The organism is Enterococcus sp. DIV1090 (assembly GCF_050537975.1).
Taxonomy (GTDB): domain Bacteria; phylum Bacillota; class Bacilli; order Lactobacillales; family Enterococcaceae; genus Enterococcus; species Enterococcus faecalis.
On sequence record NZ_CP172917.1, the window covers coordinates 857,501 to 972,843 of the forward strand.

Here is a 115,343-nt window from a genome sequence, read left to right on the forward strand (position 1 = left end):
AATAATGGAAAAGTTTTTAATACGCATACAGCCCCTACCTATGCTAATTATAAAGGGAAGAAGCAACCTGTTTTCTGCATTGAGCCAGAAGTGAATATTATTAATCCAATCAATCCAGGTTATGAAAAAAATCCTTTACCCGATATGCCAGACCGCGCAAAATTAGTTTCCATTTTATGGAAGAAGGTTGGTCAAGATCCTGATACCCAAGCCGTTGCGCAAAAAATTATTTGGCAAGCAACTAATGGTTATACCATCCATACCATGACTCGTCCAGATGGCAGTACAGTAGATATTCCAAGCATTGAAGCAAAAATCAATAAAGTTGTTCAGGACTATCAAAAGAAACCTAGCTTTGATGGAACGACAGTTAAACTGAACTTAGGAAAGTCGACAGTTTTAACAGATATGAATCAATTAAACTTGTCAGAATTCGATAAAGTGGTTAAAAATACTGCGAACATTGACTATCATGTGAACGGTAACCAATTAACTTTGGGTACGAATGAACAGTCAAAATCGGGTATACTCACACTAGAAAAGTCAGAAGGAACAGGCACGCCAGTTGCTTATAAAAAAGCTGGTGTACAAACTGTGATGGCGGGTGCCATTGATAAACCAACGACTTATACAGTCAAACTGGATATAGAAACAAAAAGCAAATTAAAAATTACAAAAATAGATAAAGAGTCAGGTCAAAAATTACCAGGAACAGTCTTTCATTTAGATTTTGGCGGAAAGTTTCCGACACAAGAAGTGACAACAGGAAATGATGGAACTAGCCTAATTGAAGGGATTCCTCATAATACCAAAGTGACTATCACTGAAAAATCTGTTCTAGCGCCCTATACGATTGACCCAACGCCGCTTTCTGCCACCATCAAAGCAGGTGAAACGATTGAAAAAGTATCTAAGAACCTTCGAGAAAAAGGACAGATAGTTTTAGATAAAAAAGGTGTTGAAACAGGAACCACCCTTTGGAACGAACATTACTCATTAGCGGGTAATCAGTTTGAGATACGTAAAGAGACCTCAGATGGACCGATTGTTCAAACGATAATTACGGATGCAAAAGGACATGCAGAAACGTCAAAAGATGTTTTGAAAGCATTAGAATTAGGAACTTATTATGTAACTGAGAGCAAAGCTAGTGCTGGGTTTGTAAATACGTTTAAACCAGTCAAAGTGGTCTTAGCTTATCAAAATCAAACCGTGCCTATTTCAGTAGAATATGTAAAAGGGACCAACCAAGAAATTACAGGACAAACCACTTTAACCAAAGAAGACAAAGATACAGGAGCGGACACGCAAGGAAATGCTACGTTTAAAGGGGCACAATATACTTTATTCTATGGAGAAACCAATCAAAATCATGCTAAAGATACACCTGTAAAATGGCAAGATGAAAGTCATCCAGAAGTTATAAAAGGTAAGAAAGCTTCTGAACAAGAAGTAACGTTAACCATTGATAAAGAAAATCAAGTGGCGGTGAAACACTTAGACATTTCCAACTACTATTGGAAAGAAACCAAGGCACCTTCTTTGTAATTATAAAATAATTTTATTGTTAGACTAGAATTCGTAAGCGTAAAGCCTAAAATTAAAAGAAACCTGCTAATAAAAGTCAATGAAAAAAGTATTAGCTTATTGGGAGCTACATCATTAGCTTCAACAACATTACTAGGAGGAAGTGTATTTGTAGTAAGTGATACAGTAAATCCTGCTCCAGCAACAGCAGCTACATCTATTAAAGAAGATAGATCTGACGATTAATCAAATTCCATCAAATCCTAAGAGATGAAAAGCTAAAATATTGTTGTAACGTAGAAAACTATGTATAACTCAGTTTTCTGTTTTAAAATAAAATAAGAATAAAAGAAAACACAATTCTAAGAGAATTGTGTTCTTTTAGGGTGGAATAAATGTTAAATAGGGAATTCTGGCAATAAATTAGCTTGGATATTGCTAAAATTATAATTACTAACATACAAATAACATTACGAAATATCAAGGTGAACAGAGTTTAAGCATAAAAAGATAGTCATACTTTTTATTTTGATTATTCTGTAAATGGCAAATGATCTTTATTGACACAACAGGTATTTTTTATTTCTTGACGATAGATACGAATCAGCTTCTTCATAAATTTTAGTAAATTGATTTACCAGTTTGGAGCTGATTGTTTCTATAAAATAAAGTTACAAAAGGAAAAGTTACGTGTCTGAAACGTCTATTAACATTGAATTTTATACGTTTTCATGTGACGAATAATGACATTCTAAGGAGGTGAACTATATGCGTGATGAAGAAAACAACGAAACTTTGATCAATAATGAACAAGTTGCTTGGTTCGAAGAAGTAGCCGATCAATCATTCGACGATGACGTTTTCGGTGCCTGCACTACTAATACATTTTCATTAAGTGATTATTGGGGAAACAAAGGAAATTGGTGTACAGCTACACACGAATGTATGGGTTGGTGTAAATAATTTTATAAAAAGGAGCTTTTATAATGAATAATGACAAACAAAATGAACCAAATGTGGATTTAGAGTTGGGTAAATACCTAGAGGCAGATTTAATTTCTTTAACAGACGATGAAGTTACAGGAGGAGGAACACCCACAATTACTATTCCTATTTCTATCGCTGTTTCAGGTTGGATTTCAGATAAAACATGTCCAACAAGCGTTTGTACGAGGGCTTGTTAATAAAATGAATGTGAGGTGTGAATGAATGGTTGTCTACAGCAAAAAAGTTTATCCCGAATTAGAGTTAAAAGATTATAATGAGCATATTTTACCCATAGTTCATTATATTGAACAATTAAATTTAAAAAAATTAATTGAACTGCCAACTATAGTAAATTATAAAACAGAGGAAAAATATCCATACTATAATGTATGTATGTCCATTACTAGCGAAATTTGGGATAAAGTTTGGAATAACAAATTAGACGCCTATGTTCACAATCCATTATCTTTCAAAGAAGCTATTTGCGATGATTTATCGCAAGTAGCTTTCTCTTATATGATACGAGGATTTTCTGAACATATAAAATTATTACAAAATGTCGAATTAGAAAATTCGTATTTACTTTATAATGAAACACTAAAAAGAAATAAGATGAAAGAATTTTCTGAGACGTATTTTGTTACTTGGAATAGATGTATTAACTTAATAATAAGTAGAATAAACTCTATTGTAGATACTGTCAAAAGAATACAGCAATACAGAATAGATATTGAGAAAAAATTTAATATTAATAGAGACTTAAAAATAGTGTATGTGAAGTCTGATGGTGATACGCATAATGACGGATCATCAGTGTCAATTATTTATTTTGAAGACAAACAAAAAATTATCTATAAACCACGTTCTGTTTCTGGAGAAGCCGGATACACCAAATTAATTATGGCTATCAATTATAAATTTAATTTGAATCTACCTGTGTTATCTGTGATTAATTGTGGAAATTACGGTTTTACCTCATTTGAAACTAGTGACGAAACTCAGGTTGATATGTATAAAGCTGGCCAACTCGCATGCTTAATGTACTTATTGAATGCGTCCGATATGCATTATAGTAATATATTATGGACACATAAAGGACCGTTGCCAATAGATCTCGAAACGTTATTCCACCCGTCTCGCAATAGATCCGGTATACCAGAATCTAGCAATAGTGCCTATGACTCTTTAGAAAAGTCTGTTTATGGTACTGGAGTACTACCAATTTCTATTAGCGATAAAAACAAAAGTGGTTCAGTTGACGTTGGTTTCACGGGAATTAGAGATAAAAACAGTGTTAGTCCTTTTAAAACCTTTGAATTAATCAACGGATTTAATTCTAACATTAAAGTTGTATGGCATAACTCAGCCACTGTTTCTGAAGATCTTATAAATGACTCGGAATATGAAAAACAGATTTATGAAAACTGTGCTAAAGTTGTCGATGGTTTTACTGATGTCTACTTATTAATACTAAAAAACAAAGAATTTTTTAGTAAAGAAGTAATAACATCTTTTAAAGGTGCTAAACTTCGTTATATCCACAATATGACTTATAGATATGAGCAAATATTACGAGTTTTAACAGCAACAGAACCTTCGAAAGATTTAGATATGGCACATTCACTATTATCTAGAATTGGTATTTTAAGTATGACTAGTGATAAAAATATTACTAAATCCGAATGTAGTCAATTGTGGAAGGGAGATATTCCTTACTTTACAATAAATTTTGATGGTACAGAAATTCATAGTAATAATGATATTGTATCCACAGTTAAAAATAGCCCCCAATCCGAATTTATTTGTAAGATGAAAAAACTATCACAAAAAGATTTAATTAATCAGCAACAAATTATACAACTAGCATTTGTTGCTAAATTAGCAGACCCACACGCGGAAGGAAAATTAAAACTAGAAGAGTTAGAGAATGGGAATCAAAAAGCTATAGAGAAAAAAAGTGATGGACTAAAAAAGACTACAGAGATAATTAAAACTATTAAATGGTTTTCTCAAAATTTATTAAATTCAGTACTTGATGATCGATATGAACATTTGCCAAAAACTTGGGTAGGTGCAGTAGCTAAAAACGGGAATAATGGATGGACACCTGGAGTTTTAGGATACGATTTATATAGTGGCAGAATAGGTCCTGCACTAGTGCTATCTATTGTAGGTAATCAGTTTTCTGATATTGAGGCTACAAATATTTCCAACGATATATTTGAAAAATCTGCTCAAATCCTCGAAAATCAAAGTTTTGAATTAAGGAATGTGTTGTTGTCAGGTACTGGAGCTTTTTCAGGTATCTCTGGGTTACTTTGGGCAATGTATCATGCAGGTACCATTACAAATAACCAACGATGGAAAAACGTCGCTATTAATTCTTGGGAACTTTTAAGAATGGACTTAGAAACTGTTGACAATAATTTTTTTGATATGATTAATGGAAAAAGTGGTGCGATTATAATGCGCTTACAGATGCAAGACACTTTCCATCCAAAACAAGAATTTTTAGATAAGTGTGTTAATTTAGCTTATGAAAAAATTAACGAAATTGATAGTTATATGACTTCTGGAGTTGCACACGGATTAGGACATTTACTTTGGTTTTTTTCTATAATTAATCAAAGAATAAAAGATAATAAAATAAAAAAATTAATTATAGATATAGATACTGCTATCAAGAAGAATTACACAAATAAAGAAGGTGTCATCGAAACTTACTTAACTGAACAGAATGAGCATGTGTCCTCTTCATGGTGTAATGGGTTGTCAGGATTACTAATTGCTTACTATGAGGCCTATAAAGCAGATGCATTACCAAAAGTATCAGTAATATCTGTTATAAATCAATTGAAAACCATACCGATCTCATGCGTTCCTGTCCTTTGCCATGGGAGTTTGGGTGTTCTCACTGCTTTAGAATATGTCCACGAATCTTTTCCAGAAGAAACAAAAATACTGATTCATAATATAAAAAATACATTTTGTTCCCCAACATATATCTATGAATATTTTAAAGAAGGGAAAGGTCGATATACACTAAGTCCAGGCTTAATGTCAGGAAAAGCAGGGGCATTGTTACACTTATGTAAACTAGCAAATAGTGATTTGAAAATATCACCTTTATTGTTAGGTGTATAAAATGAAAAATTTTATTTTTAAAAATAAAAGAAAATTAAAACCTACTATTCAGGTAGCCCAAACGGAATGTGGCTTATGTTGTGTTCGAACTATTTTAGAAGCTTATGGATGTCATAAAAAACTTACGGACCTTAGACAAATAAAAGAACCTGGAAGAGATGGACTCGGCTTAACTCAATTAAAAGAATTGTTAATGCACATGGGGATGGATGTTCAAACTTATAAAATCAAAGACTTGAGAGCTTTTGAAGTTGTAGATTTTCCGATAATTGCTTTTTGGAAAGGATATCACTTTGTGTGCATAGAATTATTCAGCGAAAAATATGTTATCATTATGGATCCGTCAATAGGAAGAATAAAAATATCAATTAATGAATTTCAAAAAGATTTTTCTCAGTATATCTTAGTAGCTAAACCCAATAAAAACTTTGTAAAAGTTAAAAAAAATAAATTAGATACTTGGAAAAAAGACTACATTTGGCCGAATAATATGATGAGTCTCTATCTAGGTTTGCTAATGACTAGTATTATTTTAGTAATTATGACTTTATCTATTCCTATATTTACACAATCGTTGATAGATAAGAGTAGTTACTTAAATTCTATATCGTTTGTAAAAACAATAGAATTACTACTATTAGCAATAATTACGATGATTGGTCTAAACACCTTCAGAAGTTACCTTTCAATTAAAATTAGTTACAAATTCAATTGGCATTTATTAGTTGGAGCTTTCGCACATACCTTATCATTACCCGCTAAATTTTTTACAGTACGATCTCCAGGAGAAGTTATTTTTAGATTAAATTCATTGACTAGAATTCAAGATGTTTTAGGAATTACTTTGGTACAAACTTTTCTGGACATAGTTAGTAGTATTGTAATACTTGGATATATTTTTTGGAGTTCTTGGACTTTGGGAATTATTATCGTCACATTAATAATGTTTATGTTTTTATTTTTGATTATAACTCAAAAATATGTAGACTCTGCAACAGATAAAGAATTGCGTGAAGGATCTAGTGTTCAGAGTATCCAATTAGATGCTCTAGCTTCTATAAATAGTGTAAAACTAGGGGGCTATGTACAGTCGTATTTTTCTGATTGGAAAGATAAGCTTACAAAACTTTTATCTGCTTCTTCACATAGGATGTATCTTCAACAAGGTATTGTTGGATCCGTTTTATATGGAATGCAAACTATTTTTCCTTTAATTATTCTTGTTATTAGTCTATATCAGGAAAAATTAGGGACATTATCATTAGGTCAAGTAATAGCTATTCAATCGACTGTTAGTATGTTATTTAATTATTCAAATACAATATTTAGTACCCTTTCAAACATTATGGTGGTAGAACGATATATTGAGTTATCTGAGGATATATTTGACTATCCTATTGAATCAAGTGTTAGAAGTGATCATATTATGGAGTCTGGAAATCTTTCGATAAATAATTTGTATTTTCAATATACTTCTGATACAAAACCAGCGTTGAAAAATATTAATTTAAAAATATTGGATGGAGAAACAGTTGCTTTTGTAGGTGTATCCGGATCCGGAAAAACAACACTAGCCAAAATATGTAGTAGTTTATTTGAACCTACTAAAGGAGATATATTTTTTTCAGATATTAATTTTCAACGATATAACCTTGATCAATTAAGAAAATCAATTAGTTATATTCCTCAAGAGGCTCATTTGCATAATCGCACAATAATAGAAAATTTGAAATTAGGAAGTCAATTAAGTGAAGAAAAAATAATTGAATTATGTAGTTCTTTAGAATTTTTATCTTTTATTTCTGATCTACCAATGGGATACAATACTGTAATTTCTGAAATGGGAGCAAATTTATCTGGTGGACAAAGACAAAGAATTCATATCGCACGAGCAATTCTTCAAAATCCTAAAATACTAATCATGGATGAGGCTACATCATCATTAGATAATATTTCTCAAAGTTCTGTATATACAGAACTATCTAAACTAGAGTGTACAAAAATAGTAATTGCCCATCGTCTAGAAACGATTCTAAATGCTGATAAAATATTTGTTCTTAGAGACGGAGAAATTGTGCAAACAGGTCACCATAATGATCTAGTCCAACAACCTGGAGACTATAAGGATTTATTTAATACGGTAATTGAAAAGGAGAAATAACTGTGCACAATGATAATAAATTAGTTAATATTATAGAAGATATCTTTAAAGATATAGTTGAACACACACACACTACCTTAAAAAGATCTTTTACAACATTTCAAGAAAAAGAAACAGAAGTTTTTATAAAGTGTTTTCATGCTTTAATAGAATATCATATAAATAGAGTCGTTCAGAAAACATTTATTTACGAATTCCATGAATTTCGAAAGAGTTTAAATATGCCTGCTAATCCAAATTCTTCCGTTGCATTTGATCTGTTTTTACAGAAACTGGATAAACAAATGGTTGAAAAATGGCTAAACAAATACAGCTATTTAAGAACAATTATTCATACAATTATAAATAATACAAGCTTATACATTATAGCAGTATGCAAAAATTTCAAGGAAGATATAGATCAATTAAATAATAATGAGATGATTAGTAAAAATTCTTATTTAACTGCTATAAATGCATTAGATTCTGATCCGCACAATGGTTCAAAAATCGTTTTATGTTTTGAATTTTCAAATGAAGAAAAAATTTTATATAAACCCCGTTCTCTAGAAATAGACCAATTAATAGACACGATATTTTCTGATATTCTAAAGTTTAAAGGGCTCAAATATAATACACCAATTGCTCAAACAATATGTCGAAATAGCTATGGTTGGCAAAAATTTATTTCTCATACTTTTATTGATGAGGCAGACTTATCAGAAGCTTATTATAATTTGGGGCTGTGTGCAGCAGTATTCAGAAGTATTGGTGCCACCGATTTACATGATGAAAATGTGATTTTTAACGGAACTACTCCTTATTTCATTGATTTAGAAACTAGTTTAAAACCATCACACGAAGAAATAAATGAGGATTCTATATGGGACGTATTAAATAAAGAACTCTCTAATTCTATTGCTAATACTTGTATAATTCCAGCTAAGTTAATGGTAGCACCACATAATATCTTAATTGGGGCTATTAATACACCTTATCCACAAAAAACAGAAGAATTATGTTTCACTCTGACCAATCCAGGAACTGATGCAGTAGATATATCTAAACAAAATATTATAGTTTCTAGAGATTCAGCTCCTATAATGTTAGAAAAAAATAAATTTCCTAGCCCTCTTCCATACCAGCAAGACTTTGTTAACGGCTATGAAGAAGGTATTAAATCTGTAATAGTAAATCGTGAAAAGATTAGTGATTTATTAAGTAGTTTTCCTTGCACCAGTAGAATAATTGTGAGACCAACTGTTCAATATTTTTTCTTACTGGATGCATGTTTGTATCCCGAAAATTTAATTGATGAGTCTGCTATAGATAAAATATTATCTTATATGAAGCCTTCTAAAATGTTTACAGAATCGGAAAATGCAAGTAAAGTACTTGAGGCAGAAAAAAAAGCTTTAAAAAAAGGAGATATTCCGTATTTTTCAATTGGGTCGAATAAGCATACAATTAATTTAATGAACATAAATACCAATACATTTGAAATGTCTCCAATAGAAAATGCTTTATATTCTTTAAATAATCTTTCTGATCGGGCACTTTTAATTGATAAACGTTTAATTGCAGAGGGGTTTTCTGAAATTAGGATTCATGAAGCAACATTTGAAAATAATAAAACTAAAAAATCACAAGCTAAAATGTTCACTGATGTTTTAAAAGAAGTGACAATAGACAACCCAGATGCATTATTTAAGTTAATAATAAATCAATCTATTACTACAAAATCTAAAAATGCTGAAACAGGTTGGTTAAACGGTGTTTATGGAGACATGAATATTGCTTACAATTCTATATCATGTATTTCGTTGCATGATGCTGGTGGTATTTTATTTCTACTTAAACATTTAACAGAATATAAAAAATGCGTTGATGATATAGAAACAAATGAATTATATATTCGTGCTTCTAAAGGTGTCAACTCTCTTAAAAATACTATTTATGGTTCTACAGAAGTTTCAAATACCCCAATGTCAATTATTTCAGGATCAAATTCTCTTGAATTTCTGTTTAGCCATGAACAAAAAAAACTGAAATATCTTGATAAGACTATATCAAAAATTCAATTAGAGAATATTGAAAGTGGAGATGTTTTTTTAGGTCCAATAGGTATTGCATTAGTAAATGCTACTTTTCCTAATACGTCTATCGATAATATCATTTATTTTACAGAAAAATTCCATAATACCAAATTACCTAGTGAAGGAATAGCTCACGGAAATCTAGGTGTTTTATGGACAAATTTCAGATTAAATTATGCCTTGGACAGATTAGATATATGTAAAAATATATTTCATGAAACGACTCGGATTAAGTTTGAGGAATCTGTTGAAAATGTTGGATGGTGCAACGGAAATTCGGGTCTATTAATGGTACTGACAGAAATGGCTACTTTATTAAAAGTTGACATAAATTTATTTGATTTGGCCAAAAAATCTACTATTCTTCCATTAGAAACTCCTTTAGATTTATCAATCTGTCATGGAGTATCAGGTGTTCTTCAATCACTGCTTTTTTCCTTTAAAGTTTCAAAAAAATCTGAGTATATAATGCTAGCTAACGAGTATTGGTTATCCGTCCTTAAACTAATAGACATAAATGGTTACTATACAGGTGAAAAAAACAGGGATTATTTACTTGGATATTTTTTAGGCTGGAGTGGTATGGCTGATTCAGCACTATTATTAAAAATGTACAATGAAGGGTCCTCTCCTTTGATTCCTCTAAATTTGAGTTCCTTAGATTATCAGAAAAAGCTGATGGAGGTGTAAACTATGAAAGCCCTAGTTGCAATAAATCCCAGATACAAAAATTCATTAGAGTTTAAAAAAATGGAAACAGTTAAATTCGGATCTACTAATGTTCTATTTGGATTAGTAGAGTTAAATCAACCCGATTTTGATATAAATAATCTTCAAAATGATGATTATATATTAATAAAAGTTAAATATTTTTCTTGTAACTATAGAGATAAATCTATCTTATTAGAAGCCTATACTTCTGAAAAAAACGAAAATAGATTATTCTTTCCATTTGGTTCAGAATTTAGTGCTGAAATTATTAAGATTGGAAAAAATGTTAATAATTTCAATGTTGGAGATTTTGTCATGCCAAACTGCGAATATCCTCATGGAGTAAAACCAGGAATACCGAGTAATTTTGCATCTTTAGGATGGTTAAAAATTCACAAAAGTAAAGTTATTAAAATTCCAGCACGTCTAAGTCTTGAAGAAGCTGCATGTTTTTCTTTAGGCTCACAAACTGCTTCCAGTATGATTAGACGATCTAATATTTTGAAAGAAAGTGGTAATCCAGTAGTTTTCAGCGCACGCTCTGCAACTTCTATGTTTATTATTCGTCAACTACTTATACAAGGAATTACACCTATATGTATATCTACTACTTCATGGACAGATTTTGAAAAAGAATATATATATCCTTGTGAGGTGGAACGTTTAGAAGACGTATCTTTGCAAGCTATGAAGCGAAATATTACGCACGTTTTTGATCCTTTTTTTGATCTTAATGTAGAAAATGCAGTAAATTTATTACAAATTGGAGGCACTTATATAACTTGTGGGCTTTTAAATCAACACCCTCTTTTATCTGAGAAAATACCTATAGAAAATGAGCCAATTTTAAGAAGAGCACTAAGTTTGGGAGTAATGAAAAATATTACATTTATAGGAAACTGCTTAGGAACATATGAAGATTTGCAAAATGCTATCAGTTTAGAGGAAAGATTCTCTGTGAAACCTGTAATTGATAAATCTTATAACGTTAACCAATACCTAGATTTTATAGATCGTTCATTTTTTAACGCTAATAAAATAGGTAAGGTGTCTTTAACCTACCATTAATTACAGTGTACTAAAAATTTAAAATTATTCAGATTTTTAGTACATTTAACTTTACTTTTGTTAAACTTTACTTTAATATTTGAGTAGAGATGTGAAAAAATTGTTAAATTTGGTTCAAAAGCTAGGGGTTTTCTCTTTTTCAACACGAAAAAAGATTTTTGAATCATAACTAAATAAAAGTAAGGAAAGCTATGAAAATACTCGGTAGTTACTTGAATAACTTCAAATAATTCGTTTAAGTGCTTTTAATTTTAGTTAGGACTGTTTTTTGGATAAATAATTAATCTTTACGATATTCTCTACATCGTTTTATCAGTTAAAAGAACTGGTCCCTAGTGATTATCTTTGTCTGAATACTAGTATATTACTTTTGTAAATTTAGATAACAAAGGAAAAATTTTCTCCTGAACTGCTTATGAATACTAAGTTTAAACGTTTTTCACACGGTTAATTAACTATAAGTAGGGTGACTATATGAAGAAAAAAATACACGAAGAATCTATACGTAATAAAGTTTACGAATATAGAGTTTTAGCCAGACTATCACAACAAGAATTAGCTGATAGAGTTGGTGTATCTAAACAAACAATTTTTGTTATGGAAAAGGGAAACTATGTACCGTCGTTACTATTAGCATTTCGAATATCAAATTTTTTTAATGTACCGCTTACAGAGATTTTTGAATACGATTTAGGAGGACAAAATAATGATGAATAAATCTATTGGATTTTCATTTAACGCCTTAAATGAATGGTCAGAAAAAAGTATTGGGAATTATAATTTACTTATTGGTGTTGGTTTTTTACTTGTAATGATTAGTTCTATTACTTTAGTATATCTGTTATTAAAGTTGGGACAAAGAGATGAGCGCACAACAAAAATTCATTTAAATGTATGTTGCTATATGTTGGTAACCATTGTTTTGTGTGACTTATTCTTTCCTAAAGAATACATGCAAAATATACTATTCTTATTCAAATATGCACTAGCATTTTCTATATCTTTAATTTACTTACTTAAAAAATATAAACAAGATTTATGTTAATTACTTATAAAAATCATAGGATGAATATGCTGACTAGCAGTTAGGAGAAAGAATATGAATATTAATAAAGTATCTAAATCTTATAACAATACAAGTGTATTAGATAATATATCTTTCAATTTTAAAAAAGGTGAAATAATAGGATTAGTTGGTAGAAATGGTGCAGGGAAAAGCACGTTAATGAAGATTATTACTGAAAATATCCTTAACTTTAATGGATCTATTATGAGAAATAGCTCGATAGGATATTTAATTGAAGAGCCAAAACTAATAGCAAGTATGTCTGGGTTAGAACATTTAATATATTTTTCTAGAATTTATGGGAATAAATTTGATATAAACGAATTCAAAGATTTATTAGTAAGTCTAAATTTATATCAAATATTGAATAAAAAGGTTAGAGAATATTCTTTGGGAATGAAGCAAAAATTAGCAGTGGTTATTTCTATCTTAAATTATCCAGATTATGTTGTACTAGATGAGCCCACTAATGGAATGGATGTTGAATCATCATATGAAATGTTGAACGCTCTGAAAAAACTTGCTATTAAAACGGATTTAGGTATATTAATTTCCAGCCACAAATTAGAAGATATAGAAATAATCTGTGATAGGATTCTATTTTTAGAAAATGGTGTTCTTATTGGAGAAGAAACAATTAATCAGAGTTCGCAAAACATAATAAAAATTATCTTTTCCAACAATGATGATTTAACTATGTTTATCAATAAGCAAGAATTAGGGAATATTTATAATGTAACTCAAGATACGTTGACATTACAGACAAGCTTAAATAGTAGTGACGTTTTTACTTTATTAGAAGAGTTAAATATATTTATAATTGATTGTCATACTGAAAAAAATACTCTTCGTAATATTTATTTAGATAAATTTGGTGGTGAAAAAAATGAAGTTTAATATAACAGGGTACGTCTCGTATAATCTAAAAAGACTAATAACGCGTGGCTATTTACCACTAGGATTGATGATAAGTATACTCCCAGCATCTATTATGTGTTACATTATTTTAGTTAATTCTGCACCATTTACAATTAAACATATTTCGAATTTCTATTGTATGTTAGGGATAACAGCAATGGTTCTCCAGTCTACGTATTTAATAAATAATGACTTTTATTACAAAACTATTAGTTTGATATATAATTCAAAAGAAAATAGACTAGGTTATATTATTGGTAACATACTTATTTCTATATTTGTAGGCGCAATATTTTCTGCTATTGGAATAATTTTATTTATCATAACTAAATACTTAGGTGTACCAGGAGAATTAGAGATAATATTTTTATTAGGATTCATACTTGACGTAATTCTAGTCATAGTGATCTATTTTTTATGTGGATACTGTTTATTTTTATCGGGATTTCGTAGTGGTGCAGTGTATGGTATATTAATACTTTTCTTGCTTTTTATCCCTAATTTGCTTTCTAATATAGTTTATGGATATTCAAATCCTTTTTTATCAGCGGTAGTAGAAAATTTTCCTGGCTACTATTTGCCGATTACCGTAGGATCGAATGTATTTACACTATTACAATATATAATTAGTTTAATAACAATATTTGTATTATTTACAGTTGTATTAAAAAAAAGTTTACGGGTAGAAGTTTGATTAAGTTTACTAACGAAAGTTGTGTCTCATATGGAGTATAAAGATATCATTAAATGGTTAATACTTATGTATATATCCTCTAAATCAGCATCATATTTTTATAAAATATTGGACTCAACAATAATTAATATATGGATTTCTAGATTAATATGTTGTGTTGTTGCCGGAATCATAGGTATCATTTTACACAAATATTGGTTTACGATTGTTTAAATAGGATTGATTTTTTAAATTTAAGGTGACAAAAACCTTGAAATATAAACGTGTAGGAATCCAAAATCATATCGTAAATTTCTTTGATTGCGTCCCAATATTCAATTATATTTTAAAGTTACTAGTCTTTCTATAGTGGAATTGGTAGTTTTTCAAAATTTTTTACTAATTGGATTGAATAACAAGGTGATTAGAGTTAGAGGTTATTATGATTTATGAATCAACAAGGTATATCTCAATGTCATTAAGTTAAGAAAAATCGTATATACAATAGTGTGTAATTGAATAAAATTAAGTTGTAATTTAAGTGATCTTTAACAATACCCCCCTCTAGAAGACATGTCTTCTAGAGGGGGGTACAACTTGCTCTACAAGAATTACTTTTTTATTTTTAACTTGTTATATTTTAGAACTTAGTATTGTTATTTTGTTTTACTTCTTTATCAAAATACAAAACTGGATTAAATTCTTCTTTGTTAAGTTCTATTACTTTTACATAGGAAAAGCAGGAAAGCTTAAATGTTTTCCTGCTTTCTTAACTGAATGACACTGAGGCATACCTTGTCGGTTCTTTTTCATATTCTGATTGTTTACAGGTAAACAGTAGGATATTCAAGTTGGGCATACGTCATTTGTGTCAATTTTGAGTATACTTTTTTTAATCTATTTAGTGTCTTGAAAAAGAGAATGTTTTGGTTGTTATAGATATGAAACAGGAAATAACCATTAAATTTCCTGCCTGTGTTCTTTGACAACTAAATAAAAATCTACCAGTACCTTCCATCTACGAGGAGCATGTTTTAGCTACGCCAAGACAAAGAAAAAAATCTTTGAGCGAATAATTTCTAAAGCAACTTAACTGTCAATTAAGGCCAAGATTCGTAAATGAACTAATGATACTTCCGTGAGGCTCGCCATAATGAGGGGAGAGGTGAAATTCCTATGATGCTTCTGACAAAAGCAGCTGATAGATTTAAAGAGATATTTATTAATAGAAAGAAAAATAAATAATTTAAACTAAATGGATGAAAGAAGTGAAAAAATTGGAACAAGTGATAGAATATAGTGCTCAAATAATCTTACCAAAAAATTTCATTCTAATTCAAAGAGAGGAGTACGATCATTTAAAAAGAGCAGGTTTTAAAGGAAACTGTATTTCTGTAGAAGCGTTTAGGAAAAAACATACTTGTTTAAGTCGACCAATGTTTAATGAACGAATTCTTTTAAATCCGAGATTAAAAAAAATCTTAGATATAAGAGAAAATCCCAATGGTTGTGTCTCGTATCCAAAAGGTGGTAGTGCTGGCAAATATTATATATTAGAAAGTAAGATGTTAACGTTTATTGAAGAGTATTTTTCCGAGATTTTTACCAGTTTTCAGATAGATGCGGTATAATTATCTTGACCATAGCTATTTAAAAGCTCTTTTTAAAAGAGGCGATTTAAATGGGAATTAGTAAACGAGGAACAAAGTGGCGTGCTTTTGTAAGCGTAAAAAAGGAAGGTGGAAAATACAGAAATAAGACCTTAGGTAGTTTTGATACCAAATTTGAAGCAGTAAAAGCAGTGGAACATGCGCAATCCGTCGCTTCAAAAGATCGACGTATGGCGTTTACGCTTCCTTTTTATGAGTATTTTGAATGGTTTTTTCAAAAATATAAAAAAGAAGCTTGTTCCAAAAAAACGCAAGGACACTATCAGCATACTAAAAGATATATTAAAAGGTATTTAGGTGATACACCATTATCTGACTTAACAAATGATAAGTACGTAGAATTATTAAATCGGTTTTCTAAAGACTATTCGCCAGCTACTTTAGAAAAGTTTCATACTCATATGCGTGCTTGTGTCAAACAGGCTTTTGCTCTGGGGCATATTCCTATTGAGTTTACTTCTGGTAGTTCTTTGAGAGGACTTGGAGATAAGTCTAAAGAAAAACCGATTTATCAAAAGTATATTGATGATACTCAGTATAAAAAAGTTTTACAGTATGTTGTTCAACATAGAGATAAAGAATCTTCTATTTATTATGTAATCATCTTTTCTCTACTTACAGGTTGCCGTTTTTCTGAAATAGTTGGGATTACAATTGATGATTTAAACTTTGAACAAGGGTTTGTAGATATAAACAAAACTTATGATCATATGAATCCGCCGTCTAATTCAAGCGATTGGCTTCCTTGTAAAAATAAAAATAGCTATCGTAAGGTAGAAATGCCACAGAACTTGGCAGAACTCTTGCAAGAGTTTTGGCAATATCAACAGAAAAAATGCCAGTTTCATCAAATTAAAAATCCACGTAAACAAATTTTCTTTGATTGGCAAGAAGGTGCCTGTGACAACCGAAAGGCCAATATTGAGATTAAAAAAATTCTTGTGACATGTGGCATAACTGATAAACCAAAATTTTCTATGCATTGTTGCAGACATACTTTTGTTTCTTTTTTAATCTATCAAGGCTATTCAGTAGAAAAAGTTGCTTTAATTGTTGGAGATAAACCAGAAGAAATAAGAAAAACATACTATCATGTCTTTCAGGAATATGAAGTTAGAACACGATCTAAAACGCGCAAATTGATGAATTCACTCTTTTAATTTGTTATTTAATACTAAATTAGCTGGTGCAAAGATGGTGCGAGAAAATGAAAAATAGTTAAAAGTATTTAAAGTGAAACGTTGAAATGACAGTGTTTATAAAGTATTTGACGGTATTTTAGGTAAACAATCTCTGGCCGCCGGTATACTAAAGACTGTTAAATCATTGATTTAACAGTCTTTTTTGTTTATTATTTTCTCGAATACATAAAAAAAACCATCTCAAAAAAATGAGATGGAAAGTTAAGTGAGAGAGTGATAAGTATAGTGCGAATAAATACAAGGGTTACAGAAGAATGTGGGGGTTCTGCATCATCGTCATTAAATGTTCCTGCAGTGGGAATATGAATTTCTGTCATATTATATTCAATAACTTGAACTGTGATGATTGCAACAGTTCCAATGATTGCTAACATAGTAGTCATACTTTCACTCCTCTCTTAATTTTAAATAAAAGTACTTAACTGATTGACTAGAGACTAAAAGTATACATCAACATGAACGTTGAGCTTTAGCACTATACAACGTAAAGATCACTCTTAGCTATTTTGAGAAAAGCCTTCTCCTCGACCAGTCTTGTTCTACTCATTGGTGTCTCTCGACATTTCTGAGCAATAGCCTATGTTTGTATAGGAGCCTCACCTAACTTATTACAAAGAAATAATAGTCTTTTAAGTAACTCTTTGTCAAGACATAAGCAGAAGTCAAAACAGTTCTATTTACAAATGAATGCGACGAACCATTTCTTCTGTTATTTGTTCTACAATATCAATTGTTGTTTTTGGCGAACGTTGATTTCTGGGGATATCGATTGAGTAAATTTTGGCAATACGACCAGGATTTGCATCCATTAATACAACCCGATCAGAAAGTTGGACTGCTTGTTGAACGTCATGCGTGATCATTACAATTGATTTAGTCGCAATTTGATTGTTTAGCCAAATTTCTAATAAATCGTTAGATAATTGGCTGGCTGTAATGATATCTAAAGCTGAAAAAGGTTCGTCTAAGAGCAATAAGCTAGGTTCGATGGCTAAAGCACGAGCAAAGCCTACACGCTGTTTCATTCCACCAGATAACTCTCTGGGATAAGCTTTTTCAAAACCAGTTAAACCAATCATTTCAATGAGATTACTGACTCTTTTATTTATTTGTTCGCGAGAAATTTCTTTACGGTTTTCTAAGCCAAAGCTGATATTTTTTTCAACTGTCAACCAAGGAAAAAGGGCAAAATGTTGAAAAACCATGCCGATATTGGCATCAGGCTCATTAATGATTTTATCTTCAAAAGTAATTTCACCTCTAGTTGTACGAAGAAGTCCAGCGATACTTCTGAGCAACGTTGATTTTCCTGTTCCTGATTGTCCGATAATACTTAAAAATTCATTCGTTTTAACTGTTAAATCAATATTTTCAAGGACTTTTAAATGTTCTGAATGTCCTTCAATTTCAAATTCTTTATATACTGATTTTATGCTTAATAATTCTTTATTTTCCATCGTCTTATTAGATAGGTCAAGGGAAATAACCTATCGTTCTCCTCTCTAGTTTATCTTAAAAATTTAGTCGAGTTGAGTCGTCCAGCTATTAATAGTGAAATTTTTGTTTTGCTGCTCGATATAAAGGTTGCCAAACAAAGGCGATACATAAACCAACAACGAAACACATCGCTAAGGTTCCTAAGGCAGATTTATCTTTTACGCCATCGTTTGCCGCAATATATTGTCCTAGGCCAGTAACATCTATTGATTTTTTGCCCCATTGAATGCTTTCTGCTGCGATATCAGCGTTCCAAGCAGCACCAGCAGCGTTAATAATTGCTGTAATGAGGTAAGGTAAGATAGAAGGGATCAAAAATTTTGTCCACCATTGCCATTTAGATAATTTAAAAAGTTTGGTCACGTCACGAATATCATCAGGGATGGCTAAGTAGCCAGCAATTACATTAAAGAAAAAATACCATTGGCAACCAACCATGATGAGTGGTAGAATCCACCATTCTAATTTGTTGAAGCCCATACTAATAATCAACACAATGAATGGAGTATAAACATTTGACGGAATGGAGCCTAAAATTTGTCCAATCGGTTGAACGATACTTAAGCGCCGATTATCATTCGCAACCCAGATTGCTAAGGGAGTAAAGATAATGCCAGCAACGACCATAGCCAAGGTAACCCGTAGCGTAGTATAAAGTGTTAATCTAGGAATCATGCTGAAATCTTGATGGGGCAAAAAATGATAGAGCTTAATAGAACAATAAACCCCAATAATGGTTAAGCTGACATACCATAATGTTTTGAAGAAATGGCGTAATTTTGCTAGTAATCGATAGAGATAGTCTAGCTTGAAAAAGTACCAAACTTTTGGTAAATCGTAAATCCAAAAATGACTGAATTTCACAAAAGCTTTTGAAAAGTATTTTGTTAAAGTTGCTTTTTTTAATAAATGATAAATGATGGATTTAGGTGGCGTTGTACTTTCGACATCTGTTTCATATTTAAAATAATAAGTGGCTCTAACTAAAGGTTGAAAGACTAAAAAGTTTAAAATCACCACATTGATTAATAAGGCAAAAACAGCCCATAAACAGGATTTAAAGTCGGCTCGATTTAATGCTACTTGGATATAAGAACCAATTCCTGGTAAATAAAGGTTGGTTTCTTTAGGAAAGGCAACAGAAGCTTGCTCGCTGGCCACCAAGGCAAACCAAGCCGCAGTTTGAGAAATAATAACGTTCCAAAGTAAGCCAGGAATTGAGTAAACAAATTCAAGACGCCAAAATTTTTCCCAAGCATTGTACTTGAACTGATCGGTCACATTGACTAGATCTGAAGGAATAACTTCCATTATTTGATAAAGGGTCAACATGATGTTCCAAGCTTGACCTGTGAAGATGGCAAAAATAGCAACCGCTTCTGCGCCCATCACATTTCCTGGAAATAAACCAAGTAACCAAGCAGTTGTAAAGGTCAAAAAGCCTAGTAATGGAACAGATTCAAGGAAATTAACTAATGGTAAAATGACTCTTCGTGCCGTTTTATATTTTACGGCTAAAATGCCAAAAATAAAGGAAAACAGGAAGGACCAAGCCATACCCACAATCATTCGAAACATGGTTCGAATTGAAAAGTAAAAAAGATTTGATGGAGATAAGAAATCATCTGTTTTACTTGGTGTTGCGAGGAATTCTTCTGAGGGCAGGGTGTGGAGAGGGCGATTCATTTTTAGCCAAGAGAAGACGATGATAAAAATGAAAATGCCTAAAATGATGAGCAAGGTGAGATTCCCGATACTTTTAGCAAGTAGGGTATTTTTCTTAGATGATGCAGTGACAGCTTTCAATTTAAAAACCTCCAATTAATCATATTAAAGAGGTCGCCGAATAAAAGAAGATTATAGGGTAATCACAATAATTGAGCTTTGGCTTTCTGAGACGTAAGAAAAAAATTCTAGTTATCTTAGGAAAGCCTTAATTCGACAATCCCTGCTTTACTCGTTACTGTCTCTCGACATTTCCGAGCGATAACCTGTGTTCTTCAGAGTAACCTCACCTAATATGATTCTATTTGATTTACATGCTTATCATACTCGTGACTAAAAATAAAACAATTTCTAGCTGGTTATACCTGAATGACTGTTTGTTGTTATTCTATTCAATCATTCTTAAAAAGATTGCCCACATTCTGTTTTTTTTAGGAAGAAATTATCAGATGAGTATGTTATGTAATGCAAGGTGAATAGTATAGGATGTTGTATTTTTAGTTTGTCTCGTTTACTGTTAAAGATATAAGTAGTAACTATACGTGCATGGATAAAATTTTGGGAGGTAGTGTATTGAAAACAAAAGTGATAGTAATTAGCGGTGTGACAGCAAGTGGAAAAACGACACTCATTAATGCTTTATCTGATACTGTTGAAAATGCTTATGTACTTTCATTCGATGATTATAGTATTGATGCTTTGCCATCGGCACCATCCCATGCTTTTTTATTAAAAAAATTTCAACGTTGCAGTCAATTTATTCGATATTACCCAGTTAATGAAAGACTTTTTTTCTGTGAATGCTCAAGGCAAATTTAACTATATTTTTATAGACTTTCCATTTGGCTATTTACACGATGATTTGAAGCCTTTTATTGATATTGTGATCTACCTGAAAACGCCATTAGATGTTTGTTTTGCTCGCCAAGTGATTAGAGATTATTCTTATTCTCAAGGAGAAAGTATTATTAAGTGGGCCCATAACTATTTAAATAATGTTAGACCACTATTTATAGAACATGAAAAAAATGTATCAGCAAGTTCAGACTATCTTTTAGATGGCACATATAGCGTAGATGAACAAATAAAAAAGATAAAAAAATTAAAAGTAATCTAGCACCTAAATTAAGCAACAAAGAAATTTGTTCAGAAGAAAGGAAATTATGATGATTATTTGGTTAAACGGTGCGTTTGGAGCCGGAAAAACGACCATTGCACATGAGTTACAACAAAAACTTCCTAATGCAATCATTTATGATCCAGAAATTATTGGTAGTGCATTGATGGAGTTAATTCCCGAAGAAATGAAAGAAAATGATTTTCAAGAGTATCAGGAATGGCGTTGCTGGAATACTCATTTATTAAAACGAATGTCCAAAGAGTCTGGACGGCCGATTATTGTTCCAATGACCCTTTATAAAAAGGAATATGAAGAAGAGCTGATTGGATATCTGAGACGAGCAGGCATTGACGTTTATCATTTTTTGTTAGCGGTCGAGAAAGAAGAAATTTTACAAAGATTATTGAAAAGAAATGATGGAACTTTTGAATGGGGGAAAAATAAGTTGCCCGAAGTACTTGAAGGTTTTCGTCAGATTCAGTTTACCGAGATTTTTAGAAATCATTCAGCTGACACGACAGAAATTGTAGCAACCATTCTTAATAGAGTAACCGAATAAAAACAAAATAAGGGACCTAAGCTGAAATGACTTAGGTCCTTTATTTTCTACTTCTTAAGATAATCAACTACCAGCTACCCTAATTTCTTCAAACTTTAAGACTACACATTTACGACAATCTATTTTTACACTGTCAAAATTTTCTTTCAAGTCTTGCATTTTGTTATTTTTAGCAGTATATTTTAGGTGTACCTAAAATATATTAGAGGTTAACCTTCTAACGGGAAGGGCCTTTTAAAATTATTGCAAAACGAAAGAAGGAATTGAATTGAAAAATTCAGAAGAACATGAACCAAAGCAAAGACATCATTTGATTGAATATGCAAATGGTCCTTCGCTTGAAGAAATTAATGGCACCATCGACGTGCCTAAAAATATGAGTTTTTGGAAAACGTTATTTGCTTACTCAGGTCCAGGAGCATTGGTAGCAGTGGGGTATATGGATCCAGGAAACTGGTCTACTTCAATTACTGGGGGACAAAATTTTCAATATTTATTGATGTCGATTATTTTAATTTCCAGTTTGATTGCAATGTTGCTCCAATATATGGCTGCTAAATTAGGCATTGTTTCACAGATGGATTTAGCACAAGCGATTCGTGCTAGAACTAGTAAGACGTTAGGTATTGTATTATGGATTTTAACAGAGTTAGCAATTATGGCTACAGATATCGCTGAAGTTATCGGGGGCGCAATTGCCTTATATTTATTATTTCATATTCCTTTAGGTCTGGCTGTCTTTATTACGGTATTTGATGTTTTACTTTTGTTGTTATTGACAAAAATTGGTTTTAGAAAAATTGAAGCTATTGTTGTTGCTTTAATTGTTGTTATTTTTGTGATTTTTGCTTATCAAGTGGCATTGTCAAATCCAGTATGGGGAGATGTAATTAAAGGGCTGGTTCCTAGCGCAGAAGCTTTTTCTACATCACATGCGGTGAATGGGCAAACGCCACTGACAGGTGCATTGGGGATTATTGGTGCAACAGTGATGCCTCATAATTTGTATTTACATTCTTCTGTTGTCCAAAGTCGTAAAATTGATCGTAAAGATAAAACCGATATTCAACGCGCTTTACGCTTTTCAACTTGGGATTCTAATATTCAATTAACGATGGCATTTTTTGTTAACTCTTTATTATTGATTATGGGTGTGGCCGTTTTTAAATCCGGCAGTGTCAAAGATCCTTCATTCTTTGGTTTGTTTGATGCTTTATCAAATCCAGCGGTTATGAGTAATTCTATTTTAGCGCATATTGCAGGTTCTGGAATTTTATCAATTTTATTTGCGGTAGCCTTATTGGCATCAGGACAAAATTCAACAATTACAGGAACCTTAACTGGTCAAATTATTATGGAAGGGTTTATTCATATGCGCGTACCAATTTGGTTACGTCGGATGGTCACACGTTTGTTATCTGTTATTCCTGTCTTAATCTGTGTTTTAATGACCAGCGGGAAAAGTACAGTGGAAGAGCATATCGCGATTAATAATTTAATGAACAATTCACAAGTTTTTCTAGCATTTGCTTTGCCATTTTCGATGTTGCCTTTACTGATGTTTACAGATAGCCGTGTTGAAATGGGTGAACATTTTAAAAACTCGTGGTTAATTAAATTATTAGGCTGGGTTTCTGTCATTGGCTTAATTTACCTCAATATGAAAGGCTTACCTGATCAAATTGAAGGATTCTTCGGTGATAATCCGACAGCGAGTCAAATTACGTTAGCCGATAATATTGCTTATGTCATCATAGCACTCGTCATCCTCTTGTTAGTTTGGACGGTTGTAGAATTATATAAAGGTGATAAACGATACGCACAGCAGCTTGCAGCTATGGAGCAACAAGTAGAGGAGGTTAAATAATGAAATTTTCAAAAATTATGGTTGGTGTTGAAGAGTCGCCAGATGCGTTAAAAGCATTTCATTATGCTATCCAAAAAGCAAAAGAAGAACAAGCTGAATTGGTTATTGTTTCGATTTTAGAAGAGAAAGAGATTAATGTTTACCAATCGTTAGATAAAAATTATTGGCAAGAACAGTTGGCGAAATTAGAGAAACAAACGGAAAAATATCAACAAGAAGCGTTAGCGAATGGCATCGATAAAGTAAGTGTAATTGTCAATGAAGGAAATCCAGGGGAATTAATTATTAATAAGCTTATTCCTTTGAATAAACCAGATTTGTTAATTATTGGCTCCAAGTCAACTAGCAAATTAAAAAGCTTTTTTGGTAGCCAAGCAGCTTATATGGCTCGATATGCACCAATTTCTGTAATGATTATTCGCTAACAAAATTGAAACAGTTAAAAAAGCCGCCACGATTTACTATTCGTGGTGGCCTTTTTATAGTAATTTTTGTTTATATAAATAAACAGCCAAACTTAGTTGTAGCGAACTATCAGGAAATTCTAGAGTTAAGTGAAGAATCTCTTCTATTTTTTTTAAGCGGTAAATAATTGTATTACGATGTACATACATATTTGTGGCAGTCAACGAAATATTTTTATTCGACTGAAAGTAGGTGTTGATGGTTTCTAGTAGGGAACTTTCATGTTTTTGATCTTCTTTTTCCAATGGTTCAATCAATCGTTGATATATTTTTTGTTTGGCTTGTTTGGTCAGGGTTTCGATCATTAAACGATAAAAAAAGAGGTCGTCATAATTCAAAATAGTTCGTTGTTGTAATTCTTGACTTGCTTGTGCTAAGTGGAATGTTTCTTGTGCTAATTTATAAGAATCACACAGATTGGTGATTTTTTTGACAGTTGGCCCAATCGCTAATTTAAATGATAATTTTGGATTCAGTTTCATTAGTTGCTCTAGTAAATTCTTGGCAAGATGAGTGGTTTGTGCAAGATAGGTGGCTTCCTCTTGTGCTGGATTTTCTAGTAATAAAATAAAGCCAGTTTGTGTAGGAAAGGCAGTAATTTTTTGTCGATATCCTTCTAAAATATGATTCAATTGATGGCCAATGCTATTCATTTGAATAGTCGGATTAAACAGTTGTTCCAATTGTTCAATGGCTACAAGCAAGAGACTAAATGTATCTTTTTCATTTAATTGCAGATAATTACTAAATTCTTGCCAAGCTTGAGGATTGGTATTTTTCTCTTGGATAAGGTCTTGAAACAGCGCCCCGATCTTTTGCCTCGTTGTTAAATTTTCCGAAGATTCTAATTGAAGTTGTGGTAAAAGGTAGTGAGCACAGACCTCCACAGATAATAAATCAATCGTCTGTAATTTTTTGGTAGTTTGCCAAATCACTAAGTAAGATAAGCTGAGATTTTTCTTTTTGATGGGTAAAATTCGCAAAGATAACTTATGGCTCGCTAAGGAAAATTCAACAGTCAATGGTTCTTTATAAAATAATAGGAGCTCATTGTTCTGGGCTTTTAAAGCTGTCTCAAACTGTTTTTTGAGAGTCGCGTTGTTTAAAATACTGGTGATTCTTGTTGGCGCATCAGGTAAATCAAAATGATTCATAATCTGAAAACGCTCGTCTAAAAGCATTACAGGCGCTTGAATCGCGGCACTTAATACTTCCAGTAATTGGGTACTTTTTCCGCCAGCTTTGATAATTGTATAAAATTTATTATGCATATGAACAGAATGTTGGCTAATCGTTTCGTCAGGTTGATTGACTCGGCGATTGACCAATGAAATAATTTGAGAAAAGTTGTAATTATAAGGGATTGAGAGAATTGGTAATCCGACGTCATTCGCTAATTGGATCATCTCTTGTGGAACTTCATTGAAATAACGTTGGACTTTAAAGCCTAGAGCAGCGCAGTTCATATTTGCTAGTTCTTGAATAAGACGTTTTTGCAAGCAAGGCTGATCTTTGAAAATATAGCCGGTAGTTAATAAAATTTCTCCTGGCGTTAACCAGTCAAAAGCATCAGGATTTTCTAAAATATTAGCTTGTAGAATTGGCGCATCTAAATTGGTCTCGTGCGTCAATAAGGTTAAACCAGGTAGTTCTTCTGCATGGAGTAGATCATTGACTGTCATCATTAGCAAGGCCTCCTTTTGTATGAATTATCTAAAAATTAAGCGTATTTATTGTAAGATGTTACAAAACTATTTTAGGGAAAATAAGGTATCCTTATACTAATAGAAAAAAGTTCCAAGTCATTACGTGATTGGTAGTCACAAGTGACCAAATAAGAACAATCAGGGCTTACAACCTATAGAGACGCATCGTTTAAAGATATAGCAATAGTATACTTAATTTTTAATGCTTTTACTATTGTTTCAGCTACTTTAAATTTCTCAAGTATTTCTATAATCTGTAAGTTTTTTGAGACTCTTATCAGATATGCTTCTTTTTCTATATTTTATCAGAAAATTCTGGTAACTTTGAAGGTTATAGTTTGTAAAATGGAGGGATCGGTATGAAGAAATTAAAAATGTTAGGATGCGTCGGTTTGCTTTTAGCTTTAACGGCTTGTCAGGCGGGAACGGGAAACTCGGCTGATAGTAACAAAGCAGCGGAACAAAAAATTGCAATTAGTTCTGAAGCGGCTATTTCGACAATGGAACCACACACAGCGGGGGATACGACCTCGACTTTAGTCATGAATCAAGTTTATGAAGGACTCTATGTTTTAGGTAAAGAAGATGAATTAGAGTTGGGGGTCGCTGCCGAAGAACCAGCGATTTCTGAAGATGAAACCGTTTATACATTTAAGATTAGAGAAGATGCCAAATGGTCGAATGATGATCCAGTAACAGCAAATGACTTTGTTTATGCATGGCAACAAGTTGCTTCCCCTAAATCAGGATCGATTCATCAAGCGTTATTTTTTGATGTCATTAAAAATGCTAAGGAAATTGCTTTAGAAGGCGCAGATGTGAATACTCTTGGGGTTAAGGCGCTAGATGATAAAACGTTAGAAATAACTTTAGAGCGGCCTACCCCTTATTTGAAATCATTACTTTCGTTTCCTGTTTTGTTTCCACAAAATGAAAAATATATCAAAGAACAAGGGGATAAATATGCCACTGATGCAGAACATTTGATTTATAATGGTCCTTTTAAATTGAAAGAATGGGATAATGCTTCTTCCGATGACTGGACCTACGAAAAAAATGATACGTATTGGGATGCTGAAAAAGTTAAATTAACAGAAGCGAAAGTTTCAGTAATTAAGAGCCCAACGACAGCGGTGAATTTGTTTGACTCGAATGAATTGGATGTAGTGAATAAGCTAAGTGGTGAATTTATTCCTGGTTATGTTGATAATCCAGCCTTTCTTTCAATTCCTCAATTCGTCACATACTTTTTAAAAATGAACAGTGTTCGTGATGGAAAAGAAAATCCGGCTTTAGCGAACAACAATATTCGTAAAGCGTTGGCACAAGCTTTTGATAAAGAAAGTTTTGTAAAAGAAGTCTTGCAAGATCAATCAACGGCTACAGATCAAGTAATTCCGCCGGGACAAACGATTGCGCCAGATGGGACAGATTTCACAAAACTAGCTGCTAAGAAAAATAACTACTTAACCTACGATACAGCGAAAGCAAAAGAATTCTGGGAAAAAGGGAAAAAAGAAATTGGGCTGGATAAAATCAAATTAGAATTTTTAACAGATGATACAGACAGCGCCAAAAAAGCTGCTGAGTTTTTCCAATTTCAATTGGAAGAAAATCTAGACGGATTAGAAGTGAATGTTACTCAAGTTCCTTTTACTATTCGTGTTGATCGTGATCAAACGAGAGACTATGATTTAGAATTATCTGGTTGGGGAACCGATTATCGTGATCCATTAACAGTTATGCGCATCTTTACTTCGGATAGTACCTTGGGCGGCGTAACGTTCAAGAGTGATACGTATGATCAATTAATCCAAGAGACTAGAACAACACATGCGGCTGATCAAGAGGCTCGTTTAAATGACTTTGCTCAAGCACAAGATATTTTGGTGAATCAAGAAACGGTTTTAGCACCAATCTACAATCGAAGCATTTCTGTATTAGCTAATCAAAAAATCAAGGATCTGTATTGGCATTCATTTGGACCGACGTACAGTTTAAAATGGGCTTATGTTAACTAATTGAATGAAGGTAGGAAGGGGTTTGTCATGCTTTTAAAAAACTGTAAATTAGAAACAGGATTCTCTACTGTGAATCAGCGAATTGTTGCGACAGAAACAGCTAGCTATGATATTCGAATTGAAAACGAAGTCTGTACTGCGGTCGCACCGCAGTTAAGGCCTTTAGAGAGCGAAACAGTTATCGATGTGAATCAGCAACTCGTTTTACCTGCTCTAAGAGAAATGCATATTCATATTGATAAAACGTATTTTGGGGGACCTTGGAAGGCCTGTCGTCCACTAACGAAAGGAATTTTAACACGTATTGAAGAAGAAACTTGGCTGTTACCTGAACAATTACCAACTAGTTTAGAACGTGCTTGCCAAGTTATTGAGCAGTATATTCAACAAGGCCATTATCATATTCGCAGTCATTGTAATGTAGATCCATCTATTGGAACGAAACATATTGAAATCACTAAAGAAGCATTTAGTCGATATGAACAATACATTACTCATGAAATTGTGGCTTTTCCTCAACACGGATTACTCCGCTCACAAGTCGAACCTTTGATGCGCGAAGCCTTACGCATGGGGGCAACTCATGTCGGCGGCGTTGATCCAGCCCTTGTGGATCGTCATGTGGATCATTCAATCGCAAAAATATTTGAATTAGCTACCACATTTAATAAAAAAATTGATGTTCATTTACACGCCCGTGATACTTTGGGACTTTATGAATTTAATAAATTTGTTGATTATACAGAACAAGCAAAGATGTTTGGCAAAGTCACTTTAAGTCATGCTTTAGCCTTAGGGAGCTTAGAAGAAGCAGCAATTAGAGACATTGCGCAAAAATTTATCGAAACAGGTATTGATTTGACTTCGACTGTACCAATTGGAATGACCACCATGCCGATTCCAACCTTGGTTGAACAAGGTGTTAAGATTTCCGTGGCTCATGACAGTTTGACGGATCATTGGTCGCCTTTTGGCAGTGGCAATACAATAGAAAAATTAAATACAGCCGCTCAAAGATTTAAAATTAGCGATGAGTATCGCTTGAATCGTTTATGGGGCTTAGCGAGTAATTTTGTAACGCCTCTTGATCCTAACGGGCAGCGAGTTTGGCCTAACGTCGGCGATTCTGCAGATTTCCTACTATTTAATGCTGAGAGCACTGCTCACGTGATTGCACGCCAACAGCCAATCCAACAACTGATACTAAAAGGACAACTGGTTGAAGCCGTTCAAAAGGGGGAAAGAGAATGACAGCATCCATTGTTTATTTGAATAATGTTCGTTTAGAAACTGGTTTTGCTAAAGACCACCACGAATTAACGTATACTAAAACCGCACGCTATACTTTAGCGATTCAAGAAGGCAAAATCCAAGCGATTATTCCGCAAAATCAAGTCACTGAAAAGCAACAAGGCACTGATTTAAACGGACAACTGGCTATTCCCGCTTTTCAAGAGAGCCATAATCACTTAGATAAAACCTACCTTTCATTAGGCTGGCGTGCTAGCCAACCTGTTAAGAATTTAAAAGAGCGTTTAGCAGACGAAGCCAGTGAACTTAAATTGTTAGCTCCGTCAACAGAACAACGAGCGACGGCCATGATTGAAAAATTAATTGGTTATGGAGCCTCTTATATTCGGACACATGTCAACATTGATCCTTATGTAGAACTAGAAAACTTCTGGGGCGTCAAAAGAGCCTTAGAAAAATATGCGCATGTGATTGATTATGATATTGTTGTCTTTCCACAGCATGGATTATTAAAAAATCCCCAAACGGTTTTACTCATGAAAGAAGCCCTAAAAAATGGTGGAACAATGGTTGGCGGTTTAGATCCTGCAGGCATTGATTATGCAATTGAAGAATCTTTAGAAACTATTTTCGATCTGGCAGAAGAATTTCAAGTAGGAATCGATATTCACTTGCATGATACGGGGGAAGTGGGTGTTTATACAATTGATAAATTTTTAGACATTTTGGAAGAACGAAAATTTACTCAGCGAACCGCTATCAGTCACGCCTTTGCGCTGCTAGATGTACGACCAGCAGAAAAAGAAAAACTATACCAACGCTTGGCAACGCATCAAACGGCGATTATGTCTACAATTCCTTATGATCCTCGTTATTTATTGCCACCAATTGATGTGTTACGCCAAGCTGGTGTATCGGTTCATTTAGGTAGTGATGGCTTTTTTGACTCTTGGAGTTCTAATGTTTCAGGTGATTTATTTGAAAAATTACGTAATTTTTGTGAAATGACAGGAAAGATTACAGAAGAGCAACTTACTCAAGCTTACGTCCATGGCTGTGGCAAAGAAGCACCTTTTTCATTTGAAGAAGAACGCTTTTGGTTTACAGAAGGCGACGAAGCAAACTTTATCTTTACAGAAGCAGCTTCTACAGCAGAAGTGATTGCTAGAAAACCGCAGAAACGCAAGATTATGTTGAAAGGACAATGGGTTTAACTTGCTTTAAAATTAGGTAGAAATAGAATGCTAAAAAGCCAAACAGAGGAAACAGGGTTCAGCTCTGAGCAACGCATAGTGTCAGTCCTGCGGTTACTCGTCACAGTTTAATCCTTATAAAGTGCTTCTGCTCACAACGTGGATCAGCGTTTCAAGTTTGTTTGTCTCACTTTAACATAGCACTTTTGCGTGTCTTCCTTTATAATAAGACAAAATGAAGGAGATGAACCAAGCATGACTGAACAAACGAGAGAAAACAAAAAAGCAGCCTACGAATTGTGCTTACAACAATTGAGCGGTTTGTTAGAAATAGAAACGGATGCTATTGCAAATTTAGCAAACTCGTCCGCGTTAATTGCACAAACATTACCAGATACCGTTTTTGCTGGGTATTATTTATATAAAGATGAAGAATTAGTTTTGGGGCCTTTTCAAGGGAAAGTCTCTTGTACCAGAATTAAAATGGGCAAAGGTGTCTGTGGTGAGTCCGCGGAAAAACAAGCTACATTGATTGTTGATAACGTGAAGACACACGCCAATTATATTTCTTGTGACTCAGCTGCGATGTCTGAAATCGTTGTACCGATGGTAAAAAATCATCAATTGGTCGGTGTTTTAGATATTGATAGTGGTGTAACAAATAGCTATGATGCGGTTGACCAACTGTATTTGGAAAAATTTGTTACCTTGTTACTAGAAAAATCAGATTTTTAAGCAGACTATTTTTGCTTTCTGACAAATCATGAGAAAATAAAGTATAAAATTTGATCATGAAAGAAGGTGAGTCATTTGTTAGAGCTGTATATAAATTTTAAAGGTGAAGCAAAAGAAGCAATTGCGTTCTATGAAGATGTTTTTGATACAAAATGTCAAAATTTAATGACTTTTGGCGAAGCACCTGAAAATCCTGAGCATCCTATAAACGACGAGATAAAGGATTTAGTGATGAACGCAAGTATCATTATTGAAGGAACCTATGTAATGATTTCAGATGTTCCTGATATGTTTGGTTTTGAAGTTACGGAAGGAAATAACCTTTCGCTCGTGGTTAGCACAGATGATGATGAAAAAATTGATCGCTTATTTAAACGATTATCTGAAGGTGGCACTGTTACAATGCCATTATCTGAAACTTTTTGGTCCAAAAAGTATGGTTCCCTAAAAGATCAGTTTGGCATCCATTGGATGTTTAATTATTATGAAGAAGACTAAAATAAAAAATCCCCAATCCGTTATTTTCATTGGATTGGGGATTTTTTATTCATGAAAGAATTGCTTCTTAGCGATTTGATACTGCCGTTGCTTTTCTGTCCAAAATTGCTGATCGTTTTCATCAATTTTGCGAATGACTTTTGCTGGATTACCCCCAACAATCGTGTTGGCAGGAACGTCTTTTGTAACCACAGCACCAGCAGCAACAATAGCGTTTTTTCCAATTGTAACGCCAGGTAAAATGGTGGCACTTCCGCCAATCCACACGTTATCTTCAACAATAATTGGCGTACCGAATTCTAATTCTGCAGTTCGAATCGTTGGATCAATTGGATGGCCGGCAGTATAAAAACTAGCACGAGGGCCAACCATGACATTATCACCGAAGATGATTTTGTTTACATCTAAAAAAATGCAATCCATATTTGCATAAAAATTTTCTCCTACCTCAATATGGCGACCGTAATCTACATAGAGGGGTGGGGTGATATATAACTCATTGCCAGTTTTTCCTAATAATTCTTTTTCTAGGGCCACAATTTCTTTCACATTATCGATAGGAAGTTGATTGATTTTTTGAGCTAACACCTTGCCTTTTGTTGATTTATTTTCGGGTAAAATGGTGGGGGCGTAATATAATTCACCTTTTAACATTTGCATATAATCAAAGTCATTTTGTTTCATGTAAGCGCTCCTTTAGGCTTTTTCTCTATTGTATCAAATCAATACAATAAGTCGAGGAATATGTAAAATAAAAAAGGATAGATAGCAAAATAGCCTTGCTTATCTATCCTTTACCTAAGGTTATCCAATTTTTTTAACTCTCCCGCCAATTTTATCTGCTAATTTTTGTGCTTCTTTTTCAGAGTGGTAAACTAAACAACCTGATTTATCTCGCGTACGTTTACCATCTGCAGTTAAATAGCCATGAAAAAATTTGATTGCATACATAGACATCACCGCCTTTCTAATTGAAAATAGTGTAAATGGAGCGATTAAAAATGTCAAATAATAGAAGTGCTCTTAACCATTCTTATCTTTTTTAGTTCGAAGATAAGCTTGGTTAAGAGCATCTTTTCACTTAATAAATTAGTTTGAAACGGGTCGTTGAGTGAAATTCCTGTTCAGGTGAGAGGATGATTGAACCGAACAACGGAAATCTTTCAGCACCAGGACAGACTTGGGTTTCAAATGTGAGCGCTCCGTGATTGACTAATTTTTGCCCTTGAATATCGGGACCGTTATCAGCAAAATTTGCTGAAAAAATAACAACTGAAGATTGATCAGTGAACATCTCTAAGGTGATATCTTTAGTAGGACTTTTTAAGATAACATCCGGGTTAATTAAATCATGATTGGTTAAGATGAAAGGGTGATCGAAGCCGTTCATCTTTTGGATTTGTTCATCGTTACTTGAAAAAACCTCAGCTAATTTTTTAGGTTTTTGTAAATCAAAAGCTGTCTGGTCGACGGAAGCTAATTCTCCAAGCGGTAAAACTCTTTCATCAAGCGGGACATACTTTTGGGCATTTATTTGTAACTCATGCGCATCAATGGGGATTGCGGGATTTCCAGTTAAATTAAAGTAGACATGATTGGTTGGATTAAAAAGTGTTTGTTCATCTGTAGTTGCCTGATACTCAATTTGCCATTCATTTTCTTCAGTCAATGTATACGTGACTGAAACAGTGAGATTTCCAGGAAAACCATTTTCACCAGCAGGACTCTCTAGCCAAAATTTCACAGAAGGATTCGCTTGTGCCTCTTGGATTTCGCTGTGCCATTTTTTACTTTCAAACCCAGGTGTGCCACCGTGAAGTGTTGTTTGAGTAGGAGTATTAATCATCGTTTGATACGTTTTACCCGCTAGTTCAAAGGAGCCATCGGCAATTCGGCCAGCTGTTCGACCAATTGTTGCACCAAAATATAAGTCTTTAGACAAATATTCATCTGCTGAGGGAAAGCCTAGCACGAGTGATCGTGATTCATTTTTTGTAAGAGGAACGTCAAGCGCAACAATTCGCGCACCAAAATCTGTTGCTTTTAAAGTCACACCATTTTTATTCGTCAGTGTGTAAAGAAGCATTCCTTGTCCAAATGATTCAGTTGAAATAGTCAAAATAATCAATCCTTCCTTCCTTCAAGTAAATATTTAGTAAATTTAACTTTATTTTTTAGATTATTTAAATAGTCGAAAAGAAACACTAAGAAAATAAATCTTTATTTAATTGTATTGTACACGTTTTCAATCAAAATGACAATCAAGAAAATGTTAAGTAAATATTTGCAAAAGTTTAGTAAATATTATACAATTTGTTTACTAGTGAAAGGAGCGATTAGTGATGGAAGAACTGTTAATGAATCGATTTGTAGAAATATTTGGTGAGAAAGGGACAGCCTGTTATTTTGCCCCTGGAAGAATTAATTTGATTGGTGAACATACAGATTACAATGGCGGTCATGTTTTCCCAGCGGCTATTACGTTAGGGACATTTGGTGTGGCAAGAAAAAGAGACGACCAAAAAATTCGGATGTTTTCTGATAATTTTAAAGAGGTTGGTCTCATCGAATTTTCATTAGAAGATTTAACCTATTCAGATTCAGATGATTGGGCAAATTATCCTAAAGGCGTTTTAAATTACTTGATTGAAAGCGGACACAATATTGATTCTGGCTTAGATGTGCTCTTCTACGGTACGATTCCTAATGGTGCTGGCTTGTCTTCTTCTGCTTCTATTGAACTTTTAATGGGAACGATCTGTAATGATTTATATGCTTTACACTGTCCAATGCTTGAATTGGTGCAAATCGGTAAAAAAGTGGAGAATGAATTTATTGGCGTTAATTCGGGAATTATGGACCAATTTGCCGTGGGGATGGGAGAAAAAGATCAAGCTATTCTACTAGATACCAATAATATGCACTATGAAATGGTTCCCGCCAAATTAGGTGAGTATACGATTGTCATTATGAATACTAACAAACGTCGTGAATTAGCAGATTCAAAATATAATGAACGCCGTGCAGAATGCGAAGAAGCCGTTCGTTTGCTTCAAAAAGAGTTATCTATTGAGTTTCTAGGTGAATTAAACAGCGAGACATTTGAACAATATCAAGCATTGATTGGAGATCCAACGTTGATTAAACGAGCGCGTCATGCCGTCACAGAAAATGAACGAACTTTATTGGCAAAACAAGCGCTAACTGAAGGGGATTTGGAAGAATTTGGCTTATTATTAAATGCCTCACATCGTTCGCTAAAAGAAGATTACGAAGTAACTGGCATTGAGTTGGATACCTTAGTGGCTTGTGCGCAAGAACAACCAGGCGTTTTGGGCGCACGGATGACTGGTGCAGGGTTTGGCGGTTGTAGTATTGCTTTGGTACCAAAGCAAAATATAGATGCATTTATTGAAGCTGTTGGCCAGAGTTATCAAGATAAAATTGGCTATGCTGCTGATTTTTATCCTGCATCAATTGATGATGGTGCCAGAAAGTTATTTTAGAAAGGAAGGCTTTAAATGTCTATTTTAGTATTAGGCGGCGCAGGCTACATTGGCTCACATGCCGTCGATCAATTAATTTCAAAAGGATATGCCGTTGTTGTTGTTGATAATTTATTAACGGGGCATCGTTCAGCAGTTCATGAACAAGCGACTTTCTATGAAGGCGATATTCGTGATAAAGCTTTTTTACGTAGTGTCTTTGAAAAGGAATCAATTGAAGGGGTGTTGCACTTTGCGGCCAATTCTTTAGTAGGAGAATCCGTGGAGCAACCGTTAATGTATTTCAATAACAATGTTCACGGCACTCAAATTGCCTTGGAAGTCATGCAAGAATTTGGAGTGAAACATATTGTTTTTTCTTCCACAGCGGCCACTTATGGCGAACCAAAAGCAATGCCTATTACAGAAGAAACCCCAACGAATCCTAAAAACCCGTATGGGGAAAGTAAATTAATGATGGAAAAAATCATGAAATGGTGCGACAACGCTTATGGAATGAAATATGTTGCTTTGCGTTATTTTAATGTTGCGGGAGCAAAAAAAGATGCCTCAATTGGTGAGGATCACACGCCAGAAACGCATATTGTGCCAATTATTTTACAAGTGGCATTAGGCCAACGAGCAGAGCTAAGTATTTTTGGGGATGATTATGATACACCAGATGGCACGTGCATTCGAGATTATGTTTACATTGAAGACTTGATTGCAGCACATATTTTGGCTTTAGAATACTTGAAAAATGGCGGCGAAAGTGACGTCTTTAACCTGGGTAGCAACAACGGTTATTCTGTTAAAGAAATGTTAGATGCTGCTCGCGAAGTGACAGGCCAAGAAATTCCTGCGACAATCGCGCCACGCCGAGCAGGGGATCCTAGTACGTTAATTGCTTCTAGTGAAAAAGCCAAACGAGTTTTAGGCTGGCAACCAGAAGTAACTGAGGTCAAGGATATTATCGCCACCGCTTGGCAATGGCATGTGAAACATCCTCAAGGCTATAATGAATAGGAGAACATCAGATGATGAAAGAAAGTAGTAAATGGATTGCTGCATTTGTAGAGATAATCATAGAAAATGGCGATTGGACGGAAACAGACCGTTATTATTTGACGAATCGGATTGCCAAACTAGTTGGCTGTGATTTTTTTGAACAACCAGAAGCGGTTGCTTGTGAGCAAGAACCGTTGCGTGTGGTGGAACATCTTTTAAACATTGCACAAGCCAATCACCAAATCGATGACTCAATTACGGAAGCAGAACAACTAGAAGCGGAGTTAATGGATTTTATTACGCCGACCCCAACCACTATTAATCAGAAGTTTATGGACTATTATCAAGAGTCTCCACGAAAAGCAACGGATTATTTTTATCAGTTATGTAAAACGAATAACTACATTAAAACGAAAGCAATCGCCAAAAATATTATTTTCCCAATGGACTCACCCTATGGTAAACTAGAAATTACCATTAACTTATCGAAGCCAGAAAAGGATGCTCGAAAAATTTTGGCTGAAAAGAAAATGATTCAAAAAAAATATCCAGCGTGTATGTTATGTATGGAGAATGAAGGCTATTATGGTCGTGTGAATTATCCAGCACGGACAAACCATCGGATTATCCGACTAAATTTAGAGGACGAAGCTTGGGGCTTTCAATATTCGCCATATGCTTACTATAATGAGCATGCGATTTTCTTTGACCAACAACATCGAGAAATGAAAATCGAGAAAAAAACGTTCCAGCGGCTCCTTAAAATTACGGAGTTATTCCCTGAATATTTTGTGGGCTCTAATGCAGATTTGCCAATTGTTGGTGGTTCTATTTTATCTCATGATCATTACCAAGCAGGACGTCATACATTTCCAATGGATTTAGCACCAATGGAAAAAAGATTTTCTTTGAAAAAATATCCTGGGATAACTGCAGGTATTTTAAAATGGCCGATGTCTGTGATTCGTCTTCAAAGTGATCGTCAAGAGGAACTAGTTGAGGCGGCCGAATTAATTTTGACCAAATGGCGCAATTATTCTGATGAACGTGTCTCAGTTCGGGCCTATTCAGAAGATGGCACACCGCATCATACGATTACGCCAATTGCTCGACGCAAAGGGTCATTATTTGAATTGGATTTAGTTTTACGAGATAATAATGTTTCGGAGGAATTTCCAGATGGCATTTTTCATCCACATCCAGAAGTACAACATATTAAGCAAGAAAATATTGGCTTAATTGAAGTAATGGGACTAGCTATTTTGCCACCAAGGCTGGCACAAGAATTAAGAGAAGTCGAAAAGTATTTATTAAAGCAACCCAATCAAATTGCTGAAAGTCATCGAGCTTGGGCGGATGAACTCAGTCAGCAAACCATCACTGAAGCCAATGTCAAAGAAGTGATCCAACAAGGAATTGGGACAATTTTTGTTCAAATTTTAACAGATGCGGGCGTCTTTAAACGTGATGAAGAAGGCCGTCGTGCTTTTGAACGATTTATTCAATGTATAGAAAATGATTAGTTTGAGGTGAGGAACATCGTAACCATTAAAGATATAGCAGAGCAAGTCGGTGTTTCTTCAGCGACAGTTTCGAGAGTTTTGAACTATGATGAAACATTATCAGTTAGTGATGAAACGAAGAAGAAAATATTTGAAACAGCAGAAACGTTAAATTATAAAAAGCGAGCCAGAAAAAAACAAGCAGGCAAAAAGAAAATTCGGTTTGTCCAATGGTTCAGCGATCCAGAAGAACTGGATGATATTTACTATTTATCGATTCGTTTAGGTGTTGAAAAGCGGGCAGAGGAATTGGGTTTTCTTTTAGTCAAAGAATCTCTGACAAACCTGTCTCAAAAAAGATTTGACGGGACAATTGCCCTAGGAAAATTTGATGAAAAGCAAGTGGCGGCCTTAGCCGCCTTAGGCGCACCTCTTCTATTTGTAGACTTTGATGCAATGGCTTTTGGCCAAAACTCCATTGTTGTTGATTTTGCTGGAAGTGTTAAAACAATTGTGCAAGAATTTTTGGCGCAAGGGCATCAGAAAATCGGTATGCTTTCTGGGCAAGAATATACGAAAGAGTCCCGCGTGGCATTGGTTGATCCACGTTTTGTCGCTTTTAAAGAAACCTTAAAAGATTTGGACCTTTATCATCAAGAATGGGTTGTCGAAGCAGCTTTTTCTGTTGAAGAAGGCTATCAAGCGATGAAAAACTTTATTGAAAAAGCGGACACTCGTCCAACCGCTTTTTTCGCTGCAAGTGATACGTTGGCCATTGGTGCGATGCGGGCGTTACAAGAAACAGCCATTCGTGTGCCAGAAGATATTTCTATCATTGGTTTTAATGATATTAGTGTCGCAAAATATGTTTCACCCACATTAACAACAGTCAAAGTTCATACTGAATGGATGGGTGAGCTAGCCGTTGAGACAATGAAAGAGTTATGCTTGAATACCCCACCAGTTCCTAGAAAAATTATTGTCGGAACGGAATTCATTCAGCGAGATTCAACGAAACATTCATCAAAATAACAGCAAAACTTGGAGAGTTTTTTCCAAGTTTTTTGCTCTTTTCTGCTGGTTTTCAACAATCAAGAAAATGGAGGGAAACAGATGCAACCGAAATTAATTATTTTACGTGGTAATTCTGGTAGTGGTAAAACAACGATAGCTAAAGCGCTTCATCAGTGTCTTAAAGAACAATCGTTATTGATTTCTCAAGATGTGGTGCGCAGAGAAATGCTTCGTGTTAAAGATGAAACAGGTAATCTAAGTATTGCTTTGTTAAAACAGTTGGTAGCTTTTGGTTATCAAGAATGCCAGTATGTGATTGTTGAAGGGATTTTTCAAAAAGCCATTTATCATTCCTTTTTTCAGGAAATAATTCATCTCTTTGAAGGAAACGTTCAGGTTTATTATTTTGATATTTCTTTTGAAGAAACGCTGAAAAGACATAGCCAGAGAAACAAGAATCAAGAATTTAGTGTCGTGGAAATGAAACGTTGGTGGCTACCAGAAGATTATTTAGGGCTTCCGGGAGAACAGCGGTTATCTGAACAACTGTCTGAAAAGCAGATTATCAGGCAAATTTTAGCAGATATTCAGTAGTAAGTGCTGCGCTTTTTAGAGAAATGGATGTTGTGGTATGATAAAAAAGAAGGAGTGGTTTCAATGGATTACCAAGAACGATTAAAAAATTTACCACCTGAAGTCATGACAGCTTTTTCAGAATCATTTATTTTTTTTATCAGTAACGATAAAGTTCAACATTTCCCTGCTCGAGACTTAACGCAAGCTGAAATGATTCAACGAGTGAAAGAGAAATTAGGTGAAGCGGTGACGTGGTCCTTATGGCAAGGGTTCGTTATTGCTGTTAATTCAGAAGAAACATGTGTTGCTATTTTGCCCAAATATCATCAACTCGATGGTTTTTGAAAATGAATAAGGGAGCGAAGAATTATTCGCTTCGTTGTATAAAATGAAAACGTTTTTTTGGAGGAAATGCTGATGTCTGAGCTAGTGGTTATTAGAGAAATGCAAGAGAAAGATATCTTAGCGCTGGATACTCAATTTGTCCAACAAGGTTGGCCAAGTCGCCAAGAGATTTTAATGAACTATTTAGAAGAACAATTAGTCAAGCAACGAACGGTTTTTGTAGCGGAGAAAAAGGCAACGCTGTTAGGTTATGTGACGTTACTGCCATTAGCTAAGGAAGGACCTTTTAAAAATTTATATCCTGAAATAGCTGATTTCAATGTATTCTTACCATTTCAAAAACAAGGAGTGGGGCGGTTATTATTAAATCGTGCAGAAAATGTTGCCAAAAGTTATGCAGATACTGTTTCTTTGGGAGTAGGCCTGCATCCTGGTTATGGTGCAGCGCAAAGATTATATATCAAACAAGGATATGTGCCAGATGGTTCAGGAGTCTGGTTTCAAAATAAGCAGCTGAAACCAAACGATCGGTGTGTTAATGATGATGAGTTAGTTCTTTATTTATCGAAAAAACTATAGAGTAGCCAAAGTAATACTCTATAAATATCATTTAGGAGGTTGTTACCCTTGATTAGAAAAATGAAGCCAACAGATGCAGCGGCGTTAACTATCATTAATAAAGAACAATTGGGCTATGAAGTTCCCGTTGACGTGACCTGTAAACAGATTGAGAAATTACTACTAGCCAGTGACAGAGAGTTTTTATATGTTTATGAAGAAACGAAGACAGGCAAGATTTTAGGCTATGTGCATGCGCAACTGTATGAAACAATTTATTCCCAAACGTTATTGAACGTTCTGGGATTAGCAGTGGCAAAAGAAGCAGAAGGCCGTGGAATTGGCAAACAATTAATGACGAAACTAGAAACGGAAGCTAAAAAGTGTAACTTGTCTGCGATTCGCTTAAATTCAGGGGAACAGCGTACAGCAGCACATCAATTTTATGAACACATTGGCTATATTTCTGATAAAAAACAAAAGCGATTCATTAAATACTTGGATACTTAAGTTATGTCTTTAAAAAATAACAATTTCCTTTAAAAAAATAAGTAAAAACTAGTGAAATTTTCAGCGAATTAGTGTAAAATGTATCTCAATGACTCAACGAGTGTTTCAGCCGAAACACTGTCAAAGAAAGTACATACAAAGAAACAGAAATAGCCATTTTTGATGGCTGTTTTTTTATGGAGGAGGCAAATTATGACGAAAAAAAATAGTATGATGTACTTAGCAATTTCTAACTTATTTCTTGTTTTTCTAGGCGTAGGCCTAGTCATTCCCGTAATTCCCCAATTAAAAGAAGAAATGCATTTTTCTGGTACCACAATGGGAATGATGATTTCTATTTTTGCGATTGCCCAGTTAATCACATCGCCAATCGCAGGTGTCCTTTCGGATAAAATTGGTCGGAAAAAAATGATTGCGACGGGTATGTTGGTTTTTTCAATTTCTGAGTTATTATTTGGTTTAGCCCAAGCGAAAAGCGGTTTTTATATTTCTCGTGGTTTAGGCGGGATTGCCGCCGCTTTATTAATGCCGTCAGTGACAGCCTTTGTGGCAGATATGACCACGATTTCTGAACGTCCGAAAGCGATGGGGCTTGTGTCAGCCGCAATTAGTGGTGGTTTTATTATCGGACCAGGAGTTGGTGGTTTTATTGCTTATTTAGGTATTCGCGCTCCATTTTTTGCGGCCGCATTTTTAGCATTTATTGGTTTTATTTTGACATTAACTGTTTTGAAGGAGCCGGAGAAACGAATTTTAGCCGCTGTTGAAGCGAAAAAAGGTTCATTTATGGATATTTTAAGAAATCCAATGTTTACCTCATTATTTGTGATTATCTTAATTTCCTCTTTTGGCCTGCAAGCGTTCGAATCTATTTATAGTATTATGGCGACTATTAATTTTGGCTTTACCACAAGTGAAATAGCAATCGTGATTACGGTTAGTGGTATTTTAGCGTTGATTTGTCAGTTGTTTTTCTTTGATGCAATCGTCCAAAAAATAGGTGAAATGGGTTTAATCCAATTAACCTTTTTTGCAAGTGCCATTTTTATTGCCGTGATTGCCTTTACAAAAAATAATTTAGTTGTTGTATTTTCAACGTTTATTGTCTTTTTAGCGTTTGACTTGTTTAGACCAGCAGTAACTACTTATTTATCCAAACATGCTGGAGATCAACAAGGAACCATCAACGGACTAAATTCGACATTTACAAGTTTTGGTAATATTTTAGGACCAATGGCAGCAGGAGCTTTATTTGATATCAATCACTTTTTCCCTTATTATGTTTCAGCAGTAATTCTGTTAGGAACGGGCTTTTTATCGTTATTTTTAAATCGAAATAAGATGTAAAAGAAAAAATAAGTATTTGGAATATAAAAATTCCGAATACTTATTTTTTTTTTGATCACCAACCGTTCTTGAAAAAAACAAAAAAATAAACAGTGTTCGCTTGATTAATCGAACGTTTGTTCGTATAATGATTTTGCAAGTGAGGTGATGTTTATGAAATTTGATTATGAAAAAGAACCTAGTCGCGATATTCTTTGTATTGATTGCAAAAGTTTTTACGCTAGTGTAGAATGCGCAGAACGTGGGTTAGATCCGTTGAAAACGATGTTAGTAGTGATGAGTAATGCCGAAAATGCGGGGGGATTAGTTTTATCAGCATCGCCAATGGCAAAAAAAGTTTTAGGTGTTTCAAATGTTACGCGTAAAAATCAAGTGCCCGCTCATCCTGATTTATATGTGGTTCCGCCACGAATGAATTTGTACATGAAAAAAAATCAAGAAATCAATAATTTATATAAAAAGTTTGTCGCAGATGAAGATCACTCTGTGTTTAGTGTAGATGAATCATTTCTTGATGTAACGGCTTCTTTAAGTTATTTTCATTGTGAAACCGCCTATAAAATGGCTCGGATTATCCAAAGAGTCGTTTATAATCATGTGGGTATTTATGTGACCGTTGGGATAGGGGACAATCCGTTACTGGCTAAATTGGCGTTGGACAATGGCGCCAAACATTCGCCAGACTTTATTGCAGAATGGCGGTATGATCGTGTACCAGATACTGTCTGGCAGTTGCCTTCTTTGACAGATTTTTGTGGGATTGGTCGCAGAATGGCTAAACGACTGAATCGTTTAGGAATTGATTCTGTATATGAGTTAGCGCAAGCGAATCCGCATCTTTTACAAGAAACATTTGGCGTGATGGGGCTTCAATTGTATGCTCATTCATGGGGGATTGATCGTACCTTTTTAGGGAAAAAAGCACCACATAAAGCTGAAAAATCATTTGGGAATAGTCAGATTTTACCGAGAGATTATGCGCGAAGAGATCAGATTGAACTAGTCTTAAAGGAACTGACAGAACAAGTGGCTGCTCGTTTAAGAAAAGCGCATTGTCAAACGGAATGTATCACAGTCTACGTTGGTTATTCCAAAGGTCAAATTGACCGTGAAGGACGAACTGGTTGGCGAAAACAACAAACGATTCCTGCAACAAACAATACAAAAGTTTTGATCACCTATGTATTAGCCCTTTTTAGAGAACATTATCTAGCGGGAACCGATGTCCGGCAATTAGGGCTTTCATATGGGAAATTAGTTTGGAATGAATCTTTACAATTAGATTTATTTTCGGAACCAGAAGAGCAAATTAGTGAAATGGAGTTAAACTATCTGATTGATAAAATCCGACAAAAATTTGGCTTTCAAGCTTTAATCCACGCCTCTTCTTTGTTGGAAGGCGCGACGGCAATTCATCGTTCAGGATTAGTCGGTGGACATGCTGGAGGAAATGTCGGTTTAGGAGGATAACATCATGAAACGAACAAAAAAAGAATTTACACCTTATAATGAGTACCATGATCGGCCCTTTGAACTGAAATGGGCGACCGCTTTTGCATTGGGGGAGTTACAAGAAGGAATCGAAGCTTCTGACGAATATTCTAAGAGAGCGTTTGAACGCTTACCGCAACAGACAACAGAAGAAATTGAAGAATACTTAGAGCAGTCTTTAAAAAATAACCAGGTTTTAGAAATCCAATTGAATACATTGGATGATTTTGGCCGTGTTCAACCGCCAATTGTTGGTGTTTTTGAAGGGATGAGTTCAATGGAGTATGCAAAAGTTGGACATACACATATTTTATTTGAAGAGATTCGGCATATTAAAAGTCATGAGTTTACAAAGTGGTCGAGCCTTGATTAAAAAACTATTGTTATACGTGCGTTTTGTGAAAACATATGAGATAATGTTCATAGGTAATAGAAATAAAAATTATGGAGGTGGCTAGGATGGGACATCATTTAAAAGGACACCATGGCAAAAAAACAAATGCGAGTGGCGGCTTTTTAACAAAGTTATTGGCTGGTGGTGCCTTAGTGGGCGTAGGAAAAAAGTTATACGACAATCGTGAAAAAATTAAAGAGCTGTTAAGTGACGACAAAGAAAAAAGCAACGATACTGAAAACAAATAAAGGACTGGATTGACGGAATGGTAAAAGATGCAGCGTATATTATTGAAGAGATTACCACGATTTTAGAAGGAACCTATTTTGTGATAACCAAGAAAGCGAATAAGCGCCGCATGTGTTTACATGTTTCAGATACCGCGAAAGAATTTTTACGTTGTCGACTGGAATATGAAACATTCTTAGAGCAACAGTTTGATTATGCCACAATGTTTTTAGAAACATGTACGGAAGATGTTTCTGTTGAAATTCAAACGGGACTACTTGAAGAAACAAATTATCAAGCATTAACCGTGGAAAAATTACAACAGATAGCCACTAAAATGTAACACAGCTGTTGTGTTAGTTTTGATTCTTAATTTGGTTAAGGAGGCGGATAAAATGTCAGTATATCAACATATTTTGGTTGCTCTTGATGGCTCAGATCAATCTGAAAAAGCTTTTCATGAAGCTGTCAGGATTGCCAAAGAGGAACAAGCTACTCTTTATTTAGCTACAATTATTAATGATGCTGAATTTACGACGAGTCCATTTTCTTTTGAAGAATTGTATGATTTAGAAAAACACAAGTCAGAAGAGATGCTCACTGAAAAGGCAAAACAAGCGAGTGAAATTGGTGTAAAAACAGTCAAAAAAATTGTTGAGCTTGGGAGCCCAAAACGTTATCTTGCCAACACGATTTCTGAAAATTATGCTATAGATTTAATTGTGCTAGGTGCCACGGGAAGAGGTGCTATTCAACGAACCTTGATTGGTTCTACTACAGATTATGTGGTTAACCATGCTTTGTGCAATGTCTTAGTCGTTCGCTAATTGTGAGTAATTAATCAAGGAAACAATGTTTTATCGGGACGTTTTTTTAAATTAAACGAGAGGTGAGTTTATGAAAACAAAAATCGGAAAAACAGTTATCTTGTCAGCGTTTTTATTCACAAGTTTCCTTTTACTGAGTGGTTGTACCTCGGCTGGCGAAGAGATGGAAAAAACAATTGATCGACAGAAAGAAAAAGTCGATAAAACGGTCGATAAGCAGAAACATAAAAATGAAAATTCCATGGAAAGTTACGACGAAAAAGTTGACCGTTCTTTAGATAGTCAAGAAGACAAAATCGATACTACTGAGTAACGGGAAAGCTTTCAACTATCGGCTAGTAAATAAATAATATACAAAAGGGAGCATCCACTGCAGTTATTTCTCACAGCGGATCCTCTCTTTTGTGGTTAAAAAGAAAAAGTTAACTGCTCCCCAACAGTTAACTTTTAATCATGTTGCACATAGTTAAAACACTCTATGTATCATTTATATCATTTGAAACGGGTAGTGTAAAAAGAAATCTCTTGAAAAGAGTCTCCATTTATAGGGAAGAATTCCCATAAAAAAGAGAAACGTATAATCACAGAGAGTTAGAGAAAGCAAAGGGAAATAAGTATGTTAAAATAAGAAGCAAGAAAGAATACAAGTATGCAGAAAATAACAACTAATTAGGTGAAAACAATGGAAATACATTTTGAAAAAGTAACAAGCGATAATCGTAAAGCAGTGGAAAACCTACAAGTTTTCGCTGAACAACAAACCTTCATTGAATCAATGGCAGAAAATCTAAAAGAATCGGACCAATTTCCAGAATGGGAATCGGCAGGTATTTATGACGGCAATCAATTAATCGGCTATGCCATGTATGGACGTTGGCAAGATGGGCGCGTTTGGTTAGACCGCTTTTTAATTGATCAACGGTTCCAAGGACAAGGTTATGGGAAAGCAGCCTGTCGACTTTTAATGTTAATGCTAATAGAAAAATACCAAACAAACAAGCTATACTTGAGTGTTTATGATACGAACAGCTCAGCAATTCGGTTGTATCAACAACTTGGTTTTGTATTTAATGGTGAATTAGATACGAATGGCGAGCGGGTAATGGAATGGACATATCAGAATAAGTAGATAGAACAGGTGAGACAAAAGCCATAGCGCATTTTGTTTCACCTTTTTCTTTTAATTGGTTTCATTTTTTTACTTTTAGTAAGTAAAATGGTAAATTTAGTTCAATCTGTTTTGAAAAAAGAGTTACTGGAGGGTAAGGATGAAAATAGAATTTTTCCATGATGTTATTTGTAGTTTTTGTTTTCCAATGTCTGACCGCATGCATGAGATTCAACAAGAATTTCCTGAAATTGAATTGATTCATCGGTCGTTTGCGTTGGGATGGTCAGCAAACGATTTTGAAACAATGTTTGGCTCACGAGCAGCAGTAAAAGAAGAAGTTTTGACGCATTGGGTGCATGCCAATCAAAACGATTCAAAGCATCGTTTTAATATTGAAGGGATGAGGAAGCAACGATTTGATTTTCCAACATCAAAGAATGCATTATTAGCAGCAAAAGCAGCTGGATACATTGGCAACCAAGACACCTATTGGTTACTGTTTGATAAGTTACAAGAAGGTTTATTTATGAGAAGTTTAAATATTGAAGAGCCAGAAGTAATTGAGGAGCTAGTAAAAGAGACAACGATTGATTTTGCTTTATGGAAAGAAGCTGTTGCTTCCGAGGCTGTTTGGACGGCGGTTCAAGAAGATTTCGCGCTAGCTTCTGCTTATGGTTTACAAGGAGTTCCCGCACTAATCATTAATCAAAAATATTTAATTAATGGTGCAGTACCGAAACAACAAATCAGCCAAACTATTCAAAAAATTCTCGCAGAAGAAAAACAACAGCAACCGTTAGTTTCATTAACTCCTTCTTCTGAAGAGTCAGCTTCGTGTGAGTTTAAGGAAGGCACATGGACGTGTCATTAAGCAGCATAAAATAACGTTATTCTTTGACAAAACGAAAGACTTCTGTAATAGTTAATGCGGGGGTGATAATATGTTTAACGCGTATAGAGAATACTGGAATAATATTACAACAATGAATGCGTCAGCAACACGAGCACAATATTGGTGGCCACAATTAATTAATTATTTGGTGTTAGGGATTTATTCAGCAATTACGGGCGTTTACAGATATATTGAAGTAACACCCAATGATGGAACAATCATTAAAGAATGGAATACTGTGACCATTATCTTTTTCTTGCTGACTGCTTTAATTTGGTTGGCAAACTTTACTGTTCGAGCAAGAAGATTGCATGATCGCGACCACAGTAACTGGTGGATTTTATTCTATTTACTTCCTTTTATCGGTACTTTAGTGATCTTCATTACATTAATTTTGCCAAGTAAAAGTCACACAAGATGGCCAGTGAATCAATCAGAAATTTAATTTGCTGGTTTCGTTTAGCTGATTATCTTAAGAGTGAAAATAGGACATAAGTCGAAATGACTTATGTCCTATTTTCTTTTTGATTTCAGAAAAATAAAAATATCTTCTGTATGATGGCACCTCACATTACGCGGTTCTTGCTAAAAGGGCTATCTTTTTGGTAGATAGGGAAAACCATTAAGACGTTAAAAGTTTAATAAATCGAGCAATTCTCTTTTGTTAGAAAATAAGATAGCATCATTAATTAAAATACTTGGAACACTGGTTTCAATAATTGGTTGATTGGTAATAATCAAGTCAAATTCTTCGAGTCGATGGTCACCTAATTGTTCTTCCGTAATTGCTAACGTATTTGAACGAATCCGATGCAAAGCTAAAATATCGTGGACATAGTTTCCAATATATTGACTATGATTCAGGCCCATGTCGCTAATAATCAAAATCTTTTTTGAGTCGAAACTCTGGTTAATTTCTGGAAAAGTATTAAGCAACCAAAAAATATAAGAAGATGAATAGTTTAATAGATTTGTTTCTAAAAGAGCGGAAAAGAAATGCAATTCTGCTTTTAATCGTGCATATAAGTGAAGCTGAGTAAAATGAATTTGTCGAGTGAAAAAGGTGGCCCTTTGTGTCAATTCGGAGGTGTCAAAAGGCACTAATTGAGAAAACAAATAAAGACAGGTTAACAAGTGAACAGCGAAGTCGACGACTTCTTCTGTTAATTGTTCAATCTGTGAAAAAGCATTAAATTTTAAATTTTCACGTATTCTTTGACTGATGACTTCTTGGTCTTCGGAGTAGTATTGCTGAAAAGCGCCTCTTTGAAAATATCGGAGAACTTCCCGATAGGTTTCACGGCTGAGCCCAGTAAAATGACGACTGAGTAAAAGATAATCTTCCATTTTGATTGGACTCTTTTTATCTGTTTTTTTCTGGAAACGTTGTTGAAATCCTTGATGCTCTCTTAATAAATCAACAATAAAATACATAATAAAGAAATCGTGTTCATAACTGTTATCCATACTAATAATATTTAATTGGCATTGATTACGGCGCATTAATTGTTTGATTTCCTGCTTATCTAATTGATAAGGCAATTCATAATGGCCATAATACATTAAAAAGAAAAAGGTTGTAAAAATACGTAAAGGCAATTCTTCTGTTTGGCTAGTTAATTGATAGCCTTGATCAACGATAACGCGAAGAGAGTAAGTTTCCAAGACCTGATTACACTGCTTCAATTTTCGAGCAAAAGAAGAGCGACTAATATTAATGGTATCGCAATAATATTCGATGGTTTTGCCAGGATTTTGGATAAACTCATGGAGCAATTGGGTGGTCGTTGACGTTTTTGCCATATCCGTCAGCACGTTTAAATATAAGGACACATTAAAGTTTTCTAAACGATAGCCTAATTTATGCGATGTTTTAATGGTTAAACTTTCGCCCCAACGCTGTTTAATCTCCTCAATATAACGAATAAAAGTAGACTCAGAACTACCAATATATTTTGCAAGTTCTTTTTTAGTCATCCATTTATCAGAAATGGATAAGACACGAATGATTTCTTCCATTTTCCGATAATTTTTTTCTAAAAACCTAATCATATTGTTTCCTCCCAAGTCCTTTACTTTAATGAAACAATCATCGAAACAATAACGCAATTTCAGAAATGAAACCGCTTGGTATGAAAGCTGGTGTGATTTAATGAGCTCCTTCTCTGTATAATAATTATCAGATTAGAATAATGAAATTTTACGTGCTAGGCAATTCTAATTTAACTGTTAATTCATAAAAGAAAGGAGAGAACAGACATTAAATTACTAAAGAAATTTGGGGTTTTCGGCGTAGTCTTTTTACTTGTCTCATCCTATTTCATACCGCTCATTGGCTATGCAGAAACAGCCAAAGAAGTTGAAATTACATCCGCTCAAATGATAACAGATGAGAATGATAAAACGAATATTAATATCGAGTTAAATCTTCTCAACCAAACAGAGCAGCCATTACAACGAGAAATTCAATTGAAAAATGCACAGTTCATGGATACTGCTGTAATTGAAAAAGACGGATATTCTTACCAAGTGACTAATGGTACGCTTTATCTGACTTTGGACGCACAAGTAAAAAAGCCGGTACAGCTTTCGTTAGCTGTTGAGCAAAGTTCGCTTCAAACAGCTCAGCCACCTAAGTTATTGTATGAAAACAACGAATATGATGTTTCAGTTACTTCTGAAAAAATAACAGTAGAGGATTCTGCTAAAGAATCAACTGAACCAGAAAAAATAACTGTACCAGAAAATACGAAAGAAACTAACAAAAATGATTCGGCTCCAGAAAAAACAGAACAGCCGACCGCAACAGAAGAGGTAACCAATCCATTTGCAGAAGCAAGAATGGCGCCAGCTACTTTGAGAGCGAATCTGGCACTGCCTTTAATTGCACCACAATACACGACGGATAATTCTGGGACTTATCCGACAGCTAATTGGCAGCCCACAGGCAATCAAAATGTGTTAAACCATCAAGGGAATAAAGATGGTGGTGCCCAATGGGATGGCCAAACGAGTTGGAATGGGGACCCTACTAATCGCACAAATTCTTATATTGAGTATGGCGGTACAGGAGACCAAGCCGATTATGCCATCCGAAAATATGCTAGAGAAACAACAACACCAGGGCTTTTTGATGTATATCTTAATGTGCGTGGAAATGTTCAAAAAGAAATCACGCCATTGGATTTGGTCTTAGTCGTTGACTGGTCCGGAAGTATGAATGAAAACAATCGGATTGGTGAAGTTCAAAAAGGAGTGAACCGTTTTGTTGATACATTGGCAGATAGCGGTATTACCAATAACATCAACATGGGCTATGTTGGCTACTCAAGTGACGGTTATAATAACAACGCCATTCAAATGGGGCCGTTTGATACAGTCAAAAATCCAATTAAAAATATTACGCCAAGTAGCACTAGAGGAGGAACTTTCACTCAAAAAGCATTAAGAGATGCTGGTGATATGTTAGCAACGCCAAATGGACATAAGAAAGTCATTGTACTTTTAACGGATGGCGTCCCAACCTTCTCTTATAAAGTGAGTCGAGTTCAAACAGAGGCGGATGGTCGCTTTTACGGGACACAATTTACGAATCGACAAGATCAACCAGGTAGCACTTCTTATATCTCTGGTAGCTATAATGCGCCAGATCAAAACAATATCAATAAACGAATTAACAGTACGTTTATCGCCACGATAGGTGAGGCAATGGCCTTAAAACAACGTGGGATTGAAATACATGGATTGGGCATTCAATTGCAAAGCGATCCACGAGCTAATTTATCTAAACAACAAGTTGAAGATAAAATGCGTGAGATGGTGTCAGCCGATGAAAATGGAGACCTTTATTATGAATCCGCGGATTATGCACCAGACATTTCTGATTATTTAGCGAAAAAAGCCGTTCAGATTTCAGGAACGGTTGTAAACGGAAAAGTAGTTGATCCAATTGCTGAACCTTTTAAATACGAGCCAAATACATTATCAATGAAAAGTGTGGGTCCTGTTCAGGTTCAAACATTACCAGAAGTGTCGCTAACAGGCGCTACAATTAATAGTAATGAGATTTATTTGGGTAAAGGGCAAGAAATTCAAATTCATTATCAAGTACGTATTCAAACAGAGTCAGAAAACTTCAAACCTGATTTTTGGTATCAAATGAATGGTCGGACAACGTTTCAGCCATTAGCCACGGCCCCTGAAAAAGTTGATTTTGGGGTTCCTTCGGGAAAAGCACCTGGCGTGAAGTTAAACGTGAAAAAAATCTGGGAAGAGTACGATCAAGACCCAACAAGTCGGCCAGATAATGTGATTTATGAAATTAGTAGAAAGCAAGTAACTGACACAGCCAACTGGCAAACTGGGTATATTAAATTATCAAAACCAGAAAATGATACCAGCAATAGTTGGGAGCGCAAAAATGTAACCCAACTTTCCAAAACCGCGGATGAAAGCTATCAAGAAGTTCTTGGACTTCCCCAATACAATAATCAAGGACAAGCTTTCAATTACCAAACAACCCGTGAATTAGCAGTTCCTGGTTACAGTCAAGAAAAAATCGACGATACTACTTGGAAAAACACGAAGCAGTTCAAGCCATTAGATTTAAAAGTAATCAAAAATTCTTCCTCAGGTGAGAAAAACTTAGTGGGAGCCGTCTTTGAATTGAGTGGTAAAAATGTTCAGACAACATTAGTGGACAATAAAGATGGTAGCTATTCCTTGCCAAAAGATGTGCGCCTACAAAAAGGGGAACGCTATACATTAACTGAAGTAAAAGCACCTGCAGGACATGAGTTAGGTAAGAAAACGACTTGGCAAATTGAGGTGAGTGAGCAAGGCAAAGTAAGCATCGATGGACAAGAAGTGACCACCACAAATCAAGTTATTCCATTGGAAATTGAAAATAAATTTTCTTCTTTGCCAATCAGAATTAGAAAATACACCATGCAAAATAGCAAACAAGTGAACTTAGCAGAGGCGACTTTTGCGTTGCAAAGAAAAAATGCTCAAGGAAGTTACCAAACTGTGGCAACTCAAAAAACAGATACTGCAGGATTGAGCTATTTTAAAATTAGTGAACCTGGTGAGTATCGAATGGTGGAACAATCAGGACCATTAGGCTACGACACTCTTGCTGGAAATTATGAATTTACTGTTGATAAATATGGGAAAATTCACTATGCAGGCAAAAATATTGAAGAAAATGCGCCAGAATGGACACTGACACATCAAAATCATTTGAAACCTTTTGACTTAACGGTTCATAAAAAAGCCGATAATCAGACGCCACTTAAAGGAGCGAAATTCCGTTTAACAGGACCAGATACGGATATTGAATTACCAAAAGATGGCAAAGAAACGGATACTTTTGTTTTTGAAAACTTAAAACCAGGGAAATATGTCCTAACAGAAACCTTTACGCCAGAAGGATATCAGGGGTTAAAAGAACCAATCGAATTAATAATTCGCGAAGATGGTTCAGTCACGATAGATGGGGAAAAAGTAGCAGATGTTTTAATTTCTGGAGAGAAGAATAATCAAATTACTTTAGATGTTACTAACCAAGCAAAGGTTCCTTTACCTGAAACTGGTGGCATAGGCCGCTTGTGGTTTTACTTGATAGCGATTAGTACATTCGTGATAGCGGGTGTTTATCTCTTTATTAGACGACCAGAAGGGAGTGTGTAATCAATGAAAAACGCACGTTGGTTAAGTATTTGCGTCATGCTACTCGCTCTTTTCGGGTTTTCACAGCAAGCATTAGCAGAGGCATCGCAAGCAAGCGTTCAAGTTACGTTGCACAAATTATTGTTCCCTGATGGTCAATTACCAGAACAGCAGCAAAACACAGGGGAAGAGGGAACTCTGCTTCAAAATTATCGGGGCTTAAATGACGTCACTTATCAAGTCTATGATGTGACGGATCCGTTTTATCAGCTTCGTTCTGAAGGAAAAACGGTCCAAGAGGCACAGCGTCAATTAGCAGAAACCGGTGCAACAAATAGAAAACCGATCGCAGAAAATAAAACACAGACAATAAATGGAGAAGATGGAGTGGTTTCTTTTTCATTAGCTAGCAAAGATTCGCAGCAACGAGATAAAGCCTATTTATTTGTTGAAGCGGAAGCACCAGAAGTGGTAAAGGAAAAAGCTAGCAACCTAGTAGTGATTTTGCCTGTTCAAGATCCACAAGGGCAATCGTTAACGCATATTCATTTATATCCAAAAAATGAAGAAAATGCCTATGACTTACCACCACTTGAAAAAACGGTACTCGATAAGCAACAAGGCTTTAATCAAGGAGAGCACATTAACTATCAGTTAACGACTCAGATTCCAGCGAATATTTTAGGATATCAGGAATTCCGTTTGTCAGATAAGGCGGATACAACGTTGACACTTTTACCAGAATCAATTGAGGTAAAAGTGGCTGGAAAAACAGTTACTACAGGTTACACATTGACGACGCAAAAGCATGGATTTACGCTTGATTTTTCAATTAAAGACTTACAAAACTTTGCAAATCAAACAATGACTGTGTCATATCAAATGCGTTTAGAAAAGACCGCTGAACCAGACACTGCGATTAACAACGAAGGACAATTAGTCACGGACAAGCATACCTTGACTAAAAGAGCCGCAGTTCGTACAGGCGGCAAGTCTTTTGTCAAAGTTGATAGTGAAAATGCGAAAATCACCTTGCCAGAGGCTGTTTTTATCGTCAAAAATCAAGCGGGGGAATATCTCAATGAAACAGCAAACGGATATCGTTGGCAAAAAGAAAAAGCATTAGCTAAAAAAATCACGTCTAATCAAGCCGGTGAATTTTCAGTTAAAGGCTTAAAAGATGGTCAGTACTTCTTGGAAGAAATCTCTGCACCAAAAGGTTATCTTCTGAATCAAACAGAAATTCCTTTTACGGTGGGAAAAAATTCTTATGCAACGAACGGACAACGAACAGCACCGTTACATGTAATCAATAAAAAAGTAAAAGAGTCAGGCTTCTTACCAAAAACAAATGAAGAACGTTCTATTTGGTTGACGATTGCAGGCCTGCTAATCATTGGGATGGTAGTCATTTGGCTATTTTATCAAAAACAAAAAAGAGGAGAGAGAAAATGAAGCAATTAAAAAAAGTTTGGTACACCGTTAGTACCTTGTTACTAATTTTGCCACTTTTCACGAGTGTATTAGGGACAACAACTGCATTTGCAGAAGAAAATGGGGAGAGCGCACAGCTCGTGATTCACAAAAAGAAAATGACGGATTTACCAGATCCGCTTATTCAAAATAGCGGGAAAGAAATGAGCGAGTTTGATAAATATCAAGGACTGGCAGATGTGACGTTTAGTATTTATAACGTGACGAGCGAATTTTACGAGCAACGAGCGGCAGGCGCAAGCGTTGATGCAGCTAAACAAGCTGTCCAAAGTTTAACTCCTGGGAAACCTGTTGCTCAAGGAATCACCGATGCAAATGGGAATGTCACTGTTCAGTTACCTAAAAAACAAAATGGTAAAGATGCAGTGTATACCATTAAAGAAGAACCAAAAGAGGGTGTAGTTGCTGCTACGAATATGGTGGTGGCGTTTCCAGTTTACGAAATGATCAAGCAAACAGATGGTTCCTATAAATATGGAACAGAAGAATTAGCGGTTGTTCATATTTATCCTAAAAATGTGGTAGCCAATGATGGTAGTTTACATGTGAAAAAAGTAGGAACTGCTGAAAATGAAGGATTAAATGGCGCAGAATTTGTTATTTCCAAAAGCGAAGGCACACCAGGCACAGTAAAATATATCCAAGGAGTCAAAGATGGATTATATACATGGACAACGGATAAAGAACAAGCAAAACGCTTTATTACTGGGAAAAGTTATGAAATTGGCGAAAATGATTTCACAGAAGCAGAGAATGGAACGGGAGAATTAACAGTTAAAAATCTTGAGGTTGGTTCGTATATTTTAGAAGAAGTAAAAGCTCCAAATAATGCAGAATTAATTGAAAATCAAACAAAAACACCATTTACAATTGAAGCAAACAATCAAACACCTGTTGAAAAAACAGTCAAAAATGATACCTCTAAAGTTGATAAAACAACACCAAACTTAGATGGTAAAGATGTGGCAATTGGCGAAAAAATTAAATATCAAATTTCTGTAAATATTCCATTGGGGATTGCAGACAAAGAAGGCGACGCTAATAAATACGTCAAATTCAATTTAGTTGATAAACATGATGCAGCCTTAACTTTTGATAACGTGACTTCTGGAGAGTATGCCTATGCGTTATATGATGGGGATACAGTGATTGCTCCTGAAAATTATCAAGTGACTGAACAAGCAAATGGCTTCACTGTCGCCGTTAATCCAGCATATATTCCTACGTTAACGCCAGGCGGCACACTAAAATTCGTTTACTTTATGCATTTAAATGAAAAAGCAGATCCTACGAAAGGCTTTAAAAATGAGGCGAATGTTGATAACGGCCATACCGACGACCAAACACCACCAACTGTTGAAGTTGTGACAGGTGGGAAACGTTTCATTAAAGTCGATGGCGATGTGACAGCGACACAAGCCTTGGCGGGAGCTTCCTTTGTCGTCCGTGATCAAAACAGCGACACAGCAAATTATTTGAAAATCGATGAAACAACGAAAGCAGCAACTTGGGTGAAAACAAAAGCTGAAGCAACTACTTTTACAACAACGGCTGATGGATTAGTTGATATCACAGGGCTTAAATACGGTACCTATTATTTAGAAGAAACTGTAGCTCCTGATGATTATGTCTTGTTAACAAATCGGATTGAATTTGTGGTCAATGAACAATCATATGGCACAACAGAAAACCTAGTTTCACCAGAAAAAGTACCAAACAAACACAAAGGTACCTTACCTTCAACAGGTGGCAAAGGAATCTACGTTTACTTAGGAAGTGGCGCAGTCTTGCTACTTATTGCAGGAGTCTACTTTGCTAGACGTAGAAAAGAAAATGCTTAATTTCTAGCATCACCGAAGAAATTTTTAGAAAAACAAAGAGCCTGGGCCAATCACTGTCCCAGGCTCTCATGCTGTATTTTTAAGGAGGAAGCAATGAAGTCAAAAAAGAAACGTCGTATCATTGATGGTTTTATGATTCTTTTACTGATTATTGGAATAGGTGCATTTGCGTATCCTTTTGTTAGCGATGCATTAAATAACTATCTGGATCAACAAATTATCGCTCATTATCAAGCAAAAGCAAGCCAAGAAAACACCAAAGAAATGGCTGAACTTCAAGAAAAAATGGAAAAGAAAAACCAAGAATTAGCGAAAAAAGGCAGCAATCCTGGATTAGATCCTTTTTCTGAAACGCAAAAAACAACGAAAAAACCAGACAAATCCTATTTTGAAAGTCATACGATTGGTGTTTTAACCATTCCAAAAATAAATGTCCGTTTACCAATTTTTGATAAAACGAATGCATTGCTATTGGAAAAAGGAAGCTCCTTGTTAGAAGGAACCTCCTATCCTACAGGTGGTGCGAATACACATGCGGTCATTTCAGGCCATCGTGGTCTCCCACAAGCCAAATTATTTACAGATTTGCCAGAATTAAAAAAAGGCGATGAATTTTATATCGAAGTCAATGGGAAGACGCTCGCTTATCAAGTGGATCAAATAAAAACCGTTGAACCAACTGATACAAAAGATTTACACATTGAGTCTGGCCAAGATCTCGTCACTTTATTAACTTGCACACCGTATATGATAAACAGTCATCGGTTATTAGTTCGAGGACATCGTATCCCATATCAACCAGAAAAAGCAGCAGCGGGGATGAAAAAAGTGGTACAACAACAAAATTTACTATTATGGACATTACTTTTAATTGCCTGTGCATTAATTATTAGCGGCTTCATCATCTGGTACAAGCGACGGAAAAAGACGACCAGAAAACCAAAGTAGTATGACGAAAAGGCTAAACATACTAAAAAAAAGAGTAAAAAAATAGCTTTTCAATTTTTAATCCTCCTTATCGTGCATAATTGAACCAGAGAAACAGAAGTATTAACGAAATAACTAAAAGAGCAAGCCCTGAATAAAAAGCGACAAAGGGCCAATCAATCGACTGTTTAAATTCCTGCCAAGTTTGGATTTTTCTGTTTTTTTTCGCGCTATCTTCAAGCGTGAGTAAATAATTCAATAGTAAGAGGAGCAGCAACACCGTGAAATCATTTGTGGTAAAAAACACATGTAAAAATAGAATGACAAAGATAACACGGGATAACACTCGATTCCGCAAAATTAAAAATAACTTAGCACGCATAATAAACCACCATTTCTTATCAGAGATAATGAATCTGTTTTTGTCTACTCTTTAGTTATATCATAAAATTCTTAATAATGAAAAAATGATTTGAGAGAATAATTGGAAAAAGTTTTTTTCTGAATCATTATTTTCGTAAATAAAGAATAAACGTGTTACTCTTGGCTTATCAAATTTGGAAGGAGTGTTAAAAATGAAATATCTGGATATTATTGCTTTAATTTTATTGATTGTCGGAGGTTTAAACTGGTTATTAGTTGGTGCATTTAATTTTGATTTAGTTGCAACAATTAGTGGCGGCGCAACCACACCATTAGCAAAAATTATCTATATTATTGTCGGAATTTGTGCGATTTATTCTATTAAGTTTTTAGCTCCTTTGTTCCGCGAACCATAGGATTGATTTAAAAGATTTAGATAACGTGAAGTTATTTTGACTTAGCAATTGAGAGTTTCCTTGAGGAAGGGGACTCTTTTTTTATTTTCTATATTCGTTTCAGAAGGTTTAGACAAGCTCAAAAAATATTTCAAGAGAGCTGCGTTGTTTTCAAAATAGAACCTAGCATTACCTCGAACGTACCTCAAATAACCTGTGTCTTTTTTTGAATCATTAGTTCAAATTGATGTGATCACTAGTGAGAAAAATCAGCTCTAGGATATATAGGAAAATATAAGCATCAAATAGGGATTTTGATGATAAATTATCTTTTTCCTTGTTATGATTATAACAAGGAAAAAGAAAGTAGGGATTTATTTATGGAATTACAGGTGACAAAAAAGGCTAAATTTTTTTGTTTGGCGATGGCATTACTAATGACATTAGGTATTTTTATCAGCGCTGGTACAAGTGTTTATGCATCTGACCAGCTAGAGGATTCAGAAGTTGAGGCTGTAGCAAAAGGACTGGAAGAAATGTATGCGAATGGAGTGACGGAAGATAACTTTAAAAACTATGTCAAAAATAATTTTGCTCAGCAAGAGATTTCTTCAGTTGAGGAAGAATTAAATGTAAATATTTCTGATGCTTCAACAGTAGTTCAAGCACGTTTTAATTGGAATGCATTAGGAAGTTGCGTTGCTAACAAAATCAAAGATGAGTTTTTTGCAATGATTAGTATCAGCGCAATTGTAAAAGCTGCACAAAAGAAAGCCTGGAAAGAATTAGCAGTGACTGTATTACGCTTCGCTAAAGCCAATGGGTTAAAGACGAATGCTATTATTGTAGCTGGACAACTAGCTTTATGGGCAGTTCAATGTGGGCTAAGCTAATGAATTTAAAAGATCATGTTACGGAAATAGTAATTACTTTTATCATCGCTTTTGTGTATACTTGGATAGATTCAGGAGAAATTGAGATCTTAAAAACTCTTTTGATAACAATAATATTTTTAGCCATGTTCTATGCAATACCCAAAATCACCAATAGAAAAAGAAAATGAAGTGGTTTTAGAAAGATAATGTGATAGGAAGTGTAAGAGGAGGTAACGAGCCTTCTCTTGCTTATAGAAAAAAAGAGCTAAAACCTTTATTTTATAAGGTTTTAGCTCTTTTTTGTTTTTCTCTACTTTTTTAAAAATGGAGACGGCGGGAATCATAAACCATTTAAACAGAAATTCATTGTTGTCAAGGCATTTAGATTTTCTACAGCACTATAAAACAAGAAAATGAACCCACTTTTCATTTGAAAGCAGTTCAAAAAGTGGTCAGAGGTCAGAACTTATTTAAATTGAATAAATTTCGTGATAAAATAGAAATAGCATAGCAAACGTTGCTACACTTATTGGTGTTATTATCTTAATTGACAAAAGTAATGATAACACAGAGTGTAAATCTTAACAAGACAGGAGTCCCAATTTTTTTGCTATGTAACTAATAAAGAAAGGATAATTGTATGGCAAGTATTAACGAAGCATATTGTGAACAAGATAAGAGAGTTTTGTCTATTGAGGAAATATCTAATTCTATAAATTTCGAAGAAATAAAACATTTGTTGAGTTGTTCAACAATTGGCTGTTCAGCAAGATTAGATTTTGTAAATGGGCAAAATGAAAACTTTTTGAGAACCCATAGAAATGAAAATCATTTAGAAGAATGTCCACATTACTTTGAACGAAACCCAACAAAATTAAAGAGTAAAAAAATTGGAGAAGTATCTGTTTCCATAGGAGAAGATGAATCAGACACTAGATTGGATTACCTCTATAACAGCATTTATAAGAAAAAAACTAGTGGGAGAACAACTCCTAGAACAACTCCTAACAGAACTACTAGCAATTCAGGTAATGAAGAAGATGAGCATATTGATGCAGTTTTAACAAGAGGGACTGGAACTGAAGAGTTATCTGATTTAAAAGAAAAAAGTGATGTTGTTGTCCGAGGACCTAAAACATTTAACCGTGCTTTAAATCAAGTAACTGACAAAGATATTTTTGTTAAATCCTATGCTTATGCTGATTCTGCAGAAATTAAAAAAGAACTCTGTGAGATAAAAGTACATTTTGGTAAAAAAGAAGGAGTTTTTATTTTCCCAGACACTTTCTTCTCTGAATATGTTCAAGCCCAAGAATTTATGACAGCATTAGTAAATTATATAAATCTTAGTGAAAATGAACGTTACCCTGTTATGCTTCTTGTTTTAGCAGAAGTTAAAGAAGTATCTGAGCAAGAAGGAAAGCAAAATTTATTTGTAAATAAGTATCCTTGGTTAAAAATTGTCATCGAAAATTCTGCAGAACTACCACCAAAATTAAAACTAGCTAATTTTATCAATATGTTAAATACAGGAGTATTTAACAAGGAAATTGATGAAGAATAGTAATTTTACAACGAAAAAGGGAAAATTCTTTTTCGTTGTTTTTTAGTTGTTACCATTTCTGGAATGTACCTATCTCACATCAATTTTTTAAATTCTTGATTTCCTCATCAATCTTCTTATTAAATATTTTAATCAGAAATTTCATATCCAAATTTTTTAAATCTATAATAGTCTAACATCTGGAGAAAAACAGTTCATGAAAGAAGGTGGTATGATATATAAGTATTTAAGAGCGATTTACCAATAAAATAATGTTTATAAAAGTGGTGATGCTATGTCAGAATATAATGTACAACTTTTTTTGATTCCTAGAAGTTGTGAAATTTATTTCTATGCTGTTCCTGTTATCTATGGCTATACTACTGAAAATAAGCGAAAATCGAACAGTATAAATTTAGAGAAAAATGAACTGTCATAAATTGAAGCTAGGAAAAAAAGAGAAAATTACTATAAGAACAAGGTACAATATATTCGGCGTCTAATCAATATGAATTTCGACAGCCAAACAAAATTTTTAACTCTTACCTTTGCAAATGAACTTGAGGATTTGAGCGAAACCAATTATCTATTTAACAAATTTATTAAAAGGTTGAATTACAGACTAGTCAAAAAGATAAATCTACCGAAAACAAAGTATGTGGCTACAATGGATAGAAAAGTAGAAATAGGCTTAAAAGAGCTTGTGAAAAACAGAGAAATTTCTCTAAGAGAGTTAGCCCGCTTATCTGATATGGAACCTTCAATTATTAACAAGCTGGCTAATGAAAAACGAGAAAAATTTATCTGCCACACATTGAAAGAATCACTGATGCTTTGGAAATTGACGATATTTCAGAAATTATCAGGCTCACCAAAAAAGAATAGGCTTTAAAGTGTGGTCAAAATAAAAAAGAGGACGTTTAGAATCCTTTCAAAACACTGTAACAGCGCGAAATTTCTAACGTTCTCTTTCTTTTTGTACCTTATGGAGACGGCGGGAGTCGAACCCGCGTCCAAACATATTGCCACTTAAATCTCTACGTTCATAGACACTCATTTAAAGGTTCGCTTTACAGCGTGCCGAGTGACAGGCATTCTGTATTGCTAGTCTGGTAAGCTCTTCTAAATTTTACAGACGGAAAAATTTAGCGTATCCCACTTCGATTAGGACCCTGACCCGAGCACATGGGCGATGCCGGGAGGATCTTCGCTAGCTGGTTTTTAGGCAGCTAAAGCGAAAGAATTGTTTTCGTTTTTAGCAGTTATATTTAACTGTAACGTTTTAACGTAGCCGTAACCTACGAAACGCAATTCAAGCTCAACTATGCCTGTCGAATCCGTAACGCCCCCGAAATAACATAAGTATCCCTTGATACTTATCAAAGTATAGCATAAATTCCTTGTTTTTTCAAAGAGTAGGATAACACTCTGTTAGATATTCATAAAAAGAGGAAGGATAGACCGAAACTCAGTTCATCCTTCCTCTTTTTATGAAAGTGTGTGGGTATGTTTTGTAATCCATTGTTGCAAACGGATATTCAACCAAAAACCATAAATTCCTAAAGTAATTATAGTTAATAAAAGCCATTTAATCCAATGACCGAATAATTGCATAGCTGTACCGTCAAAATAAAGGCGTTTACCATCAATAACGGTATGCTTGATTTTCCAGTTGTACATCATACAAATTCCCCAAGGTGCGCAAATGCCTAATGTAAAGACAGTAATCAAGGTTGCTAAAATTGAAGTCCCGATATACGTTGCTAAACCACCGTCAAAATATGAATTTTTCATTCTTTTCCTCCTTATCTCATAAACTTTATTATAACAAGAATAAATGGCCTGGGAAACAAAATGAGGATGAAATAAGTATTTTTATTCATTATTGATGTGAAATATGTTATTTATGCAACTCAAACTTGGCAGCATTAGATATTTTGTAACAAATGTTATCTAATGTAACTACCATAATAAAACGCTTTCCTTAGGAAGTGAATTAGAAATTAAAAAAAAGGCTACTTAAATGAGCATTAATATTGTACGATACATATCTTTTTGCTATTGTCAACTTCTTAAAAAGACCACTAAGTGGAAAAAATAAGAGAAAAGAAAGGTGAATAATTTTTTATGGCAAAAAGTGTAAAATTTTTAGTGTTACTGTTGGTAATGATTCTACCAATTGCGGGGGCGTTATTGATTGGTCCAATTTCGTTTGGCGCCGAATTGAGCAAAAGTTCAATCGTTGACAAAGTAGAATTAGATCACACTACTTTATATCAAGGGGAGATGACCTCCATTAAAGTATCTTTTAGTGACAAAGAGAATCAGAAAATAAAACCTGGCGATACTATTACTTTAACTTTACCAAATGCATTAGTTGGAATGACCGAGAACGATGGCTCACCACGAAAAATCAATTTAAATGGTTTAGGGGAAGTTTTTATCTATAAAGATCATGTTGTAGCAACATTTAATGAAAAAGTTGAATCTTTACATAATGTGAATGGGCATTTTTCTTTCGGGATTAAAACGCTTATCACCAATAGTTCGCAACCGAATGTAATAGAAACGGATTTCGGAACAGCAACGGCGACTCAACGTTTGACGATTGAAGGAGTGACTAACACAGAGACTGGCCAAATTGAGCGAGACTATCCGTTTTTTTATAAAGTAGGCGATTTGGCTGGAGAGTCAAATCAAGTACGTTGGTTTTTAAATGTGAACCTCAATAAATCCGATGTCACTGAAGATATTTCAATTGCGGATCGACAAGGAAGTGGTCAACAATTAAATAAAGAGAGTTTTACATTTGATATTGTGAATGACAAAGAAACTAAATATATTTCACTTGCCGAGTTTGAGCAACAAGGTTATGGCAAAATTGACTTCGTGACAGATAATGACTTTAATTTACGTTTTTATCGGGATAAAGCACGCTTTACTTCCTTTATCGTCCGTTACACTTCGACAATCACGGAAGCGGGGCAACATCAAGCGACATTTGAAAATAGTTATGACATCAATTATCAACTAAACAATCAAGACGCAACGAATGAAAAAAATACATCACAGGTTAAAAATGTTTTTGTAGAAGGCGAGGCAAGCGGCAATCAAAATGTGGAAATGCCAACAGAAGAAAGTCTAGACATTCCTTTAGAGACAATAGATGAATGGGAACCAAAGACACCTACTTCGGAACAGGCAACAGAAACAAGTGAAAAGACAGGCGCAACAGAAACTGCAGAAAGCAGCCAACCAGAAGTTCATGTCTCGCCAACAGAAGAAGAAAATCCAGATGAAGGTGGAACACTAGGCACGATTGAACCAATCATACCTGAAAAACCAAGTGTGACAACTGAAGAGAATGGCGTAACAGAAACTGCAGAAGGCAGCCAACCAGAAGTTCATGTCTCTCCAACAGAAGAAGAAAATCCAGATGAAAGTGAAACGTTAGGTACAATTACACCAATTATTCCTGAAAAACCAAGCGTAACAACTGAAGAGAACGGCGCAACAGAAACTGCAGAAAGCAGCCAACCAGAAGTTCATGTCTCACCAGCGGAAGAAGAAAATCCAGATGAAAGTGAAACGTTAGGTACAATTTCACCAATTATTCCTGAAAAACCAAGTGTGACAACTGAAGAGAACGGCACAACAGAAACCGCAGAAAGCAGTCAACCAGAAGTTCATGTCTCACCAACAGAAGAAGAAAATCTAGATGAAAGTGAAACACTAGGCACGATTGAGCCAATCATACCTGAAAAACCAAGTGTGACAACTGAAGAGAATGGCACAACGGAAACGGCAGAAAGCAGCCAACCAGAAGTTCATGTCTCGCCAACAAAAGAAATTACTACAACTGAGAAAAAACAGCCATCCACAGAAACAACTGTGGAGAAAAATAAAAATGTTACATTAAAAAATCAACCACAAATACTAAACGCTCCATTAAATACATTGAAAAATGAAGGAAGACCACAGTTGGCTCCCCAACTGCTTAGTGAACCAATTCAAAAATTAAATGAAGCAAACGGGCAACGAGAACTTCCCGAAACAGGCACAACAAAAACACCGTTTATGCTAATAGCAGGAATACTGGCAAGTACATTTGCCGTTTTAGGTGTAAGTTATCTACAAATCAGAAAGAATTAACAATAGAAAAGCCATCCAGCTTTCGCTGGGGGGCTTTTCTATTATCTGGAGATAAATTGTTGATAGGCGCCAATCAAAAACTATGCTACAGTAAGGTATATAATGCTCGAAAAGGAGGGAGTAAATGACTAAAAAAATATGGTCGCACTTTCGGAAAAGCTTCACTTGGTACATTTTGATTGGCGTGATTGTTTCATTATGTAGTGCTTTAGCAATTTATTTTTTTCAACAGTTGTTAGATCATTATCAAAAAAGTTTCCAACTAGGGTTGTTAGTAGCGTATGGAACGACAATTATTTTAATTCCGCTATTGTCTTACTGTGAACAGAAACCGAAAGCTTACTTAACTAATGGCATCTATTTCTATTTGAAGAAATTAAGTTTAATAAAAATGAGCAAGATTTCCTATGAAGAATATCTAAAACTGGGAGCGGGAGCTTTACTACAAAAAGTAGAAGTTGGTGCAGCAGCTGGGAGAAATATCCACTTGAATTTTTATGGACGCTTATTTCGAGAGCTAATTCCAGAGACGTTATTTAATTTGTTTTTCATAGCATTGATTGATAAAAAATTACTGCCAGCAATTCTAATTGGTTATGTGATTGTATTTATTTTAACCAAAATACTTTTGAAAACGCTACAAAACATGAAAGAAAAAACACTTATTTCCGAAGAAGCAATGAATGCTACTTTGATACGAGGGATGACAGAACTAGTGACTTTTAGAATTAATCGAAAATATAAAAAAGAGATTGAAAATTACGCGTTAATGGCAGAGGAAAATAGTCAAAATATAACAAAAATGACTATGATCCATGAATTTTTCTTTGGCTTTTTTGCCTTGTTAGTCGCACTAATCAAAGTAAGTATTGTCGTACTTAGTTTTACTAACGTCGTGACGCTAAGTTTAGGTGGACTTGTAGCGATAGTGATGTATATCGATCGAATTTATACGCCGATAGCCATATTTAATGTTTTATTTGTTCAATATAATTTGGATAAAGTAGCCTATCAGCGCTTGGAAGATTTTTATAAAAAAGAAGATGATCCTGATTTAGCGGTTCCAGGCAAAGTGTTACCTGAAATTCAAACAATTTCATTAAAAGATGTATGTTTTAGCGTAGATAGTCAAACGATTATGTCCCAACAAAATCGACAATTTTCAATGAATAAAACCTATGGCTTGATTGGAAAAAGTGGGACAGGCAAATCTACCCTGATTAAATTGATTTTAGGATTATTGAAGCCGACAGAGGGGACAGTTTATGTGAATCAATTTCCTCTAACACAATTCAATTTGGAAGATTATTATGAAAAAGTTTTTTATTTATCTCAAGATGTGCCAATATTTCAAGGAACGTTGAAAGAAAATATTGTATTGAATCAAGAAATTTCTGATGAACAAGTAATTGAAGCTATGTATCGTTTTCAGTTGGGGGAACTTTATGAACGGTTGCCGGAAGGTTTAAACACTATTGTGAGTGAAAAAGGAATGAATTTTTCTGGTGGTGAAAAACAACGGATTGCTTTTACACGCTTAGCATTTACACAAGCAGAGATTCTTATTTTAGATGAGGCGACTTCCGCATTGGACGAAAAGACCGAAGAAAAAGTGTTACAAGAAGTACAAAAATTTACCCACAATAAGTTGACTATTTTGGTTACTCATCGACCTAAAACCCTGCGATTTGTAGATGAAATTATTGATTTAAATGAGTGAACTTGTTAGCTGTTTGGCACATCTTTTGCTACACTTTTTATAAGAATTGAGAGAAAGGGGCAACTGTTGATGAATAATAATGAGCAAGAATTAGCGGAATTTTGGGATGAATTTGCAGAAGAATATGAAGAAATTCAACAAGAATCGCCATTTCCAATTGTCCGAGAATTACGTGATTTCTTGGTCCAAGAAGGCATTTTTCCGTGTCAGACATTTTTGGATATCGCAGGTGGGACAGGACGATACTTACCTTTTTTTCAAGAGCAAGTCACGGAGTACACGCTAGCCGATATTTCTCAGAGAATGTTGGAGATTGCGGAAGCAAAAGCACAAAGCAACGTTGTTTTTCTTCACCAAAGCCAAGAAAGACTGATTGAGACTGGGAAAAAATTTCAAGTCGTTTTTTCAGCGATGAACCCTGCTTTGGATACGCCGGAAAAAGTTAATGCATTGTGCCAATTAAGTGAAGAATGGTGTCTTATATTTCGGCTAGTGGAAGAGCAAGATTCGTTGTTTTCTCCTTTTGAGCAAGAGAGCAACCCGCAGTTAAATTGGATGGCAAAATACAAAGCATTTCTAAAAAAAGAACAGCGACCTTTTTTCACAAAAAAATTTTTCTTTGAAGCATCAGAAACTATTTCAAAAGACTTTTTCCGCAGCTATTTTGAAGAACAATGGTCAGTTCCAATTTTAGAACAACGCGTACAAGAAATTTTTGGTTCTCATGAAATTAAGCAAAATCAGCGTACCATTATTTATGAATTAATTGCGATTCCATGTAAAAAAACAACCAGCGATGACTAATTATCGCTGGTTGTTTTTCGGTTATTTAATTGTGCGAAAGCTTTTTCTGGAATCTCTTTTTTATCAATTTTAACAGGAGATTGGATGATTCTTTTTTTACTAATGGTTGCTTCTATGTAAGCATTTGGTTCCAAAGGTTGCGGATTTTTGTCTGTCCGTTCGTAATCCATGACTTGTGTTTTTCCATTACTTTTAACAAAAGTTAGTCGATAGTGTAAAGAATATTGGCCATCTATGCTTTTTTGATTGTCATCTACTGTTTGTTTTCGTTCAGGAATTTCTAGAGGAACTTGTGCATAGGCTTTTTCACCCTTATATGTATCTGCATAATAACGATAGCCTGTATAACCACCAACAATCAATAAGCCAATAAATAAAATAGCGCCGATTTTTTTCATTTTTTCTCCTCCTAACAATTTACAAAAATAGCATAGCAAAAGAAGAAGGAGATGGAACATCGAAAAAACGAACAGTTCTCTTACAAAACTGTTCGTTTTTTCAGTCTATTTAGCTTTCATCAGAGAGTAGAAAGGAATCATTTTTCTTACGATAACTAAAGAAAATAACAAAGTACAATAGGCCTGTTAAAAGAGTAACGCCTAACGAATTTGTAAATAAGATGCCAATAAAGATGAGGCCTAAAATGATTAAAGCAAGGAGATTAATACTTTTTTCAAAGAGAGACCCTCGTTTTAAAGACAGAACAAACGCCGCAGCGCTAATTAAAATCCAAATTAGCAAGACAGTGTAAGAGAGAGAACCGGCTAAGTAACCAAATAATTCATCGCCAACAAAATAAGAAAGAATAACGCCCAGATATAAAACACTTGCGCAGAAGAAAACTGAACGTTGAGGTACTTGGTGCTTGTTTAAAACCGCTAGTTTACTCATGGGTCCTTTTTTATCTTTTAAGCGAAAATATAAAAGGCGAGAAGAGGCGTATACCCCAGAATTAATAGAAGAAAACAAGGCTAAAATAATCACAAAATTTACGATGTCAGCAGCAAAAGGAATATTCATTTTTTCAAAAACCATAACAAATGGACTCACCGTTGTGCCTGCTAATGTATTCCAAGGGAAAATAATCAAAAGTAAGAATAATGGAATGATATAGAAGGAAATAATCCGTCCCATCACACCACGAATCGCTTTAGGAATGGCTTTTTTAGGATCATCTGCTTCACTGACAGTAATCGCGATTAATTCTGAACCGCCATAAGAATAAATAACTACTAATAAAGAATTAACAATACCTTTCATGCCATGTGGGGCGAAGCCACCATGATCGGTGATACTTTGTAAAGTAGGGAAGACACCACTGCCTAGCATTTGTTGTCCCACCAGATAAACACCAAAAATAATTAACAAAATGATGACACTAATTTTAGCAAACGCCAACCAATATTCTGTTTCTGCAAATAAACGAACCGAGTAAAGATTGATGAGCGTCGTTAAAATAGCTAAAATGAAAACAAAAAACCAAGCAGGAATATTAGGAAACCAAAGTTGTAAAAAGGAAGCTGCGGCAACCGCTTCTGCGATAATATTAATTGTCCACATGGAATAATAAACCCAATCAATAAAATCAGCAGAATGTGCACCTAAAAATGGTCGAACCAAGCCAGACAAACCATGATGTGTGTCTCCGCCATCTAAAACGAGTTTTCCTAAACCACTCATGACGATGAAGAGAACAGCACCGCCAATTAGAAAGGCGATTAATACAGAAGGACCAGCAATACCAATTGCTTCGCCACTTCCTTTAAAAAGACCTGCGCCAATCGCTCCTCCTAAGGCTAACATCGTAATATGGCGCGAGCTTAATTGTTTTTTTAAGGTTGTTTGTTGTGTTTCACTCATAGGATTCTCCTTTAATTGAAAAAAAATAATATGAAAATAACTTTCTTTATTATATACAATTTTCTGACAATTACAACTATTCTGTCAATGAAAATGAAAAAATAAGTGAAAAATATTATGAAAATAAAAAAATCGAGCAATTTAAGTGATTAAAATCGCTCAATTTTTTTATTAATTTTTATTTTTTAATAGAGTCATAATTGTTAATGGAACAGTAATGACTACATAGCCGATGATACTAGCCACTACTAAATAAGCTATAGGACTCGAGAAATTAAATAAGTCCGTTAAAAGTATTGCGACAATCATTGAAATAGCATAACAAATGAATAATTGAATAAACCGCTTTGCAGACAAAAAATCACCTCTTCCTAATTAGTTAAAGTCTCTTTTCAATCATTTAGTATACACCTGAAAAGAAGAATAAACTATCATTAATTAAAAGAAAAAGTGAAACCACTAGCGGATTTTTTGTTCAGCTGATTATCTTAAGAATTAGAAAATGGGACATAAGTCATTTCGACTTATGTCCCATTTTTATTTATGACGTTGGCTTCGTGTAAATTGAGAAGTCTCGTCCTCTCTAGTGGTTGGTTGTTGTGTTCGTTGTACGGCTTGCTTTTCCGGCTCGCTCTTTTTTGCAACATCAGTCACAACATTTGGCTTCTGAGAAGGGGGAACGGTTGTTTTTTTGTTTAAAGTTGGCGTAGTTCTTTTTGTTTCTTTCTTTTGTTTCTTTATATTATTTTTATCATTTCCAGTGACTGTCAAATAGATAATCAGAAAAATCATTAGGATCGTTGCAACAATTAATAGAATAAACATGTTAAATGAAATGAACATGCATGGCCCTCGTTTCTCGTTTTTTCTTAGTTTACCAAAATTTCAAAATTTCGTCACTCTTTTCTTCAGAAAAAACGAATTTCGAAGGGGGTAAAAGAAACTTTTATAAAAAAGCCTCCTTTTTTGTGTGAAAATGCACAAAATTTCTGGAATCGTTTGCTGTTAAAACCAGATACTGGTAAAATAATTATTGTATAAGAATCATTTTAAAAAACGATTTTTGTTACAAATAACGTATTTGTTGAAAAGGCACTGTGAAGTAGTTAGAGACGACAGCCAAGTGACTTTTAATGACAGCCGCCCAATTAATTTCATGGAGCCTTTTCGTAGAAAACGAGGAGGTTATTTTGCGTGAAAGTGAGTATATTTTCGACATGCGTGGTGGATTTACTTTTTCCAAATGTAGGGCAAGCAATGGTAGAGGTTTTGGAACGTTATGGCTGTGAAACGGTTTTACCAACAAGCCAAACGTGTTGTGGTCAGCCAACGTATAATAGTGGCTATGTGACAGAGAGCACGACAACGCTTAAGAATCAAATTGATAGTTTTGATGGTGCCGATTATGTGGTGGGACCTGCGGGGTCTTGTGTCGGCATGATGAAAGAATACCACAAATTTTTAGCAGATGATCCTATTTATGGACCAAAAGCACAACGTTTAGCTGAGCGAACTTACGAGTTTAGTCAGTTTCTTTATCGTGTCTTAGGGGTCAAAGATGTTGGCGCAACGTTATATGGGAAAGCCACTTATCATCGTTCTTGTCATATGACGCGAATTTTAAATGAACGAGAATCACCCTTTGTTTTGTTGGATCATGTGAAAGGATTAGAAATGATTCCTTTAGGACATCTTGAAAATTGTTGCGGATTTGGCGGAACGTTTTCAGTGAAAATGCCAGCTATTTCTGAACAAATGGTGACGGAAAAAATGAACGATGTGATTGATACAGGCGCAGAAATTTTAATTAGTGCGGATATGGGTTGCCTGATGAATATCGGGGGTAAATTCAATCGTGATGGGAAAAAGATTAAGATTATGCATATTGCAGAAGTCCTTAATCACGAAGTGGATGAAGCACGCATGGACCAACCGCAAATCATATCGGTAGGGTAAGGGGGAAGAACTGTGGGATTATCAACGAGCAATAAGCCGTTAAGTGAACGAATTGAAGAAAGTAAAAAAGATGTGTTTATGCAAAAGGCTGTCGCCAAAGCACAAGATGCCCAATGGGAGAAACGAGAAGGTGCGCGGGAAGCTTTAGGCAATTGGCCACAATGGCGTGAACTGGGAGAACAAATTCGCCAACATACAATTCAGTATCTGCCTGACTATTTAGAAGAGTTCAGTGATAACGTTGCCAAACGAGGTGGCAAAGTCTTTTTTGCTCAAACCGCCGAAGAGGCCAATGAATATGTGAAGCAAGTGGTTCTAGAAAAAAAGGCGAAAAAAATTGTGAAATCTAAATCAATGGTGACGACCGAAGTCGATATAGATCCAATGTTATTGGGATTAGACGATGTTAGTGTGATGGAAACAGATTTGGCGGAATTCATTTTACAAATGGATGACTGGGATGAGCCGTCACATATTGTTTTCCCAAGTATTCATAAAAATCGCGAACAGATTCGTCAGGTTTTTGCGAAAAAATTAGGGTATCAAGGAGATAATGACCCGGTAAATTTGGCACGCTGTGCACGAGAAGTGATGCGCAAATTCTTTTTGGAAGCGGAGATTGGCATTACAGGTTGTAATTTCGCTATTGCGGATAGCGGCTTAATTAACTTAAATACAAATGAAGGAAATGCTGATTTGACCATCAGTATTCCTAAGACACAAATCGTGTTAATGGGAATGGAAAGAATCGTACCAACAATGCGTGAAGCAGAGGTTTTAGATAACCTTTTAGCCAGAAGTGCCGTTGGTCAAAATTTAACAACGTATGTGACGTTTGCTGGGCAAAAAAATGCGGATGAATCCGATGGTCCGGAAGAATTTCACGTAGTCATTTTGGATAACGGGCGTTCAAAAGCGTTAGGAACAGCCTTTCAGCCAGTCTTACAGTGTATTCGTTGTGGGTCTTGTCTGAATGTTTGTCCGGTCTATCGCCATATTGGAGGGCACGGTTATGGCTCTATTTATCCAGGACCAATTGGTGCTGTGCTTTCTCCAATTTTAGGTGGATATAAACAGTTTGGGGAATTGCCTTATGCGTCTAGTCTTTGTGGGGCATGTACGGAAACGTGTCCTGTGAAAATTCCATTGCACGAATTATTAATTGAACATCGTAAAGTGATGACCGATGATCTGAAAATGAAACATGGATTCGAAGATTTCCAAATGCGTATGGTAGGCAAAGCCACTGGTTCACCAGCAATGTTTAAAGCAGCCATGAAAGTCGATCATGCTGCAGTGGGCATTTTAAGTAAACAAAAAGACATTACTGTTGAAAACATGTACAATCATGGGGGCTACCTTGATAAAGGACCAGGGTTAGTAAAAGGCTGGACCGATGTTCGTGATTTGCCAAGACCACCAAAATCTTCAGAAAACTTCAGAAGTTGGTTCAAAAAACATCAAGAAGGTGAAAAAAATGACTAACGAAGCGATTCAAAATCGAGAACCTTTTTTACAAAATCTACGAGAAAAATTAGGCGTAGAAAAACAGCCTGTTTCGGCCCAGCCATTTGAGCCAGTTAATCATTTACCAGAAGAACAGTTGGCAGATAAAACACCAGCAGAGCTATTAACGATTGTGAAGGAGCGTGTGGAAACGATTCACACGAACTTAGTGGAAACCACACAAGAAAATTTACTGACGACGATTCAGCAAATTGTTGCTGAGTTTGGTGGGGGCAATCTTTTATTGCCAACAGATGCACGTTTTGAAGCCTATGGATTAGCTGATTTAGCTAAGTCATTAGAGGCTGTTTCTGTTAAGCAATGGCAACCTGGAAGTGAGCAACGAGAAGCGAATATTCAAACAGCTGCTCAGGCAAATATCGCGATTGCCTTTGCTGAGTTTTTACTAGCTGAATCAGGAACGATTGTGGTGGAGTCCAATGCGGGACAAGGCAGAGCCTTACATTTTTTACCGAAGCATTACATTTCAATTATACCGTTTAGCAAACTCGTTCCACGTTCGACTCAGCCAGCAGCTTTTTATACAGAAAAAATAGAAAAAGGCGAAAAAATCGGCTCAGCGATTCACTTTATTTCAGGGCCTTCTAATTCAGGAGATATTGAAATGCAACTGGTTGTCGGGTTGCATGGTCCTTTAGAAGTTTGTTACGTGGTTGTGATGGATCGCTAAAACGCTAGAAGCATAATCAATTCAGCCCTTTTTAGAATTGATTATGCTTTTTTTATGAGCAGGATCAAAAAAGTAAGAATCAAATTTGAAAGAAATACGTTTTTTTTCTGACCATTTTGTAAAAAAAGCGTACATAAAAATTAATTGGGTGTTAAGCACTATAGGATTGATTTACTTTGTGGTAGAATATGAGACATAAGATAATAAGGTTTTTGGAGGAATGAGTTTGAAATCAAAAGAATTAATTAAAACAGTCGTCTTTTTTGCCTGTTTAGCTTTGGGTCTGTTTTTACTGAGACAATTTGTATTTACGCCTGTCGTAGTGAGAGGTCATTCAATGGATCCAACGTTAGCAGATGGTGAACGGGTAATTACGTTAAAAAACACAGAAATTAATCGTTTCGATATTATTACTTTCCCAGCGCCAGATGAACCAGATAAAAATTATATTAAACGTGTGATTGGTTTACCTGGAGATACAATTGCGTACAAGGATGATACGTTGTACATCAATGGAAAAGAAGTTGACGAACCCTATTTAGATGAATTTAAAAAAGCCTTAACAGATGGTCAACCTTTGACAGGCGATTTTTCATTAAAAGAAAAAGTACCAGCAGATAGCTACTTTGTTTTAGGTGATAATCGACGGAATTCAAAAGACGGTCGTGTCATTGGTTTTATTCATAAAAAAGATATTTTGGGTGAAGTGAAATTTGTGATGTGGCCATTCTCACGGTTTGGTCCAATACCAGAAGTGTTAAAACAATAAAAGAGACAATGAGTAAAAGAGAAGGACGGAAATGTGTAAAAACAAACACATGTTTCCGTCCTTCTTTTGTGGTAAAATAAAGGCAGTGCAAAGGAAAAGGATGTGAAACCATGAGTGTGCAGTTTATTAGAGGAACCGCTGTGGCAGATTTAGAAGCGCCACTTATACAGGCGACAAAACAATGGCTAGAGGAAGACGCACAGCATGAAGTATTCTATTTAGTCCCGAACCATATTAAGTTTGAGCAAGAAATTCAAGTCTTGCAAAAGTTACGTCAATTACAGACAACTACGTCTGATTCAATAACCAGTACCCGTCTGCAGGTTTTTAGTTTTTATCGTTTGGCTTGGTACTATTTACAACATACACCTTTTTACTCGGCAGATGTTTTATCTGATGCAGGCGCTGCGATGATTTTCCGCAAAATTTTAGTAGAAGCAGAAGAAGAGTTACAAATTTTTAGAGGTGAAATTAACAAGCCTGGCTTTATTCAGCAACTATTTCAGCTTTATCAAGAAATGCGCGAAGGCAATATTGAGATTGCGGAGCTTTATCCATTTTTAGAAAAACAAATGGAGAACCCTAAAGGACAAGATTTACAACTTAAGTTTCAAGATTTAACGTTAATTTTTACGCGATTCCAATTGCAAATGAGTCAGTATGGCTATGAATCAGCGGAGATTATTCAACATTTAAGCGAGTATTTACAAACGGTTGATTTGTCGAATGTTCAATTCGTTATTTCAGGCTATCAGCAGTTTACCGCCAGAGAATTAAAGTTGATTGAAGTGCTAATGGCGCAAGCAGGTTCTGTGAAAGTAGCCCTCTTATTGGACAAACAATATCCGCATGACTTACCTGATCCGCGGTCGTTATTTTATGAAGCGGGACAAACCTATCATCAGCTTTATCAACTAGCAAGACAGAAGCAAATCCCGATTCTTTCAGATTATGTGGAAAAGAAAGAGGTATTAATTACAAATCCAGACTTGCAAGGATTAAACGATTATTGGATTCAATCGCAAGAACACCTGCCTCCATTAAGCACAACTGACTGGAGGGGCGATGGCTTATTTCTGTGGCGTGCTGAAAACGTTAAAGAAGAATTAACACATGTTGCAACCGAAATTCGCCGTTTAGTGGTGGAAGAAGGGTATCGGTACAAAGAAATTCAGGTGTTGACTCGTGATTTAGATTGTTATGAAAATTTATTAGAACCGATTTTTGCGGAACACGAGATTCCTGTTTATGTCGACCGAGATATGGCTATGGATCGGCATCCTTTAGTCGAATGGATTGAATCTTTATTTGCTATTCATTCGTACAATTATCGTTATCGTGATGTGCTCCGTTTTTTGAGAACGGAATTATTTATGCCAATGAATCAACACGCTACTTCTGAAGAAAGCTTGACTGATTGGTTAAACCAACGGAACGCTTGGCGCAGAAAAGTTGATATTACCGAAAATGTAGTCCTGGCATACGGCTATGAAGGTTATTATTGGTCACAAGAAAAAGATTGGGAATTTATTCGGTATGATTTTGAAGCGGAAGAGCAAGAAGATGTCGCTACGATGGAAGAAGAGTCAAATGCGATTCGTCAATCGCTTCAACGGCTGCTACCTAGTTACTTTCAAGCAATGATAAGTGCCAAAACTGGTTTGGAAGCAGCGACCGTCTTCTATCACTTTTTACTGCAAAGTGGTGTGGCAACACAATTAAAAATGTGGCGCTTACAAGCTATCGAAGCAGGTCAACTAGAAACAGCTCGTAACCATGAACAGACTTGGGATGCATTGATGTCATTACTAGATGAATACGTCACTGTTTACGGAGAAAGTTCGTTTGATTTTACAACGTTTCAAGAAATATTTGTTAGTGGCTTGGAAGGTTTGCACTATAGTAAAGTGCCGACAGCGATTGACCAAGTACAAGTTCGCGCAATGGATTTAACTCGACCTGGCGCTGCCAAGGTTACTTTTGCTATTGGGATGACGGAAGAAATTTTTCCACAAAAGATTGAAAATAAAACACTATTGTCTGATGAAGAACGTCAGACAATCAATGATACTTTAACGGAAAACCAATATTTACGTGGGACAACTGGGCGCAAAATTGCGCAAGAACCGTTTGTTGCGTATCTCGTCTTTTCTTCAGCGCGAGAACGGTTATATTTAACCTATCCAAGTGTTAAAGACACCGCTCAAGAAGTCAAACCGTCTCCTTATTTTAAAAATATCCAAAAAGATTTAAACTTGCCCGTTTTTGAAAAAAATGAAACAACCATTTTCGATGATGAAACGACCAGTTTAGCCCATATTAGTACGTATCGGACGTTAATCGGTGAATTAACGCGTTTGAAAAGACAACGGAAAGAAACACAAGAAGGATTGTTGCCTTTCTGGTTAAATATGGAAAAAGCGCTAATGAACCAATCAATTGCGCCGCTAGCCAAGCAAGTTTTCGAAAGTTTAACGCATCAAAATATTCCTGAAAAGATTGATGAGGTGTTAGCAGAACCTTTATATGGTAAAGATATTTATACATCCGTTTCTCGGATGGAGAGTTTTTATCGCTGTCAATATCAATACTTTTCTCGCTATGGCTTACGTTTGAAAGAAAGAGATGTCTTTGGGCTTTCGCCAGCAGCTACAGGGGAATTTTTCCATGAAGCATTGGATCAGTTCTTTAAATTATTGATTATGAATCAACGGAACTTATCTGAATTAACCGATCAGGAAGTCAATTTATTGGCGGAGGAAGTACTAAATAGTATTTTAGGGGATGCACGTTTTTCTGTATTAACGACCTCTAGTCGCATGAACTATATTCGCTATCAATTGAGTCAAACAATTAAAAAAGTCAGTTGGGCGCTGAAACGCCAAAGCCAACGAAGTGGCATGACGACTGTTCAAACAGAAGTGTTATTTGGCCAAATTGCCGCTAAAAAAGGAATTTCTGGTTTGGAATTACCATTAAAAAATCAAGGGAAAATTCATGTTCGGGGGAAAATCGACCGGATTGATCAATTGGTTACCCCCGAATCAACCTATTTAGGTGTGATTGATTATAAATCGAGTCACCGTAAATTTAATATGACAGAAGCGTATTACGGCTTAGCCATGCAAATGCTGACGTACTTGGATGTGGCTTTAATGGATGCTGTGCAATTAGTTGGTCAAGAAGCTAAACCTGCTGGCTCACTTTATCTGCATGTACACAATCCTACGTTATCTTATGAAGGCAAAGACGACATTGAACAACAAATGCTTAAAAAATATCAGTTTGATGGTCTTTTGATGAAAGACCCAGATTTATTGGATCATTTAGATACGAGTCTGCAAGCTAAACAAAGTTCGTTGCTGTTTCCGATTGAAGAATCAGCCAAAGAACAAATTAAACCTGGTCGTCGCCAAGAAGATAAATTTGTGACAGAACCAGAACTAGGCGCGTTGCTTTCCCATAACCGAAATAAATTTATTGAAGCGGGGAATCAAATTATTGGCGGCGAAGTTCAACTTAATCCCGCTTATCAAGGCAAGGAACGGATTGCTTGTCGCTATTGTCCGTTTCGAAGTGTCTGTGATTTTGATGTGATGTTAAAAGAAAATAATTATCATCGTATTGAGAATTTATCCAAAGAGGAAATCATGGCGCGCTTGTTAAACAAAGATGAGGAAGGAGCAACCGAAGATGAGTAAAACAATTCCACTACGTCCAGCCAATGAGCAATTCACCGACAGTCAATGGCAAGCGGTGTTTGATGGCGATGAAAATATCTTAGTTTCTGCTTCGGCTGGCTCAGGAAAAACCACTGTTTTAGTCCGCCGTGTCATTGAAAAAGTCAAAAGCGGCGTCGATATCGATCGTCTCTTGATTGTGACGTACACTGAAGCCGCCGCCCGTGAGATGAAAGAACGTATCCAAGTGGCTTTACAAAAGGCAATGAATGAAGAACAAGATCCAGAAAGAAGACGGCATTTTTCTCGTCAAATTGCTCTTTTGCCAACAGCCAATATCAGCACGTTACATGCCTTTTGTTTAACTGTTATTCGTCGTTTTTATTATTTAATTGACATAGATCCAGTTTTTCGGATGTTAACAGATGAAACAGAAACATTGTTATTAAAAGAAGATGTTTGGGATGCATTACGTGAACAATTTTATGCGGAAAATCAAGAAGAATTTTACCAATTAACAGCGAATTTTTCCAATGATCGTAGTGATGACGGACTCACTAACTTAATTTTTTCTTTTTATGAATTTGCCAAAGCCAATCCTGATCCAGAGGCGTGGATTAATGGCTTAACACAAGCCTACGAAGTAGGGGATCAGCTAGGCGAATCAACGTTATTTCAGACGTATTTAAAACCGCTAGCCGTTGAGACGTTACAACGAACTCTTCAGCGTTACGAAGAAATGGTGACCTTAACAGAGGGCGAAGAGAAACTTCAAAAGATTTGGTATTTAGCTCAAAATGAAAAGGAACAAACAAAACAATTTTTACAATTTTTAGAGAGAAATGATTTAGAAAGCGCCTATAATTTGACTGAATTGTTAAGCTTTGACCGCTACCCAATAGTTCGTGCCGAAGAGTTGAAACCGACCGCGGAACAAGCCAAACAGTTGCGAGAACAAAATAAAAAAGCGTTAAATGATTTGAAAAAGCAACTGTTTACACTTTCTCCAGATGCCATGAAACAAGTCTTGAAAGAGGCCACGCCCATTGTTCAAGAAATGGCTCACGTGGGGAAACAATTTATGGAGGCCTATGGCGCAGAAAAACGGCTTAAAAATTTAGTGGATTTTAACGATTTAGAACATTATACGTTAGCTATTTTAGCGAAAAATCAGGCAGATGGCTGGCATGCATCAGAAGCCTCGGTTTACTATCGCGAAAAATTTGATGAAGTGTTAGTCGATGAATACCAAGATATCAATCAATTACAAGAATCTATTTTGTATTGGTTGCGCCGCCCGCTTAGCGCAGAAGGAAACCTTTTTATGGTAGGAGATGTGAAACAGTCTATTTATTCTTTCCGCTTGGCAGATCCTACATTGTTTATTGAAAAATACAATCAGTATGGGCAAGGCAAAGAGGGCAAACGAATTATTCTAGCTGAAAATTTTCGTTCCCGCAAAGACGTTTTAGACTTTACGAATTTAGTATTTAGTCAATTAATGGATGAGCGAGTGGGCCAAATTGCTTACGATGAGTCAGCTGCTTTGGTTCATGGTTTTGATCAATTTTCGGAGGCGGCTGATTATTCAACTGAATTGCTAATTTATGAAAAAAAAGCAACAGAATCAGTTGAATTTCCAGAATTACAATCCCCTGAGTTGTTGATTGAAGATAAGACAGAAGGGGAACTTTACGTTACTGCTTTGAAAATTCGTGAATTAATTGACCAAAATTTCTTAATTTATGATAAAAAGCTGAAAACGGATCGACCGATTACGTATCAAGATATTGTCTTATTAACGCCTACGAAGAAAAATAATTTAACTATTTTAGATGTTTTTAAATCATTAGAAATTCCAGTTCAAGTCAATGATGCTCAAAATTATTTCCAAGCAACGGAAATTCGTACAATGATTGCCTTGCTTCAATTGATTGATAATCCTTATCAAGACATTCCTTTGGCAGCTGTGTTACGTTCACCAATTGTTGGATTAAAAGAAAACGAATTAGTGCTTATTCGTTTGGCTAATAAGGAAACCAGTTACTACGAAGCATTTTTAACGTTTAATCAAAAGATGGAACCAACCATGGAGGAAGCAGTTGTTCAGGAAAAAACTATACGTTTTGCTGAATCATTAGAAAAATGGCGGGAACAGGCTCGACGCAACCAGCTTAGCAACTTGCTGTGGACAATTTATCGGGAAACGGCCTATCTTGATTATGTTGGCGGGTTGCCTGTTGGCAAACAACGCCAAGCCAATTTATATGCGTTGGTCGACCGGGCCGCGGCGTATGAAAAAACAACCTTCCGCGGATTATTTCAATTTGTTCGCTTCATCGAAAAAATGCAAGAAAAAGACAAAGATTTAGCAGAACCAGTCGTTTTAAGTGAAGAGAATGCCGTACGCGTCATGACGATTCACGCTAGTAAAGGGTTAGAATTTCCGGTGGTATTCGTTTTAGATATGACCAAAGAATTTAATGTCAGTGATTTGAATGAACGCTATATCTTTGAAGAAAATTTAGGGGTAGGCATTCGTTATTTACAACCTGAAGAACGAGTTATGTACGATACTTTACCATTTTTGGCGATTAAACAAGTACGATTGAGAAAATTACTATCTGAAGAAATGCGGAAGTTATATGTGGCGTTGACACGTGCAGAACAGAAACTTTTTCTGGTGGGCTCCTATAAAGACCAAGCGGCGATGTGGAAAGAGTGGCTGAAAGTTGGCGATGTAGAAACACTGGTGCTACCAGCTGAAAATCGCTTGCAAAGTAAAAGTAGTTTAATGAATTGGGTTGGGATGACATTGGTACGCCATCAAAAAGCCGATGAATATCAGCAAGAAGTAGTAGTAAGTAACGTTCCGCAAGTCAAAAAGCACCCAGCTAACTTTCATATTCAGTGGTTCAACGAAGAACAACTACGAGCAGCCATTCAGCAATTACAATTGCCAGAAAGACAAGCAGAGGATTTAGCCGAAAAAGCGCAATTATCTGCTGACAAAATCAATCGTGGTCTTGCGCGGTTAAGTTTCAATTATCCGTTTGAAGTGGCTACTCGGACCACCAGTTATCAGTCTGTTTCTGAAATCAAGCGAGTATTTGATGACCCCGATAACAAAGAAATTGGTAAAATTGAGGTTCGGGAAGACAATACTATTCAAGCGCAACCGTTGATTGTCAATCGAATGATTGAAGGAGATTTAAGTAAGCCTAAATTTTTAGATACGGTTCAAGCGCCTTCAGCAGCTGAGATTGGGACAGCAACCCATTATTTATTACAACTAATTGATTTAAGTAAGCAACCTTCTTACGAGGAAGTGCGAGCTGTTCAAGAACGCTTAGTGGAAAATAAATTGATTTTACCAGCAATTGCTGAAAAAATGAATCTGGAACAAATCGTGGCCTTCTTTGACACCGCCTTAGGAAAACAATTGATTCAACACCATCAAACCGTTAGAAGGGAACAACCTTTTTCTATGCTGATTGAAGCAGAAGAGCTCATTCAAAATTATCCAGAAACGACACAAGATGATTTATTAATTCATGGGATTATTGATGGCTATATCGAATTAGACAATCAATGCATTTTGTATGACTATAAAACCGATCATGTAAAAAGCACCTCTCCCCAAGCGATTTCTGAAATTGTCGAACGGTATCGCGGACAGATGAATCTTTATCGTAGAGCGCTACAAGAGGCAACGCATAAAGAGGTGTCGCACGTCTATTTAATTTTATTAAATGGAGGAGTAATTATTGACATGCAGACAGGAAATGTTGTAGATTTTATAAAGTAGAAAAAATTAGAAGCAGAAACACTTACATTTTGTAAGGAATGTGCTATACTCATTGAAGAGGTGAGGAAAATGGAAAAAGTAAAAACAGAATCGTTTGTACTTTGTCCCAAATTTGAAAAATCATTTTCAATACTTGGTAAAAAATGGAATGGTTTAATTATTGATGTTTTATTAGAACGAGGTCCTCAACGTTTTGGCGAATTAAAAGAAAAAATTCCAATGTTAAGTGATCGTGTCTTAGTAGAGCGATTGAAGGAACTAGAAGCTGAAGGAATTATCACCAAAGCTGTTCGTTGCGGTGAAGGAAATCGCTTAGAATATTTCCTGACCGAAAAAGGCGAAGACTTGCAATTAGCAATGGAACAAATTCAACATTGGGCAGAAAAATGGGTAAAAGACGAAGAATGCAGTTGACCGCAAGCAAAACTTCTTGTAAACTAAACGTAATTAAATAACTAAAAAAACAGTGATGGAAACAAGTAGTTTGAATTGACGTGTTTTAGGGAGAGTCAGCCAGAGACTGGAAGCTGATTTACACAGTCACCAAGCGAAATTCACTTCCTGAGTTTGTTTGTTTTCAAGAAGAAAGCAAACCGGTAATTGCCGTTAAATGAAATGAGTGCATGACAACAATTTGTTATGAATTAGGATGGTAACACGATAGCTCGTTCCTTTGAAAGGAATGGGTTATCGTTTTTTTTAGTTTAAATAAAAGATAGAGGGGAACGCATAATGACATTACAAGCGCAATTAGAAGCTCTTAGAGACAATACGCTCAAAGAAATCGCACAAGTTGCTACTTTAAAAGAATTAAACCAAATTCGCGTAGAAACATTAGGAAAAAAAGGGCCAATCACCGAAGTATTAAGAGGCATGAAAAACCTTTCACCAGAAGAACGACCAGTGGTGGGGGGCTTTGCAAATGAAATTCGTGATTTATTAACAGAAGCAATTGAAGCGCGCAAAGTTGTTTTAGAAAACGAAGCGTTAAATGCGGCACTAAAAGAAGAAAGTTTAGATGTAACTTTACCTGGAAAACAAATGCCTCAAGGCACACGTCATATTTTGACACAAGTTATGGAAGAGATTGAAGATATTTTCTTAGGCATGGGTTATCAAGTAGTGGAAGGATACGAAGTAGAATCCGATCATTATAATTTCGAACGCATGAATCTACCAAAAGATCATCCAGCACGCGACATGCAAGATACGTTTTATATTTCAGATGAGATGTTAATTCGTACGCATACTTCACCAGTTCAAGCTCGAACAATGGAAAAACACGATTTTTCAAAAGGTGCATTACGAATGATTTCTCCTGGGAAAGTATTCCGTCGTGATACAGATGATGCGACACATAGTCACCAATTCCATCAGATTGAAGGCCTTGTTGTCGATAAAAATGTCACAATGGGTGATTTAAAAGGGACGTTAGAAGTCATGATGAAAAAAATGTTTGGTGAAGATCGTAAAATTCGTTTACGTCCTAGCTATTTCCCTTTTACAGAACCTTCAGTCGAAGTAGATGTTAGCTGTTTTAAATGTGGCGGCGCAGGTTGTAACGTCTGCAAACATACAGGTTGGATTGAAATTTTAGGTGCGGGGATGGTTCATCCAGATGTGTTACAAATGTCAGGGATTGATCCAACAGAGTACTCAGGCTTTGCCTTTGGCTTAGGACCAGATCGCGTTGCTATGTTACGTTATGGTGTAAATGATATCCGTAATTTTTATCAAAATGATTTACGTTTCTTAAATCAATTCAAGGTAAAGGAGTAGTTGAAAAATGTTAGTTTCTTATAAATGGTTAAATGAATATGTTAATCTTTCAAACGTTACTCCGCAAGAATTAGCGGACAAAATGTCTGTGACAGGTATCGAAGTTGAGGGCGTTGCTGTACCTGAAGAAGGCTTAAAGAAAATTGTTGTCGGTGAAGTAAAAGAATGTGTTCCTCATCCAAACTCTGACCACTTATCAATTTGCCAAGTAGACATCGGTGAAGAAGAATTGTCACAAATTGTTTGTGGAGCACCAAATGTAAAAGCCGGAATTAAAGTCATCGTAGCATTACCTGGTTCAAGAATTGCAGGAAATCAAAAAATTAAAAAAGGTAAAATGCGTGGCGAAGTCTCTAACGGAATGATTTGTTCGTTAGAAGAGCTAGGATATTCAGATAATGTCGTACCAAAAGCCTACGCTGAAGGGATTTATTATTTACCTCAAGAAGCAGTGAATGGGACACCTGTTTTCCCTTATTTAGACATGGATGATGCGATTATTGAATTATCAATTACACCAAACCGTGCAGATGCACTAAGTATGAGAGGGGTAGCCTATGAAGTTGGCGCAATTTATCGTCAAACACCTCAGTTTAATGATCCCGAACTCAAAGAAGATGCTTCAGATAACGTGGGAAATTACGTAACAGTGACTGTTGAAGATTCAGAAGATGCGCCAGCGTATCAAATTCGTGTCATTAAAGATGTGACGATTGCAGAAAGTCCTCAGTGGTTGCAAAATCGATTGATGAATGAAGGAATCCGTCCGATTAACAATGTGGTGGACGTGACAAATTATATTTTATTATTATTTGGTCAACCATTGCATGCATTTGATTATCAAAAATTAGATAGCAAAGAAATCTTGGTTCGTCGAGCAACAGCAGCAGAAGAACTAATTACATTAGATGGTGAAACACGTCAATTAACAGAAGAAAATATCGTCATTACGAATGGAAAAACGCCTGTCGGCTTAGCCGGTGTAATGGGTGGGGCTAATTCTGAAATCAGTCAAGAAACAACAACTGTGGCTTTAGAAGCGGCATTGTTCAATCCATTGTCTATTCGCAAAACGTCTAAACAATTCAATTTACGGAGTGAATCTTCAAGTAGATTTGAAAAAGGCATCAACCAAGCGACAGTTGGGCTAGCTTGTGATGTGGCAGCCGCGATGATTGCAGAGTTAGCCAACGGAACAGTGGTCTCAGGCACTGCAGTTGGTTCTGAAGTGGCCGTTAAAGAAGCGCAGGTAGCTGTGACTTTAGAACGAATCAACCAATATTTAGGCACTGCATTAGATGAAGCAACGGTGAATGAAATTTTTGAAGCACTCGGTTTTGCTTATGAAGTAAATCAAGGCGCATATGAAATTACGATTCCACCAAGACGTTGGGATATTGCGATTGAAGCAGATATTATTGAAGAAGTGGCGCGCATTTATGGATATGATCATTTACCTTCAACATTGCCAAGTGGAGAAACAGTTGCTGGAAGTCTAACCAAAGCACAACATGTTACGCGCCAATTAAAGAGCTTACTGGAAGGTCATGGTACGAGTGAAGCCATCAGCTATGCGTTGACAACAGAAGAAAAATCCCGTCAATTTATGATGAAAGAAAGTCAAACAACACGTTTGCAATGGCCAATGAGTGAAGAGCGTTCTGTGTTACGTATGAACTTAATTTCTGGTTTATTAGATGATGTCGCATACAATGTGGCACGTAAAAATAATAATATCGCCTTCTACGAAGTAGGACGCGTTTTCTACCAAACAGAAGATCCAACAAAAAATTTACCTACAGAAGAAAATCACTTAGCATTTGCTTTAACTGGTAATACAATGGTTAAAGATTGGCAAACAAAAGCAACAGCCGTTGATTTTTATACAGTAAAAGGCTTAGTGGAAAGTATTGTAGCTGTTTTAGGATTAACAGAAAAAATCAGTTATCAAGCGACAACGGCGATTCCAGAAATGCATCCAGGCCGGACAGCGTGGATTTATTTAGAAGATGAAGTGGTTGGTTTTGTCGGACAAGTTCACCCAACGACAGCGAAAGCGTACGATATTCCTGAAACATATGTTGCTGAATTAAACTTGCAACAATTAGTAGCCACAGAAGCAGGCGGGGTTACTTATGAAGCAGTTTCTAAATTCCCAGCAGTTTCTCGAGATATTGCTTTATTAGTCGATGAAACAGTTACCAATCAAGAACTAGTTAAAACTATTTCAGATAACGCAGGTAAATATTTGAAAGAGATTCATTTATTTGATGTATATCAAGGTGAAAAACTAGGCGCTGGCAAAAAATCAATGGCGTATAGTTTAACTTTTGTTAATGCAGAAGCGACATTAGTGGATGAAGAAATTAACCGTTCAATGGAAAAAGTTGAAAAAGCGCTAATTGAAAAACATCAAGTAGAAGTAAGATAAAATAAAAACAGGAAAGTGGGGCATAAGTCGAAATGACTTATGCCCCACTTTCTAAATCTTAAGATAATCAGCTGAACAAAAGCAGCTCCTTCGGAAATAAGCCGAAATTCTCCAAAAATTAAAGAACAATTTTCGGAAATTCCTTCTTATTTCTTGGAGCTAAACACTTTTGTCTCAGCCTCCTGTTTTTAACTACATTAATAACTTTTCGCCCAATTTCGTGAAAGCCAACGTGAAAATTGTGAGATACTAAAGTTAATAATGAAATAAATAAGGGCGACGATTCCGTAAATAGTGAATACTTGTCCTGTTTGTGCGTAGCGCCCCATTAAGATATAAGATTTGCCAAAGAGTTCTTGTAAAGCAATCACGGAATACAAGAAACTTGTATCCTTGATGACAGTAACAAACTGAGAAACGATCGCTGGTAAAACATTGCGAATGGCTTGAGGCAAAACAATATGATAAAGAATTTGCCAATTTGAAAAACCTTGAGAACGTGCCGCTTCAATTTGTCCTTTATCAACACCATTTAAACCACCACGAATAATTTCCGCTAAAGCAGCGGTGGTAAACACAGTAAAACTCACAATTCCAGCAGGAGTGGATTTGATTTTGAAAATCAAAAAAATAACATAAATCCACAATAAGTTTGGAATATTACGCACCACTTCTACATAAATACTGGCAAGTAACTTCAGTGGTCCATGGGTTTGATTTCGCAAAACGGCTAGAATGGTGCCAAAAATCGTACTCAAAATAATTGAGACGAAGGAAATATAGAGCGTCAATTTTAAGCCGTTAAATAGAAATTGAAAATTATTTGCTGTCAGTAATTGACGCATTTCTTCTGAAAAAGGCATCTGTTTTCCTCCTATCTACTATATGCTTTCTTATTTTTTTCTTCCATTTTTCTAGCCAAATTCGCTAATGGGAAGCAAAGAATGAAATATAAGAAACCAGCAAGCGCAAAGGCGGGAATATAGTTCAAGTTGACAGACGACCAACTATTGGCAGCAAACATTACGTCAGCGCCAGAGATAATGGCAACTGTTGACGTATTTTTAATTAGGTTCACGACTTGATTGGTTAAAGGCGGTAACATAATCCGCCATGCTTGTGGTAAAATCACATACCGCATCGTTTGACCATACGTTAATCCTTGGGAGTAAGCCGCTTCAAATTGCCCTCTTGGGACAGCTCCGATTCCTGAGCGAACCACTTCAGAAATGTAGGCGCCATGATAGAGGCCTACACACAGAATGGCAATCGTAGTAATAGAAAATGAAAGCAGCGGGCTTAGCAGAGGAAAGCCATAATAGACTACGATAAATTGAATCAACAAAGGTGTGTTTTGAAAAAATTCTACATAGACACGACTAATTGCGTGTAAAAGTTTACTTTTGGTCGCTGATAAACTGCCAAAGAAAATGCCTAAAGCAAAGGCGACTAAGATTGCTCCTAAAGAAAGCAGAATAGTATAGAGAAAAGCCTGACCAAAAATTCGCCAATCTTGAAATAAAGCTTCCCAACGATATAAGGCAAATGGCCCTTCTTCAAGCCAGGAAATATTGGCTAACAAAAACATAAAAATCCCTCCTAAAATTTTTGATTCTTCAAGTCTTAGGAATGATTAATTTTTTAAGCCCCAGTCTTGATAAATTTTTTCTAGTGTGCCATCTTTTTCCCATTTTTCAATTAAACCATTTAGATAATCATTTAATTCAGTATTTGCTTTCTTTGTGGTAATTCCATATTCTTGTGGCGAAAAACCATCTTTTAAAATTTCTGTCTTGCCATCCACATAGCCAGATAGGATTGATTTATCCACTGAAAATGCATCAATTCGTTTAGAAGTTAACGCTGTTTTTAATTCTGGATAGGAACCTAATTCTTGATAAGTAAATTTGATTCCTTCCTCTTGCGCTTTTTTCTCTAAGTTTTCTTTTGTCGTAGCAGATTGTGCAACGCCAATTGTTTTTCCGTCTAAATCTTTCATGCTGGAGAAGTTATCCTCTTTGCGCACAAGGAAACCAATCTCATCTGTATAATAGGGAGTTGTAAAATTATAAGTCTTTTTACGTTCATCAGTAATTGTAAATGTAGCAATTACCATATCTAGTTCACCATTGTCTAAAAGGGGACCGCGCGTTTTCGCTGTCACGCCCACAAATTCCACATTCTCTTCGCTGCCGGTAATTTCTTTCGCAATCAAGCGTGCAATATCTGGTTCCATTCCTTCATTTTTATTTGTATCAGGATTCATATAGCCAAAATTAGGAATGTCTTCTTTGACACCTACTTTAATTTTCCCCGCTTTTTTTAATTGTTCTACTGTGACCGTTTTGTTTGATGAAGCACTTTTGGAAGTTGAGTCATTGTTGCCGCTACCACAGCCAACAATGATGCCTGCTAATACAAGTAAGGAGAGTCCAGCTAGCCATTTATTTTGTTTTTTCATTGTTCATTCCTCCAATTTTTTGTTTTTTTATTCATTACCCGTTATGAATAATTTTGCTTAGAAATTCTTTTGCACGAGGGTTTTCAGTGCTTGTAAAGAAATGTTCAGGTGTTCCTTGTTCAACAATCTGTCCTTGATCCATAAAGATTACACGGTCAGCCACTTGACGAGCAAAGCCCATTTCATGTGTGACACAAACCATGGTAATATTTTGTTTGGAAAGATCGACCATTACATCTAAAACTTCTTGAATCATTTCTGGATCAAGTGCCGAAGTCGGTTCATCAAAAAGGATAATCTCAGGATGCATATTTAAGGCACGAGCAATAGCGACCCGTTGTTGCTGCCCGCCAGAAAGCTGCGAAGGATAAGCAGAAGCTTTATCAGCTAAGCCGACTCGTTCTAAATACTCCATACCAGTACGAACCGCTTCTTCTTTGGAAACGCCCATCACTTTAATCGGTGCTAACGTTAAATTATCAATAATCGTTTTGTGAGCATATAAGTTAAAATTTTGAAAGACCATGGCAACTTTCTGGCGAATCTTTTGAATGGGTGCCTTCGGTTTGGTGATGTCGATGTTATCAATTACGACGGAACCATCATTGACTTTTTCCAATTGGTTCATACACCGAATTAATGTACTTTTGCCAGAGCCGGAGGGTCCGATAATGACAATTTTTTCTCCTTGCTCTACATTCAAAGTAATATCTTTTAAAACGTGATGCTCCCCAAAATACTTATTTACATGTTCTAAAGAAATCATAGGCAGTCTCCTTTGCAATCATTTGGTAGAAAAGATAACAGAGGATTCGGTGAGAAACATGTTATTTAAATTAAATTAACCAAATGTATTTCTAATTGTATTCTTAATGTTAGGAATTATAACATACAAAAAAATGAATTACTAGTTTTTTAATCGAAAAAGATTTCCTTCAAAAAAAGAAATAAATGAGAGCAAAACAGGAAAAATTGACAATAGTCCTTAAAAAGTAGAAAATAAAGGCAGTGAATAAAAGGCAAAGGTAGGATGAGAATGAGCAATCAAGAAGCCATTGGATTAATTGATTCTGGCGTTGGTGGATTAACTGTTTTAAAGGAAGCGCTAAAACAATTACCAAATGAACGATTAATTTATTTAGGAGATACAGCCCGTTGCCCATATGGTCCACGACCAGCCGAACAAGTCGTTCAGTTTACTTGGGAAATGGCCGATTTTTTATTGAAAAAACGAATAAAAATGCTAGTAATCGCATGTAATACCGCGACGGCTGTCGCATTAGAAGAAATTAAAGCTGCCTTGCCAATTCCAGTTGTCGGTGTTATTTTACCTGGCGCACGAGCAGCCGTTAAAGTCACAAAAAATAACAAAATTGGTGTCATAGGTACCTTAGGGACAATCAAAAGTGCTTCCTATGAAATCGCCATTAAAAGTAAGGCACCAGCAATTGAGGTGACTAGTTTAGCTTGCCCTAAATTTGTCCCCATTGTTGAAAGTAATCAATATCGTTCTTCCGTAGCAAAAAAAATTGTGGCAGAAACACTTCAAGCACTACAATTAAAAGGACTTGATACGTTGATTTTAGGTTGTACCCATTACCCGTTGTTACGTCCGGTGATTCAAAATGTGATGGGAAGTCATGTGACATTAATTGATTCAGGAGCCGAAACAGTTGGCGAAGTTAGCATGCTTCTCGATTATTTTGACATTGCCCATACGCCTGAAGCGCCTACACAGACCCATGAATTTTATACAACTGGTTCTGCAAAAATGTTTGAAGAGATTGCAAGCAGTTGGCTTGGTATAGAGAACTTAAAAGCACAACAGATTCACTTAGGAGGAAACGAAAATGATTAGACATGATAGTCGTGCACCAAAAGAATTGCGAAAGATCACTATTGAAACCAATGTTTTTAAACATCCAGAAGGTTCGGTGGTTATTTCGTTTGGCGATACAAAAGTAATTTGCTCAGCCACTGTCGAAGAAAAGGTTCCCCCATTTTTACGAGGCGGGGGAACAGGTTGGGTAGCAGCTGAATATAGCATGCTCCCTCGCGCGACGAACACAAGAAATATTCGGGAAAGTGCGAAAGGAAAATTAACAGGGCGAACAATGGAGATTCAACGTTTGATTGGGCGGTCATTGCGAGCTGTTGTTGACTTAGAAAAGTTAGGGGAACGGAGCATTGTTGTCGACTGTGATGTGATTCAAGCAGATGGGGGAACCCGTACAGCTAGTATTACAGGCGCTTTTGTTGCTCTACGCTTAGCAGTCAATCATTTATTGATGACTGGTGCGCTAGCGGAAGACCCAATTAAAGAGCATTTAGCTGCTGTCAGCGTGGGTATTTTACCCGATGGTTATTGTGTGCTGGACTTAGATTACGCAGAGGACTCGAATGCTGCAGTGGATATGAACATCGTGATGACCGAGTCTGGTGAATTTGTGGAAATTCAAGGAACGGGTGAAGAAGCTACCTTCTCAGGAGATGAGTTAAATGCCATGCTCTTTTATGGAAAAACAGGGATTGAGGAATTAATTGCGTATCAGAAAGAAGCACTTTATGCTTTAGCCTCTGAAGAAGTCCCTTCGCAAGATTTAGAAGAGAAAGTGATTGTCATTGCGACTAGAAATCCTGGTAAAGCGAAAGAGTTTAGTTCAATTTTTGGTGAAAAAGGATATACAGTTAAGACGTTATTAGATTATCCGAATTTGCCAGATGTAGAAGAAACTGGTCGAACATTTGAAGAAAATGCTCGTCTAAAAGCTGAAACAATTGCAGAAATTTTACAGAAACCAGTACTAGCAGATGATTCAGGATTAATTGTTGATGCCTTAGGAGGAATGCCAGGGATTTATTCTGCTCGTTTTGCTGGTGAGCCAACTAACGATGCTTCAAATAATGCGAAACTATTGCACGAGTTAACGGGCGTGCCAAAAGAAAAAAGACAAGCGCGTTTCCATTGTACATTGGTTTTTGCTGAACCAAAGAAAGAAAGTCTGGTGGTCGAAGCTGAATGGCCAGGAGAAGTCGGTACGATTCCTCGTGGTGAAGGAGGCTTTGGGTACGATTCACTTTTCTATGTTCCAGAGCTTGGTAAGACGGCAGCTGAATTGTCTGGAGAAGAGAAAAATAAAGTCAGTCATCGTGGACAAGCAGTGGCAAAATTAAAAGAACAATGGGAAGAATGGCTAAAAAAATAGGAGTTGAAACGTATGAAAATCTTGGTAGTAAGCGATAACCATGGCGATCGCGACTGTTTGGTTGACTTAGTGAATCATTATGAAGGACAAGTCGATGCACTCTTTCACTGTGGTGATTCTGAATTAGAACCGACAGATGAACTTTGGCAAAAATTCATTGTAGTGCAAGGAAATTGTGATTTTTATGATGAATTTCCAAAAACTGTGACTAAAAAAGTGGGGGATCAAGTTATTTATATGACACATGGTCATTTGGCCAATGTTAGAATGGGTCTCACGACACTTGCTTTACAGGCGGAAGAAGCAGGAGCGACAATTGCCTTATTTGGTCACACTCATGTACTCGGTGCAGAGCGACACAATAACATTCTCTTTGTTAATCCGGGAAGTATTCGTTTACCTCGTGGACCAGTTCAAGAGAAAACATATGCCATAATTGAAAGTACACCTGAACAATATCTCGTTCAGTATTATAACAAAGAGCACCAACCGTTGGAACGATTAAAGGCAACGTTTACGAAGTAAGTGAATGTTAAGAAATAAGTGCTACTTTTTTATTTATCAGATTTTGAGCGTAGGACAAAAATCCAAAAGAGATTTTTGTCCTACGCTCTTTTTTTAGTCGACTTGGATAACCTTTAAGCCGGTCTTACGAAGTTCTGTAATTAAAGTTGATGAGCAATGTTTGTCTGTAATCAAACAATCAAAAGCGGTAATATCAGCAATTTTAAATTTAGATGTCAAGCCGATTTTTCGATGGTCCGCGACCAGAATTTTTACTTTTGTTGTTTGTTTTATCATAAGCTCATTAATTTTTGCTTCATTGAAAATTTTTGTAGTGACGCCATGTTCTAAACTGACCCCGCTACAGCCAATTACGCAAACATCGGCATGCGTTGCGGTGATTGTGTTAATGGCAATATCTCCTACCAGAACTTCTTTGGGAAAACGTAATTCGCCTCCGGTCAAAATATAATTGTATTGAGAAACATGAGGCTTGGTGGCAATTTTTAAATTATTCGTTACGATGGTCAGATGATCGGCCTTTAAATAATGGAGAATATTCAAAGCAGTGGAACTTGAATTAATGAAAACGGTATCATAATCACTTAGATAGCTACAAGCAACACGAGCAATGGCTTGTTTTAATAACTCCGGTCCTGATTGATCAAAGTCTTTCTGATTTTGGTCGTTGTAAATACAATACCCATATTTTCGAATGATATCATTCTTAGTTTCTAAGACATTTAAATCACGACGAATTGTGCTTAAGGAAACATTTAAAGCATCTGCTAATTTATAGGTAGTCATTTGTTTGTTTTTTTGCAGCAGCGCGAGAATGTTTTGTTGCCTTTTTTCAATGGTTTCTAATGAACTTTTCAAGTAATACAACCTCCTTTAGTTATTTCTTTGGACACGGTCCCCCATGAAATAGTATAACTCATAGGAAAACAAAACACGTAAAAGAATCATTAAAAGTGCAAACAATCATATAAAAGGGTTTTCATTGTGATTTTTTGCGGCTATGATTTTCTTATAAAGCATAACACAATCATTTGAGAAGAGGAGTGGTAGCATGAGCAAATCGATTCATGAAATTACAAAAGAAAGTTGGTTGAAGGCGACATTTCCAGAATGGGGCACTTATTTAAACGAAGAAATTAATCAGACAAATGTGCTTCAAGGAACGGTTGCACTTTGGTGGCTTGGTTGTACAGGCATTTGGCTGAAAACGCATGAGAACACGAATATTTTATGTGATTTATGGTGTGGAACAGGAAAACAAACGCACGGGAACGGCTTAATGAAAAATGGCCATCAAATGATGCGCATGAGTGGTTGCCAAAAAATGCAACCTAATTTAAGAACACAACCTTTTGTGATTGATCCTTTTGAAATAAAAGAGGTAGATGCTTTAGTTGTCACACATATTCATTCAGACCATTTGGATATTCACACAGCTGCTGCTGTTCATCAAAATTGTCCTAAGGCTCTATTTATTGGTCCAAAAGAAGTAGTGAAAACATGGCAACGTTGGGGTGTTCCGGCAGAAAAAACACGGGTTATAGAGCCTGGTCAAGAAATAAAAGTGAATGATGTGAATGTAGTGGCCTTGGAAGCTTTTGATCGAACCGCGCTAATTACTTCTGATGATCCTGAAAATACATTTAAAGGTAAAATGCCTCAGGACATGAATGAACTAGCTGTCAATTATCTATTTGAAACCTCAGGTGGTACGGTATATCACGCCGGAGACTCTCATTATTCTAACTTGTTTGCGAAACATGGTAATCAATATGCAATTGATGTTTGCTTAGGAGCATATGGCGAAAATCCTCGCGGTATCACAGATAAAATAACTTCTGTTGATATGTTGAGAATGGCCGAATCTTTAAATGCGAAAGTAGTCATTCCCGTTCATTATGATATTTGGTCTAATTTTATGGCGGATCCAAAAGAAATCATGGAAATTTGGAAATTTAAAAAAGATCGTTTACATTATCAATTTAAACCATATATTTGGCAAGTGGGTGGCAAATTTGTTTATCCAGATGACAAAGACAACTTAGAATTTAACTTTGATCGTGGCTTTGATGATGTTTTTGTTAAAGAAAATGATACACCATTTCCTTCATTCTTGTAAGAAAGGCTGGATGTACAATGTTAACTTATTTTTGGGAGCAAGAGCTTATTCATTACCCTGATAAAGAACCGGTTAGTTGGCAAGAGGCGATTCAGGAAAGTTGTTTGATTTTACTACAAAAACACATCATCGATCAGAGTTATGTCGATGAGATTATTCAGTGTGTCGAAACGTTTGGACCTTATATCATCATTGCTCCTGAAGTAGCCATGCCACATTCATCAGAGGAAAGCGCAGGTGTTTTTGGAACGGCCATTTCTTTTACAAAATTTAAGCAAGCAGTCACTTTTGCTGGCGATCAAGAAGCAAAAACAGCAACATTATTTTTTACATTGGCAGCCCAAAATCCCGCCGAACATCTTGAAAATATCCAGCAATTGATGGATTTATTGATGACGGATGGCGTGATTGCTGACTTGTTAGAAACAAACACGCCAATGGATTTTAAAGAAGTTATGGAGAAATATCAATTATAGGGGGAAAAATCAATGGGGGAGTTCTTGTTAAATAGTTGGACTTATTTTGCTACGAACGTTTTAACACAACCAGCATATTTGATTGGTTTCATCGTGTTATTAGGTTATCTCTTGTTACGGAGGCCCTTTTATGAATGTTTAGCAGGTTTTCTGAAAGCGACAGTTGGTTATTTTATTTTGAGTGTTGGTTCTGGTGGTTTGGTTAATAATTTTCGCCCTATTCTAGTAGGCTTGAAAGAGCGATTTAATTTACAGGCGATGGTTACCGATCCATATTTCGGGCAAAATGCAGTCGATGCAGGATTGATGAAAACCTTTGGACGAACCTTTGGTGATGTGATGATTTTGTTATTGATCGCATTTATTATGAATATTTTGTTGGTTCGTTTTCAAAAATATACAAAATTGAGAGCCGTTTTTACAACAGGGAATGTTCAGATTCAACAAGCAGCTACCGCTTTCTGGATTTTACTCTTTTGTTTTCCTAACTTAGGTAGAATCGAAGTACTAATTTTTATGGGCTTAATTCTCGGGTGTTATTGGGCAGTTGCTTCAAATTTAACGGTAGGGATTACGCAGGAACTAACAGAAGGTGCTGGTTTTGCGGTAGCCCATCAACAAATGTTTGGCATATTTATTTTTGCAAAATTAGCAGAATGGTTGAAAAAACGTGATCAAAAAAAACATCGTTCAGAGAAGGTCGATAAAAAATTGGAAGATATCGAATTACCAGGATTTCTATCCATTTTTAATGAAAATATGGTTGCTACGTCCATTTTGATGCTCTTTTTCTTTGGCATTATCTTGCTTGTTTTGGGACAAGATTATTTAATTCAAGCTAAATTTATGCAAGAAGGGCAGAGTTTCTTCTTTTATATCATGACCACTTCATTAAATTTTGCTGTCTATTTAGCTATCTTACAATTAGGCGTTAGAACCTTTGTTGACGAGTTGACGCAGTCATTCCAAGGGATTTCAAATACCATTTTACCAGGCGCTGTTCCTGGGATTGACGTAGCAGCGACTTTCGGGTTTGGTTCGCCCAACGCAGTAACAATTGGGTTCCTCTTTGGCGCATTAGGCCAGTTTTTAATGATTGGCTTACTGATTCTATTAAAGTCTCCGACAATCGTTATTGCGGGTTTTATCCCATTGTTTTTTGATAACGCTGTCATAGCTGTTTATGCAAATAATCGTGGCGGAGTAAAAGCTGCTTGTTTATTCCCATTCCTTTCAGGTTTAATCCAAGTAGGTGGCTCAGCTTTATTTGCTACATGGATTGGATTATCTCAATATGGCGGTTATTTGGGTATGTTCGATTGGGCGACAGCTTGGCCGTTATTTACAATCATTATGAAAGTTCTAGGCTATGTTGGCGTAGCAGTGGTGGTGATTGGGTTACTAATAATTCCGCAACTTCAGTATCGAAAAAATCCAGAAGGTTACTTTATGATTGTCAATGATTATGAACAATATGCTAAAAAATTTCAAGAGAATTAAAGGAGGAATTTGAAATGAGAATACTTGTTTCCTGTGCCAATGGTTCTGGCACGAGTCTAATGATGATGCGGAGTGTTGAAAAAGCAATGAAAGAATTAGGTGTACCGATTACAAAAATTCATCATTGCGCCATTTCAGAAGGAAAAAGCTCTGCTAGCCAATACGACGTTGTTTTTACTCCAGTCAATTTTTTACAAATGTTTCAGCAAGCTGAAAAACGTGGAGTCACAGTGATTGGCATTAAAAATGTAATGTCTGCAAAAGAAATTCAAGAAAAATATATGGCTTCAGATCGTTATCAAAAATCTGAATAAAAGGATGGGAAAGATGAAAAGACCAAACTTACAAATCGCTTTAGATCATAATAGATTAGAAGACGCTTTAGCAGATTGTATGAAAGTCGGAGAAATTGTCGATATTATCGAAGTTGGCACTATTTTGTGTTTACAAGAAGGCCAAAAAGCAATTCGTTGTTTAAAACGCATGTTTCCTAATAAAACGATTGTTGCTGATACAAAATGTGCTGATGCGGGCGGTACAGTTGCTCGTAATGTCGCACAAGCAGGCGCTGATTTCATGACGGTTATTTGTTGCGCCACCTTGCCAACGATGGCTGCAGCTCAAAAAGAAGTCCGAGAATTACAAGTAGAACTATATGGAGATTGGACAATGCAACAAGCTCGACAATGGCGAGAATTAGGGATTAATCAGGTGATTTATCATCAAAGTAGAGATGCTCTTTTAGCTGGCGGCAGTTGGGGAGAGAAAGATTTGAATAAAGTTCAAGAACTAATTGACTTAGACTTTGAAGTGTCCGTCACAGGTGGTTTAACTGTCGAAACGCTTGAATTGTTTCGAACAATGGCAGTTGCAACATTTATTGCGGGCCGTGGGATTACTGAATCAAAAAATCCTGAACAAGCAGCCAAAGATTTTCAAAAAAAAATCGATCAGATTTGGAAGTGATAAAATGGCACGAATTGGACTGTATGAAAAAGCACTCCCGCAAAATTTAACTTGGGCAGAACGATTAACATGGGCCAAAAAGTTAGGGTTTGATTTTTTAGAAATGTCAATTGATGAATCCGATGAACGTTTAGCACGATTGGCTTGGACACCAAGCCAGTTACAAGAACTTTCTCAATTAATGGTGAAAGAAGATTTTTTTATCCATTCTTTGTGTTTAAGTGGTCATCGGCGGTTCCCTTTAGGCTCTTTAAATAAAGAAACACGTGAAAAAGGACGGAAAATTTTATCTCAAGCGATTCGTTTGGCTTATCAATTAAACATACGGGTAATTCAAATAGCTGGCTATGACGTCTTTTACGAAGAAAAAACTGCCGAAACAAGGGAATTTTTTCTTCAAGGTCTGAAAAAGGGCGTTGAGGAAGCTGCACAATACGGTGTCATTCTGGCTGTTGAGATTATGGATGACCCTTTTATGAATAGCATACAAAAATTTCTAGAAATTAAGGAACAAATTCCGTCTCCTTTTTTGCATGTCTATCCTGATTTAGGTAATTTGTCTGCTTGGCCGGAAAATAATCCGGCGGTTGAGCTTGAAAAGGGAATTGCTGAAATCGCTGCTATTCACTTAAAAGATACCTTCGCTGTAACAGACACATTTGAAGGGAAGTTTCGGGAAGTTACTTTTGGAGAAGGCTGTGTTGATTTTACAGGCTTATTGAAAACACTCAAGCGGTTAAACTATAGTGGTCCTTTTTTAATTGAAATGTGGAATGAAACGGATTTGAATTTTCAAGAAAAAATTCAAGCCGCGCAGCAGTATCTCTATCCCAAATTAGTAGAGGCGGGTTATTATGAACAATAAAGCGATCATCCAAGCAATGAAACAACGTGTTTATGAAGCGAATCTGGCTTTGCCAAAACTGGGCTTAGTCAAATTAACGTGGGGCAATGTTAGTGAAATCAATCGGTCATTAGGGATTATCGTAATTAAACCAAGCGGCGTCAAATATCAAGAAATGACCAAGGAACAGATGGTAGTGACTGATTTAAAGGGACAACTATTGGAAACCAATGCATTAAAGCCGTCTTCTGATTTACCCACGCATCTTTATCTCTATCAAAAAATGCCAGAAATTGGAGCGATTGCGCACACGCACTCCCTGAATAGTGTTACGTGGGCTCAAGCAGGGCGAGCCTTACCTCCTTACGGTACCACCCATGCGGATGCTTTTTATGGCGCTGTACCTTGCACAAGAGCGCTCTCTGAAAGTGAAATTAAAGAAAATTATGAAGAAGAGACTGGCAAAGTCATTGTTGAAACATTTCATGAACAAGAACTAGATCCTTTAGCAGTTCCAGGAGTGCTAGTTTATGGACATGGCCCATTTACTTGGGGAATGACTCCGGAAAAAGCAGTTGAAAACAGCTTGATTTTAGATGAAATCTGTTCAATGGCACGTTTGACGGAAATAATTAATCCAGCTGTTGAACCAATTGATCATTTTTTATTGGATAAACACTATTTTAGAAAACATGGGATTTCCGCTTATTATGGTCAGTGATGGCTGTGATGAAACGTGTGAAAAAGAAGGATAACTGACTGATTAATTGGTCTTTTATAAAAACTTAGTTGTCTGTTATGGGACAACTAAGTTTTTATTTTTTTAAGAAAGCGTTCTCTTTTTTGGGGGAGAATAGAACAAAACGTTAATTTTCGTTTGTTAAGTTATGAAGAATTTGCGAATTCCAAGACTTTTTCCGCAGAATTAGGTACAATAAGTTACGTGTTAAAGAATTAGAAATGGAGGCAACCCAATCATGATAGGGACTGCTGTAAAAGAATTATTATTAGAAAAACAAGAAACATTTTTAGTACCCGCCGAAAATGTCGCCAATGTAATGTGTTTAAATCCGTTAAGTCACGCGGCATTAGTCTTATCGCAAGTTCGCTATTCCAAGATTCCTGTGTTAGATAAGGGAGATCGCTTTGTTGGCTTAATCGGCTTGACAGACGTTGTAGATAAAATGTTTGATTTGACTTCAGTGGATTTTGAAAAATTGAATGAATTTACTGTGGCCGATGTAATGGAAGTCAATGTTCCTGTAATTGGTGAATCGTGGGATTTAGAAGAAGTGTTACATTTATTAGTAGATGCTTCTTTTTTACCAGTGGTTGATGATAATCAACGCTTTAAAGGTATCATTACACGCAAAGAAATTTTAAAAGCGGTCAATCATATGGCGCATGAATTAGAAAAACATCATCTTGTTCTGCCTAAATCAGAAGAAGAAATGAAAGTAATTTAAATAAAACGCAAGAAACTCTTTACTTTTTTCTCATAAATGCGTTATTCTGTATGATAACACGAAGTAAAGGAGTGCTGTGATTGGACGCATATGAGATTATTCAGTATATTGGCGATGCCAAAAAGCAAACGCCTGTTAAAGTAACACTGAAAGGGCAATTAAAAGAAGTCACGTTTCCGGAAACAATTAAGGTCTTTAATAATTGTAAAACTGGGACATTGTTTGGCGATTGGGCTGACGTAAAACCTTTTTTAGAAGCAAACAAAGAAAAAATTGAGGATTATGTTGTAGAAAATGATGCACGTAACTCAGCAATTCCTTTTCTTGATCTGAAAGACATTAATGCTCGGATTGAACCAGGTGCTTTGATTCGCGAAAAAGTTGAAATTGGCGATCAAGCGGTGATTATGATGGGGGCTATTCTAAATATTGGCGCCGTCGTTGGTGCAGGGACTATGATTGATATGGGCGCTGTTTTAGGCGGTCGTGCAACTGTAGGGAAGCATTGTCATATTGGCGCAGGAACGGTTTTAGCTGGTGTCATTGAACCACCAAGTGCAGCACCTGTGGTTATTGAAAACGAGGTTGTCATTGGAGCGAATGCGGTCGTACTAGAAGGGGTTCGTGTTGGTGAAGGTGCCGTTGTGGCTGCTGGGGCAGTAGTTGTGGAAGACGTTCCAGCGCATACCGTTGTCGCAGGCGTGCCAGCAAAAGTAATTAAACAAATTGATGATAAAACCAAGAGTAAAACAGAGATTTTAGAAGAATTACGTAAACTCTAAAAATAAATTAGTCAGTCGCGATGAAGAAACTTCTTCATGGCGGCTTTCGATTACCCAAAAAATGAAGGAGTGGCTTTTGTGGAGCAAGAAGAATTAATTGCGATTAGACGGCAACTACATCAAATACCTGAAATCGGTCTAGAAGAAAAGGAAACACAAGCCTTTTTACTTAATGAAATTGATAAAATGAAGCAACCTTATCTGCAAGTTCGAACATGGCAAACGGGGATTTTAGTCTTCATAGAAGGCAAAAATCCTCAGAAAACCATCGGCTGGCGTGCTGATATTGATGGTTTGCCTATTCAAGAGGAAGTGGTTTCTGCTTTTCAATCAAAACGACCAGGGTTTATGCATGCCTGTGGGCACGATTTTCACATGACAATCGGTTTAGGGGTTTTGAAAGAATTAAGTCAACAGCAACCAGACAATAACTTTTTATTTTTATTTCAACCTGCTGAAGAAAATGAAGCAGGGGGGATGTTGATGTATGAAGATCACGCGTTTGGTGAGTGGTTACCTGATGAATTTTATGCGCTTCATGTTAATCCTGATTTGCCAGTCGGAACTATTAGTACCAGAGTAGGGACATTGTTTGCTGCCACTTGTGAAGTGAACATTACCTTAAAAGGAAAAGGTGGACATGCGGCTTTTCCGCATCAAGCAAATGATATGGTCTTAGCGGCCACAAATTTAATTCAGCAAGCGCAAACGATCGTTAGTCGAAATGTTGATCCTGTGGTTGGGGCAGTCGTTACCTTTGGGACTTTTCATGCAGGGACTGCCTGCAATGTGATTGCCGAAGAAGCAACTTTATCTGGTACAATTCGCACATTGACAGCAGAAACTAATGAACAAACGCAGCGAAGAATTCGCGAAATTAGTGAAGGTATTGCGCAATCTTTTCAATGTGAAGTAACTGTTCATCTTGATCAGAAAGGGTATTTACCTGTAGTGAATGAGCCCGCATGTACCACGAATTTGATTGAATACATGAGCAAACAAGCAACAGTTCAATTTCAACAAGCGCCGGTTGCAATGACAGGTGAAGATTTTGGCTATCTATTGTCTAAAGTCCCAGGCACGATGTTTTGGTTAGGCGTGGCAAGTCCCTACAGCCTTCATTCTGCTAAGTTTGAACCGAACGAAGAGGCGTTATTGTTTGGAGTGGAGGCAGTTAGTGGGTTTTTAAAATCATTGGACAATTAGAAAAACAGCCACCAGATAACTAATAAATATCTGGTGGCTGTTTTTTATTTTGCAATAATGGGCGTATTGGGAATCGTAAAGCCGGCCTCTGTTAATGCTTTGATATATTGAGCTAGAAATTCTTCTTTGACCGCAAATTGTTTGCCGTTTAGTACATACATGGTCGTTCGCACCGCAAAGTTGCCATTGCCTAAATCGACCATACCAAAAATATCTGGCCCAGTTTGAATACTTTCGATATACTTTTCTTTTAACGTTTCATTGACTTCTGTAATCACTTCACAAATTTTTTCATAACCTTCTTCAGGATTGATGCGGACATCAATTAACACTTGCATATTGGCACGAGACAGGTTACTGATTGTGGTGATGTTTCGGTTTGGAATAAAATGAACAGTTCCATCAACCGCTTTAATTTGAGTGGTTCGTAATCCGACAGAAGTAACAGTTCCTTCAATATTTAACGCCAATAAGCGAATATAATCGCCTACATCCATTTGTTGTTCTAAAATAATGAAAAATCCGGTAATTAAGTCATTCATGAATCCTTGAGCCCCTAAACCAATGGCAACACCGGCAATTCCCGCTCCAGCTAATAATGAGCCAACAGGCACACCGACAATGGTCAAAAGAGAATAGATGAAGAAAAAGAACAGCGTATATTGAAATGCATTAATGATTAAAGTGTGTAACGTTTTTAAACGGCTTTCACTAAAATGTTGCTTTTTACTATAATTTGCATAGGTGCGATCAATTAAATATTTCCCGATTCGCTGAATAATAAAAAATAGAAAAATTAAAAATAAAATTGATAAACTTTTTTCAATTAAGGTAGCGACAATGGCATCCCAATTAATATTGTTCCAAAAGCGTTGTAGCGCGCTCACTTTTTTTACGGTCGCTTCTGCTAAATCAGGAGCAGAAGAATCGACTGTTTCAGTACTGGCTAAACCAAGTATCAACATAAAAATCCAACTTTCTCTAAAATTTCTTCTTTTAGTATACTAAATCTCTCGGCGAAAGGGGAAGAAAATAGAAAGTTTTTTTAAAGACTTAACATGTTTTTTTAGGAATGTTATAATTTTGTAAATAAATAATATATTTTATAATTTTGTTAAAGGTTGTGAGTGCTGCGTGAAAGTTTCAATTGAATGGGCAAAAAATGATTTACTTTCTAAATTACCTGTAACAATTTTTATTGATGAACGATGTGCCACTCGCTTGACGGCTGACAAGCGACGAACATTCATCTTCCATAATCCAGTCGCTTTACGATTAGGGAGTCGTTTTTTTAGTAGTCAGATAATCGAAATTGCGGAATCATGTACATTGAAAGTTTCCTTTAATTGGTCCTGTGTTTATCTCTTTTGTATCTGGTTACTTGCAGTTAAACTGTGGATTGGAAGCGTTAGCGGTCGAACAATTGTAGTTGTGGCACTAATCGGAGTGCTGACCTATTGGCGTCGTTATTTATTAAAAATAAAGAAAATGACCTGACAAGTCGTGATTGTTTCGTGAAAGAAGAATGCGTAGTATACTAAAAGTAATGAAAATGAAGGGACTGAAGAAACACATGACTTTGGATAAAACAAAAAAATTAGCAAACGGCAATGAAATGCCACGCCTAGGTCTAGGCGTTTGGCGTGTAGAAGATGGCTCAGAAGCAACAAATTCAGTAAAATGGGCTTTAGAAGCGGGTTATCGCTTGATTGATACGGCAGCCGTTTATAAAAACGAAGTAGGGGTGGGCGAAGGCATTCGTCAATCGGGTATTCCCCGTGAAGAAATTTTCGTGACGACGAAATTATGGAATGAAGATCAAGGCTATGAAAATGCGATTAAAGCATTTGATAAAAGCTTAGAAAAATTAGGGCTAGACTATGTTGATTTATATTTAATTCACTGGCCTGTTGCTGGTAAATATAAAGAATCATGGAAAGCATTAGAAGAAATTTACGCAAGTGGTCGTGCCAAAGCAATTGGCGTTTCCAATTTTCATCAACATCATTTGGAAGATTTATTAACAGAAGCAAATGTTGTGCCAATGGTGGATCAAATTGAATTACATCCTACGTTAACACAAGAACCGCTACGAAAATATTTAGCCGAAAATAAGATTGCCGTGGAGGCTTGGTCTCCTCTAGGACAAGGTAATTTATTATCTGAACCAGTACTAGTGAAAATTGGTGAAAAATATGGTAAATCAGCGGCCCAAGTAATTATTCGTTGGCACTTACAAAATGATATTATCGTGATTCCTAAATCTGTTCACGAAAAAAGAATTCAGGAAAATTTTGCTGTCTTTGATTTTGAATTAACACCAGAAGAAATAACCGCAATTAATCAGTTAAATAAGGATCATCGTTTTGGTGCAGATCCAGATAATTTTGATTTTTAAGTATGATAGCAAGCAAAAACGGAGGGGCGAAAGACGTCCCTCCGTTTTTACTATAATTTTTGAACAAAGTAGTTAAAGAGTGCTTGGGATTTGGCATCACGTGCGTACATTAGTTCAGGATGCCATTGAACAGCTAATAAAGGCTGCTGTTCATTTGTTGATTCCACTGCTTCTGCAAGGCCATCAGAGGACCAAGCAGTAACGCGTAAATCTTTTCCTAAAGTATGTAGTGCTTGGTGATGGTACGAGTTGACTTGACCAGTTGTACCATATATGTTTGATAATTGACTGTCTGGTTCAACATCAATACGATGCGTCGCAAAGATTGGTTGAGTGGGTTGTTGTCCGTGCTTAACTGACCATTGAGGATACATCGATAAATCTTGATATAATGTGCCACCTAAAGCAACATTGACTAATTGCATTCCACGGCAAACCGCAAAAATAGGTTTGTTTTGTTTTAAGGCTTCTTCAATTAGGGCTAACTCAAACTCGTCACGATCACGATTCGTTTCTTCTAATTTTATATGGGGTTCTTGTCCGTAAAATTCAGGGGCAACATCTTGACCGCCTGCTAAAAGTAGTTTATCAATTTGTTGTATATACGTAGTGGCTAACTCTTTGGGGCCAATTGGCAAAACGAGAGGAACGCCACCTGCGGCTTGAACAGCGCTGACAAAACCTTGTGGGGTGTACGTCACTTGGTTACCGTGAAACACTTCAGCTGCCTGCAAAAGTTGATTGCCAGCGATTCCAATAATTTTTTTTGTCATAATAACATCACATCCTCAATAAATTCATACGTTCTATTGTAGCACTTTTTTTGAAAAAAGTGTTTGAGAAGAAGTCGAGACAAGTTTTGTCTCGGACAGCTCTCAAACACAAAAAGCTCAGTAAGTGAACAAGTGAAACTTTTTAACGTTCACGAATGACTTCGATTTTATAACCATCTGGGTCGACAACAAAGTAATAAGATGGTGCAGTTCCAGGTAAGCCTTTTAAGTCAGTGACAGTAAAGCCAGCCGCTTGATGTTTTTCGTGTAATCCTTCTAAATCATCTGTACTGATGGCGATATGACCATAACCGTTTCCTAAATCGTATGCTTCATGATCATAATTATAAGTTAGTTCTAGTTCGTAGTCGTCTCCTGGTAAAGTTAAATAAACCAAAGTAAATTTATTTTCTGGAAAATCACGACGGCGACTTTCTTCAAAATTGAAGGCTTTTTGATAGAAATCTAATGATGCCTCTAAATCTTTTACACGCACACATGTATGAGCCATTTTCATAGTTAAAAACTCCCTTTCAAACTTAATTATATTTCCAACGTTAATAGTAGCATAGATAAACGTGAAATGTAGAGAAAAACGCTTGGTTTCTGACTTGTTCTAAAGGAATTTCTCAGGTAAAATAGATGAAAAGAGAAGAGGTGCGCCAATGAAAACGCCAACGTTTGGAAAAAGAGAAGAGACATTGACCTATCAAACAAGATATGCTGCATACATTATTGTTTCAAAGCCAGAAAATAACACAATGGTTCTGGTACAAGCGCCAAATGGAGCTTATTTTTTACCAGGAGGCGAAATTGAAGGCACCGAAACGAAAGAAGAAGCGATCCACCGAGAAGTGCTAGAAGAATTAGGAATTAGTGTAGAAATTGGCTGTTATTTAGGGGAAGCTGATGAATATTTTTATTCGAACCATCGCCAAACTGCCTATTATAATCCTGGATATTTTTATGTAGCGAATACTTGGCGGCAACTTAGCGAACCCTTAGAAAGGACCAATACTTTACACTGGGTTGCACCAGAAGAAGCAGTCCGTTTATTAAAAAGAGGAAGCCACCGTTGGGCCGTTGAAAAATGGCTAGCGGCAGCATCATAAAATAACGAATAACCCTCAATCTATGTTGATTAGATTGAGGGTTATTGTTATTGAAAAGAATGTTTAAATTAAAACCATTTTTTCAATAATTTGAGCGACACCATCTTCGTCATTACTAGTGGTATGCACATCGGCAATTGTTTTAACATTTTCTGTCGCATTGCCCATCGCAACACCAATCCCAGCGTAATCAATCATGGATAAGTCATTTTCATTGTCACCAATGGCCATCACTTCGTCTTTATTTAAGCCTAAATGGTCTGCCAATTTTGCTAGAGCATTGCCTTTGCTAGCATTTTTATTCATGATTTCATAGTAAAAAGGCGTACTTTTAACAGTCGTATATTTTTCGGTAAAATGTAATGGTAATTTTGCAATGGCAGGATCTAAAACTTCCGGCTCATCAATCATCATCATTTTAATAATGTTCATCTCTGGTGTCATTTCATCCACCGTACGATATTTCAAAGGCATGTTCACTAAAGATGCTTCGTGAATCGTATATTTACCAATATTGCGATTGGCAGTGTAAATAGCGGAATCATCAATTGTGTGCAAGTGAGCGCCGACTTTACGAGAATACATTTCAATTTCTAAAAAATCCTCATAACTCAAGGTATAGCGTGAAATAATCGTATTATCTTTGGTTGCTTGGACAAGCGAACCGTTGTAGGTAATCACGAAATCATTTTCACCATATAAGGCTAATTCATCCAATTGTTCTTTCACGCCTGGCAAAGGACGGCCTGTACATAAAACAATACGAACGCCTTGCTCATTTGCTTTTTGGAGCGCTTCTTTGACCCGTGGGGTAATCTTGTGTTGTGAATTTAGCAATGTTCCGTCGATATCAATAGCAACTAACTTAATTGACATAGAATCCTCCTAGAAAACCTATTTTTTTAAAACTAACGCACCATTATGAATGTAACTTGAAAACTCACGATACGTCTCATCAAATAAATCGTAATGTTTTTTATTTCCTTGGTCAAGCATTTCTTTAGGGAAATAGAAACGTTCATCTCCTTGACTCTGACCAGCAAGTGCTGCAACTAGGGGACTGACCGTTGCCAATTCCACTAATGAGCCATCTTTTTGCATTAATTCAATTTGTGTACGATGACGGTCTTTATTTGGACGATAAAAATCGTAAGGTAAATCATAGCTTGAATTAATGGCAGTATAATATTTAGGGTTGAAACCAACTTTTTCAATCAATTCCCTTAAATAAGCAATCGTTGCTGCGCTCTCTTTTTCGTTCGTAAAGGTGGCTGACTTCAGAGGCTTACGCATAAGGAAACGTTTGGCTAAATCACCTAGAATTGAATCAGGCACATCCATCCATTGTGTAAAGTACGTAGAGAGGACGCCATCATCCAATTTTAAATATTCTTGTAAGGTGAAGTCCCCTTTAAAGAATGGTACAAGCAGAGAGGCTTGTAAATCATAGTCAAATTCAGGGTTTTCAAATAATTCTTTCGCCCGATGCAATAAATGATCAAGAATCACTTCCATCCCTCGAGAAACAGGGTGGAAATAGACTTGGACATACATTTGGTAACGACTAACGATATAGTCTTCCACCGCATGCATCCCATTCATAGCAAAGGCAATGCCTCCTTTGTATGGTCGAATCACACGTAAGATTCTAGTTAAATCGAAGGTTCCGTATTCCGTCCCTGTAAAGTAAGCATCACGTAACAGATAGTCCATGCGATCGGCATCAATTTGACTAGAAATCATTTGCACCACTTGAGGATTTGGGTATTGTTTAGTAATAACGCTGGCGACTTTTTCAGGAAAATCTGCCGAAACACGATTTAAAATTTGATAGACTTCCGTTTCTGGTGAGGTGATGATTTGGACCGTGATTGCTTCATGGTTTGTATCAAAAATATGCTCGAATGTATGTGAATAAGGACCATGACCGACATCATGTAATAAAGCTGCGCAAAGTGTAATCAGGCGCTCGTCGTCATTCCAGCCGTTTTCACCTAATCGTTCCACAGAGTAGTTACGTTGGAAAATCTCACAAATCCGACGTGTAATTTCGTAAACACCCAAAGAATGGGAAAAACGACTATGTTCGGCACCGTGAAACGTAAAAGAAGAAGTACCTAGTTGCTTAATGCGACGTAATCGTTGCACTTCAGCAGAATTAATAAGGTCTAAAATCACTTGATGTTGGACATGAATATAATTATGGACGGGATCACGAAAAACTTTTTCGATTGGTAATCGTTGCTCTTTGTACGGAATCGTCATACGATCTCTCCTTTAATTAAGGCGTTTCGTTGCGCCATTTTTTCCAGCTGGACAGTTAAATTTGTTTGGAACCATTCTGAGGTTATAATTGGTTCGGTTAAGTTTGGATCAATAGATTTTTCAAATTGTTGAGGTAATGCTTCGATTAAACGGGTTTTTACGGCGTCTATTGTTAATGGAGTCTCAATCAGGGTTTCTAAATTTGCCATCACTGCTGGATCAACGGGTGGATAGCCATTTTCTCCAAATTGTTCTTGTAAGCCAGCAAGGTAAAAATCTCGAACCACTTCTCCACGAGCAAGTTGATTGCCGTTAACGCTGATGTAAATCATGACAGCAATACCGTCTTTGACGCGTCGTTGGGCAATCCCTGCAAACTTTTGACCGCCAATACTTAAATCATAAGTACCGGGACAATAGGATGTAGTAATTTCAAAGGCGTCAATCTCTTTCTCCGGAAAACTCTGACGGAGCAAAGCCCACATTAATTCATAAGCCGCATCGATACTTAATTTGTGTTCAGAATTATTTGGTAAAATAAGTGAAACATTTAAAATACCCGAATCGGCAATCACCCCTAAACCGCCGGCATTGCGAACGACTACAGAATAATCGTTTTCTTGCAGAGAAGCGATGCCTTCTTTTAGATGTGGTACACGGGTATCTTTCATGCCAAGAATCATTGCTTGATCCAATTGCCAGAAATGAATGATTGGTTGGTGCTGCATTCCTGAAAAAGTGGTTAAAACATCGGTCAAGGCAAAAGGTAAAAAATAGTCACTGTTTGTTAAACAACCTGAATCAAGGAGCATAAATGATTCGGTGTGAAGGGGAAAAGTTGTGCTCATAAAAAACGTCCTGTCTATTTATAATTACGTCATTTAATACGTTTATTTTCTTACTCTCTCTTATATTATATACAAAAAATGCAAAAAAGCATGTTATATAAACGAATTCTGAAGGAATTCTCTAAAATAGTAAACGGTTTTCTTATTAAATAGATGAAACAAATGCTTGCAACCCGTGAAAAGAGCTTATACAATAAGAAAAGGTACATAAGCAAGGAAAAATTGACTTTAGTTGACAAATACATTGAAAAAGTCAACAATAAGAAAGTTATATTTTGGAAAAGGAGTGACCATTATGGATTTATCAACAGGCGTTCCTGTATCGATTCAACTAAAAACGATTGTCCAACAAGGCAACGAACAAAAAGATTTTTTCTTTGACTTAGAAGGTCAATTAGTAAAAATGGGTGATACATTATACATTCGTTACAAAGAAGAATTATTAGAGGATACAGAACCAACCCCCGTGACCATTAAAATTGAACCAGACGGGCATGTTCAGCTGATTCGTGCTGGCGAATTACGGATGCGTTTAAGATTTGGCTATCAGGAAAAATTAGATACAAGTTATCGAACCCCTTATGGCTTGCTACAGATTAGTACGTTTACACATAATTTGCGTGTTAGTTTAAAAGATCAACCAATGTCTGGTAAGATTTTAGTTGATTATGATTTATACTCTCAAACAGAGCGAATCGGAGAATATCATTTAGAATTAGAATTTACTGCATAAATATTGCAGAATAGAATTGATTTTTTTTCAATGTTTTTGTATGATAAGGAGTAGACTGTGAAAGGACGTGTACCTCTTGGAAATTAATGTATTTGAAGGGTTAAACAAAAAAGAATTATCCATGATTGAAGTAGCACACGCTATTTTAGAACAACATGCAGATGTTATGGATTTTTCTGATTTAGTTAACCAAATCCAAAATTATCTTGGCAAGTCTGATAGTGAAATTCGTGACCAATTAGCACAATTTTATACAGATTTAAACATCGACGGTAGCTTTATCTCATTGGGAGACAATCGTTGGGGCTTACGTTCATGGTATCCAATCGATTCAATCGATGAAGAAGTTACACATGGCTTGGAAGAAGACGAAGAAGATGCACCACGTCGTAGAAAACGTAAAAAAGTAAATGCCTTCATCACTAATCCAAACGATGAAGATGTAATTGACTATAACGATGACGATCCAGAAGATGCTGAATTAACAAATGATGATGAAGAAGACATCTTGTACGATGATGAAGAAGATGAAGATGAAGAAATCAAAGCATACAACTCTGACTTACAAGAGATTGGTGCAGATTCAGACGATGATGAAGAAGACATTCCACAAATCGAAGAAGATTTAACAATCATTGATGACGATGATGTTGAAGATGAAGACGATTTTGATGACGAATATTCTGAAGAGTAAGAAACAAAAAAGCTTGATTCCTAAGAAGGAGTCAAGCTTTTTAGTTGAATGCTTAAGAAAAATGAGAAAATAGAAAAAATTATTTTCTTGAATAGAAGTACTTGACCTGATGTCCGTTTGCTTGTATTATACTACTTGGGCACCTTTAAGAAGGTCAGAAGTTTGAACGAACTTACAAGCTCCCTATTCGTAATGGATAGGGAGCTTTTCTATTTTTGTTTCTTTTTTATTTGGAGAAACGTAAGAGTCTCAAAGTTGTTTTACTTCTCTCTACAAAATATTATCAAAGAAAGGGTTTTTAACTATTATGACAAAATACATCTTTGTTACAGGTGGCGTGGTTTCTTCTATCGGAAAAGGGATTGTCGCAGCATCTTTAGGACGATTATTAAAAAATCGTGGATTAAAAGTAACGATTCAAAAATTCGATCCATATATTAATGTGGATCCGGGGACAATGAGTCCTTACCAACATGGAGAGGTTTTTGTCACAGATGATGGTGCCGAAACAGATTTGGACTTAGGTCACTATGAACGTTTTATTGATATTAACTTAAATAAATACTCAAACGTAACCACTGGAAAAATTTATTCAGAAGTCTTACGTAAAGAACGTAAAGGGGAATACTTAGGTGCAACAGTGCAAGTTATTCCACACATTACCAATGAAATCAAAGAAAAAATCATGCGTGCAGCGAAAATGACGGATGCCGATGTGATTATCACAGAAGTAGGTGGTACTGTCGGCGACATCGAATCATTACCTTTCCTAGAAGCATTGCGTCAAATGAAAGCTGATATGGGTAGTGACAACGTAATGTACATCCATACAACCTTGATTCCTTACTTAAAAGCGGCTGGCGAAATGAAAACTAAACCAACACAACATAGTGTCAAAGAATTAAGAAGTTTAGGGATTCAACCAAATATTTTAGTGGTCCGTACAGAATTACCTGTTTCTCAAAACACTAAAAACAAATTAGCACAATTCTGTGATGTTAATCCAGAAGCGGTAATTGAATCTCGTGATGTTGAAACATTGTACTCCATTCCATTAGCACTTCAAGCACAAAACATGGATCAAATTGTTTGTGATCATTTAAAATTGGACGCACCGGCTGCAGACATGACTGAGTGGCGTGCATTAGAAGAAAAAGTTCTTAACTTGAAAAAGAAAACAAAAATTGCGCTGGTTGGTAAATATGTTGAATTACCAGATGCCTATATTTCTGTTGTAGAAGCATTAAAACATGCTGGGTTTGATTTTGATTCAGATATCGAAATTGATTGGGTTGATTCACAAGAATTAACTGCTGAAAATGTCGCTGAAAGAATTGGTTCAGCAGATGGTATTTTGGTTCCTGGTGGTTTTGGTGATCGTGGAATTGAAGGAAAAATTGAAGCGATTCGTTTTGCTCGCGAAAATGACGTACCATTCCTTGGCATTTGCTTAGGTATGCAAATGGCCTGTGTAGAATTTGGTCGTAACGTTGTGGGCTTAGAAGATGCTGGTTCTGCAGAAACTAATCCTGACGTGACAAATAACATTATTGATTTAATGGCAGATCAAGAAAACATTGAGAATTTAGGTGGCACACTACGTTTAGGTTTATATCCATGTAAATTGAAAAAAGGAACGAAAACTGCGGCAGCATACGGAAATGAAGATGTTGTCCAAGAACGTCACCGTCATCGTTATGAATTTAACAACAAATATCGTCAATTATTTGAAGAAAATGGCTTAGTTTTCTCTGGAGTTTCACCAGATAATCGTTTAGTTGAGATTGTTGAAATTCCTGAAAAACAATTTTTTGTGGCTTGTCAATTCCACCCAGAATTAATTTCTCGTCCAAATCGCCCACAACGCTTAATCAAAGGATTTGTTGGTGCAGCTTTGGCAAATAAAGAAAGTAAATAAGCAAAAATGGACGAAGTGATTCAGTTCACTTCGTCCATTTTTAATCTAAAAAAGTACGGGGCTCATCATGAGCCCCGTACTTTTTATGCTGCTTTATTTTCATCTGGTTTAGAACTACTTTCAGGTGGTTGCGGTGGTTCTTGTGAACTAGAACTTGATGGTTCAGGTGGTTGTTCCGATGTTGCCGGTTGCTCTGCTGAGGAAGAGCTTGCCGGTTGTTCGGTTGATGGTGGCGCTTCAGAGGAAGAAGGCGCACTTTCTGAACTAGAACTTGATGAACTTTCCGCTTCTTTTGTGGAAGAGGATTCCACCGTACTGCTAGATTCCGGCTGTGGTGCTGAAGAGGTAGTACTTGGTAAAACTTGTACATTTGGTACCTCATAGGCATCTTTCACGTATAATTCATTACCTACCCGCACAACACTGTCTGGCTGCACCCAGTCATCGTTTGAAACATTTTGAGACAAGTAACTCATTATTTCACGGTAAACATCCGAGGCAATCCCATAGTATTCTTGATAGATTGGTGTATTTCGATCATTGTATCCAGTCCAAACAGAAACGGCATAGTGTGTTGTATAACCAACAAAGGTACTATCCGGGGCAATTCCTTTTTCTGTTGTGCCCATTCGCGCTAAATCTTCATCAGTATAGTTAGAAGTCCCTGTTTTGGCCGCTTGGATTAAGCCTGGAATGGCGCCGTTAAATCCTGTTCCGCCGTTTAAAACATCTTTTAACATATCCGTCATCATATAGGCGGTAGAGTCTTTCATCGCACGTTTACCATCAGGTTGATAATCAACGCTAGTTCCATCATTGAAAACGACTTTGTTTACGTAATACGGTTTGTTGTAAATCCCGTTATTGGCGAAAGCCGCATAAGCTGCTGCTAATTTCAATGAGGAAATTCCATATTTATCGCCATCTACATCGCTTGTGTTACTTGAAATGGCATTCGAGGCTTCTAAGTTTTTATAGTCAATTCCTAGCCCTTTAATGAAAGGCATGATGTTTTCTTTACCAACTTCATCAAACGTCTGGACCGCGGTGGTGTTACGAGAACCCATAATCGCACGGCGCATAGTAATGACGCCTTGGTATGTTAAATCAGAGTTGAAGACATCAATGTCGGTACCAGGATATTTCGTTGGTTTATCCACCATGAGGCGACCTGTCGAATAATTTAAATTCTCAATTGCGGGACCATAATCCATGATTGGTTTCACGGTTGAACCAACATCACGTTGGGTGTTAACAGCTAAATTGTTTCCTAATTGCACATCATCAGGAATGTTACGACCCCCAATTTGTGCTCGGACTTGTCCAGAGGCAACATCAATAACGGTTGAAGCTACTTGCATTTTATCATCTGGAAACGCAACGTATTGATCACTGTTGACAATATCGTAAAGTTGTTTTTGGGCATTCATATCTAAGTTTGTGTAGATATCTAGTCCGTCTGTGTAAACATTTTTACCAGTTTTTGCTTTCACTTCATTGATTACTTCTTTGACGTAATTATCTACGACTTTTCGATTGTCATCACTGGCTTTTAATGGCACTAAGCCTTCATTAATCGGGGTAGCTTTAGCTTTTTCGTACTCTGCTTTCGAGATTTTTTTATTGTCGTACATTGTGTAGAGTACAACATCCCGGCGTTCTTTAGCAGTATCTGGTTTTGTATAGGGATCGTATGAGTTTGGCGCTTGTGGCATTCCTGCCAGTAGGGCCGTTTGTGGTAAATCAAGTTCAGATAAATGTTTACCATAATAATTTTCAGCCGCTGTTTCCATTCCATAAAAACCATTCGCCATGTAGACTTTGTTAATGTAGTAAGTTAAAATTTCTTCTTTTGATTTTTCACGTTCTAAACGAACAGCCATCCATGCTTCTTGTGCTTTCCGTTTCAAGGTTTGGTCAGATTCTTTTGTAGAGAAGTAGGACAATTTAATTAATTGTTGGGTTAAGGTACTTCCCCCTTGTAATCCACCATTTTTGACATTTGAAAGGGCAGAACCGATAATCCGAATCGGATCCACACCAATGTGTTTATAGAAACGACGGTCTTCGACAGAAACAATGGCATCTTTTAATAATTGAGGCACATCATTTGGTTGAATTAATTCACGCTTTTCTGCGCCTAAATCCTCAAAAATTTCATTATTAATATCGTAAAGCTTCGATGAAACTGTCGCATTCAGTTTGTCATCTTCTAATTTTGGGGCTTGTCGTGCATAGAACCAAAAAAGACCAACGCCTGCTAAAAAAGCGACCATCCCAGCGATAAGTAAGCCAAGAAAGATTTTTAAAACAAGCCGTTTTTTCTTTTTCGGCGGTTGTGTCTTTTTCTTGTAACTCGACTTCGATGAGGTGTTGGATGCATGTCTAGCAGCTCGCGAGCCTGAATTTGCGGTTGGCATAAATAGCAACTCCTTTGTTATACTTTCAAAACTTTATGAATCTAGTGTGTCTGAATATATTGTTCCACTGCGTCGAGATAAGGGATTCGCGGTGCGATTCCAAAAGATAATTCAATTCCTTCTTTCTCGATGAGTGCAAGCGGCATAGATTTTTTTCCAGTAACTGCTTGGTTTTTCCAATGCGTTATTAGATTTTCACCACTAAAAAAGAAGCAGCGTTTTAAGCTTGAAAACCATAATAGCACAAAACAAATCCCTTGTTGTGCTATACATTGTTCCATATGATCAATTTGATGTTGATGAAAATTTTTAAAGGGAAAGGACGTGGTATTTTTCGTTTCTTTCGCTTCAAAATCTATGTAACGGCCTTGATATACACCGTTATAATCAGTCGTTGAAGCTTGTCTAAAGTAGGCCTCCTTAATAACAGCCGCACTTCGTTTGGGATAATCTACTTTAACAATTTGAACAGGAGTGGGTTTCTTATGAACGACTGCTTGCTTATTCAATAGATAATATTGATTGCTTTGATTGATCGCTTCTTCGAAATCCATCCCACGATTACCAAATTCAACGGGGCGTTTCTTTTTTACTTGTTTTTTTGGTGATTGTGCTTCATGATGATTATAAGGTATTCCGTTAGGATAATGGAACGTCACGTTTATCACACTCCTAGCCTGTATTATACCAAAAAAAAGACCTGAAAGAAAAGGGATGACTTATGGAAATGATAAAAACCCTCTATGTCACCGGTTATCGCAGCTTTGAATTGGGGATATTTCAAGGAAAAGACCCGAAAATCACAGTTATTAAAAATGTCTTAAAAAAAGAGTTAGCCAGTTATATTGAAGCGGGAGTAGAATGGATTTTGATTTCTGGCAATTTAGGTGTTGAACTTTGGACAGCTGAAGTAGTTGGGGAATTAAAAACGGAATATCCAGAAGTCCAGCTAGGTTTGCTTTATCCATTTAAAGACTTTGGCAATAATTGGAATGAACAAAATCGAGAACTGTTAACGAAAGCGGAAAGTTTGGCTGATTATATCAACTCAGTAAGTCACCAGCCCTATCAATCGCCAGCACAATTAAAAATGCATACAAAATTTCTTTTGGAACATTCTGGGGGCAGCTTACTTATTTATGACAAAGAGTACCCTGGCAAAACGGAGTATTTTTTAAAGGATGCACAACATTTTTCGGAACGAGAACCCTATGATATTCGCTTAATTACAATGGATGAT

General features: G+C 36.0%; 105 protein-coding genes, 1 other RNA gene, 3 pseudogenes, 2 riboswitches and 1 other annotated feature (2 of these 112 running past the window's edge). Of the genes and pseudogenes, 81 read left to right on the forward strand and 28 right to left on the reverse strand.

Annotation, left to right across the window (positions count from 1 at the left end):
• From IGL48_RS04180 to IGL48_RS04240, 13 genes and pseudogenes are all read left to right on the forward strand, one after another.
• A pseudogene (locus IGL48_RS04180) lies at window positions 1-1,539 on the forward strand (MSCRAMM family protein) (its annotated part extends 174 nt beyond the left edge of the window); the annotation flags it as partial.
• A gap of 756 nt (window positions 1,540-2,295) precedes the next feature.
• On the forward strand, window positions 2,296-2,490 hold the full coding sequence (locus IGL48_RS04185) for a plantaricin C family lantibiotic (RefSeq protein WP_010824504.1): 195 nt from the start codon (window positions 2,296-2,298) through the stop codon (window positions 2,488-2,490).
• A gap of 23 nt (window positions 2,491-2,513) precedes the next feature.
• Window positions 2,514-2,711, forward strand: a complete 198-nt coding sequence (locus IGL48_RS04190; RefSeq protein ID WP_010824505.1) for a class II lanthipeptide, LchA2/BrtA2 family — start codon at window positions 2,514-2,516, stop codon at window positions 2,709-2,711.
• A gap of 25 nt (window positions 2,712-2,736) precedes the next feature.
• Complete coding sequence (gene lanM, locus IGL48_RS04195) at window positions 2,737-5,658, forward strand: type 2 lanthipeptide synthetase LanM (protein WP_010824506.1); 2,922 nt, start codon at window positions 2,737-2,739, stop codon at window positions 5,656-5,658.
• Window position 5,659: 1 nt separating this feature from the next.
• Entirely contained in the window at window positions 5,660-7,819 is a 2,160-nt protein-coding gene (locus IGL48_RS04200; protein WP_010824507.1) for a peptidase domain-containing ABC transporter, read from the forward strand.
• Between the two features lie 2 nt (window positions 7,820-7,821).
• Window positions 7,822-10,584 (forward strand): type 2 lanthipeptide synthetase LanM, encoded by a 2,763-nt coding sequence (lanM, locus tag IGL48_RS04205; protein ID WP_010824508.1) that lies wholly within the window; start codon window positions 7,822-7,824, stop codon window positions 10,582-10,584.
• Between the two features lie 3 nt (window positions 10,585-10,587).
• On the forward strand, window positions 10,588-11,673 hold the full coding sequence (locus tag IGL48_RS04210; protein WP_010824509.1) for an alcohol dehydrogenase catalytic domain-containing protein: 1,086 nt from the start codon (window positions 10,588-10,590) through the stop codon (window positions 11,671-11,673).
• A 474-nt stretch (window positions 11,674-12,147) separates the two neighbouring features.
• Window positions 12,148-12,390 (forward strand): helix-turn-helix transcriptional regulator, encoded by a 243-nt coding sequence (locus tag IGL48_RS04215; RefSeq protein ID WP_010824510.1) that lies wholly within the window; start codon window positions 12,148-12,150, stop codon window positions 12,388-12,390.
• On the forward strand, window positions 12,380-12,718 hold the full coding sequence (locus tag IGL48_RS04220; protein ID WP_010824511.1) for a hypothetical protein: 339 nt from the start codon (window positions 12,380-12,382) through the stop codon (window positions 12,716-12,718). The genes IGL48_RS04215 and IGL48_RS04220 overlap by 11 nt, the downstream gene beginning before the upstream one ends.
• 54 nt (window positions 12,719-12,772) lie before the next feature.
• Window positions 12,773-13,636: an ABC transporter ATP-binding protein gene (locus tag IGL48_RS04225; RefSeq protein ID WP_010824512.1), complete on the forward strand. Its 864-nt coding sequence runs from the start codon at window positions 12,773-12,775 to the stop codon at window positions 13,634-13,636.
• A 160-nt stretch (window positions 13,637-13,796) separates the two neighbouring features.
• Window positions 13,797-14,351 carry an ABC transporter permease gene (locus IGL48_RS04230; protein ID WP_229236163.1) on the forward strand — a complete coding sequence of 185 codons (555 nt, stop codon included), beginning with the start codon at window positions 13,797-13,799 and terminating at the stop codon, window positions 14,349-14,351.
• Window positions 14,352-15,589: 1,238 nt separating this feature from the next.
• Complete coding sequence (locus IGL48_RS04235; protein WP_025190696.1) at window positions 15,590-15,961, forward strand: DUF771 domain-containing protein; 372 nt, start codon at window positions 15,590-15,592, stop codon at window positions 15,959-15,961.
• Window positions 15,962-16,011: 50 nt separating this feature from the next.
• Window positions 16,012-17,160 carry a site-specific integrase gene (locus IGL48_RS04240; protein ID WP_010824515.1) on the forward strand — a complete coding sequence of 383 codons (1,149 nt, stop codon included), beginning with the start codon at window positions 16,012-16,014 and terminating at the stop codon, window positions 17,158-17,160.
• 191 nt (window positions 17,161-17,351) lie between these two features.
• On the opposite strand, the gene IGL48_RS04245 is transcribed toward IGL48_RS04240, so the two are convergent.
• From IGL48_RS04245 to IGL48_RS04255, 3 genes are all read right to left on the reverse strand, one after another.
• Window positions 17,352-17,585 (reverse strand): hypothetical protein, encoded by a 234-nt coding sequence (locus IGL48_RS04245; protein ID WP_010777507.1) that lies wholly within the window; start codon window positions 17,583-17,585, stop codon window positions 17,352-17,354.
• Window positions 17,586-17,649: 64 nt separating this feature from the next.
• Window positions 17,650-17,817: riboswitch (M-box (ykoK) riboswitch) on the reverse strand.
• A gap of 62 nt (window positions 17,818-17,879) precedes the next feature.
• On the reverse strand, window positions 17,880-18,659 hold the full coding sequence (locus IGL48_RS04250) for an ABC transporter ATP-binding protein (protein WP_002360638.1): 780 nt from the start codon (window positions 18,657-18,659) through the stop codon (window positions 17,880-17,882).
• Window positions 18,660-18,747: 88 nt separating this feature from the next.
• Window positions 18,748-20,520 (reverse strand): ABC transporter permease subunit, encoded by a 1,773-nt coding sequence (locus IGL48_RS04255; protein ID WP_025190697.1) that lies wholly within the window; start codon window positions 20,518-20,520, stop codon window positions 18,748-18,750.
• A 41-nt stretch (window positions 20,521-20,561) separates the two neighbouring features.
• Window positions 20,562-20,729: riboswitch (M-box (ykoK) riboswitch) on the reverse strand.
• Between the two features lie 241 nt (window positions 20,730-20,970).
• On the opposite strand from IGL48_RS04255, the pseudogene IGL48_RS04260 reads away from it, so the two are divergent.
• The 4 genes and pseudogenes from IGL48_RS04260 (at window position 20,971) to IGL48_RS04275 (ending at window position 24,395) form a co-directional block, all read left to right on the forward strand.
• Window positions 20,971-21,541 (forward strand): annotated as a pseudogene (locus IGL48_RS04260) (adenylyl-sulfate kinase).
• Between the two features lie 46 nt (window positions 21,542-21,587).
• Window positions 21,588-22,103 (forward strand): AAA family ATPase, encoded by a 516-nt coding sequence (locus IGL48_RS04265; protein WP_025190698.1) that lies wholly within the window; start codon window positions 21,588-21,590, stop codon window positions 22,101-22,103.
• A gap of 268 nt (window positions 22,104-22,371) precedes the next feature.
• Window positions 22,372-23,970, forward strand: coding sequence for an Nramp family divalent metal transporter (locus IGL48_RS04270; protein ID WP_002382010.1), 1,599 nt, complete (start codon window positions 22,372-22,374; stop codon window positions 23,968-23,970).
• Entirely contained in the window at window positions 23,970-24,395 is a 426-nt protein-coding gene (locus IGL48_RS04275) for a universal stress protein (protein WP_002358161.1), read from the forward strand. Before IGL48_RS04270 ends, IGL48_RS04275 begins: the two co-directional genes overlap by 1 nt.
• A 54-nt stretch (window positions 24,396-24,449) precedes the next feature.
• Here the strand turns inward: IGL48_RS04275 and IGL48_RS04280 are convergent, their stop codons facing one another.
• A complete protein-coding gene (locus IGL48_RS04280; protein WP_002375257.1) occupies window positions 24,450-26,120 on the reverse strand; it encodes a PucR family transcriptional regulator in 1,671 nt (556 codons plus the stop codon).
• 380 nt (window positions 26,121-26,500) lie between these two features.
• On the opposite strand from IGL48_RS04280, the gene IGL48_RS04285 reads away from it, so the two are divergent.
• The 5 genes from IGL48_RS04285 (at window position 26,501) to IGL48_RS04305 (ending at window position 31,839) form a co-directional block, all read left to right on the forward strand.
• Window positions 26,501-28,162 (forward strand): peptide ABC transporter substrate-binding protein, encoded by a 1,662-nt coding sequence (locus IGL48_RS04285; RefSeq protein WP_002363656.1) that lies wholly within the window; start codon window positions 26,501-26,503, stop codon window positions 28,160-28,162.
• Entirely contained in the window at window positions 28,163-29,413 is a 1,251-nt protein-coding gene (locus IGL48_RS04290; RefSeq protein ID WP_025190699.1) for an amidohydrolase family protein, read from the forward strand.
• Window positions 29,410-30,627 (forward strand): amidohydrolase, encoded by a 1,218-nt coding sequence (locus IGL48_RS04295; protein WP_010777513.1) that lies wholly within the window; start codon window positions 29,410-29,412, stop codon window positions 30,625-30,627. The genes IGL48_RS04290 and IGL48_RS04295 overlap by 4 nt, the downstream gene beginning before the upstream one ends.
• Window positions 30,628-30,861: 234 nt before the next feature.
• The gene (locus IGL48_RS04300; protein ID WP_002358155.1) at window positions 30,862-31,341 is read left to right on the forward strand and encodes a GAF domain-containing protein; all 480 of its coding nucleotides are present in this window, start codon (window positions 30,862-30,864) and stop codon (window positions 31,339-31,341) included.
• Between the two features lie 66 nt (window positions 31,342-31,407).
• Window positions 31,408-31,839 (forward strand): VOC family protein, encoded by a 432-nt coding sequence (locus tag IGL48_RS04305; RefSeq protein ID WP_025190700.1) that lies wholly within the window; start codon window positions 31,408-31,410, stop codon window positions 31,837-31,839.
• 45 nt (window positions 31,840-31,884) lie between these two features.
• On the opposite strand, the gene IGL48_RS04310 is transcribed toward IGL48_RS04305, so the two are convergent.
• From IGL48_RS04310 to galM, 3 genes are all read right to left on the reverse strand, one after another.
• Window positions 31,885-32,523 carry a sugar O-acetyltransferase gene (locus tag IGL48_RS04310; RefSeq protein WP_002365472.1) on the reverse strand — a complete coding sequence of 213 codons (639 nt, stop codon included), beginning with the start codon at window positions 32,521-32,523 and terminating at the stop codon, window positions 31,885-31,887.
• A 120-nt stretch (window positions 32,524-32,643) separates the two neighbouring features.
• Window positions 32,644-32,790: a hypothetical protein gene (locus IGL48_RS04315; RefSeq protein WP_002384758.1), complete on the reverse strand. Its 147-nt coding sequence runs from the start codon at window positions 32,788-32,790 to the stop codon at window positions 32,644-32,646.
• A 130-nt stretch (window positions 32,791-32,920) separates the two neighbouring features.
• Window positions 32,921-33,925, reverse strand: coding sequence for a galactose-1-epimerase (gene galM / locus IGL48_RS04320; RefSeq protein WP_025190701.1), 1,005 nt, complete (start codon window positions 33,923-33,925; stop codon window positions 32,921-32,923).
• 256 nt (window positions 33,926-34,181) lie between these two features.
• Between galM and IGL48_RS04325 the strand changes: the two genes are divergently transcribed.
• The 18 genes from IGL48_RS04325 (at window position 34,182) to IGL48_RS04410 (ending at window position 47,572) form a co-directional block, all read left to right on the forward strand.
• On the forward strand, window positions 34,182-35,345 hold the full coding sequence (locus IGL48_RS04325; protein ID WP_002384756.1) for a galactokinase: 1,164 nt from the start codon (window positions 34,182-34,184) through the stop codon (window positions 35,343-35,345).
• A 15-nt stretch (window positions 35,346-35,360) separates the two neighbouring features.
• Window positions 35,361-36,350, forward strand: a complete 990-nt coding sequence (gene galE, locus IGL48_RS04330; RefSeq protein ID WP_010710165.1) for a UDP-glucose 4-epimerase GalE — start codon at window positions 35,361-35,363, stop codon at window positions 36,348-36,350.
• A 14-nt stretch (window positions 36,351-36,364) separates the two neighbouring features.
• Window positions 36,365-37,855, forward strand: coding sequence for a UDP-glucose--hexose-1-phosphate uridylyltransferase (galT, locus tag IGL48_RS04335; RefSeq protein WP_025190702.1), 1,491 nt, complete (start codon window positions 36,365-36,367; stop codon window positions 37,853-37,855).
• A 6-nt stretch (window positions 37,856-37,861) separates the two neighbouring features.
• On the forward strand, window positions 37,862-38,866 hold the full coding sequence (locus tag IGL48_RS04340) for a LacI family DNA-binding transcriptional regulator (protein ID WP_010824520.1): 1,005 nt from the start codon (window positions 37,862-37,864) through the stop codon (window positions 38,864-38,866).
• A 9-nt stretch (window positions 38,867-38,875) separates the two neighbouring features.
• Window positions 38,876-39,442 carry a kinase gene (locus IGL48_RS04345; protein WP_025190703.1) on the forward strand — a complete coding sequence of 189 codons (567 nt, stop codon included), beginning with the start codon at window positions 38,876-38,878 and terminating at the stop codon, window positions 39,440-39,442.
• Window positions 39,443-39,469: 27 nt separating this feature from the next.
• Window positions 39,470-39,769 (forward strand): hypothetical protein, encoded by a 300-nt coding sequence (locus tag IGL48_RS04350; protein WP_430601661.1) that lies wholly within the window; start codon window positions 39,470-39,472, stop codon window positions 39,767-39,769.
• Window positions 39,770-39,835: 66 nt separating this feature from the next.
• Window positions 39,836-40,348, forward strand: coding sequence for a GNAT family N-acetyltransferase (locus tag IGL48_RS04355; protein ID WP_016614953.1), 513 nt, complete (start codon window positions 39,836-39,838; stop codon window positions 40,346-40,348).
• 48 nt (window positions 40,349-40,396) lie between these two features.
• A complete protein-coding gene (locus tag IGL48_RS04360; RefSeq protein WP_010824522.1) occupies window positions 40,397-40,837 on the forward strand; it encodes a GNAT family N-acetyltransferase in 441 nt (146 codons plus the stop codon).
• A 192-nt stretch (window positions 40,838-41,029) separates the two neighbouring features.
• Complete coding sequence (gene emeA, locus IGL48_RS04365; RefSeq protein WP_002358140.1) at window positions 41,030-42,184, forward strand: multidrug efflux MFS transporter EmeA; 1,155 nt, start codon at window positions 41,030-41,032, stop codon at window positions 42,182-42,184.
• Between the two features lie 153 nt (window positions 42,185-42,337).
• Window positions 42,338-43,654: a Y-family DNA polymerase gene (locus IGL48_RS04370; protein WP_002358139.1), complete on the forward strand. Its 1,317-nt coding sequence runs from the start codon at window positions 42,338-42,340 to the stop codon at window positions 43,652-43,654.
• Window positions 43,655-43,658: 4 nt separating this feature from the next.
• On the forward strand, window positions 43,659-44,048 hold the full coding sequence (locus IGL48_RS04375) for a hypothetical protein (protein ID WP_002358138.1): 390 nt from the start codon (window positions 43,659-43,661) through the stop codon (window positions 44,046-44,048).
• Window positions 44,049-44,119: 71 nt separating this feature from the next.
• Window positions 44,120-44,317 carry a hypothetical protein gene (locus tag IGL48_RS04380; protein ID WP_002375234.1) on the forward strand — a complete coding sequence of 66 codons (198 nt, stop codon included), beginning with the start codon at window positions 44,120-44,122 and terminating at the stop codon, window positions 44,315-44,317.
• 17 nt (window positions 44,318-44,334) lie between these two features.
• The gene (locus IGL48_RS04385) at window positions 44,335-44,640 is read left to right on the forward strand and encodes a hypothetical protein (protein ID WP_002358136.1); all 306 of its coding nucleotides are present in this window, start codon (window positions 44,335-44,337) and stop codon (window positions 44,638-44,640) included.
• 52 nt (window positions 44,641-44,692) lie between these two features.
• Entirely contained in the window at window positions 44,693-45,124 is a 432-nt protein-coding gene (locus IGL48_RS04390) for a universal stress protein (RefSeq protein ID WP_002391595.1), read from the forward strand.
• A gap of 70 nt (window positions 45,125-45,194) precedes the next feature.
• Window positions 45,195-45,437, forward strand: a complete 243-nt coding sequence (locus IGL48_RS04395; protein ID WP_002358134.1) for a hypothetical protein — start codon at window positions 45,195-45,197, stop codon at window positions 45,435-45,437.
• Window positions 45,438-45,806: 369 nt separating this feature from the next.
• Window positions 45,807-46,253 carry a GNAT family N-acetyltransferase gene (locus IGL48_RS04400; RefSeq protein WP_002390030.1) on the forward strand — a complete coding sequence of 149 codons (447 nt, stop codon included), beginning with the start codon at window positions 45,807-45,809 and terminating at the stop codon, window positions 46,251-46,253.
• A gap of 139 nt (window positions 46,254-46,392) precedes the next feature.
• Window positions 46,393-47,106: a DsbA family oxidoreductase gene (locus IGL48_RS04405; protein WP_002369662.1), complete on the forward strand. Its 714-nt coding sequence runs from the start codon at window positions 46,393-46,395 to the stop codon at window positions 47,104-47,106.
• Between the two features lie 70 nt (window positions 47,107-47,176).
• Window positions 47,177-47,572 carry a DUF805 domain-containing protein gene (locus IGL48_RS04410; RefSeq protein ID WP_002358131.1) on the forward strand — a complete coding sequence of 132 codons (396 nt, stop codon included), beginning with the start codon at window positions 47,177-47,179 and terminating at the stop codon, window positions 47,570-47,572.
• 185 nt (window positions 47,573-47,757) lie between these two features.
• On the opposite strand, the gene IGL48_RS04415 is transcribed toward IGL48_RS04410, so the two are convergent.
• Window positions 47,758-49,179: a helix-turn-helix domain-containing protein gene (locus IGL48_RS04415; RefSeq protein WP_002382000.1), complete on the reverse strand. Its 1,422-nt coding sequence runs from the start codon at window positions 49,177-49,179 to the stop codon at window positions 47,758-47,760.
• Between the two features lie 174 nt (window positions 49,180-49,353).
• On the opposite strand from IGL48_RS04415, the gene ebpA reads away from it, so the two are divergent.
• The 4 genes from ebpA to srtC all read left to right on the forward strand — a co-directional run bounded on the left by ebpA (window position 49,354) and on the right by srtC (window position 57,080).
• Window positions 49,354-52,818 carry an endocarditis and biofilm-associated pilus tip protein EbpA gene (gene ebpA, locus IGL48_RS04420; RefSeq protein ID WP_151081087.1) on the forward strand — a complete coding sequence of 1,155 codons (3,465 nt, stop codon included), beginning with the start codon at window positions 49,354-49,356 and terminating at the stop codon, window positions 52,816-52,818.
• Window positions 52,819-52,821: 3 nt separating this feature from the next.
• Window positions 52,822-54,252 carry an endocarditis and biofilm-associated pilus minor subunit EbpB gene (gene ebpB, locus IGL48_RS04425; protein WP_002377855.1) on the forward strand — a complete coding sequence of 477 codons (1,431 nt, stop codon included), beginning with the start codon at window positions 52,822-52,824 and terminating at the stop codon, window positions 54,250-54,252.
• A complete protein-coding gene (gene ebpC / locus IGL48_RS04430; protein WP_010817160.1) occupies window positions 54,249-56,132 on the forward strand; it encodes an endocarditis and biofilm-associated pilus major subunit EbpC in 1,884 nt (627 codons plus the stop codon). The genes ebpB and ebpC overlap by 4 nt, the downstream gene beginning before the upstream one ends.
• A 93-nt stretch (window positions 56,133-56,225) precedes the next feature.
• Window positions 56,226-57,080, forward strand: a complete 855-nt coding sequence (gene srtC, locus IGL48_RS04435) for an Ebp pilus assembly class C sortase (RefSeq protein ID WP_002369656.1) — start codon at window positions 56,226-56,228, stop codon at window positions 57,078-57,080.
• Between the two features lie 67 nt (window positions 57,081-57,147).
• On the opposite strand, the gene IGL48_RS04440 is transcribed toward srtC, so the two are convergent.
• Complete coding sequence (locus IGL48_RS04440) at window positions 57,148-57,441, reverse strand: hypothetical protein (protein WP_002369654.1); 294 nt, start codon at window positions 57,439-57,441, stop codon at window positions 57,148-57,150.
• 193 nt (window positions 57,442-57,634) lie between these two features.
• Here IGL48_RS04440 and IGL48_RS04445 point away from each other — a divergent pair, with 193 nt between their 5' ends.
• The 5 genes and pseudogenes from IGL48_RS04445 to IGL48_RS04465 all read left to right on the forward strand — a co-directional run bounded on the left by IGL48_RS04445 (window position 57,635) and on the right by IGL48_RS04465 (window position 61,120).
• Window positions 57,635-57,838: a DUF378 domain-containing protein gene (locus tag IGL48_RS04445; protein WP_002381996.1), complete on the forward strand. Its 204-nt coding sequence runs from the start codon at window positions 57,635-57,637 to the stop codon at window positions 57,836-57,838.
• Window positions 57,839-58,197: 359 nt separating this feature from the next.
• A complete protein-coding gene (gene entV / locus IGL48_RS04450; RefSeq protein WP_002358120.1) occupies window positions 58,198-58,710 on the forward strand; it encodes an enterococcin EntV in 513 nt (170 codons plus the stop codon).
• Complete coding sequence (locus tag IGL48_RS04455) at window positions 58,695-58,880, forward strand: hypothetical protein (RefSeq protein WP_002384733.1); 186 nt, start codon at window positions 58,695-58,697, stop codon at window positions 58,878-58,880. Before entV ends, IGL48_RS04455 begins: the two co-directional genes overlap by 16 nt.
• Before the next feature lie 452 nt (window positions 58,881-59,332).
• On the forward strand, window positions 59,333-60,256 hold the full coding sequence (locus tag IGL48_RS04460) for a hypothetical protein (protein WP_002365487.1): 924 nt from the start codon (window positions 59,333-59,335) through the stop codon (window positions 60,254-60,256).
• A gap of 646 nt (window positions 60,257-60,902) precedes the next feature.
• Window positions 60,903-61,120 (forward strand): annotated as a pseudogene (locus IGL48_RS04465) (helix-turn-helix domain-containing protein).
• A gap of 98 nt (window positions 61,121-61,218) precedes the next feature.
• Here IGL48_RS04465 and ssrA read toward each other — a convergent pair.
• Both ssrA and IGL48_RS04475 read right to left on the reverse strand, forming a co-directional pair.
• Window positions 61,219-61,585: a transfer-messenger RNA gene (gene ssrA / locus IGL48_RS04470) on the reverse strand.
• A 138-nt stretch (window positions 61,586-61,723) separates the two neighbouring features.
• Entirely contained in the window at window positions 61,724-62,029 is a 306-nt protein-coding gene (locus IGL48_RS04475; RefSeq protein ID WP_002360604.1) for a DUF898 family protein, read from the reverse strand.
• A gap of 333 nt (window positions 62,030-62,362) precedes the next feature.
• Between IGL48_RS04475 and ace the strand changes: the two genes are divergently transcribed.
• From ace to IGL48_RS04490, 3 genes are all read left to right on the forward strand, one after another.
• Window positions 62,363-64,387, forward strand: a complete 2,025-nt coding sequence (gene ace, locus IGL48_RS04480; RefSeq protein ID WP_142956597.1) for a collagen-binding MSCRAMM adhesin Ace — start codon at window positions 62,363-62,365, stop codon at window positions 64,385-64,387.
• Window positions 64,388-64,511: 124 nt separating this feature from the next.
• Complete coding sequence (locus IGL48_RS04485; protein ID WP_048949667.1) at window positions 64,512-66,107, forward strand: ATP-binding cassette domain-containing protein; 1,596 nt, start codon at window positions 64,512-64,514, stop codon at window positions 66,105-66,107.
• A gap of 69 nt (window positions 66,108-66,176) precedes the next feature.
• Window positions 66,177-66,911 (forward strand): class I SAM-dependent methyltransferase, encoded by a 735-nt coding sequence (locus tag IGL48_RS04490; protein WP_048949668.1) that lies wholly within the window; start codon window positions 66,177-66,179, stop codon window positions 66,909-66,911.
• On the opposite strand, the gene IGL48_RS04495 is transcribed toward IGL48_RS04490, so the two are convergent.
• The 4 genes from IGL48_RS04495 to IGL48_RS04510 all read right to left on the reverse strand — a co-directional run bounded on the left by IGL48_RS04495 (window position 66,908) and on the right by IGL48_RS04510 (window position 69,596).
• On the reverse strand, window positions 66,908-67,309 hold the full coding sequence (locus IGL48_RS04495; RefSeq protein ID WP_002369637.1) for a YxeA family protein: 402 nt from the start codon (window positions 67,307-67,309) through the stop codon (window positions 66,908-66,910). The genes IGL48_RS04490 and IGL48_RS04495 overlap by 4 nt on opposite strands.
• Before the next feature lie 109 nt (window positions 67,310-67,418).
• Window positions 67,419-68,771 (reverse strand): amino acid permease, encoded by a 1,353-nt coding sequence (locus tag IGL48_RS04500; protein ID WP_002382100.1) that lies wholly within the window; start codon window positions 68,769-68,771, stop codon window positions 67,419-67,421.
• A 171-nt stretch (window positions 68,772-68,942) separates the two neighbouring features.
• Window positions 68,943-69,128: a hypothetical protein gene (locus tag IGL48_RS04505; protein ID WP_002358046.1), complete on the reverse strand. Its 186-nt coding sequence runs from the start codon at window positions 69,126-69,128 to the stop codon at window positions 68,943-68,945.
• 180 nt (window positions 69,129-69,308) lie between these two features.
• On the reverse strand, window positions 69,309-69,596 hold the full coding sequence (locus IGL48_RS04510) for a hypothetical protein (RefSeq protein WP_016633855.1): 288 nt from the start codon (window positions 69,594-69,596) through the stop codon (window positions 69,309-69,311).
• 369 nt (window positions 69,597-69,965) lie between these two features.
• On the opposite strand from IGL48_RS04510, the gene IGL48_RS04515 reads away from it, so the two are divergent.
• From IGL48_RS04515 to pheT, 9 genes are all read left to right on the forward strand, one after another.
• Window positions 69,966-70,727 carry a (Fe-S)-binding protein gene (locus tag IGL48_RS04515; RefSeq protein WP_002360596.1) on the forward strand — a complete coding sequence of 254 codons (762 nt, stop codon included), beginning with the start codon at window positions 69,966-69,968 and terminating at the stop codon, window positions 70,725-70,727.
• Between the two features lie 12 nt (window positions 70,728-70,739).
• On the forward strand, window positions 70,740-72,212 hold the full coding sequence (locus IGL48_RS04520; protein WP_010777528.1) for a LutB/LldF family L-lactate oxidation iron-sulfur protein: 1,473 nt from the start codon (window positions 70,740-70,742) through the stop codon (window positions 72,210-72,212).
• The gene (locus tag IGL48_RS04525; protein ID WP_010777529.1) at window positions 72,205-72,924 is read left to right on the forward strand and encodes a LutC/YkgG family protein; all 720 of its coding nucleotides are present in this window, start codon (window positions 72,205-72,207) and stop codon (window positions 72,922-72,924) included. The genes IGL48_RS04520 and IGL48_RS04525 overlap by 8 nt, the downstream gene beginning before the upstream one ends.
• Before the next feature lie 220 nt (window positions 72,925-73,144).
• Window positions 73,145-73,693 carry a signal peptidase I gene (gene lepB / locus IGL48_RS04530; protein WP_048949669.1) on the forward strand — a complete coding sequence of 183 codons (549 nt, stop codon included), beginning with the start codon at window positions 73,145-73,147 and terminating at the stop codon, window positions 73,691-73,693.
• Between the two features lie 110 nt (window positions 73,694-73,803).
• Window positions 73,804-77,394 carry a PD-(D/E)XK nuclease family protein gene (locus IGL48_RS04535; protein WP_010777530.1) on the forward strand — a complete coding sequence of 1,197 codons (3,591 nt, stop codon included), beginning with the start codon at window positions 73,804-73,806 and terminating at the stop codon, window positions 77,392-77,394.
• A complete protein-coding gene (gene addA / locus IGL48_RS04540) occupies window positions 77,387-81,181 on the forward strand; it encodes a helicase-exonuclease AddAB subunit AddA (RefSeq protein ID WP_010777531.1) in 3,795 nt (1,264 codons plus the stop codon). Before IGL48_RS04535 ends, addA begins: the two co-directional genes overlap by 8 nt.
• A 69-nt stretch (window positions 81,182-81,250) precedes the next feature.
• The gene (locus IGL48_RS04545) at window positions 81,251-81,595 is read left to right on the forward strand and encodes a winged helix-turn-helix transcriptional regulator (protein WP_002358035.1); all 345 of its coding nucleotides are present in this window, start codon (window positions 81,251-81,253) and stop codon (window positions 81,593-81,595) included.
• A 43-nt stretch (window positions 81,596-81,638) separates the two neighbouring features.
• Window positions 81,639-81,857 (forward strand) — a binding site (T-box leader).
• Window positions 81,858-81,913: 56 nt separating this feature from the next.
• Window positions 81,914-82,960: a phenylalanine--tRNA ligase subunit alpha gene (pheS, locus tag IGL48_RS04550; RefSeq protein ID WP_002358034.1), complete on the forward strand. Its 1,047-nt coding sequence runs from the start codon at window positions 81,914-81,916 to the stop codon at window positions 82,958-82,960.
• Between the two features lie 7 nt (window positions 82,961-82,967).
• On the forward strand, window positions 82,968-85,391 hold the full coding sequence (gene pheT / locus IGL48_RS04555) for a phenylalanine--tRNA ligase subunit beta (protein ID WP_048949671.1): 2,424 nt from the start codon (window positions 82,968-82,970) through the stop codon (window positions 85,389-85,391).
• Window positions 85,392-85,588: 197 nt separating this feature from the next.
• Here the strand turns inward: pheT and IGL48_RS04560 are convergent, their stop codons facing one another.
• The 4 genes from IGL48_RS04560 to IGL48_RS04575 are packed head-to-tail and all read right to left on the reverse strand — an operon-like array spanning window position 85,589 to window position 88,618.
• Entirely contained in the window at window positions 85,589-86,254 is a 666-nt protein-coding gene (locus tag IGL48_RS04560; protein ID WP_002382114.1) for an amino acid ABC transporter permease, read from the reverse strand.
• Between the two features lie 11 nt (window positions 86,255-86,265).
• A complete protein-coding gene (locus IGL48_RS04565; RefSeq protein WP_002363695.1) occupies window positions 86,266-86,979 on the reverse strand; it encodes an amino acid ABC transporter permease in 714 nt (237 codons plus the stop codon).
• A gap of 45 nt (window positions 86,980-87,024) precedes the next feature.
• Entirely contained in the window at window positions 87,025-87,852 is an 828-nt protein-coding gene (locus tag IGL48_RS04570; RefSeq protein ID WP_002360586.1) for a transporter substrate-binding domain-containing protein, read from the reverse strand.
• Between the two features lie 34 nt (window positions 87,853-87,886).
• Entirely contained in the window at window positions 87,887-88,618 is a 732-nt protein-coding gene (locus tag IGL48_RS04575; RefSeq protein ID WP_010824533.1) for an amino acid ABC transporter ATP-binding protein, read from the reverse strand.
• 264 nt (window positions 88,619-88,882) lie between these two features.
• Here IGL48_RS04575 and racE point away from each other — a divergent pair, with 264 nt between their 5' ends.
• The 3 genes from racE to IGL48_RS04590 are packed head-to-tail and all read left to right on the forward strand — an operon-like array spanning window position 88,883 to window position 91,583.
• On the forward strand, window positions 88,883-89,710 hold the full coding sequence (racE, locus tag IGL48_RS04580) for a glutamate racemase (protein WP_016614961.1): 828 nt from the start codon (window positions 88,883-88,885) through the stop codon (window positions 89,708-89,710).
• A complete protein-coding gene (gene rph, locus IGL48_RS04585) occupies window positions 89,703-91,058 on the forward strand; it encodes a ribonuclease PH (RefSeq protein ID WP_010824535.1) in 1,356 nt (451 codons plus the stop codon). Before racE ends, rph begins: the two co-directional genes overlap by 8 nt.
• Before the next feature lie 12 nt (window positions 91,059-91,070).
• Window positions 91,071-91,583: a metallophosphoesterase gene (locus IGL48_RS04590; RefSeq protein WP_002386618.1), complete on the forward strand. Its 513-nt coding sequence runs from the start codon at window positions 91,071-91,073 to the stop codon at window positions 91,581-91,583.
• 93 nt (window positions 91,584-91,676) lie between these two features.
• Here the strand turns inward: IGL48_RS04590 and IGL48_RS04595 are convergent, their stop codons facing one another.
• A complete protein-coding gene (locus IGL48_RS04595) occupies window positions 91,677-92,441 on the reverse strand; it encodes a DeoR/GlpR family DNA-binding transcription regulator (RefSeq protein ID WP_002382117.1) in 765 nt (254 codons plus the stop codon).
• A gap of 193 nt (window positions 92,442-92,634) precedes the next feature.
• Between IGL48_RS04595 and ulaG the strand changes: the two genes are divergently transcribed.
• From ulaG to IGL48_RS04645, 10 genes are all read left to right on the forward strand, one after another.
• On the forward strand, window positions 92,635-93,702 hold the full coding sequence (gene ulaG / locus IGL48_RS04600) for an L-ascorbate 6-phosphate lactonase (RefSeq protein ID WP_002360582.1): 1,068 nt from the start codon (window positions 92,635-92,637) through the stop codon (window positions 93,700-93,702).
• A gap of 17 nt (window positions 93,703-93,719) precedes the next feature.
• On the forward strand, window positions 93,720-94,178 hold the full coding sequence (locus tag IGL48_RS04605; protein WP_002358021.1) for a PTS sugar transporter subunit IIA: 459 nt from the start codon (window positions 93,720-93,722) through the stop codon (window positions 94,176-94,178).
• Window positions 94,179-94,190: 12 nt separating this feature from the next.
• Entirely contained in the window at window positions 94,191-95,678 is a 1,488-nt protein-coding gene (locus IGL48_RS04610; RefSeq protein WP_002366460.1) for a PTS ascorbate transporter subunit IIC, read from the forward strand.
• Between the two features lie 14 nt (window positions 95,679-95,692).
• Window positions 95,693-95,992 carry a PTS sugar transporter subunit IIB gene (locus tag IGL48_RS04615; RefSeq protein WP_002358018.1) on the forward strand — a complete coding sequence of 100 codons (300 nt, stop codon included), beginning with the start codon at window positions 95,693-95,695 and terminating at the stop codon, window positions 95,990-95,992.
• A gap of 13 nt (window positions 95,993-96,005) precedes the next feature.
• The gene (locus tag IGL48_RS04620; protein WP_010824536.1) at window positions 96,006-96,644 is read left to right on the forward strand and encodes a 3-keto-L-gulonate-6-phosphate decarboxylase UlaD; all 639 of its coding nucleotides are present in this window, start codon (window positions 96,006-96,008) and stop codon (window positions 96,642-96,644) included.
• Between the two features lie 4 nt (window positions 96,645-96,648).
• Window positions 96,649-97,509, forward strand: coding sequence for an L-ribulose-5-phosphate 3-epimerase (locus IGL48_RS04625; RefSeq protein WP_010824537.1), 861 nt, complete (start codon window positions 96,649-96,651; stop codon window positions 97,507-97,509).
• On the forward strand, window positions 97,499-98,209 hold the full coding sequence (locus IGL48_RS04630; RefSeq protein ID WP_002366464.1) for an L-ribulose-5-phosphate 4-epimerase: 711 nt from the start codon (window positions 97,499-97,501) through the stop codon (window positions 98,207-98,209). The genes IGL48_RS04625 and IGL48_RS04630 overlap by 11 nt, the downstream gene beginning before the upstream one ends.
• A 256-nt stretch (window positions 98,210-98,465) precedes the next feature.
• Window positions 98,466-98,954 (forward strand): cyclic-di-AMP-binding protein CbpB, encoded by a 489-nt coding sequence (cbpB, locus tag IGL48_RS04635; protein WP_002358013.1) that lies wholly within the window; start codon window positions 98,466-98,468, stop codon window positions 98,952-98,954.
• Window positions 98,955-99,034: 80 nt separating this feature from the next.
• Complete coding sequence (dapD, locus tag IGL48_RS04640; protein WP_002358012.1) at window positions 99,035-99,736, forward strand: 2,3,4,5-tetrahydropyridine-2,6-dicarboxylate N-acetyltransferase; 702 nt, start codon at window positions 99,035-99,037, stop codon at window positions 99,734-99,736.
• Window positions 99,737-99,772: 36 nt separating this feature from the next.
• The gene (locus tag IGL48_RS04645) at window positions 99,773-100,942 is read left to right on the forward strand and encodes an N-acetyldiaminopimelate deacetylase (RefSeq protein WP_002388919.1); all 1,170 of its coding nucleotides are present in this window, start codon (window positions 99,773-99,775) and stop codon (window positions 100,940-100,942) included.
• Between the two features lie 44 nt (window positions 100,943-100,986).
• Here IGL48_RS04645 and IGL48_RS04650 read toward each other — a convergent pair whose 3' ends face one another.
• Window positions 100,987-101,907, reverse strand: coding sequence for a mechanosensitive ion channel family protein (locus tag IGL48_RS04650; protein WP_002382128.1), 921 nt, complete (start codon window positions 101,905-101,907; stop codon window positions 100,987-100,989).
• A 169-nt stretch (window positions 101,908-102,076) separates the two neighbouring features.
• Here IGL48_RS04650 and IGL48_RS04655 point away from each other — a divergent pair, with 169 nt between their 5' ends.
• Entirely contained in the window at window positions 102,077-102,439 is a 363-nt protein-coding gene (locus IGL48_RS04655; RefSeq protein WP_002358008.1) for a hypothetical protein, read from the forward strand.
• Window positions 102,440-102,467: 28 nt separating this feature from the next.
• Entirely contained in the window at window positions 102,468-103,340 is an 873-nt protein-coding gene (locus IGL48_RS04660; RefSeq protein ID WP_002393437.1) for an aldo/keto reductase, read from the forward strand.
• 50 nt (window positions 103,341-103,390) lie between these two features.
• On the opposite strand, the gene IGL48_RS04665 is transcribed toward IGL48_RS04660, so the two are convergent.
• Entirely contained in the window at window positions 103,391-104,113 is a 723-nt protein-coding gene (locus IGL48_RS04665) for a gamma-glutamyl-gamma-aminobutyrate hydrolase family protein (protein ID WP_010824538.1), read from the reverse strand.
• Window positions 104,114-104,255: 142 nt separating this feature from the next.
• Window positions 104,256-104,630: a lactoylglutathione lyase gene (gloA, locus tag IGL48_RS04670; RefSeq protein WP_002369612.1), complete on the reverse strand. Its 375-nt coding sequence runs from the start codon at window positions 104,628-104,630 to the stop codon at window positions 104,256-104,258.
• Between the two features lie 148 nt (window positions 104,631-104,778).
• Between gloA and IGL48_RS04675 the strand changes: the two genes are divergently transcribed.
• Window positions 104,779-105,225 carry an NUDIX hydrolase gene (locus tag IGL48_RS04675; RefSeq protein WP_002358001.1) on the forward strand — a complete coding sequence of 149 codons (447 nt, stop codon included), beginning with the start codon at window positions 104,779-104,781 and terminating at the stop codon, window positions 105,223-105,225.
• 63 nt (window positions 105,226-105,288) lie between these two features.
• Here IGL48_RS04675 and yidA read toward each other — a convergent pair whose 3' ends face one another.
• The 3 genes from yidA to IGL48_RS04690 are packed head-to-tail and all read right to left on the reverse strand — an operon-like array spanning window position 105,289 to window position 108,302.
• Window positions 105,289-106,101, reverse strand: coding sequence for a sugar-phosphatase (yidA, locus tag IGL48_RS04680; protein ID WP_002377829.1), 813 nt, complete (start codon window positions 106,099-106,101; stop codon window positions 105,289-105,291).
• Window positions 106,102-106,119: 18 nt separating this feature from the next.
• On the reverse strand, window positions 106,120-107,490 hold the full coding sequence (locus IGL48_RS04685) for a dNTPase (protein WP_002357999.1): 1,371 nt from the start codon (window positions 107,488-107,490) through the stop codon (window positions 106,120-106,122).
• Window positions 107,487-108,302 carry a lipoate--protein ligase family protein gene (locus IGL48_RS04690; RefSeq protein WP_048949618.1) on the reverse strand — a complete coding sequence of 272 codons (816 nt, stop codon included), beginning with the start codon at window positions 108,300-108,302 and terminating at the stop codon, window positions 107,487-107,489. The genes IGL48_RS04685 and IGL48_RS04690 overlap by 4 nt, the downstream gene beginning before the upstream one ends.
• A gap of 331 nt (window positions 108,303-108,633) precedes the next feature.
• On the opposite strand from IGL48_RS04690, the gene IGL48_RS04695 reads away from it, so the two are divergent.
• The 3 genes from IGL48_RS04695 to IGL48_RS04705 all read left to right on the forward strand — a co-directional run bounded on the left by IGL48_RS04695 (window position 108,634) and on the right by IGL48_RS04705 (window position 111,683).
• Entirely contained in the window at window positions 108,634-109,071 is a 438-nt protein-coding gene (locus IGL48_RS04695; RefSeq protein WP_002382132.1) for a DUF1934 domain-containing protein, read from the forward strand.
• Between the two features lie 76 nt (window positions 109,072-109,147).
• Window positions 109,148-109,765 carry a DNA-directed RNA polymerase subunit delta gene (rpoE, locus tag IGL48_RS04700; protein ID WP_002357996.1) on the forward strand — a complete coding sequence of 206 codons (618 nt, stop codon included), beginning with the start codon at window positions 109,148-109,150 and terminating at the stop codon, window positions 109,763-109,765.
• Window positions 109,766-110,072: 307 nt separating this feature from the next.
• The gene (locus IGL48_RS04705) at window positions 110,073-111,683 is read left to right on the forward strand and encodes a CTP synthase (protein WP_002357995.1); all 1,611 of its coding nucleotides are present in this window, start codon (window positions 110,073-110,075) and stop codon (window positions 111,681-111,683) included.
• A gap of 83 nt (window positions 111,684-111,766) precedes the next feature.
• Here IGL48_RS04705 and IGL48_RS04710 read toward each other — a convergent pair whose 3' ends face one another.
• Both IGL48_RS04710 and recU read right to left on the reverse strand, forming a co-directional pair.
• Window positions 111,767-114,103, reverse strand: a complete 2,337-nt coding sequence (locus IGL48_RS04710) for a PBP1A family penicillin-binding protein (protein WP_048949591.1) — start codon at window positions 114,101-114,103, stop codon at window positions 111,767-111,769.
• Window positions 114,104-114,144: 41 nt separating this feature from the next.
• Window positions 114,145-114,762 (reverse strand): Holliday junction resolvase RecU, encoded by a 618-nt coding sequence (gene recU, locus IGL48_RS04715; RefSeq protein WP_002388848.1) that lies wholly within the window; start codon window positions 114,760-114,762, stop codon window positions 114,145-114,147.
• Window positions 114,763-114,824: 62 nt separating this feature from the next.
• On the opposite strand from recU, the gene IGL48_RS04720 reads away from it, so the two are divergent.
• A protein-coding gene (locus IGL48_RS04720; protein ID WP_002360568.1) for a DUF1273 domain-containing protein crosses the window boundary here: on the forward strand, window positions 114,825-115,343 show its 5' portion. It continues 24 nt past the right edge of the window; the window shows 519 of its 543 coding nt (coding positions 1-519); its start codon is at window positions 114,825-114,827; its stop codon lies beyond the right edge, outside the window.

Coding starts and splice junctions, on each gene's coding strand:
- IGL48_RS04185 (WP_010824504.1), top strand. CDS start 2,296: ATGCGTGATGAAGAAAACAACGAAACTTTGATCAATAATGAACAAGTT.
- IGL48_RS04190 (WP_010824505.1), top strand. CDS start 2,514: ATGAATAATGACAAACAAAATGAACCAAATGTGGATTTAGAGTTGGGT.
- lanM (WP_010824506.1), top strand. CDS start 2,737: ATGGTTGTCTACAGCAAAAAAGTTTATCCCGAATTAGAGTTAAAAGAT.
- IGL48_RS04200 (WP_010824507.1), top strand. CDS start 5,660: ATGAAAAATTTTATTTTTAAAAATAAAAGAAAATTAAAACCTACTATT.
- IGL48_RS04210 (WP_010824509.1), top strand. CDS start 10,588: ATGAAAGCCCTAGTTGCAATAAATCCCAGATACAAAAATTCATTAGAG.
- IGL48_RS04215 (WP_010824510.1), top strand. CDS start 12,148: ATGAAGAAAAAAATACACGAAGAATCTATACGTAATAAAGTTTACGAA.
- IGL48_RS04220 (WP_010824511.1), top strand. CDS start 12,380: ATGATGAATAAATCTATTGGATTTTCATTTAACGCCTTAAATGAATGG.
- IGL48_RS04225 (WP_010824512.1), top strand. CDS start 12,773: ATGAATATTAATAAAGTATCTAAATCTTATAACAATACAAGTGTATTA.
- IGL48_RS04230 (WP_229236163.1), top strand. CDS start 13,797: ATGTTAGGGATAACAGCAATGGTTCTCCAGTCTACGTATTTAATAAAT.
- IGL48_RS04235 (WP_025190696.1), top strand. CDS start 15,590: ATGAAAGAAGTGAAAAAATTGGAACAAGTGATAGAATATAGTGCTCAA.
- IGL48_RS04240 (WP_010824515.1), top strand. CDS start 16,012: ATGGGAATTAGTAAACGAGGAACAAAGTGGCGTGCTTTTGTAAGCGTA.
- IGL48_RS04245 (WP_010777507.1), bottom strand. CDS start 17,585: ATGACTACTATGTTAGCAATCATTGGAACTGTTGCAATCATCACAGTT.
- IGL48_RS04250 (WP_002360638.1), bottom strand. CDS start 18,659: ATGGAAAATAAAGAATTATTAAGCATAAAATCAGTATATAAAGAATTT.
- IGL48_RS04265 (WP_025190698.1), top strand. CDS start 21,588: ATGATGATTATTTGGTTAAACGGTGCGTTTGGAGCCGGAAAAACGACC.
- IGL48_RS04275 (WP_002358161.1), top strand. CDS start 23,970: ATGAAATTTTCAAAAATTATGGTTGGTGTTGAAGAGTCGCCAGATGCG.
- IGL48_RS04280 (WP_002375257.1), bottom strand. CDS start 26,120: ATGATGACAGTCAATGATCTACTCCATGCAGAAGAACTACCTGGTTTA.
- IGL48_RS04285 (WP_002363656.1), top strand. CDS start 26,501: ATGAAGAAATTAAAAATGTTAGGATGCGTCGGTTTGCTTTTAGCTTTA.
- IGL48_RS04295 (WP_010777513.1), top strand. CDS start 29,410: ATGACAGCATCCATTGTTTATTTGAATAATGTTCGTTTAGAAACTGGT.
- IGL48_RS04300 (WP_002358155.1), top strand. CDS start 30,862: ATGACTGAACAAACGAGAGAAAACAAAAAAGCAGCCTACGAATTGTGC.
- IGL48_RS04310 (WP_002365472.1), bottom strand. CDS start 32,523: ATGAAACAAAATGACTTTGATTATATGCAAATGTTAAAAGGTGAATTA.
- IGL48_RS04315 (WP_002384758.1), bottom strand. CDS start 32,790: ATGTATGCAATCAAATTTTTTCATGGCTATTTAACTGCAGATGGTAAA.
- galM (WP_025190701.1), bottom strand. CDS start 33,925: ATGCTTCTTTACACACTGACGAATAAAAATGGTGTGACTTTAAAAGCA.
- IGL48_RS04325 (WP_002384756.1), top strand. CDS start 34,182: ATGGAAGAACTGTTAATGAATCGATTTGTAGAAATATTTGGTGAGAAA.
- galE (WP_010710165.1), top strand. CDS start 35,361: ATGTCTATTTTAGTATTAGGCGGCGCAGGCTACATTGGCTCACATGCC.
- galT (WP_025190702.1), top strand. CDS start 36,365: ATGAAAGAAAGTAGTAAATGGATTGCTGCATTTGTAGAGATAATCATA.
- IGL48_RS04350 (WP_430601661.1), top strand. CDS start 39,470: ATGTTGTGGTATGATAAAAAAGAAGGAGTGGTTTCAATGGATTACCAA.
- IGL48_RS04355 (WP_016614953.1), top strand. CDS start 39,836: ATGCTGATGTCTGAGCTAGTGGTTATTAGAGAAATGCAAGAGAAAGAT.
- emeA (WP_002358140.1), top strand. CDS start 41,030: ATGACGAAAAAAAATAGTATGATGTACTTAGCAATTTCTAACTTATTT.
- IGL48_RS04370 (WP_002358139.1), top strand. CDS start 42,338: ATGAAATTTGATTATGAAAAAGAACCTAGTCGCGATATTCTTTGTATT.
- IGL48_RS04375 (WP_002358138.1), top strand. CDS start 43,659: ATGAAACGAACAAAAAAAGAATTTACACCTTATAATGAGTACCATGAT.
- IGL48_RS04380 (WP_002375234.1), top strand. CDS start 44,120: ATGGAGGTGGCTAGGATGGGACATCATTTAAAAGGACACCATGGCAAA.
- IGL48_RS04385 (WP_002358136.1), top strand. CDS start 44,335: ATGGTAAAAGATGCAGCGTATATTATTGAAGAGATTACCACGATTTTA.
- IGL48_RS04390 (WP_002391595.1), top strand. CDS start 44,693: ATGTCAGTATATCAACATATTTTGGTTGCTCTTGATGGCTCAGATCAA.
- IGL48_RS04395 (WP_002358134.1), top strand. CDS start 45,195: ATGAAAACAAAAATCGGAAAAACAGTTATCTTGTCAGCGTTTTTATTC.
- IGL48_RS04400 (WP_002390030.1), top strand. CDS start 45,807: ATGGAAATACATTTTGAAAAAGTAACAAGCGATAATCGTAAAGCAGTG.
- IGL48_RS04405 (WP_002369662.1), top strand. CDS start 46,393: ATGAAAATAGAATTTTTCCATGATGTTATTTGTAGTTTTTGTTTTCCA.
- IGL48_RS04410 (WP_002358131.1), top strand. CDS start 47,177: ATGTTTAACGCGTATAGAGAATACTGGAATAATATTACAACAATGAAT.
- IGL48_RS04415 (WP_002382000.1), bottom strand. CDS start 49,179: ATGATTAGGTTTTTAGAAAAAAATTATCGGAAAATGGAAGAAATCATT.
- ebpB (WP_002377855.1), top strand. CDS start 52,822: ATGAAAAACGCACGTTGGTTAAGTATTTGCGTCATGCTACTCGCTCTT.
- ebpC (WP_010817160.1), top strand. CDS start 54,249: ATGAAGCAATTAAAAAAAGTTTGGTACACCGTTAGTACCTTGTTACTA.
- srtC (WP_002369656.1), top strand. CDS start 56,226: ATGAAGTCAAAAAAGAAACGTCGTATCATTGATGGTTTTATGATTCTT.
- IGL48_RS04440 (WP_002369654.1), bottom strand. CDS start 57,441: ATGCGTGCTAAGTTATTTTTAATTTTGCGGAATCGAGTGTTATCCCGT.
- IGL48_RS04445 (WP_002381996.1), top strand. CDS start 57,635: ATGAAATATCTGGATATTATTGCTTTAATTTTATTGATTGTCGGAGGT.
- entV (WP_002358120.1), top strand. CDS start 58,198: ATGGAATTACAGGTGACAAAAAAGGCTAAATTTTTTTGTTTGGCGATG.
- IGL48_RS04455 (WP_002384733.1), top strand. CDS start 58,695: ATGTGGGCTAAGCTAATGAATTTAAAAGATCATGTTACGGAAATAGTA.
- IGL48_RS04460 (WP_002365487.1), top strand. CDS start 59,333: ATGGCAAGTATTAACGAAGCATATTGTGAACAAGATAAGAGAGTTTTG.
- IGL48_RS04475 (WP_002360604.1), bottom strand. CDS start 62,029: ATGAAAAATTCATATTTTGACGGTGGTTTAGCAACGTATATCGGGACT.
- ace (WP_142956597.1), top strand. CDS start 62,363: ATGGCAAAAAGTGTAAAATTTTTAGTGTTACTGTTGGTAATGATTCTA.
- IGL48_RS04485 (WP_048949667.1), top strand. CDS start 64,512: ATGACTAAAAAAATATGGTCGCACTTTCGGAAAAGCTTCACTTGGTAC.
- IGL48_RS04490 (WP_048949668.1), top strand. CDS start 66,177: ATGAATAATAATGAGCAAGAATTAGCGGAATTTTGGGATGAATTTGCA.
- IGL48_RS04495 (WP_002369637.1), bottom strand. CDS start 67,309: ATGAAAAAAATCGGCGCTATTTTATTTATTGGCTTATTGATTGTTGGT.
- IGL48_RS04500 (WP_002382100.1), bottom strand. CDS start 68,771: ATGAGTGAAACACAACAAACAACCTTAAAAAAACAATTAAGCTCGCGC.
- IGL48_RS04510 (WP_016633855.1), bottom strand. CDS start 69,596: ATGTTTATTCTATTAATTGTTGCAACGATCCTAATGATTTTTCTGATT.
- IGL48_RS04525 (WP_010777529.1), top strand. CDS start 72,205: ATGACTAACGAAGCGATTCAAAATCGAGAACCTTTTTTACAAAATCTA.
- lepB (WP_048949669.1), top strand. CDS start 73,145: ATGAGTTTGAAATCAAAAGAATTAATTAAAACAGTCGTCTTTTTTGCC.
- IGL48_RS04535 (WP_010777530.1), top strand. CDS start 73,804: ATGAGTGTGCAGTTTATTAGAGGAACCGCTGTGGCAGATTTAGAAGCG.
- addA (WP_010777531.1), top strand. CDS start 77,387: ATGAGTAAAACAATTCCACTACGTCCAGCCAATGAGCAATTCACCGAC.
- IGL48_RS04545 (WP_002358035.1), top strand. CDS start 81,251: ATGGAAAAAGTAAAAACAGAATCGTTTGTACTTTGTCCCAAATTTGAA.
- pheS (WP_002358034.1), top strand. CDS start 81,914: ATGACATTACAAGCGCAATTAGAAGCTCTTAGAGACAATACGCTCAAA.
- pheT (WP_048949671.1), top strand. CDS start 82,968: ATGTTAGTTTCTTATAAATGGTTAAATGAATATGTTAATCTTTCAAAC.
- IGL48_RS04560 (WP_002382114.1), bottom strand. CDS start 86,254: ATGCCTTTTTCAGAAGAAATGCGTCAATTACTGACAGCAAATAATTTT.
- IGL48_RS04565 (WP_002363695.1), bottom strand. CDS start 86,979: ATGTTTTTGTTAGCCAATATTTCCTGGCTTGAAGAAGGGCCATTTGCC.
- IGL48_RS04570 (WP_002360586.1), bottom strand. CDS start 87,852: ATGAAAAAACAAAATAAATGGCTAGCTGGACTCTCCTTACTTGTATTA.
- IGL48_RS04575 (WP_010824533.1), bottom strand. CDS start 88,618: ATGATTTCTTTAGAACATGTAAATAAGTATTTTGGGGAGCATCACGTT.
- racE (WP_016614961.1), top strand. CDS start 88,883: ATGAGAATGAGCAATCAAGAAGCCATTGGATTAATTGATTCTGGCGTT.
- rph (WP_010824535.1), top strand. CDS start 89,703: ATGATTAGACATGATAGTCGTGCACCAAAAGAATTGCGAAAGATCACT.
- IGL48_RS04590 (WP_002386618.1), top strand. CDS start 91,071: ATGAAAATCTTGGTAGTAAGCGATAACCATGGCGATCGCGACTGTTTG.
- ulaG (WP_002360582.1), top strand. CDS start 92,635: ATGAGCAAATCGATTCATGAAATTACAAAAGAAAGTTGGTTGAAGGCG.
- IGL48_RS04605 (WP_002358021.1), top strand. CDS start 93,720: ATGTTAACTTATTTTTGGGAGCAAGAGCTTATTCATTACCCTGATAAA.
- IGL48_RS04610 (WP_002366460.1), top strand. CDS start 94,191: ATGGGGGAGTTCTTGTTAAATAGTTGGACTTATTTTGCTACGAACGTT.
- IGL48_RS04615 (WP_002358018.1), top strand. CDS start 95,693: ATGAGAATACTTGTTTCCTGTGCCAATGGTTCTGGCACGAGTCTAATG.
- IGL48_RS04620 (WP_010824536.1), top strand. CDS start 96,006: ATGAAAAGACCAAACTTACAAATCGCTTTAGATCATAATAGATTAGAA.
- IGL48_RS04625 (WP_010824537.1), top strand. CDS start 96,649: ATGGCACGAATTGGACTGTATGAAAAAGCACTCCCGCAAAATTTAACT.
- IGL48_RS04630 (WP_002366464.1), top strand. CDS start 97,499: ATGAACAATAAAGCGATCATCCAAGCAATGAAACAACGTGTTTATGAA.
- cbpB (WP_002358013.1), top strand. CDS start 98,466: ATGATAGGGACTGCTGTAAAAGAATTATTATTAGAAAAACAAGAAACA.
- IGL48_RS04645 (WP_002388919.1), top strand. CDS start 99,773: ATGGCGGCTTTCGATTACCCAAAAAATGAAGGAGTGGCTTTTGTGGAG.
- IGL48_RS04650 (WP_002382128.1), bottom strand. CDS start 101,907: ATGTTGATACTTGGTTTAGCCAGTACTGAAACAGTCGATTCTTCTGCT.
- IGL48_RS04660 (WP_002393437.1), top strand. CDS start 102,468: ATGCGTAGTATACTAAAAGTAATGAAAATGAAGGGACTGAAGAAACAC.
- IGL48_RS04665 (WP_010824538.1), bottom strand. CDS start 104,113: ATGACAAAAAAAATTATTGGAATCGCTGGCAATCAACTTTTGCAGGCA.
- gloA (WP_002369612.1), bottom strand. CDS start 104,630: ATGAAAATGGCTCATACATGTGTGCGTGTAAAAGATTTAGAGGCATCA.
- IGL48_RS04675 (WP_002358001.1), top strand. CDS start 104,779: ATGAAAACGCCAACGTTTGGAAAAAGAGAAGAGACATTGACCTATCAA.
- yidA (WP_002377829.1), bottom strand. CDS start 106,101: ATGTCAATTAAGTTAGTTGCTATTGATATCGACGGAACATTGCTAAAT.
- IGL48_RS04685 (WP_002357999.1), bottom strand. CDS start 107,490: ATGACGATTCCGTACAAAGAGCAACGATTACCAATCGAAAAAGTTTTT.
- IGL48_RS04690 (WP_048949618.1), bottom strand. CDS start 108,302: ATGCTCCTTGATTCAGGTTGTTTAACAAACAGTGACTATTTTTTACCT.
- IGL48_RS04695 (WP_002382132.1), top strand. CDS start 108,634: ATGGATTTATCAACAGGCGTTCCTGTATCGATTCAACTAAAAACGATT.
- IGL48_RS04705 (WP_002357995.1), top strand. CDS start 110,073: ATGACAAAATACATCTTTGTTACAGGTGGCGTGGTTTCTTCTATCGGA.
- IGL48_RS04710 (WP_048949591.1), bottom strand. CDS start 114,103: ATGCCAACCGCAAATTCAGGCTCGCGAGCTGCTAGACATGCATCCAAC.